Annotated in this window: 109 protein-coding genes, 1 other RNA gene and 2 pseudogenes (2 of these 112 cut by a window edge); 58 read left to right on the top strand and 54 right to left on the bottom strand. The window is 63.2% G+C overall.

Going from position 1 to position 109,782, the window contains the following annotated elements; genetic code table 11:
• From M2395_RS25420 to exbB, 6 genes are all read right to left on the bottom strand, one after another.
• Window positions 1–1,106, bottom strand: partial view of an aminoacyl-tRNA deacylase and HDOD domain-containing protein gene (locus M2395_RS25420; RefSeq protein ID WP_123431111.1) — the 5' portion only. Its footprint begins 295 nt before the window's first position; only the first 1,106 of its 1,401 coding nucleotides appear in the window; it begins with the start codon at window positions 1,104–1,106; its stop codon lies beyond the left edge, outside the window.
• Between the two features lie 79 nt (window positions 1,107–1,185).
• Window positions 1,186–3,261, bottom strand: coding sequence for an ATP-dependent DNA helicase RecG (recG, locus tag M2395_RS25415; protein WP_123431110.1), 2,076 nt, complete (start codon window positions 3,259–3,261; stop codon window positions 1,186–1,188).
• Window positions 3,262–3,270: 9 nt separating this feature from the next.
• On the bottom strand, window positions 3,271–4,191 hold the full coding sequence (locus M2395_RS25410; RefSeq protein ID WP_011064238.1) for a hydrogen peroxide-inducible genes activator: 921 nt from the start codon (window positions 4,189–4,191) through the stop codon (window positions 3,271–3,273).
• 148 nt (window positions 4,192–4,339) lie between these two features.
• The gene (locus tag M2395_RS25405; RefSeq protein ID WP_011064237.1) at window positions 4,340–5,092 is read right to left on the bottom strand and encodes an energy transducer TonB; all 753 of its coding nucleotides are present in this window, start codon (window positions 5,090–5,092) and stop codon (window positions 4,340–4,342) included.
• Window positions 5,089–5,517: a TonB system transport protein ExbD gene (gene exbD / locus M2395_RS25400; protein WP_011064236.1), complete on the bottom strand. Its 429-nt coding sequence runs from the start codon at window positions 5,515–5,517 to the stop codon at window positions 5,089–5,091. Before exbD ends, M2395_RS25405 begins: the two co-directional genes overlap by 4 nt.
• Before the next feature lie 6 nt (window positions 5,518–5,523).
• Window positions 5,524–6,528, bottom strand: coding sequence for a tonB-system energizer ExbB (exbB, locus tag M2395_RS25395; protein ID WP_015637473.1), 1,005 nt, complete (start codon window positions 6,526–6,528; stop codon window positions 5,524–5,526).
• A 190-nt stretch (window positions 6,529–6,718) separates the two neighbouring features.
• Here exbB and M2395_RS25390 point away from each other — a divergent pair, with 190 nt between their 5' ends.
• Entirely contained in the window at window positions 6,719–7,576 is an 858-nt protein-coding gene (locus M2395_RS25390) for an SDR family oxidoreductase (RefSeq protein ID WP_041120390.1), read from the top strand.
• A gap of 121 nt (window positions 7,577–7,697) precedes the next feature.
• Here M2395_RS25390 and M2395_RS25385 read toward each other — a convergent pair whose 3' ends face one another.
• The 6 genes from M2395_RS25385 to M2395_RS25360 form a co-directional block, all read right to left on the bottom strand.
• Window positions 7,698–8,438 carry a hypothetical protein gene (locus tag M2395_RS25385; RefSeq protein WP_041120389.1) on the bottom strand — a complete coding sequence of 247 codons (741 nt, stop codon included), beginning with the start codon at window positions 8,436–8,438 and terminating at the stop codon, window positions 7,698–7,700.
• Window positions 8,439–8,493: 55 nt separating this feature from the next.
• Entirely contained in the window at window positions 8,494–8,874 is a 381-nt protein-coding gene (locus M2395_RS25380) for a RidA family protein (RefSeq protein WP_041120388.1), read from the bottom strand.
• A gap of 24 nt (window positions 8,875–8,898) precedes the next feature.
• Window positions 8,899–11,004 carry a bifunctional GTP diphosphokinase/guanosine-3',5'-bis pyrophosphate 3'-pyrophosphohydrolase gene (gene spoT / locus M2395_RS25375; protein ID WP_011064232.1) on the bottom strand — a complete coding sequence of 702 codons (2,106 nt, stop codon included), beginning with the start codon at window positions 11,002–11,004 and terminating at the stop codon, window positions 8,899–8,901.
• A gap of 57 nt (window positions 11,005–11,061) precedes the next feature.
• Window positions 11,062–11,325: a DNA-directed RNA polymerase subunit omega gene (gene rpoZ, locus M2395_RS25370; protein WP_007921129.1), complete on the bottom strand. Its 264-nt coding sequence runs from the start codon at window positions 11,323–11,325 to the stop codon at window positions 11,062–11,064.
• A gap of 168 nt (window positions 11,326–11,493) precedes the next feature.
• Entirely contained in the window at window positions 11,494–12,114 is a 621-nt protein-coding gene (gene gmk / locus M2395_RS25365) for a guanylate kinase (protein WP_011064231.1), read from the bottom strand.
• Window positions 12,115–12,124: 10 nt separating this feature from the next.
• Window positions 12,125–12,988: a YicC/YloC family endoribonuclease gene (locus M2395_RS25360; protein ID WP_011064230.1), complete on the bottom strand. Its 864-nt coding sequence runs from the start codon at window positions 12,986–12,988 to the stop codon at window positions 12,125–12,127.
• Between the two features lie 272 nt (window positions 12,989–13,260).
• Between M2395_RS25360 and rph the strand changes: the two genes are divergently transcribed.
• Window positions 13,261–13,983 (top strand): ribonuclease PH, encoded by a 723-nt coding sequence (rph, locus tag M2395_RS25355; protein WP_011064229.1) that lies wholly within the window; start codon window positions 13,261–13,263, stop codon window positions 13,981–13,983.
• 30 nt (window positions 13,984–14,013) lie between these two features.
• Window positions 14,014–14,382 (top strand): DUF4870 domain-containing protein, encoded by a 369-nt coding sequence (locus M2395_RS25350; protein WP_011064228.1) that lies wholly within the window; start codon window positions 14,014–14,016, stop codon window positions 14,380–14,382.
• Between the two features lie 61 nt (window positions 14,383–14,443).
• Here the strand turns inward: M2395_RS25350 and M2395_RS25345 are convergent, their stop codons facing one another.
• On the bottom strand, window positions 14,444–15,223 hold the full coding sequence (locus M2395_RS25345; RefSeq protein ID WP_011064227.1) for an exodeoxyribonuclease III: 780 nt from the start codon (window positions 15,221–15,223) through the stop codon (window positions 14,444–14,446).
• A gap of 81 nt (window positions 15,224–15,304) precedes the next feature.
• Between M2395_RS25345 and pyrE the strand changes: the two genes are divergently transcribed.
• A complete protein-coding gene (pyrE, locus tag M2395_RS25340; RefSeq protein ID WP_011064226.1) occupies window positions 15,305–15,949 on the top strand; it encodes an orotate phosphoribosyltransferase in 645 nt (214 codons plus the stop codon).
• A 151-nt stretch (window positions 15,950–16,100) separates the two neighbouring features.
• On the opposite strand, the gene argB is transcribed toward pyrE, so the two are convergent.
• The 4 genes and pseudogenes from argB to coaBC all read right to left on the bottom strand — a co-directional run bounded on the left by argB (window position 16,101) and on the right by coaBC (window position 20,359).
• Complete coding sequence (gene argB / locus M2395_RS25335) at window positions 16,101–17,006, bottom strand: acetylglutamate kinase (protein WP_011064225.1); 906 nt, start codon at window positions 17,004–17,006, stop codon at window positions 16,101–16,103.
• Window positions 17,007–17,030: 24 nt separating this feature from the next.
• A pseudogene (locus tag M2395_RS25330) lies at window positions 17,031–18,431 on the bottom strand (phosphomannomutase/phosphoglucomutase); the annotation flags it as partial.
• A gap of 258 nt (window positions 18,432–18,689) precedes the next feature.
• On the bottom strand, window positions 18,690–19,145 hold the full coding sequence (gene dut, locus M2395_RS25325; RefSeq protein WP_011064223.1) for a dUTP diphosphatase: 456 nt from the start codon (window positions 19,143–19,145) through the stop codon (window positions 18,690–18,692).
• Window positions 19,146–19,150: 5 nt separating this feature from the next.
• The gene (gene coaBC, locus M2395_RS25320; RefSeq protein WP_011064222.1) at window positions 19,151–20,359 is read right to left on the bottom strand and encodes a bifunctional phosphopantothenoylcysteine decarboxylase/phosphopantothenate--cysteine ligase CoaBC; all 1,209 of its coding nucleotides are present in this window, start codon (window positions 20,357–20,359) and stop codon (window positions 19,151–19,153) included.
• A 132-nt stretch (window positions 20,360–20,491) separates the two neighbouring features.
• On the opposite strand from coaBC, the gene radC reads away from it, so the two are divergent.
• Complete coding sequence (gene radC / locus M2395_RS25315) at window positions 20,492–21,166, top strand: DNA repair protein RadC (protein WP_011064221.1); 675 nt, start codon at window positions 20,492–20,494, stop codon at window positions 21,164–21,166.
• Between the two features lie 48 nt (window positions 21,167–21,214).
• Here radC and M2395_RS25310 read toward each other — a convergent pair whose 3' ends face one another.
• Complete coding sequence (locus M2395_RS25310; protein ID WP_015637469.1) at window positions 21,215–22,798, bottom strand: ABC transporter substrate-binding protein; 1,584 nt, start codon at window positions 22,796–22,798, stop codon at window positions 21,215–21,217.
• A 475-nt stretch (window positions 22,799–23,273) separates the two neighbouring features.
• Between M2395_RS25310 and rpmB the strand changes: the two genes are divergently transcribed.
• Both rpmB and rpmG read left to right on the top strand, forming a co-directional pair.
• Entirely contained in the window at window positions 23,274–23,510 is a 237-nt protein-coding gene (gene rpmB, locus M2395_RS25305) for a 50S ribosomal protein L28 (RefSeq protein WP_011064219.1), read from the top strand.
• A gap of 11 nt (window positions 23,511–23,521) precedes the next feature.
• Window positions 23,522–23,677, top strand: a complete 156-nt coding sequence (rpmG, locus tag M2395_RS25300) for a 50S ribosomal protein L33 (protein ID WP_003177274.1) — start codon at window positions 23,522–23,524, stop codon at window positions 23,675–23,677.
• A gap of 58 nt (window positions 23,678–23,735) precedes the next feature.
• Here the strand turns inward: rpmG and M2395_RS25295 are convergent, their stop codons facing one another.
• Entirely contained in the window at window positions 23,736–24,098 is a 363-nt protein-coding gene (locus M2395_RS25295) for a cupin domain-containing protein (protein ID WP_015637468.1), read from the bottom strand.
• 238 nt (window positions 24,099–24,336) lie between these two features.
• Between M2395_RS25295 and M2395_RS25290 the strand changes: the two genes are divergently transcribed.
• Window positions 24,337–25,830, top strand: a complete 1,494-nt coding sequence (locus M2395_RS25290; RefSeq protein ID WP_123431109.1) for an aldehyde dehydrogenase — start codon at window positions 24,337–24,339, stop codon at window positions 25,828–25,830.
• A gap of 127 nt (window positions 25,831–25,957) precedes the next feature.
• Window positions 25,958–27,103: an MFS transporter gene (locus M2395_RS25285; RefSeq protein ID WP_011064216.1), complete on the top strand. Its 1,146-nt coding sequence runs from the start codon at window positions 25,958–25,960 to the stop codon at window positions 27,101–27,103.
• A gap of 4 nt (window positions 27,104–27,107) precedes the next feature.
• On the opposite strand, the gene M2395_RS25280 is transcribed toward M2395_RS25285, so the two are convergent.
• Both M2395_RS25280 and M2395_RS25275 read right to left on the bottom strand, forming a co-directional pair.
• On the bottom strand, window positions 27,108–28,676 hold the full coding sequence (locus tag M2395_RS25280) for a phospholipase D family protein (RefSeq protein ID WP_015637466.1): 1,569 nt from the start codon (window positions 28,674–28,676) through the stop codon (window positions 27,108–27,110).
• Window positions 28,677–28,742: 66 nt separating this feature from the next.
• On the bottom strand, window positions 28,743–30,167 hold the full coding sequence (locus tag M2395_RS25275; RefSeq protein ID WP_011064214.1) for a PLP-dependent aminotransferase family protein: 1,425 nt from the start codon (window positions 30,165–30,167) through the stop codon (window positions 28,743–28,745).
• Between the two features lie 179 nt (window positions 30,168–30,346).
• Here M2395_RS25275 and M2395_RS25270 point away from each other — a divergent pair, with 179 nt between their 5' ends.
• Window positions 30,347–30,592, top strand: a complete 246-nt coding sequence (locus tag M2395_RS25270; protein WP_011064213.1) for a DUF1127 domain-containing protein — start codon at window positions 30,347–30,349, stop codon at window positions 30,590–30,592.
• Between the two features lie 27 nt (window positions 30,593–30,619).
• On the opposite strand, the gene M2395_RS25265 is transcribed toward M2395_RS25270, so the two are convergent.
• On the bottom strand, window positions 30,620–31,912 hold the full coding sequence (locus tag M2395_RS25265) for an FAD-binding oxidoreductase (RefSeq protein WP_011064212.1): 1,293 nt from the start codon (window positions 31,910–31,912) through the stop codon (window positions 30,620–30,622).
• A 148-nt stretch (window positions 31,913–32,060) separates the two neighbouring features.
• On the opposite strand from M2395_RS25265, the gene M2395_RS25260 reads away from it, so the two are divergent.
• Complete coding sequence (locus M2395_RS25260; RefSeq protein WP_011064211.1) at window positions 32,061–32,414, top strand: YkgJ family cysteine cluster protein; 354 nt, start codon at window positions 32,061–32,063, stop codon at window positions 32,412–32,414.
• A gap of 41 nt (window positions 32,415–32,455) precedes the next feature.
• Here M2395_RS25260 and M2395_RS25255 read toward each other — a convergent pair whose 3' ends face one another.
• Window positions 32,456–32,944 (bottom strand): Lrp/AsnC ligand binding domain-containing protein, encoded by a 489-nt coding sequence (locus M2395_RS25255; RefSeq protein WP_011064210.1) that lies wholly within the window; start codon window positions 32,942–32,944, stop codon window positions 32,456–32,458.
• Window positions 32,945–33,100: 156 nt separating this feature from the next.
• On the opposite strand from M2395_RS25255, the gene dadA reads away from it, so the two are divergent.
• The 6 genes from dadA (at window position 33,101) to M2395_RS25225 (ending at window position 39,239) form a co-directional block, all read left to right on the top strand.
• Window positions 33,101–34,402 (top strand): D-amino acid dehydrogenase, encoded by a 1,302-nt coding sequence (gene dadA, locus M2395_RS25250; protein WP_041120381.1) that lies wholly within the window; start codon window positions 33,101–33,103, stop codon window positions 34,400–34,402.
• Entirely contained in the window at window positions 34,374–34,727 is a 354-nt protein-coding gene (locus M2395_RS25245; RefSeq protein ID WP_011064208.1) for a RidA family protein, read from the top strand. Before dadA ends, M2395_RS25245 begins: the two co-directional genes overlap by 29 nt.
• A 91-nt stretch (window positions 34,728–34,818) precedes the next feature.
• A complete protein-coding gene (gene alr / locus M2395_RS25240; protein ID WP_015637463.1) occupies window positions 34,819–35,892 on the top strand; it encodes an alanine racemase in 1,074 nt (357 codons plus the stop codon).
• A gap of 131 nt (window positions 35,893–36,023) precedes the next feature.
• Window positions 36,024–36,572 carry a cupin domain-containing protein gene (locus M2395_RS25235; RefSeq protein WP_015637462.1) on the top strand — a complete coding sequence of 183 codons (549 nt, stop codon included), beginning with the start codon at window positions 36,024–36,026 and terminating at the stop codon, window positions 36,570–36,572.
• Window positions 36,573–36,754: 182 nt separating this feature from the next.
• Window positions 36,755–37,171, top strand: coding sequence for a cytochrome c5 family protein (locus M2395_RS25230; protein WP_011064205.1), 417 nt, complete (start codon window positions 36,755–36,757; stop codon window positions 37,169–37,171).
• 136 nt (window positions 37,172–37,307) lie between these two features.
• A complete protein-coding gene (locus tag M2395_RS25225) occupies window positions 37,308–39,239 on the top strand; it encodes an acetyl-CoA hydrolase/transferase C-terminal domain-containing protein (RefSeq protein WP_123431108.1) in 1,932 nt (643 codons plus the stop codon).
• Between the two features lie 105 nt (window positions 39,240–39,344).
• Here M2395_RS25225 and M2395_RS25220 read toward each other — a convergent pair whose 3' ends face one another.
• Together M2395_RS25220 and rep are read right to left on the bottom strand one after the other, a co-directional pair.
• Window positions 39,345–39,917 (bottom strand): xanthine phosphoribosyltransferase, encoded by a 573-nt coding sequence (locus M2395_RS25220; RefSeq protein ID WP_011064203.1) that lies wholly within the window; start codon window positions 39,915–39,917, stop codon window positions 39,345–39,347.
• 56 nt (window positions 39,918–39,973) lie between these two features.
• Window positions 39,974–41,983, bottom strand: a complete 2,010-nt coding sequence (rep, locus tag M2395_RS25215) for a DNA helicase Rep (protein WP_011064202.1) — start codon at window positions 41,981–41,983, stop codon at window positions 39,974–39,976.
• A 268-nt stretch (window positions 41,984–42,251) separates the two neighbouring features.
• Here rep and M2395_RS25210 point away from each other — a divergent pair, with 268 nt between their 5' ends.
• Complete coding sequence (locus M2395_RS25210; RefSeq protein ID WP_011064201.1) at window positions 42,252–43,925, top strand: bifunctional diguanylate cyclase/phosphodiesterase; 1,674 nt, start codon at window positions 42,252–42,254, stop codon at window positions 43,923–43,925.
• An 18-nt stretch (window positions 43,926–43,943) separates the two neighbouring features.
• On the opposite strand, the gene M2395_RS25205 is transcribed toward M2395_RS25210, so the two are convergent.
• Window positions 43,944–45,350 carry a NorM family multidrug efflux MATE transporter gene (locus tag M2395_RS25205; protein ID WP_011064200.1) on the bottom strand — a complete coding sequence of 469 codons (1,407 nt, stop codon included), beginning with the start codon at window positions 45,348–45,350 and terminating at the stop codon, window positions 43,944–43,946.
• Window positions 45,351–45,500: 150 nt separating this feature from the next.
• On the opposite strand from M2395_RS25205, the gene M2395_RS25200 reads away from it, so the two are divergent.
• The 4 genes and pseudogenes from M2395_RS25200 (at window position 45,501) to M2395_RS25190 (ending at window position 49,678) form a co-directional block, all read left to right on the top strand.
• Entirely contained in the window at window positions 45,501–46,421 is a 921-nt protein-coding gene (locus tag M2395_RS25200) for a LysR substrate-binding domain-containing protein (RefSeq protein ID WP_011064199.1), read from the top strand.
• A gap of 192 nt (window positions 46,422–46,613) precedes the next feature.
• A pseudogene (locus tag M2395_RS31960) lies at window positions 46,614–47,735 on the top strand (Cache 3/Cache 2 fusion domain-containing protein); the annotation flags it as partial.
• On the top strand, window positions 47,730–48,590 hold the full coding sequence (locus tag M2395_RS31955; protein WP_373873525.1) for a methyl-accepting chemotaxis protein: 861 nt from the start codon (window positions 47,730–47,732) through the stop codon (window positions 48,588–48,590). The pseudogene M2395_RS31960 and the gene M2395_RS31955, both read left to right, overlap by 6 nt.
• 119 nt (window positions 48,591–48,709) lie before the next feature.
• Window positions 48,710–49,678, top strand: coding sequence for a Ca2+-dependent phosphoinositide-specific phospholipase C (locus tag M2395_RS25190; RefSeq protein WP_015637460.1), 969 nt, complete (start codon window positions 48,710–48,712; stop codon window positions 49,676–49,678).
• Between the two features lie 3 nt (window positions 49,679–49,681).
• Here the strand turns inward: M2395_RS25190 and M2395_RS25185 are convergent, their stop codons facing one another.
• Complete coding sequence (locus M2395_RS25185; protein ID WP_169892424.1) at window positions 49,682–50,608, bottom strand: ABC transporter six-transmembrane domain-containing protein; 927 nt, start codon at window positions 50,606–50,608, stop codon at window positions 49,682–49,684.
• Between the two features lie 113 nt (window positions 50,609–50,721).
• Between M2395_RS25185 and M2395_RS25180 the strand changes: the two genes are divergently transcribed.
• Complete coding sequence (locus tag M2395_RS25180; protein WP_077934948.1) at window positions 50,722–51,300, top strand: TetR/AcrR family transcriptional regulator; 579 nt, start codon at window positions 50,722–50,724, stop codon at window positions 51,298–51,300.
• A 112-nt stretch (window positions 51,301–51,412) separates the two neighbouring features.
• Window positions 51,413–52,627 (top strand): aldose 1-epimerase family protein, encoded by a 1,215-nt coding sequence (locus tag M2395_RS25175; RefSeq protein WP_123431107.1) that lies wholly within the window; start codon window positions 51,413–51,415, stop codon window positions 52,625–52,627.
• 4 nt (window positions 52,628–52,631) lie between these two features.
• Here M2395_RS25175 and M2395_RS25170 read toward each other — a convergent pair whose 3' ends face one another.
• Together M2395_RS25170 and M2395_RS25165 are read right to left on the bottom strand one after the other, a co-directional pair.
• Window positions 52,632–54,125, bottom strand: a complete 1,494-nt coding sequence (locus tag M2395_RS25170) for a YifB family Mg chelatase-like AAA ATPase (RefSeq protein ID WP_123431106.1) — start codon at window positions 54,123–54,125, stop codon at window positions 52,632–52,634.
• Window positions 54,126–54,311: 186 nt separating this feature from the next.
• Window positions 54,312–54,572 (bottom strand): accessory factor UbiK family protein, encoded by a 261-nt coding sequence (locus M2395_RS25165; protein ID WP_015637456.1) that lies wholly within the window; start codon window positions 54,570–54,572, stop codon window positions 54,312–54,314.
• Window positions 54,573–54,988: 416 nt separating this feature from the next.
• On the opposite strand from M2395_RS25165, the gene glnK reads away from it, so the two are divergent.
• The 4 genes from glnK to sutA all read left to right on the top strand — a co-directional run bounded on the left by glnK (window position 54,989) and on the right by sutA (window position 57,759).
• Entirely contained in the window at window positions 54,989–55,327 is a 339-nt protein-coding gene (glnK, locus tag M2395_RS25160) for a P-II family nitrogen regulator (protein ID WP_002555808.1), read from the top strand.
• A 33-nt stretch (window positions 55,328–55,360) separates the two neighbouring features.
• Complete coding sequence (locus tag M2395_RS25155) at window positions 55,361–56,698, top strand: ammonium transporter (RefSeq protein WP_011064191.1); 1,338 nt, start codon at window positions 55,361–55,363, stop codon at window positions 56,696–56,698.
• Between the two features lie 209 nt (window positions 56,699–56,907).
• Window positions 56,908–57,333: a secondary thiamine-phosphate synthase enzyme YjbQ gene (locus M2395_RS25150; RefSeq protein ID WP_011064190.1), complete on the top strand. Its 426-nt coding sequence runs from the start codon at window positions 56,908–56,910 to the stop codon at window positions 57,331–57,333.
• A gap of 102 nt (window positions 57,334–57,435) precedes the next feature.
• A complete protein-coding gene (gene sutA / locus M2395_RS25145; protein WP_007926654.1) occupies window positions 57,436–57,759 on the top strand; it encodes a transcriptional regulator SutA in 324 nt (107 codons plus the stop codon).
• Between the two features lie 126 nt (window positions 57,760–57,885).
• On the opposite strand, the gene M2395_RS25140 is transcribed toward sutA, so the two are convergent.
• From M2395_RS25140 to M2395_RS25115, 6 genes are read right to left on the bottom strand one after another with little or no spacing between them, the layout of a single operon-like run.
• On the bottom strand, window positions 57,886–58,590 hold the full coding sequence (locus M2395_RS25140; RefSeq protein ID WP_123431105.1) for an HAD family hydrolase: 705 nt from the start codon (window positions 58,588–58,590) through the stop codon (window positions 57,886–57,888).
• On the bottom strand, window positions 58,590–59,486 hold the full coding sequence (gene xerC, locus M2395_RS25135) for a tyrosine recombinase XerC (RefSeq protein WP_011064188.1): 897 nt from the start codon (window positions 59,484–59,486) through the stop codon (window positions 58,590–58,592). The genes M2395_RS25140 and xerC overlap by 1 nt, the downstream gene beginning before the upstream one ends.
• Window positions 59,487–59,488: 2 nt before the next feature.
• Window positions 59,489–60,214 carry a DUF484 family protein gene (locus M2395_RS25130; protein WP_011064187.1) on the bottom strand — a complete coding sequence of 242 codons (726 nt, stop codon included), beginning with the start codon at window positions 60,212–60,214 and terminating at the stop codon, window positions 59,489–59,491.
• A 13-nt stretch (window positions 60,215–60,227) separates the two neighbouring features.
• Window positions 60,228–61,058 carry a diaminopimelate epimerase gene (dapF, locus tag M2395_RS25125; RefSeq protein WP_011064186.1) on the bottom strand — a complete coding sequence of 277 codons (831 nt, stop codon included), beginning with the start codon at window positions 61,056–61,058 and terminating at the stop codon, window positions 60,228–60,230.
• A gap of 4 nt (window positions 61,059–61,062) precedes the next feature.
• On the bottom strand, window positions 61,063–62,310 hold the full coding sequence (gene lysA / locus M2395_RS25120; RefSeq protein ID WP_015637453.1) for a diaminopimelate decarboxylase: 1,248 nt from the start codon (window positions 62,308–62,310) through the stop codon (window positions 61,063–61,065).
• 9 nt (window positions 62,311–62,319) lie between these two features.
• The gene (locus tag M2395_RS25115; protein ID WP_011064184.1) at window positions 62,320–62,478 is read right to left on the bottom strand and encodes an LPS translocon maturation chaperone LptM; all 159 of its coding nucleotides are present in this window, start codon (window positions 62,476–62,478) and stop codon (window positions 62,320–62,322) included.
• Between the two features lie 239 nt (window positions 62,479–62,717).
• Here M2395_RS25115 and cyaY point away from each other — a divergent pair, with 239 nt between their 5' ends.
• The 3 genes from cyaY (at window position 62,718) to rnk (ending at window position 63,844) form a co-directional block, all read left to right on the top strand.
• Window positions 62,718–63,050 (top strand): iron donor protein CyaY, encoded by a 333-nt coding sequence (gene cyaY / locus M2395_RS25110; RefSeq protein WP_011064183.1) that lies wholly within the window; start codon window positions 62,718–62,720, stop codon window positions 63,048–63,050.
• A gap of 4 nt (window positions 63,051–63,054) precedes the next feature.
• On the top strand, window positions 63,055–63,288 hold the full coding sequence (locus M2395_RS25105; RefSeq protein WP_123431104.1) for a DUF1289 domain-containing protein: 234 nt from the start codon (window positions 63,055–63,057) through the stop codon (window positions 63,286–63,288).
• Window positions 63,289–63,430: 142 nt separating this feature from the next.
• Window positions 63,431–63,844: a nucleoside diphosphate kinase regulator gene (gene rnk / locus M2395_RS25100; protein ID WP_011064182.1), complete on the top strand. Its 414-nt coding sequence runs from the start codon at window positions 63,431–63,433 to the stop codon at window positions 63,842–63,844.
• 7 nt (window positions 63,845–63,851) lie between these two features.
• On the opposite strand, the gene M2395_RS25095 is transcribed toward rnk, so the two are convergent.
• From M2395_RS25095 to M2395_RS25085, 3 genes are all read right to left on the bottom strand, one after another.
• Window positions 63,852–66,698, bottom strand: coding sequence for a class I adenylate cyclase (locus tag M2395_RS25095; RefSeq protein WP_123431103.1), 2,847 nt, complete (start codon window positions 66,696–66,698; stop codon window positions 63,852–63,854).
• A gap of 169 nt (window positions 66,699–66,867) precedes the next feature.
• The gene (locus M2395_RS25090; RefSeq protein ID WP_011064180.1) at window positions 66,868–67,113 is read right to left on the bottom strand and encodes a TIGR02647 family protein; all 246 of its coding nucleotides are present in this window, start codon (window positions 67,111–67,113) and stop codon (window positions 66,868–66,870) included.
• A gap of 194 nt (window positions 67,114–67,307) precedes the next feature.
• Window positions 67,308–67,592 carry a hypothetical protein gene (locus tag M2395_RS25085; RefSeq protein ID WP_011064179.1) on the bottom strand — a complete coding sequence of 95 codons (285 nt, stop codon included), beginning with the start codon at window positions 67,590–67,592 and terminating at the stop codon, window positions 67,308–67,310.
• A 125-nt stretch (window positions 67,593–67,717) separates the two neighbouring features.
• On the opposite strand from M2395_RS25085, the gene M2395_RS25080 reads away from it, so the two are divergent.
• Window positions 67,718–68,365, top strand: a complete 648-nt coding sequence (locus M2395_RS25080; protein ID WP_011064178.1) for a glutathione S-transferase — start codon at window positions 67,718–67,720, stop codon at window positions 68,363–68,365.
• A 51-nt stretch (window positions 68,366–68,416) separates the two neighbouring features.
• Here the strand turns inward: M2395_RS25080 and argH are convergent, their stop codons facing one another.
• Window positions 68,417–69,811: an argininosuccinate lyase gene (argH, locus tag M2395_RS25075; RefSeq protein ID WP_041120368.1), complete on the bottom strand. Its 1,395-nt coding sequence runs from the start codon at window positions 69,809–69,811 to the stop codon at window positions 68,417–68,419.
• Between the two features lie 626 nt (window positions 69,812–70,437).
• On the opposite strand from argH, the gene M2395_RS25070 reads away from it, so the two are divergent.
• The 7 genes from M2395_RS25070 to M2395_RS25040 all read left to right on the top strand — a co-directional run bounded on the left by M2395_RS25070 (window position 70,438) and on the right by M2395_RS25040 (window position 76,749).
• Entirely contained in the window at window positions 70,438–71,184 is a 747-nt protein-coding gene (locus tag M2395_RS25070) for a LytTR family DNA-binding domain-containing protein (protein WP_011064176.1), read from the top strand.
• A 126-nt stretch (window positions 71,185–71,310) separates the two neighbouring features.
• Complete coding sequence (hemC, locus tag M2395_RS25065) at window positions 71,311–72,252, top strand: hydroxymethylbilane synthase (protein WP_011064175.1); 942 nt, start codon at window positions 71,311–71,313, stop codon at window positions 72,250–72,252.
• Complete coding sequence (locus M2395_RS25060; RefSeq protein ID WP_011064174.1) at window positions 72,249–73,016, top strand: uroporphyrinogen-III synthase; 768 nt, start codon at window positions 72,249–72,251, stop codon at window positions 73,014–73,016. Before hemC ends, M2395_RS25060 begins: the two co-directional genes overlap by 4 nt.
• A 17-nt stretch (window positions 73,017–73,033) precedes the next feature.
• Complete coding sequence (locus M2395_RS25055; protein ID WP_011064173.1) at window positions 73,034–74,173, top strand: uroporphyrinogen-III C-methyltransferase; 1,140 nt, start codon at window positions 73,034–73,036, stop codon at window positions 74,171–74,173.
• A complete protein-coding gene (locus M2395_RS25050; protein ID WP_011064172.1) occupies window positions 74,170–75,408 on the top strand; it encodes a heme biosynthesis protein HemY in 1,239 nt (412 codons plus the stop codon). Before M2395_RS25055 ends, M2395_RS25050 begins: the two co-directional genes overlap by 4 nt.
• Before the next feature lie 153 nt (window positions 75,409–75,561).
• On the top strand, window positions 75,562–76,083 hold the full coding sequence (locus M2395_RS25045) for a disulfide bond formation protein B (RefSeq protein WP_123431102.1): 522 nt from the start codon (window positions 75,562–75,564) through the stop codon (window positions 76,081–76,083).
• 207 nt (window positions 76,084–76,290) lie between these two features.
• On the top strand, window positions 76,291–76,749 hold the full coding sequence (locus tag M2395_RS25040) for an Rsd/AlgQ family anti-sigma factor (protein WP_011064170.1): 459 nt from the start codon (window positions 76,291–76,293) through the stop codon (window positions 76,747–76,749).
• Window positions 76,750–76,809: 60 nt separating this feature from the next.
• On the opposite strand, the gene M2395_RS25035 is transcribed toward M2395_RS25040, so the two are convergent.
• The gene (locus M2395_RS25035; RefSeq protein WP_015637447.1) at window positions 76,810–77,475 is read right to left on the bottom strand and encodes an FKBP-type peptidyl-prolyl cis-trans isomerase; all 666 of its coding nucleotides are present in this window, start codon (window positions 77,473–77,475) and stop codon (window positions 76,810–76,812) included.
• Window positions 77,476–77,668: 193 nt separating this feature from the next.
• Here M2395_RS25035 and M2395_RS25030 point away from each other — a divergent pair, with 193 nt between their 5' ends.
• On the top strand, window positions 77,669–78,793 hold the full coding sequence (locus tag M2395_RS25030; protein ID WP_081007171.1) for an AlgP family protein: 1,125 nt from the start codon (window positions 77,669–77,671) through the stop codon (window positions 78,791–78,793).
• Here M2395_RS25030 and M2395_RS25025 read toward each other — a convergent pair.
• The gene (locus tag M2395_RS25025; protein ID WP_011064167.1) at window positions 78,790–79,254 is read right to left on the bottom strand and encodes a TIGR02444 family protein; all 465 of its coding nucleotides are present in this window, start codon (window positions 79,252–79,254) and stop codon (window positions 78,790–78,792) included. The genes M2395_RS25030 and M2395_RS25025 overlap by 4 nt on opposite strands.
• 50 nt (window positions 79,255–79,304) lie before the next feature.
• On the opposite strand from M2395_RS25025, the gene M2395_RS25020 reads away from it, so the two are divergent.
• The 3 genes from M2395_RS25020 (at window position 79,305) to M2395_RS25010 (ending at window position 82,537) form a co-directional block, all read left to right on the top strand.
• On the top strand, window positions 79,305–81,215 hold the full coding sequence (locus tag M2395_RS25020; protein WP_011064166.1) for an ATP-binding cassette domain-containing protein: 1,911 nt from the start codon (window positions 79,305–79,307) through the stop codon (window positions 81,213–81,215).
• Window positions 81,215–81,796, top strand: a complete 582-nt coding sequence (locus tag M2395_RS25015; protein ID WP_011064165.1) for a mechanosensitive ion channel family protein — start codon at window positions 81,215–81,217, stop codon at window positions 81,794–81,796. The genes M2395_RS25020 and M2395_RS25015 overlap by 1 nt, the downstream gene beginning before the upstream one ends.
• 108 nt (window positions 81,797–81,904) lie before the next feature.
• Entirely contained in the window at window positions 81,905–82,537 is a 633-nt protein-coding gene (locus tag M2395_RS25010; RefSeq protein ID WP_011064164.1) for a LysE family transporter, read from the top strand.
• Window positions 82,538–82,594: 57 nt separating this feature from the next.
• On the opposite strand, the gene M2395_RS25005 is transcribed toward M2395_RS25010, so the two are convergent.
• Entirely contained in the window at window positions 82,595–82,717 is a 123-nt protein-coding gene (locus M2395_RS25005; RefSeq protein WP_015637444.1) for a hypothetical protein, read from the bottom strand.
• Window positions 82,718–82,864: 147 nt separating this feature from the next.
• Between M2395_RS25005 and M2395_RS25000 the strand changes: the two genes are divergently transcribed.
• Both M2395_RS25000 and M2395_RS24995 read left to right on the top strand, forming a co-directional pair.
• Complete coding sequence (locus M2395_RS25000; RefSeq protein ID WP_011064163.1) at window positions 82,865–84,763, top strand: cytochrome c/FTR1 family iron permease; 1,899 nt, start codon at window positions 82,865–82,867, stop codon at window positions 84,761–84,763.
• A gap of 79 nt (window positions 84,764–84,842) precedes the next feature.
• On the top strand, window positions 84,843–85,298 hold the full coding sequence (locus M2395_RS24995; protein ID WP_015637443.1) for a YaiI/YqxD family protein: 456 nt from the start codon (window positions 84,843–84,845) through the stop codon (window positions 85,296–85,298).
• A gap of 18 nt (window positions 85,299–85,316) precedes the next feature.
• On the opposite strand, the gene elbB is transcribed toward M2395_RS24995, so the two are convergent.
• Complete coding sequence (elbB, locus tag M2395_RS24990) at window positions 85,317–85,985, bottom strand: isoprenoid biosynthesis glyoxalase ElbB (protein ID WP_015637442.1); 669 nt, start codon at window positions 85,983–85,985, stop codon at window positions 85,317–85,319.
• Window positions 85,986–86,098: 113 nt separating this feature from the next.
• On the opposite strand from elbB, the gene M2395_RS24985 reads away from it, so the two are divergent.
• Window positions 86,099–87,334, top strand: a complete 1,236-nt coding sequence (locus M2395_RS24985; RefSeq protein ID WP_123431101.1) for a sterol desaturase family protein — start codon at window positions 86,099–86,101, stop codon at window positions 87,332–87,334.
• Here M2395_RS24985 and M2395_RS24980 read toward each other — a convergent pair.
• Window positions 87,315–87,929, bottom strand: coding sequence for a DedA family protein (locus M2395_RS24980; protein ID WP_011064160.1), 615 nt, complete (start codon window positions 87,927–87,929; stop codon window positions 87,315–87,317). The two genes, M2395_RS24985 and M2395_RS24980, sit on opposite strands and share 20 nt — an antisense overlap.
• A 207-nt stretch (window positions 87,930–88,136) precedes the next feature.
• Here M2395_RS24980 and hemB point away from each other — a divergent pair, with 207 nt between their 5' ends.
• Both hemB and ppk1 read left to right on the top strand, forming a co-directional pair.
• On the top strand, window positions 88,137–89,150 hold the full coding sequence (gene hemB, locus M2395_RS24975; RefSeq protein WP_053154458.1) for a porphobilinogen synthase: 1,014 nt from the start codon (window positions 88,137–88,139) through the stop codon (window positions 89,148–89,150).
• Window positions 89,151–89,168: 18 nt separating this feature from the next.
• On the top strand, window positions 89,169–91,388 hold the full coding sequence (ppk1, locus tag M2395_RS24970) for a polyphosphate kinase 1 (protein ID WP_077934942.1): 2,220 nt from the start codon (window positions 89,169–89,171) through the stop codon (window positions 91,386–91,388).
• A gap of 174 nt (window positions 91,389–91,562) precedes the next feature.
• On the opposite strand, the gene ppx is transcribed toward ppk1, so the two are convergent.
• A complete protein-coding gene (gene ppx / locus M2395_RS24965) occupies window positions 91,563–93,065 on the bottom strand; it encodes an exopolyphosphatase (RefSeq protein WP_011064157.1) in 1,503 nt (500 codons plus the stop codon).
• 374 nt (window positions 93,066–93,439) lie between these two features.
• Between ppx and trxA the strand changes: the two genes are divergently transcribed.
• The 5 genes from trxA (at window position 93,440) to M2395_RS24940 (ending at window position 98,701) form a co-directional block, all read left to right on the top strand.
• The gene (trxA, locus tag M2395_RS24960; RefSeq protein WP_003206727.1) at window positions 93,440–93,769 is read left to right on the top strand and encodes a thioredoxin TrxA; all 330 of its coding nucleotides are present in this window, start codon (window positions 93,440–93,442) and stop codon (window positions 93,767–93,769) included.
• 247 nt (window positions 93,770–94,016) lie between these two features.
• On the top strand, window positions 94,017–95,276 hold the full coding sequence (rho, locus tag M2395_RS24955; protein ID WP_011064156.1) for a transcription termination factor Rho: 1,260 nt from the start codon (window positions 94,017–94,019) through the stop codon (window positions 95,274–95,276).
• A gap of 125 nt (window positions 95,277–95,401) precedes the next feature.
• Window positions 95,402–96,868, top strand: a complete 1,467-nt coding sequence (gene ubiD, locus M2395_RS24950) for a 4-hydroxy-3-polyprenylbenzoate decarboxylase (RefSeq protein WP_011064155.1) — start codon at window positions 95,402–95,404, stop codon at window positions 96,866–96,868.
• Entirely contained in the window at window positions 96,868–97,836 is a 969-nt protein-coding gene (locus M2395_RS24945) for a CDP-6-deoxy-delta-3,4-glucoseen reductase (protein ID WP_011064154.1), read from the top strand. The genes ubiD and M2395_RS24945 overlap by 1 nt, the downstream gene beginning before the upstream one ends.
• Window positions 97,837–98,050: 214 nt before the next feature.
• Window positions 98,051–98,701, top strand: coding sequence for a gamma-glutamylcyclotransferase (locus M2395_RS24940; RefSeq protein ID WP_077934941.1), 651 nt, complete (start codon window positions 98,051–98,053; stop codon window positions 98,699–98,701).
• Window positions 98,702–98,717: 16 nt separating this feature from the next.
• Here the strand turns inward: M2395_RS24940 and M2395_RS24935 are convergent, their stop codons facing one another.
• Complete coding sequence (locus M2395_RS24935; protein WP_015637437.1) at window positions 98,718–99,695, bottom strand: NADPH:quinone oxidoreductase family protein; 978 nt, start codon at window positions 99,693–99,695, stop codon at window positions 98,718–98,720.
• A gap of 158 nt (window positions 99,696–99,853) precedes the next feature.
• On the opposite strand from M2395_RS24935, the gene M2395_RS24930 reads away from it, so the two are divergent.
• Window positions 99,854–100,261, top strand: coding sequence for a flagellar basal body-associated protein FliL (locus M2395_RS24930; protein WP_011064151.1), 408 nt, complete (start codon window positions 99,854–99,856; stop codon window positions 100,259–100,261).
• 91 nt (window positions 100,262–100,352) lie between these two features.
• On the opposite strand, the gene M2395_RS24925 is transcribed toward M2395_RS24930, so the two are convergent.
• The 4 genes from M2395_RS24925 to M2395_RS24910 all read right to left on the bottom strand — a co-directional run bounded on the left by M2395_RS24925 (window position 100,353) and on the right by M2395_RS24910 (window position 105,797).
• Window positions 100,353–101,471, bottom strand: a complete 1,119-nt coding sequence (locus M2395_RS24925) for an ABC transporter permease (protein WP_015637435.1) — start codon at window positions 101,469–101,471, stop codon at window positions 100,353–100,355.
• The gene (gene rbbA, locus M2395_RS24920) at window positions 101,471–104,197 is read right to left on the bottom strand and encodes a ribosome-associated ATPase/putative transporter RbbA (protein ID WP_077934939.1); all 2,727 of its coding nucleotides are present in this window, start codon (window positions 104,195–104,197) and stop codon (window positions 101,471–101,473) included. Before rbbA ends, M2395_RS24925 begins: the two co-directional genes overlap by 1 nt.
• Window positions 104,194–105,159: an HlyD family secretion protein gene (locus M2395_RS24915; RefSeq protein WP_015637433.1), complete on the bottom strand. Its 966-nt coding sequence runs from the start codon at window positions 105,157–105,159 to the stop codon at window positions 104,194–104,196. The genes rbbA and M2395_RS24915 overlap by 4 nt, the downstream gene beginning before the upstream one ends.
• A gap of 188 nt (window positions 105,160–105,347) precedes the next feature.
• Window positions 105,348–105,797 (bottom strand): EVE domain-containing protein, encoded by a 450-nt coding sequence (locus tag M2395_RS24910; protein WP_015637432.1) that lies wholly within the window; start codon window positions 105,795–105,797, stop codon window positions 105,348–105,350.
• Between the two features lie 196 nt (window positions 105,798–105,993).
• Here M2395_RS24910 and M2395_RS24905 point away from each other — a divergent pair, with 196 nt between their 5' ends.
• Window positions 105,994–106,143, top strand: a complete 150-nt coding sequence (locus M2395_RS24905; protein WP_015637431.1) for a hypothetical protein — start codon at window positions 105,994–105,996, stop codon at window positions 106,141–106,143.
• Between the two features lie 33 nt (window positions 106,144–106,176).
• On the opposite strand, the gene M2395_RS24900 is transcribed toward M2395_RS24905, so the two are convergent.
• From M2395_RS24900 to M2395_RS24885, 4 genes are all read right to left on the bottom strand, one after another.
• A complete protein-coding gene (locus M2395_RS24900; protein ID WP_011064146.1) occupies window positions 106,177–106,782 on the bottom strand; it encodes a 5-formyltetrahydrofolate cyclo-ligase in 606 nt (201 codons plus the stop codon).
• A 90-nt stretch (window positions 106,783–106,872) separates the two neighbouring features.
• A non-coding RNA gene (gene ssrS / locus M2395_RS24895) (6S RNA) lies at window positions 106,873–107,051 on the bottom strand.
• Between the two features lie 23 nt (window positions 107,052–107,074).
• Complete coding sequence (locus M2395_RS24890) at window positions 107,075–107,398, bottom strand: cell division protein ZapA (RefSeq protein WP_011064145.1); 324 nt, start codon at window positions 107,396–107,398, stop codon at window positions 107,075–107,077.
• Window positions 107,395–107,604: a TIGR02449 family protein gene (locus tag M2395_RS24885; RefSeq protein ID WP_011064144.1), complete on the bottom strand. Its 210-nt coding sequence runs from the start codon at window positions 107,602–107,604 to the stop codon at window positions 107,395–107,397. The genes M2395_RS24890 and M2395_RS24885 overlap by 4 nt, the downstream gene beginning before the upstream one ends.
• Before the next feature lie 235 nt (window positions 107,605–107,839).
• On the opposite strand from M2395_RS24885, the gene M2395_RS24880 reads away from it, so the two are divergent.
• The 3 genes in view from M2395_RS24880 to ubiH are tightly spaced (at most 23 nt apart) and all read left to right on the top strand, a layout consistent with a single transcriptional unit that may run on beyond the window.
• A complete protein-coding gene (locus tag M2395_RS24880) occupies window positions 107,840–108,397 on the top strand; it encodes a YecA family protein (protein ID WP_011064143.1) in 558 nt (185 codons plus the stop codon).
• A 23-nt stretch (window positions 108,398–108,420) separates the two neighbouring features.
• Window positions 108,421–109,755, top strand: coding sequence for a Xaa-Pro aminopeptidase (gene pepP, locus M2395_RS24875; protein WP_015637430.1), 1,335 nt, complete (start codon window positions 108,421–108,423; stop codon window positions 109,753–109,755).
• A protein-coding gene (ubiH, locus tag M2395_RS24870) for a 2-octaprenyl-6-methoxyphenyl hydroxylase (protein WP_011064141.1) crosses the window boundary here: on the top strand, window positions 109,752–109,782 show its 5' end (the start). Its footprint extends 1,157 nt past the window's final position; 31 of the gene's 1,188 nt are visible here — the first part of the coding sequence; its start codon is at window positions 109,752–109,754; its stop codon lies off the right edge, out of view. The genes pepP and ubiH overlap by 4 nt, the downstream gene beginning before the upstream one ends.

The raw sequence follows: 109,782 nt of genomic DNA, 5'->3' as shown, positions 1-109,782 counted from the left end.
TGTTCGCGGCTGATACCCAGCAGGTGCTGCTCGACATAGCTGTGGCACAGGTGCGGGTTGACCTCCAAATGCCGGCAGATCAGCGAGAAGTGCGGCGGGAACACGTGGGCCAGCAGCAGGTAGCCGAAGTTGTGCAGCAGGCCGGCCAGGTAGGTCAGGCCGGCTTCCGGGCGCTGGGCACGGGGCATGGCGCGGGTCAGGCCCTCGATCACCGCGGCGGTGTAGATCGACTGCTGCCAGTAAGGCGTGGCGTGCTGCGGCTGGTCCTTGGGCAGGCTCAGGGTCTTGCCCAGGGCCAGGCCCAGCGCCAGGTTGATCACCAGGTCGAAGCCCAGCACGCGGACGATGGCGTCTTCCACCGAGCGGATCTTGCCGGGCGAGGCGTAGTAGGGCGAGGCGGCCCAGCTGACCACCTGGGCGGCCAGGGCCGGGTCGGTTTCCACCACACCGGTGATGTCGTCGATGGTGGCGTTGGGGTCGACCCGCAGCTTGATGATCTTCTGTGCGGTTTCCGCCAGGGGCGGGATCTCGATGGTGGCTTCCAGGCGCTGCTGGATGCGCCGCGCGGTGAAGGCCTGCATCGCCTGGGAGATCTCCTCGCGGTCATCGTCCGGGCGGTCGAGGTTGGGGCGAATGCTGCTCAGGGGCTCGCCGAAGTTGCCGGCGCTGGCTTTGCTGAGCATGCTCTTGAAGGCTTCGCTGGTGATCTCCAGCAGTAACCCGGGCTCGCCGGAGTTGATCAGCAGGCAGGGCTCGCGCAGCAGGCTTTCTTCGTACAGGCACGGTGAGCTGGTGAGCGCCGGCAGGCCGGGCAGCAGGCTCAGGCTGTGCTTGCCGAGCATGCGCTCCAGGCGTTCGGTGGAAACGGCGGTCAGGCGGCGGCCGGTGAGTTCGGCCAGGCGGTTGAGGTCCAGTAACTGGCTCTGCGGGAACAGCACCATCAGCGCGCCGACGGCGTCGTCCAGCAGTACCGCCTGGACCTTGCGCGCAGCCGGCAGGCCCGGCTGGTCGATCACTTCGTTGTAGCTGATGGCCAGCTTGCCGAGCAGCAACCGGATAACAGACGGAGCGTGTGGGGTTGCAATGTCGAGGGCAACTTCTGTCATGGTCTGGTATCCGTTTTTCTACAATTTGACGAGTATAACCAGCTTGGTTATGGCGAGGGTTCACTAACTGAGTGTTGGTTCACACTTGGCCGTATTGCTGTCCGTGGCGTAGCCAGCGCTCCAGCAACGGGCTGACATGGTCCGGCCAGCGCTCCAGCAGGGCCTGGGCGGCATCGCGTACCGCCGGCAGGAGGTCGGCGTCGCGCATCAGGTCGGCGACCTTGAATTGCAGGAGGCCGGTCTGCCGGGTGCCGAGCATTTCCCCGGGGCCGCGCAGCTCCAGGTCCTTTTCGGCGATGACGAAACCGTCGTTGGTTTCACGCATGATGCCCAGGCGCTGGCGACCGATCTGTGAAAGCGGTGGGTGGTAGAGCAGCACGCAGTGACTGGCGGCGCTGCCGCGCCCGACCCGGCCGCGCAGCTGGTGCAACTGGGCCAGGCCCAGGCGTTCGGGGTTTTCGATGATCATCAGGCTGGCATTGGGTACGTCGACCCCGACCTCGATCACCGTGGTGGCCACCAGCAGTTGCAGGTTGCCGGCCTTGAACTCGGCCATCACCGCGGCTTTCTCGGGGGCCTTCATGCGGCCGTGGATCAGCCCTACGCGCAATTCGCCGAGGGCGCTGGAAAGGTCTTCGAAGGTGGTTTCCGCGGCCTGGCAGGTCAGTTCCTCGGACTCTTCGATCAGGGTGCAGACCCAGTAGGCCTGGCGCCCTTCCGCGCAGGCGGCGCGTACCCGCTCGATGACTTCGATGCGCCGGCTGTCGGTCACCAGCACGGTGTTCACCGGGGTGCGACCGGGAGGCAGTTCGTCGAGGATCGAGGTGTCCAGGTCGGCGTAGGCGCTCATGGCCAGCGTTCGCGGGATCGGCGTGGCGGTCATGATCAACTGGTGCGGGCACAGGCGGCCGCCCACGCCTTTCTGGCGCAGGGCCAGGCGCTGCTGCACGCCGAAGCGGTGCTGTTCGTCGATGATCACCAGGGCCAGGTTCTTGAACTGCACTTCGTCCTGGAACAGCGCGTGGGTGCCCACCACCATCGGTGTGCCACCGGCAATCTGTTCCAGGGCTGCGCTGCGGGCCTTGCCCTTGAGCTTGCCTGCCAGCCAGGCGACTTCCAGGCCCAGGGGCTCGAGCCAGCGCTTGAAGGTGATGAAGTGCTGCTCGGCGAGGATTTCCGTCGGCGCCATCAGTGCCACCTGGTAGCCGGCTTCCAGTGCCTGCAGGGCGGCCAGGGCGGCGACCACGGTCTTGCCGGCGCCCACGTCGCCCTGGATCAGCCGCAGCATGGGCTCGGGCTGGCTCAGGTCGTAGGCGATCTCGTTGCCCACGCGCTGTTGCGCGCCGGTGGGAGCGAAGCCCAGGTTCTTCAGGTACTTGACCGGCAGTTTCCTGGCCAATGGCAGCACCGGGGCGCGCTGGGAGCGCAGGCTGTCGCGCAGACGCTGCTGGGACAGCTGGTGGGTCAGCAATTCCTCGAACGCCAGGCGGTGCTGGGCCCAGTGGTGCCCCAGGGCCAGTTCGTCGACATCGGCGTCCGCCGGCGGGTGATGCAGGTAGCGGATCGCATCGTCCAGGGGCGCCAGCTGATAGTCCCGGGCCAGCTCTTCCGGCAGCCAGTCGGGCAGGCTGCGCGGGCCCAGCAGGGCCAGGCTCTGTTGGCACAGCAGGCGCAGGCGCTGCTGGGTCAGGCCTTCGGTCAGGGGGTAGATGGGTGTCAGGGTCTGGTCCACCGGCGGCGGCTCGTCGCCACTGATGGCACGGTATTCCGGGTGGTAGATCTCCAGGCCCGAGGCGCCGGGCCGGGCTTCGCCATAGCAGCGCACGCGGGTGCCGCGCTTCAGGCCGTCCTTCTGCGCATTGCTGAAATGGTAGAAGCGCAGGCTCAGGCCGCCGGTACCGTCCTGCAAGCGCACCAGCAGGCTGCGGCGCTTGCCCATGACCACATCGGCGCCACTGACGGTGCCTTCGATCACAGCATCCTGGCCAGGGCGCAGGGCGCCGATCGGCACCACGCGGGTGCGGTCCTGGTAGCGCAGGGGCAGGTGGAACAGCACGTCCTGAAGGTTTTCCAGGCCGACCTTGGCCAGCTTCTCGGCCATGGCTTCGCCGACGCCCTTGAGTGCCGTGACCGGCACTTTCGACAGCTCAGTCATTGCGAGCGCTTAACTCGCGGCGGGCGGCTTGGCCACCGAGCACAGGCGGATCGAGTCGGCGAGGATCTCGATGGCCTTGGGCCGCGGGAAGCTGGCGCGCCAGGCGATGGCCACGGTGCGGAACGGCACGGGCGGGGTCAGGGGGCGGACTTCGATCACCCCGGGGGCGTAGTGATGGCTGTCCACGGCCGACAGCGGCAGGATCGAGATGCCCAGGCCGGAGGCGACCATGTGGCGGATGGTTTCCAGGGAGCTGGATTCCACGGTGGTGTGCTTGGCGCCGTCGTTGCCCTTGGTCAGGGTCGGGCAGGCCTCCAGGACCTGGTCGCGGAAGCAGTGGCCTTCGCCCAGCAGCAACAGGCTCTTGTCGTTGAGCAGGTTGGCGTCGATGGTTTCCTTCTTGGTCCAGGGGTGGCCGCTGGGCATCAGCACATAGAAGGGTTCGTCGTACAGCGGCAGGGTCAGGACATCGGCCTCGTTGAACGGCAGGGCGATGATGATCGCGTCCAGCTCGCCGTTGCGCAGTTTGTCGCGCAGTACGTGGGTGAAGTTCTCTTCTATATACAGCGGCATCTGCGGGGCGACCCGGTGCAGCTGGGGAATCAGGTGCGGGAACAGGTAGGGGCCGACGGTGTAGATCGCCCCGACCTTGAGCGGTGCGGTCAGCTGGTTCTTGCCGGCCTGGGCCAGCTCACGGATGCCCTGGGCCTGCTCCAGGACCTTTTGCGCCTGGGCGACGATGGTCTCGCCCACCGGGGTCAGGCGCACGGCGCTCTTGCTGCGCTCGAAAATCAGCACGCCGAGTTCGTCTTCAAGCTTTTTCACGCCGACCGACAGGGTGGGCTGGCTGACATGGCAGCGCTCGGCGGCATGGCCGAAGTGCTGCTCTTGGGCGAGGGTAACGATGTAGCGCAATTCTGTAAGAGTCATAGCGGGCGTCCGTGAGGTTGCGGCCAAGCATAACGGCTGCAATCGATAGACGCACGTTATCAGACCGAGGGTGGAATGCGACACCCGCCAATGCCTGCTCCAGGCGGCACAAACGCGAAGGGCACCTTGAAGGTGCCCTTGCGGTGGATCAACGGCGGCCGCGGCTGCGGTCGATCTCGTAGTTGTACGAGGCGGTGATTTCCACGCTGCCGTTGTTGAGCATGTCTGCCGGTGGCTTGGGAAGCGGCTGGGCACGACGGATCATGTCCAGGGTGGCCCGGTCCAGATCGGCATTGCCCGACCTGCCCACCAGCTCATAGGACAGCACCTTGCCTTCGGCATCGACGACGAAGCGCAGGGAGTTGGTGCCTTCCTTGCCTCGACGCTGAGCCTCGCTCGGATAGCGCTTGTACTTGGCCAGGTGCGCCTGCAATTCCCCCTGCCAGTTAGCCTTGGCGGCGGCCTGGGCCGGTGACGGGCCAGGGGTCGCAGGAGCGGGCTGCTTGGACGGAGCCGGTGTGACCGGGGCGTCGCTGGGCTTTTCCTCGGAAGGCTTTTCCTTGGGCGGCTCAGGCTTGACCACCGGCTTTGGCGGTTGCGGCTTGGGCTTCTGCTTCACCGGCTTGGGTACCGAGATGGTCGGCTTCGGCGCTTCGGCCAGTTTCGGCAACGGCAGTTCTTCCACGGGGGCCGGCGGTTGTGGTGGGGTCACCACTTTCGGCGGCGCCGGTGGAGGCGGCACAGGGGCAGGTGCCAATTCCACCACCATGGCTTGGGGGGGGATGGGCATGGGCTGTGGCTTGGACCAGTTGAGGGCGAGCAGGATCGCCAACCCATGGACGCCCAACACCACCGCCAGGCTACCGCTGTAACGCGTCAGTCTTTGGCGCGTCGTGATCATTTCTTGGCTGCCGTCTCAAGTCCGACCAGGCCGACTTTCAGGTAGCCGGCCGCCCGCAGGGTGTCCATCACACTCATCAGGTCGCCGTAATCCACACCTTTGTCGGCCTGGAAGAAGATGGTCGTGTCTTTCTTGCCTTGGGTCCGGGCGTCGAGGATGGCGCCAAGGGTTTCAGCCTTGACTTCGTCTTCGCCGAGGAACAGGCGCTTGTCGGCCTTGACGCTGAGGAACACCGGTTTTTCCGGCCGCGGCGCCGGTTTGGCGCTGGAGGCGGGCAGGTCGACCTTGATGTCCACGGTGGCCAGCGGTGCGGCCACCATGAAGATGATCAGCAGCACCAGCATCACGTCGATGAACGGCGTGACGTTGATCTCGTGGTTTTCGGCCAGGTCGTCGCCTGCGCCTTCTTTCAAATGCAAGCCCATGGCTGATTACCCCACTTTCACCATGTGCGGTTGTGCGGAGCGCTCGTTCGGCTGGTGATCCAGGTCGCGGCTGACCAGCAGCAGGACCTCGGCCGAGGCGTCGGTGACCTGGGCCTTGTAGCCGGTGATGGAGCGAGCGAAGACGTTATAGATCACCACCGCGGGAATCGCGGCAACCAGGCCCAGGGCGGTGGCCAGCAGGGCTTCGGCGATACCCGGGGCAACCACGGCAAGGTTGGTGGTCTGGGTTTTGGCGATGCCGATGAAGCTGTTCATGATGCCCCACACGGTGCCGAACAGGCCGACGAACGGCGCGGTGGAACCGATGGTGGCCAGCACGCCGGTGCCGCTGCTCATGTTGCGGCCGCAGGCAGCTACCAGGCGCTCCAGGCGGAAGCTGACGCGCTCCTTGATGCCTTCCTTCTCGCGGCTGTTGGCCGAGAGGCGCATCTCTTCCAGGGCGTCGTGCACCAGCAGGTTGGCCAGGGTGCCCTCCTTGGTGGCGGTGGCGCTGGCTTCCTTGAGGGTGGTGGCCTTTTTCAGTGCGGCGATTTCAGTGCGCAGGCGGCGCTTGGCACCCATCAGCTCGAAGCCTTTGGCGATCCAGATGGTCCAGGTGATGATCGAGGCGATGGCCAGGCCGATCATCACCAGTTTCACGATGATGTCGGCGTTCTGGTACATGCCCCACGGCGACAGGTCATGGGCCATGCCCAGGGTGTTGTCGGCCTCCAGGACTTCAGGAGCGTCTTCGCCGATAGCGGGCTGGCCTTCGGCCTGGACTGGCTCGCCGGCCACTGGGGCTGCGGCTGGAGCGGTCGGGTCGGTGGCCGTATGTTCAGCGGCTGGAGCGGTCGCGGCAGGGGCTGCGGCGGTGGCTGGGGCGTGCTGGTCGGCAAAGGCTGCGGTCGGTGCCAGCAGCAGGCTGCACAACAGCGCTGCAACCGCGCTCATGGCGCGCAGCGGGCTTGGGCGTTTGGTTGGCGAGACGGAGAGTTGGTTGCTTGTCATGCTGGCCGGACCTGAGAGGAGAAAAGGGTGAAATGTCCTTCTAGGCCTCGCAGGGCCGAGAACAAAATGGGCGGTTATTATTGCAAGTAATTCTTGTTAACAGAAGTAATAGAGTATCTTTTTTTCCTTGATTGCTAGCCGTTCGTCCAGTGCGAGGGCTAGTCTTGACCTTTCCCAAAGGAGTTTTCTGATGTCCTCCCCCTCTGTATTGATCGCCGGTTGCGGTGATGTCGGGAGTCGCCTGGCGACTCAACTGCTGGCCGAGCAATGGCAGGTTTACGGCCTGCGTCGCAACGTATCGCGCTTGCCACAGGGGGTGGTGGGCATTGCAGGTGACCTGTTCAGCGAGCAATGCCCCGGGCAATGGCCGCAGAAGTCGCCGGACTATCTGGTGTATTGCGCGGCGGCCACCGAGCATGACGAAGCCGGATATCGCGCAGCTTATGTCGATGGTCTGCAGCATGTACTGGGCTGGCTCAAGCAGCGCGGCCAGGCGCCCAAGCGTTTGCTGTTTGTCTCCAGCAGCAGCGTTTATGAGCAGAAGGACGGTGAGTGGGTCGACGAGACTTCCGTGGCCGAGGCCCAGGCCTACTCCGGACGCATGATGCTGGAAGCCGAGCAGGTGGCTCTAGGCAGCGATATTCCCGCCACTGTGGTGCGCTTGACCGGCATCTATGGCCCGGGTCGCGAGTGGCTGCTGACCCAGGTGCGCCGGGGTTATCGCGTGGCGATCGAGCCGCCGCTGTACGGCAACCGTATTCACGCGGACGATGCCGCGGGCCTGTTGGCGTTCCTGCTCAAGGCGGACCGCAGTGGCACGGCGCTGGATGATTGCTATATCGGCGTGGACGATGCGCCCGCGCCCCTGGCGGAGGTCGTCGACTGGCTGCGCGATTACCTGGGCGTCACCGAATGGGCGGACGATGCCAGCGTGCGTCGTACCGGCAGCAAGCGTTGCAGCAATGCCCGGGCCAGGGCGCTGGGCTGGGTGCCGCGCTATCCGAGTTATCGCGAAGGTTATGCTGCGATTCTGACGACGCAGGGCTAAGTTGCCCGAGCAGCTTGGGGTCGCGGTCGAAGGCTGCGACCGGCTTCCCGAGGGCGTCGCTGCCGACAGGCCGAAGGTCCGGTGGACCTTGTCGCAGCCTGCGGCAGCGGCTACAGGGTAGTTACTGCTTTTCCAGCAACCACTGCTGGCTGCCCGGCGTCAGCGAGGGCACTTCATCCGCCAGGGCGGCATTCACCGCCTGGAAGATCTCCAGCTGTTGATCCTTGCGCACGAAGATCCAGGAGTTGCCCTGACCGTTGAGCTGCAGCCAGATGCTATCGTTGCCGCCGCTCATCGAGGCGCAGTCGCCAGCCAGGCACAAGGCGTAGCGATCGGCGCCCGGCAGGCCCTGGACGGCGCCGTTTGCCTGGAACTGCACTTCGTTGCCCAGGCCCGGTCCGTTGACGATCTTCCACTTGCCACCCAGATACGCCGAGTACAAGGCGCGCTCGAAGTTGGCGCCTAGCGGCGCGCCTTCGGGGGCGGGGTCTTTGGGGCGGTCGAAGACCTGCTCGGGCTCATTGTCGTTGGCCACTTGCAGCAGTTGCTTGCCGTTGCGCTTCAAGTCGGTGGCGGCGCTGCCATAGAACTCGACTTTTGCAGTGCTGGAACCGTCGCCGATGATCTTGCCTTCGACGGTTTCGAAACCGTTGGTGTAGCGGGCCTGGCCAGCCTTGGTATTGAGCTCCCATTCCAGGTTCGGGCCGTAGGCCTGGAGGGCTTCACGCAAAGGGCCGCCCTTGGAGGCTGCGTCGATCGCTACCTGATTGATCCAGATGCCGCCCACATCGTTTTTGGCGGGGTCGCTGGCACAACCGCCGAGCAGTACGGCGAGCAGCGAAACAGCTAGCGCTTGGCGCATGACGAAATCCTTTCAGAACGAAAACGGCGCAGCCTTGAGGGCTGCGCCGCGGGTGTTACTCGATGACCAGAATGGCATCCATTTCAACCTGTGCACCCTTTGGCAGGGCGGCCACGCCAATGGCGGCGCGGGCTGGGTAAGGCTGTTGGAAATACTTGCCCATGATCTCGTTGACCTTGGCGAAGTGGCTCAGGTCGGTGAGGAAGATGTTCAGCTTGACGATGTCCTTGAACGAACCGCCAGCGGCCTCGGCTACCGACTTGAGGTTTTCGAACACCTGGACGGTCTGGGCTTCGAAGCCGTCTACCAGCTCCATGGTCTTGGGGTCCAGAGGGATCTGGCCGGACATGTAGACGGTGTTGCCAGCCTTGATCGCCTGGGAGTAGGTGCCGATGGCAGCAGGTGCCTTGTCGCTGGTGATAACTGTCTTGGTCATGAATGACTCCTTGTAATGGACGGGCTACGCACGCATGCGGGTGATGCGGATGACCCCGGTCAGGGCGCGCAGTTTCTTGATCACGCGGGCCAGGTGTACGCGGTCGTGCACGCTGACCACCAGTTGGACCACGCTGATGCGACCATCGCGTTCGTCCATGCTGATTTTCTCGATATTGCCGTCGGCCGCGTTGACGCTGCTGGCCAGCAGCGCGATCAGGCCGCGTTGGTGTTCCAGTTCTACGCGCAGTTCGACGTTGAATTCGCCGGTGACATCCTTGGCCCAGGAGAGCTGGATGCACTTTTCCGGGTTATGGCGGATTTCGCTGATATTGCGGCAGTTGTCCAGGTGCACCACCATCCCCTTGCCGGCGGACAGGTGGCCGACGATCGGGTCGCCCGGGATCGGCGTGCAGCACTTGGCGTAGCTCAGCACCAGGCCTTCGGTGCCGCGGATTGCCAGCGGGCCTTCCGGGCTTGGCAGCTGTTCGCCTTCGCCCAGCAGGCGGCGCGCCACAACGTAGGCCATGCGGTTGCCCAGGCCGATGTCTTCCAGCAGGTCTTCGATCAGTTCCAGGCGGTATTCCTGGAGAATCGCCTGAATGCGTTCGGCCGGGACCTTTTCCAGGGAGCTGTCGAAGCCGTTGAGCACCTTGTTCAGCAAGCGTTCGCCGAGGCTGATGGACTCGGAGCGGCGCTGCAGCTTGAGAGCATGGCGGATATGGGTGCGGGCCTTGCCGGTGACCACGAAATTCAGCCAGGCCGGGTTCGGGCGCGCGCCCGGGGCGCTGACGATTTCCACTGTGGAACCGCTTTGCAGGGGTTCGGACAGCGGCGCCAGGCGACGATTGATCCGGCAGGCGATGCAGCTGTTGCCGACGTCGGTGTGAACCGCGTAGGCGAAGTCCACCGCGGTGGAGCCTTTGGGCAGCTCCATGATCCGGCCTTTGGGCGTGAACACGTAGACCTCGTCCGGGAACAGGTCGATCTTCACGCTCTCGATGAATTCCAGGGAGTTGCCGGCGCGTTGCTGCATTTCCAGCACGCCCTTGACCCATTGGCGGGCGCGGGCGTGAGTGCCTTTGGGCTGTTCGTCGCCACTGGATTTGTACAGCCAGTGGGCGGCGATGCCGTTATTGGCCATTTCTTCCATTTCCCGGGTACGAATCTGGATCTCGATGGGTACTCCGTGCATGCCGAACAGCGTGGTATGCAGCGACTGATAGCCGTTGGCCTTGGGAATGGCGATGTAGTCCTTGAAGCGTCCCGGCAGCGGCTTGTACAAATTATGTACAGCGCCGAGTACGCGATAGCAGGTGTCTACCTTGTCGACGATGATGCGGAACGCATAGACGTCCATGATCTCGTTGAAGGCCCGACGCTTGCCGCGCATCTTCTTGTAGATGCCGTACAGGTGCTTCTGGCGACCGCTGACCTCGCCCTGGATGCCGTCGATGGCCAGGCAGTGGCTGAGGGATTCCTCGATCTTGTTGACGATTTCCTTGCGGTTGCCCCGGGCGCGCTTGACCGCCTGGTAGATCCGCGCGGAACGCATCGGGTGCATCGCCTTGAAGCCCAGGTCTTCGAATTCGATGCGGATGGCATGCATGCCCAGGCGGTTGGCGATGGGGGCGTAGATCTCCAGGGTTTCCTTGGCGATCCGCCGACGCTTCTCGCCGGAAAGTACTTCCAGGGTGCGCATGTTGTGCAGGCGGTCGGCCAGCTTGACCAGGATCACGCGAATGTCGCGGGCCATGGCCATGGCCATCTTCTGGAAGTTTTCCGCTTGGGCTTCGGCCTTGGTTTCGAAGTTCATCTGGGTCAGTTTGCTGACCCCATCCACCAATTCGGCCACGGTTTCGCCGAACTGCGCGCTGAGCGCTTCCTTGGCGATGCCGGTGTCTTCGATGACGTCATGCAGCATCGCGGCCATCAGGCTCTGATGGTCCATGTGCATGTCGGCAAGAATGTTCGCTACCGCGAGTGGGTGCGTGACGTACGCCTCGCCGCTGCGACGGCGTTGACCGTCATGGGCTTGTTCGGCGTAGAAATACGCTCGGCGGACCAGATTGACCTGGTCCGTGCCGAGATAGGTCGATAAGCGATCGGCGAGGGCGTCTATGCTCGGCATGATGTCTCCTGCCGTAAGCTGTGATCCCGCGCCGTGCTACGTCGACCAGGCATAGGCTCAGACGGCCTCGTTGGACTCGTCCTCGAAAGCAGCGAAAAGCGGCTCATCTTCAACGATTTCGGCTTCGGCGATGGCTGCGTAGTCGATCAGGCCTTCAGCGATTTCGCGCAGGGCGACAACGGTAGGCTTGTCGTTTTCCCATGCTACTTTCGGCTCTTTGCCGCCGGTGGCCAGTTGACGGGCACGCTTGGTAGAGAGCATGACCAGCTCAAAGCGGTTATCCACGTGTTCTAGGCAGTCTTCAACGGTTACGCGGGCCATGGTCTTCCTCGTAGCAAATGCAATATGCGCGCTGCCCGGATGGGCGAGCGGACTCGACAGTTTAAAAAATCACCAGCGTTAAGGGAAGCGCTGATTTTTTAACCAAGCCCTTCAACACGCTGCAAGTGCCAATGTAAAGCGCTTGCAGCGGTTTTGGGAAGTGCTGTTTTAACCCAGGAGTTCAGCCAGCAATTTGCCGAAACGCTGCTGCTGGCGTTTCTGTTGCAACTGATTGGCGCGGAAAATCGCCTTCAGGTCGCCCAGCGCGTGGGCGAAATCGTCGTTGATGATCAGATAGTCGTAGTCGACGTAGTGGCTCATTTCGCTGACGGCTTCGCGCATCCGCCCGTCGATGACCTCGTCACTGTCCTGCCCACGGTTGGTCAGGCGCTGGTGCAGGGCTTGCAAGGACGGTGGCAGGATGAAGATCGAACGGGCCTGGGGCATCAGCTTGCGTACTTGTTCCGCGCCTTGCCAGTCGATTTCCAGAATCAGGTCGTGACCTGCGTCCAGGGTTTGCTGCAGGTGGCTTTGCGAGGTTCCGTAGAGGTTGCCGAACACTTCGGCGCGCTCCAGGAAGTCCCCGTGCTCACCCATCTTCACGAACGTCTCGCGGGAGACGAAGTGATAGTTCACGCCGTCCACCTCACCGGGGCGCATGGCACGGGTGGTGTGGGAGACCGAGACGCGAATCTCCGGTTTGGCGTCGGTCAGGGCCTTGACCAGGCTGCTCTTGCCCGCGCCCGACGGCGCGGAAATGATGTACAGGGTGCCGGTGCTGTGGGTCATGTCAGTTGCCTTACTCAATATTCTGCACTTGTTCGCGCATCTGCTCGATCAACACCTTGAGGTTGACCGCAGCTTGGGTGCTGCGCGGGTCGAAGGCCTTGGAGCCCAGTGTGTTGGCTTCGCGGTTGAGTTCCTGCATCAGGAAGTCCAGGCGCCGCCCGGCCGCGCCGCCGGACTTGAGCACGCGACGTACTTCAATGATGTGGGTGCTCAGGCGGTCCAGTTCTTCGGCGACGTCGCTTTTCTGTGCCAGCAGCACCATCTCCTGTTCGAGACGGGTCGGATCCAGCTCGGCCTGCATGTCGGCGAAGCGGTCGAGGATCTTCTGGCGCTGGGTCGCGAGCATCTGCGGGACCAGTTCACGCAGGGTCGCCACGTCTTCCTCGATGGAGGACAGGCGTTCGTCGATCAGCCTGGCCAGTTCGGCGCCTTCCCGTTCGCGGCCATTCTTCAGTTCCTTCAAGCCCTGGTTGAACAGGGCCAGGGCGTCACTGTTCAAGGCTTGCGGGTCAGTGGCGTCGGCCACCAGTACGCCCGGCCAGGCCAGGACTTCCAGCGGGTTGAGCGCGGCCGGCTGCTTGATCAGGCTGGCGACGGACTCGGCTGCAGCGACCAGTTGCGCGGCGCGCTCGCGATCCACCTGCAGCGGTTTGCCGGCGGTTTCCTCGATGAAGCGCAAGGTGCACTCGACCTTGCCGCGGGACAGGCCCTGGCGCAGGGCTTCGCGGACCGCGCCTTCAAGGTCGCGAAAGGCTTCCGGCAAACGCAGGTGCGGCTCCAGGTAACGGCTGTTGACCGAGCGCAGTTCCCAGCTCAGGGTGCCCTGAGTGCCTGCCCGTTCTGCCCGGGCGAAGGCGGTCATGCTGTGCACCATGGAGGTACCTCCGATTCAGCGCCGGCACCAACCGTGAGGGGGGTGGGCGGGCCTGATAAAGATGAATTGAAGCCGACAGGCTGCGAAGGCGCAGGATTGTAGCGCAGTGCGGTCGGAGCCCCCAAACCCTGGCGCTGCCAATGCATTGCAGCTCGTCGCAACAGGACTCATCCGCGGTGTAAATGCTCCTTTGACCTTTTTAGGCGTGCCCTGGCGCGGTTGCGGGCTTTATAATGCTCGGCAGTTTTCCGTCCCCGTACAGGTGTTCCCCTATGAAACGTCCAAGTGGTCGCGCCGCCGATCAGCTCCGCTCGATCCGCATCACCCGCAACTACACCAAACACGCCGAGGGATCTGTACTGGTCGAGTTCGGTGATACCAAAGTGATCTGCACGGTCAGCGTCGAGAACGGTGTGCCGCGCTTCCTCAAGGGCCAGGGCCAGGGTTGGCTGACTGCCGAGTACGGCATGCTGCCGCGGGCTACCGGCGAGCGTAACCAGCGCGAAGCCAGCCGTGGCAAGCAGGGCGGTCGGACCCTGGAGATCCAGCGCCTGATCGGCCGTTCGCTGCGCGCCGCACTGGACATGTCCAAGCTGGGCGACGTCACCCTGTATGTCGATTGCGACGTGATCCAGGCCGACGGCGGTACTCGTACCGCATCGATCACTGGCGCCATGGTGGCCCTGGTCGACGCCTTGAAAGTGATCAAGAAGCGCGGTGGCCTGAAAGGCGGCGATCCGCTGAAGCAGATGATCGCCGCGGTATCCGTTGGCATGTACCAGGGCGAACCGGTCCTGGACCTGGATTATCTGGAGGACTCGGCTGCCGAAACCGACCTCAACGTTGTGATGACCAGCACCGGTGGTTTCATCGAAGTGCAGGGCACTGCCGAAGGTGCGCCGTTCCAGCCGGCTGAACTGAATGCGATGCTGGCCCTGGCCCAGCAAGGCATGAACGAGATTTTCCAACTGCAGCAAGCCGCGCTCGCCGATTGATGGGCGCAGGTCTTCAGCAAGGAGAGCACCATGAGTGATGAACAACTGCCGCTGCCTACGCCGAGCCACGAAGTCCGGCAATGGGCGATGTTTTGTCACCTGTCCGCCTTACTGGGGATCTGGGTTCCTTTCGGCACACTGATCGGACCGTTGATTCTCTGGCAGATGAAGCGCGAAACCGATCCCTTTATCGATGCCCAGGGCAAGGAAGCACTGAACTTCCAGCTAACCGTCGCCATTGCGTCGGCGGTGTGCTTCCTGTTGATGATCGTGGTGATCGGGTTCTTCATGTTCGGCCTGCTGGCGATCGGAGCCCTGGTGCTGACCATCATCGGCGGAGTCAAGGCTGGCGAAGGGGTGCCTTATCGCTACCCCTTCACCTGGCGCCTGATCAAGTAGCTCGAGCAAGCACAAAAAAGCCGACAGCGATGTCGGCTTTTTTGTGGCGGTGAAAGGACGCTTAGATGGTCAGCGTCCAGTCATAGTCCACGATCAGCGGTGCGTGCTGCGAGAAGCGTGGCTGGCGCGGCAGGCGAGCGCTGCGGACAAAGCGACGCAGGCCGGGAGTCAGCAACTGGTAGTCGAAACGCCAGCCCAGGTTCAGCATCTCGGCCTGTTCGTTGTCCGGCCACCAGCTGTACTGGTCGCCTTCACGGCTGACTTCACGCAATGCGTCGACATAACCCATGTTGCCAATGATCTCGTCCATCCAGGCACGTTCAGGTGCCAGGAAGCCCGGAGATTGCTGGCTGTCGCGCCAGTTCTTGATATCCAGCTTCTGTTGCGCCACGTACAGCGAGCCACAATAAATGTACTCGCGACGTTTGCGCCGCTGTTTATCCAGATAACGGGCGAAATCGTCCATTAGCTTGAACTTCTGGTTCAAGTCTTCATCGCCGTTCTGCCCTGATGGAAGCAGCAAGGTCGCGATGCTGACCTTGTCGAAATCGGCTTGCAGGTAGCGCCCGTAACGATCGGCTGTCTCGAAGCCGAGGCCGCTGATGACCGCCTTCGGCTGCAACCGCGAATACAAAGCCACACCGCCTTGGGCAGGGACTTCGGCATCGCAGGCATAAAGGAAGTAGCCATCCAGTTGGAAGGCTGGGTCGTCCAGTTCAAAGGCAGAGGCGCGGGTGTCCTGCAGGCAGATGACGTCGGCATTCTGTGCCTGCAGCCAACTGAGCAAACCACGCTCCACTGCAGCCTGAATACCATTGACGTTCACACTGATGATCCGCATAAATGGCCCCAAAAATCACGTGCGTGTATGATACCCGAGCTCTACCTAATTAGCTAAATCCGTGGTATCTGGGGTTTTTTCATGCAGGCGTATCAGCGCGATTTCATTCGTTTTGCCATCGATCGCGGGGTTTTGCGCTTCGGTGAGTTCACCCTGAAGTCCGGGCGCACCAGCCCTTACTTCTTCAATGCCGGCCTGTTCAACAGCGGTTCGGCGCTGGCCCAGCTGGGGCGTTTCTACGCCGCGGCAATCGTCGAAAGCGGCATTCCCTTCGATGTGCTGTTTGGCCCGGCCTATAAAGGCATTCCTCTGGCGGCGGCCACTGCGGTGGCGCTTGCCGAGCATCACCAGCGCGATCTGCCCTGGTGCTTCAACCGCAAGGAAGCCAAGGCTCACGGCGAAGGCGGCAGCCTGGTGGGGGCTCCCTTGACCGGCGATGTGCTGATCATCGACGACGTGATCACCGCCGGTACGGCGATCCGCGAAGTGATGCAGATCATCGAGTCCCAGGACGGCGCCAAGGCGGCCGGGGTGCTGATCGCCCTGAACCGTCAGGAACGCGGCAACGGCGAGTTGTCGGCGATCCAGGAGGTCGAGCGTGACTTCGGCATTCCGGTGGTGAGCATTGTCTCCCTGACCCAGGTCCTGCAGTTCCTGGCGGATGATCCGGCGCTCAAGCAGCATCTGCCGGCGGTGGAAGCCTACCGCGCGCAGTACGGAATCTGACCTGTAGGAGCCGGCTTGCCGGCGAAGAGGCCTTTGGGCCTTGAGTTGCCCGCGTGAGTGCCTTCGCCGGCAAGCCGGCTCCCACAAAGATTGCGTCGATAAAAAAGCCCCCGCCCGGGATCCCGGGCGGGGGCTTTTTTGTGCCTGGTGCTTAAGGGCGCTTGCGGTTGCTGATCAGGGTGCCGACACCCGTATCGGTGAAGATCTCCAGCAAAATCGCGTTGGGCACGCGACCGTCGATGATCAGCGAACTGCCGACCCCGCCTTGCACGGCTTCCAGCGCGCAGCGGATTTTCGGCAGCATGCCGCCGTAGATGGTGCCGTCGGCGATCAGTTCGTCGACCTGCTGGGTGCTCAGGCCGGTGAGGACCTTGCCCGACTTGTCCATCAGGCCGGCGATGTTGGTCAGCAGCATCAGCTTTTCGGCTTTCAATGCTTCGGCCACCTTGCCAGCCACCAGATCGGCGTTGATGTTGTAGGACTCGCCGTTGGCGCCGACCCCGATCGGTGCGATCACCGGGATGAAATCACCCTTGACCAGCAGGTTCAGCAGGTCGGTGTTGATCCCGACCACTTCGCCCACATGGCCGATATCGATGATTTCCGGGGTGGTCATTTCCGGCGTCTGGCGGGTCACGGTGAGTTTTTTCGCCCGGATCAGCTCGGCATCCTTGCCGGTCAGGCCGATGGCGCTGCCGCCGTGACGGTTGATCAGGTTGACGATGTCCTTGTTGACCTGGCCACCGAGGACCATCTCCACCACGTCCATGGTTTGCGCATCGGTCACGCGCATGCCATCGACGAAGTGGCTTTCAATGGAAAGGCGCTTGAGCAGGTCACCGATCTGCGGGCCGCCACCGTGCACCACCACCGGGTTGATCCCGACAGCCTTCATCAGCACGATGTCGCGGGCGAAGCCGGTTTTCAGCTCCTCGCTTTCCATAGCGTTGCCGCCGTACTTGATCACCAGGGTCTTGCCGACATAGCGGCGAATATAAGGCAGCGCTTCGGATAGGACCTTGGCGGTATTGGCGGCGGCATCGCGTTCGATGGTCATTCAGGGCTCCGGTGCTTCAAACAATCAAAACGGTAGTTGGAGATCAGGTGCAACACGTTTCAGCTGGGTGTGGAACACATCCTTGATGCGCTGCAGTTCGGCTGCATCATCAGCCTCGAAGCGCAGCACCAGCACAGGGGTGGTGTTGGAGGCGCGAACCAGGCCCCAGCCCTTGGCATAGTCGACCCGCACCCCGTCAATGGTGGTCAGGTCGGCGCCTGCACCCCACTGCGCGTCGTGCAGGGCGTCAATGATGCTGAATTTGCTCTCTTCGGTCACATGGATATTGATTTCCGGCGTAGAAATATCGTTCGGGAAGGTGGCGAACAACTCTTCCGCGGTGGATTTTTCCTTGCTGAGGATCTCCAGCAACCGTGCGGCGCTATAAATGCCGTCGTCGAAGCCGAACCAGCGTTCCTTGAAAAACACATGGCCGCTCATTTCGCCGGCCAGTAGAGCGCCGGTCTGTTTCATTTTCTTTTTGATCAACGAGTGACCGGTCTTCCACATTAGCGGGCGACCGCCATATTCCTTGATCAGCGGAATCAGGCGTCGGGTGCATTTGACGTCGAAGATGATCTCCGCATCCGGGTTGCGCGCCACCACGTCCTTGGCGAACAGCATCAGCAGGCGGTCGGGGAAGACGATGCTGCCGGTGTTGGTCACCACGCCGACACGATCGCCGTCGCCGTCGAAGGCCAGGCCCAGGTCGGCGCCGGTTTCCTTGACCTTGGCAATCAGGTCCTCGAGGTTCTCGGGCTTGCCCGGATCCGGGTGGTGGTTGGGGAAGTTGCCGTCCACTTCGCAGAACAGCGGGATCACTTCGCAGTTCAGGGCTTCGATCAACTGTGGGGCAATCACCCCGGCGGCGCCGTTGCCGCAATCCACCACGACTTTCAGGCGGCGGGCCAGCTTGACGTCACGGATGATCTCCTCGGCGTAGCGCGGCAGGATGTCGACCTGGGTGACGCTGCCCTGGGCGCTGCTCAGGTTGTTGCTCTTGAGGCGCTCGTGCAGGGCCTGGATCTGTTCATTGGCCAGGGTGTCGCCGGCGATGACGATCTTGAAACCGTTGTAGTTCGAGGGGTTGTGGCTGCCGGTGAGCATTACGCCGGACTTGCCGGCCAGTACGTTGGCCGCGTAATACAGGGCCGGGGTCGGCACCAGGCCGACGTCGCTGACGTGGCAGCCGCTGTCGTGCAGGCCCTGGATCAGTTGCGCCACCAGTTCCGGCCCGGACAGGCGGCCATCGCGGCCCACGGAGACGTTCGGTTCACCCTGGGCCAGGCTCTGGGAGCCGATGGCGCGGCCGATCCAGTAGGCGGTTTCAGCAGTCAGGGTTTGCGGTACAACGCCGCGGATGTCGTAGGCGCGGAAGATGCTGTCGGGGAATTTCGGGGCGACTTTAGCTGCGTTGCTCATCACTGAGGGTGCTCCATCTGAAGGGGTGCAGTACGGCCGTGAGAGGACAGGCCGGCAGGCTCAAACTGAAGGGTATGACGGCGTTTTCAGCATAGAGTTCGTACTGCGAAAGTGCCATCTGACGGGCTCCGTCCCCTCCGGAACCGGTCAGCAGCCCGGCCTGGCGGGGGCCAGGCACCCTGCAAAAAAATGCTGGTCCTCGGTCCTTGATTGCTCTCGCAAGGGGGCGGAGCAGGCAGGCTGCCCACTCCTAGAGGCAGATCAGTGGCTGCCGGAGTGGCCGAAGCCACCTGCGCCGCGCTGGCTTTCATCAAAGGCTTCGACCACTTCGAAATGCGCCTGGACCACAGGCACCAGCACCAGTTGGGCGATGCGCTCGCCGACGGCGATGTTGAAGGCGGTCTGGCCACGGTTCCAGCAGGACACCATCAGTTCGCCCTGGTAGTCCGAGTCGATCAGGCCCACCAGGTTGCCCAGCACGATGCCGTGCTTATGGCCCAGGCCGGAGCGCGGCAGGATCAGCGCTGCCAGGCCCGGATCGCCAATGTAGACCGACAGCCCGGTAGGGATCAGCAGCGTCTGGCCTGGCTCCAGAAGGGTGTCTTCCTTGAGCATGGCTCGCAGGTCGAGGCCGGCGGAGCCCGGCGTGGCGTACTGCGGCAGAGGGAATTCGTTGCCGATGCGTGGGTCGAGGATCTTGGCTTGTAAAGCGTGCATGCGAGTTAAACCTGGTTCAGCCGTTCGGCGATAAAAGAGATCAGCTGGCGGGCAATCTTGCCCTTGCTGGTCTGGGCGAAGAGAGTTGCGTGCAACTCCCGGTCAATCACGCTGCAGGCGTTTTCCTCGCTGTTGAAGCCAATGCTCGGGTTGGCAACGTCGTTGGCGACGATCAGGTCGAGGTTCTTGTCCTTCAATTTGCGTGCAGCGTAGTCGAGCAAGTTTTCGGTTTCTGCGGCGAAACCGACACTGAAAGGCCGATCCGGACGGCTGGCAATGGTGGCCAGGATGTCCGGGTTGCGCACCATCTGCAGCAACAGGCCGTCACCTTTCGTAGGGTCTTTCTTTAATTTTTGTGGGGCGACGACTTCCGGTCGGTAGTCCGCGACCGCCGCAGAGGCGATGAAAACGTCGCATGGGATCGCCGACTCACAGGCCGCGAGCATGTCCCGGGCGCTGACAACGTCGATCCGCGTGACTCTATCGGGGGTTGGCAGGTGTACCGGCCCAGTGATCAGGGTCACCCGGGCACCGGCTTCAACCGCGGCCTCGGCCAGGGCGAAGCCCATTTTTCCTGAGCTATGGTTGGTGATGTAGCGCACCGGATCGATGTTTTCCTGGGTCGGCCCGGCGGTAATCAGCAGGTGCTTGCCGGTCAGCGCCAGATGCTGGAAACAATCGGCGGCGCACTGGGCCAGGTCGTTGGCCTCCAGCATGCGGCCCAGGCCGACATCGCCACAGGCCTGGCTGCCGGAAGCCGGGCCGAAGACCTTCAGGCCACGGCTTTGCAGCAGTTGGGTGTTGGCTTGGGTGGCAGGGTCGCGCCACATGGCCTGATTCATCGCCGGGGCGATGGCGACGATGGCATCGGTGGCCAGCACCAGGGTGGTCAGCAGATCGTCGGCAATGCCCTGGGCCAGGCGGGCAATCAGGTCCGCGGTGGCCGGCGCGATCAGCACCAGGTCGGCCCACTTGGCCAGCTCGATATGGCCCATGGCGGCTTCGGCAGCCGGGTCCAGCAGGTCGAGGTGGACCGGGTGCCCGGAGAGCGCTTGCATGGTCAGCGGGGTAATGAATTCACTGCCGCCCCGGGTCATGACCACGCGCACTTCGGCGCCCTGGTCGAGGAGTCGGCGAACCAGCTCCGCGCTCTTGTAGGCGGCAATGCCGCCGCCGACGCCGAGCACGATGCGTTTCCGATACAGCCGCTGCATAGGCCTGTCTTTCCGTTCAGTGATTGCTGCGTGGCATGCCCCCTCCCCAGGTGAAATACCACGCAAAAAAGAGGGGGCTAAGATAGCACAGCGCCCGCTGTCGAACAGCGGCGCCATGCACAGGGAGGTGTGATGAGTATTCGTGACTGGCCCGCGGCGGAGCGTCCGCGGGAACGGCTTCTGGAGCAGGGCGCCATCAGCCTTTCCGACGCCGAGCTACTGGCTATTTTCCTGCGCACCGGGGTGGCCGGTAAAAGCGCGGTGGACCTGGCGCGGCATCTGTTGCGGCGCTTTGGCAGCCTGCGCAGGCTGCTGGAGGCCGATCAACTGACCTTCACCCGCCAACTGGGGCTGGGCCCGGCCAAGTACGCCTTGTTGCAGGCGGTGCTGGAAATGGCCCGACGGCATCTGGCGGAGAAACTGCATCGCCAGTCCGCGTTGGAGAACCCGCTGGTGGTGCGCGATTACCTGAAGTCGATGCTGCGCCACGAGCCCCATGAAGTGTTCGGTTGCCTGTTTCTCGACACGCGGCATCGTGTACTGACCTTCGAAGTGCTGTTTCAGGGCTCCATCGACAGCACCACGGTGTACCCGCGGCAGGTGATCAAGCGCGCCTTGGCGCACAATGCAGCGGCGGTGATCCTCTGCCACAACCATCCGTCAGGCATTTGCGAGCCCAGCCCGGCCGACCGGGTAGTGACCCGACGTTTGCAGGAGGCACTGGAGTTGATCGATGTGCGGGTGCTGGACCACTTCATCGTGGGGGAGGGCGACCCGCTGTCGATGGCCGAGTACGGCTGGATCTGAATGCAGCCGGCTTCAAGGCCTGGGTGGGCCTTGAAGCCGGCCGGCAGTTCACTTGATGCTGACTTTCGAATAGTCCTGGCGCCCGAAGGGGCTCACCTGGTAGCCCTCGACCTGCTTGCGAGTCAGGGCGAATGCGGTCGGGTGTGCCAGGGGCAGCCACAGCGCCTGCTGCTGGATCTGGGTCTGGGCCTGTTGGTACAGCTTGCTGCGCACACCCTGTTCGCTGGTGGTCTTGCCGGCCGTGATCAGCTTGTCCAGGTTCTGGTCGCAGTAGCGGGCGAAGTTGGTGCCGGACTTGACGGCGGCGCAGGTGAACTGTGGCGAGAGGAAGTTATCCGGGTCGCCGTTGTCGCCAGCCCAGCCCATGAACAGCAGGTCGTGCTCGCCGGCCTTGGCGCGGCGGATCAGTTCACCCCATTCGATCACGCGGATTTCCGCCTGGATCCCTACTTGGGCCAGGTCCGATTGCAGCAACTGCGCGCCCAGGCTGGGGTTGGGGTTGAGCAGGCTGCCAGAGGGGCGGGTCCAGAGGGTGGTCTGGAAGCCGTTCTTCAGGCCAGCCTTGGCCAGCAGTTGGCGAGCCTTTTCCGGGTCGTGGGCGTACCCGGGCAGGTCCTTGGCGTAGCTCCAGGTATTGGGCGGGTAAGGGCCGTTGGCGGCTTCGGCGGTGCCTTCAAAGACCGCCTTGAGGTAGCTGCCCTTGTCGAAGGCCAGGTTGATTGCCTGGCGTACCTCGGGTTTGTCCAGGGGTGGGTGCTGGCTGTTGATGGCGACGAAGGCGGTCATGAAGGCTGCGGTGTGCTCGACCTTCAGTGCCGGATCCTCGCTGGCGGCCTGGACATCCAGGGGCTTGGGCGACAGCGCGATCTGGCACTCGTTGCGGCGCAGCTTCTGCAGGCGCACGTTGGCGTCCGGGGTGATGGCAAAGATCAGCGAATCGACCGCAGGCTTGCCGGCAAAGTAGTCGCGGTTGGCCTTGTAGCGGATCGAGGCGTCTTTCTGGAAGCGCCCGAAGATGAACGGGCCGCTGCCGATCGGCTGGCTGTTGAGCTTCTCCGGGGTGCCGGCCTTGAGCAGTTGCTCGGCGTACTCCGCCGAGTAGATCGAGGCGAAGCCCATGCTCAGGGTGGCGAGGAAGGTCGAATCGGCGTGGTCCAGGGTAAAGCGTACGGTCAGCGGGTCCAGGGCATCGATCTTCTTGATCAGGCTGGGCAACTGCAGGGATTGGGCGTGGGGAAAGCCGCTCTGGGCGATCTTGTGCCACGGATGGGCCGGATCGAGCATGCGCTCGAAGCTGAACTTGACGTCTTCGGCGGTCAGCTCGCGGCTGGGGTTGAAATACTCGGTGCGGTGGAACTTGACCTTGGGGTGCAGCTTGAACACGTAGGTCAGGCCGTCGGCAGAGACCTCCCAGCTGTCGGCAAGGCTGGGGACTACCTTGCCGCTATCGGCGTCGAACTCCACCAGGCGGTTCATCAGCACGTCGGCGGATGCGTTGGTGGTGGTCAGTGAGTTGTACTGCACCACGTCGAAGCCCTCCGGGCTGGCTTCGGTGCAGACGCTCAGCGCGGCAGCCTGGGCCAGGGGGCTCAGGAGAGGGGCGAGCAGGAGCGGGAGGGCGGCAAGACGCATGGTCGGGTTCCTTGTGCAGATCGAAAGCCCATCTGCGAGTGCAGTCTGGAAATGCCTTACCCTAGTGGGCTCTTTGTAAAATGACTATCCCTTTTGTATCGAGTGACGAAACCTCGGGCTCGGCCGGGGTTCCAGGCGTGATTTTCCGCAGGCATGACCGCGCCCAATGGCGGTTTTGTGCCTGGGGTTTCGGGAGAAATATATTCTGCGACGAGCGGTAGATTTCTGCGGTAGCCTTTGCCGCAGGCGTCCGGCGCAAGAAAATCAGGACTTTTCGTCATCCTGGGCACAGCGGTTGTTGTTGCTCTGGGGTCTTTCTGGTATAAAGCAGCGCTCTTTTCTAGGGGCCCGGTTCCTTCGCTTGTAGGTGTAGCCGGTAAGACCCTAAAGAAACGCGGCGCCTGGCGCCAAATGACTGAGAGATTAAGCGGCCAACCCATGCCGGGTTGGGCATGTGGTTTTAGAGGGCTGAGGCATGTCTAGAGTCTGTCAAGTTACCGGTAAGGGTCCGGTGACTGGGAATAACATTTCCCACGCAAACAACAAAACCCGTCGTCGTTTCCTGCCGAACCTGCAGCATCACCGCTTCTGGGTTGAGTCCGAGAAACGTTTTGTGCGTCTGCGCGTATCTGCCAAAGGCATGCGTATCATCGACAAGCGCGGCATTGATGTCGTGCTGGCCGAAATCCGTCGCGATGGCGGCAAGGTTTAAGGGAGCTAATCATGCGTGAATTGATTCGTTTGATCTCGAGCGCCGGTACTGGTCACTTCTACACTACCGACAAGAACAAGCGTACTACTCCGGACAAAATCGAGATCAAGAAATATGATCCGGTTGTTCGCAAGCACGTGATCTACAAGGAAGGCAAAATCAAGTAATTGATTTTTCTTCTGACAAAAAAACCCGCCTTCAAGCGGGTTTTTTTGTGCCCGGGATTCAGGCTTTCTGTTCGAAGGCCACATAGACCTTGCGGCAGGGCTCCAGCACTTCCCAGGTGCCCTTGAAGCCGGCCGGGATCACGAAGCGGTCGCCGACTCGCAGAGTCTTGGCATTGCCGTCGTGATCACGCAGTACCGATACGCCCTGGAGGATCTCGCAGTATTCGTGCTCGGTGAAGTTCACCGTCCACTGGCCTACGGCGCCTTCCCAGATCCCGGCATTGAGCTGGCCGCACGGGCTGGCGTAATGGTTGAACACCGCTTGCTCGGGGTCGCCCTTGAGGATTTTTTCCGCAGCGGGGCGGTAGCGTTCGCCCTCGGTGGTGGCCTGGCTGAAGTCGACGACGTTGTGGATGCTCATTGTTGTATTCCCCCGTGATTGCGGCGCGAGTGGCTATGAAGGCCAAAGTCTATGTTTATTAAAATGCACATAGCAATGGCGTTTGCCCGGGCTTTGTCAAATATATTGAAAGTACAGGTGTCGCTGGTTTAGGGTGGCGGGTGCCTTTGGCCGAAAACAGGCTGGCCGGGCAGAATTCTTCAGCAGTGCCGGCGTAGTTCGCATGGCGCTTGTATACAAATAAGAGGAGGACACTCGTATGACCACCCTGACTCGTGCCGACTGGGAACAACGTGCCCGCGACCTGAAAATCGAAGGTCGTGCCTACATCAACGGCGAATACACCGCATCGGCTTCCAGCGACACCTTCGAATGCATCAGCCCGGTAGACGGTCGCGTACTGGCGACCATCGCCAGCTGTGATGCCGCCGATGCCCAGTGCGCCGTGGAAAACGCCCGCGCCACCTTCAACTCCGGCGCCTGGTCGCGCCTGGCGCCGGCCAAGCGCAAGTCGGTGATGATCCGCTTTGCCGGCCTGTTGAAGCAGCACGCTGAAGAACTCGCGCTCCTGGAAACCCTGGACATGGGCAAGCCCATCAGCGACTCCCTGGATATCGACGTTCCCGGCGCCGCCCAGGCCCTGAGCTGGAGCGGCGAGGCCATCGACAAGATCTACGATGAAGTCGCTGCCACCCCTCACGACCAGTTGGGCCTGGTCACCCGTGAGCCGGTAGGCGTGGTCGCGGCCATCGTGCCGTGGAACTTCCCCCTGATGATGGCTTGCTGGAAACTGGGCCCGGCGCTGTCCACCGGTAACTCGGTGATCCTCAAGCCTTCGGAAAAATCCCCGCTGACCGCCATCCGCATCGCTGCCCTGGCAGTGGAAGCCGGGATTCCGGCGGGCGTGTTCAACGTACTGCCAGGCTACGGCCACACCGTCGGCAAGGCCCTGGCCCTGCACATGGACGTGGACACCCTGGTGTTCACCGGCTCCACCAAGATCGCCAAGCAGTTGCTGGTCTACTCCGGCGAATCCAACATGAAGCGCGTGTGGCTGGAAGCCGGCGGCAAGAGCCCGAACATCGTGTTCGCCGATGCTCCGGACCTGCAGGCCGCCGCCGAATCCGCTGCCAGCGCCATTGCCTTCAACCAGGGCGAAGTCTGCACCGCCGGCTCGCGCCTGCTGGTGGAGCGCTCCATCAAGGACAAATTCCTGCCGCTGGTGATCGAGGCCCTCAAGGGCTGGAAGCCGGGCAACCCGCTGGACCCGGCCACCAATGTCGGTGCCCTGGTGGACACCCAGCAGATGAACACCGTGCTGTCCTACATCGAAGCCGGGCATGCCGATGGCGCCAAGCTGGTGGCCGGTGGCAAGCGCACCCTGGAAGAAACCGGTGGCACCTACGTCGAGCCGACCATTTTCGATGGTGTCAGCAACGCGATGAAAATCGCCCAGGAAGAGATCTTCGGCCCTGTACTGTCGGTGATCGCCTTCGACAGCGTGGAAGAGGCGATCCAGATTGCCAACGACACGCCTTACGGCCTGGCAGCTGCGGTGTGGACCGCCAACATCTCCAAGGCCCACCAGACCGCCAAGGCCCTGCGTGCCGGCAGCGTCTGGGTCAACCAATACGACGGCGGCGACATGACCGCGCCGTTCGGCGGCTTCAAGCAGTCGGGCAACGGTCGCGACAAGTCGCTGCATGCGTTCGACAAGTACACCGAGCTGAAAGCCACCTGGATCAAGCTCTGAGTCTTGTCGTTTGAGGCGGGGCAGTGCCCCGCCTGATGTCGATCCATAGCGCAGCCGGACTTTCCGCAAGGGGAGTCCGGCTGTGTTGTCTGTGCCTTGCGAAACAATGATCCACAGGAGCGTGGAAATGCGTTGGGCGACCTATTTCGCCGTTTTGGCCGCAGTCTTGAGTGTCGGCCTGGCCCTGGGCGTGACCATGCCCCTGGTGTCGTTTCGTCTCGAAAGCTGGGGCTACGGGCCTTTTGCAATTGGCGTGGTGGCGGCGATGCCGGCCATTGGCGTGTTGCTCGGGGCGAAGATCTCCAGCCGCCTGGCGGCGCGCTTCGGCACCGCCAGCCTGATGCGCCTGTGCCTGTGGGGTGGGGCGATCTCCATTGCCTTGCTGGCGCTGCTGCCCAGCTATCCGTTGTGGTTGGTACTGCGCCTGATACTGGGAGTGGTCCTGACCATCATCTTCATTCTGGGGGAAAGCTGGATCAATCAGCTGGTGGTGGAGCAGTGGCGTGGCCGGCTGGTGGCGCTGTATGGCGCAAGCTATGCCTTGAGCCAGCTGGCCGGGCCCCTGCTGTTGGGCGTGCTGGGTACTGAGCATGATTACGGCTTCTGGACCGCGGTGGGTTTGCTGGTGGTATCACCGCTCCTGCTGTTGGGGCGCAGCGGGGCGCCGAGCACCGAGTCGTGCAGCGTGACCCTGTTTGACCTGTGGCACTTCTGTCAGAAGTTGCCGGCGATTGCCTGGGCAGTTGCATTGTTCGCTACTTTCGAGGCGCTGATTCTGACCCTGCTGCCGGTATATTGCCTGAGCCAGGGGTTCACCGAAGACATTGCCCTGGCCATGGTCAGCACCGTGGTGGTGGGGGATGCACTTTTGCAACTGCCGATTGGCGCCCTGGCGGATCGGATTTCCCGGCGCGGCCTGTTCACCGGCTGCGCGGTGATCCTGCTGTGTTCCAGCCTGGCCATTCCGCTGTTGCTGGGCACCGTGCTGATCTGGCCACTGTGGGTGTTGTTCGGGGCCAGCGCCGGGGGCTTGTTCACCTTGTCGCTGATCCTGATCGGGGAGCGTTACCGCGATGATGCACTGGTGCGGGCCAATGCCCATGTGGCGCAGCTCTGGGGCATTGGCTGCCTGATCGGGCCGCTGGTGGCAGGGGCCGGCAGCCAGTGGGTGAGCGGCCACGCCATGTTGCTGCTGGTGGCGGCCGGGGCTTTTGGCTTGCTTGTCCTGCTGCTGCGCCAGGGGGCCTTTGGCGAAGCCCAGGCTGCGTTGTAGCCACTCAGAGCATGCGTTCCAGGCCGATGCGGGTGCTCAGCCAGGCATTGAAGCGGCGCCACCAGTTACCGGGTTCATGGCCCAGGCTGTGCAACTGGCCCTGGTCCTCGGTCACCCAGACCAGCTTGCCGTCCAGCAGCTTGACCTGGTAGCTCAGGGCCGGCGCCATCCCCTGCAGGGCCAGGGCGCGGACATGTTCAGCCAGCTCGGGGCTGTCCACCAGCACCCCGACCTCGGTGTTCCACAGCACCGAACGGGGGTCGAAGTTGAACGAGCCGATGAAGCTCTTTCGTCGGTCGAAGATCATCGCCTTGCTGTGCAGGCTGGAGTCGGAGCCCTTGTAGGAGCCGCTGTGGAACAGGTGCGGCCCGCTGCCACCGCGCTCGCCGGGTTGTCGGCGCAGTTCGTAGAGCTTCACTCCATGTTCCAGCAATGCCTTGCGATAGGGCGCATAGCCGCCATGCACCACTGGCACGTCGGTGGCTTCCAGGGAGTTGGTCAACAGGCTCACCGAGACTCCGGCGTCCGCGCGCCCGGTCAGGTACACCAGCCCAGGCTGCCCCGGAACGAAGTAGGCCGAGATCATGATCAGCTCCTTGCCGACCCCGCTCAGTTCCGGTGCCAGCTGGGTGGTGAGCAGCAGGTGCGGGTCGGGGTCACCCTTGGCCAGGACCTTGGCCGGAGCGTCCCACAGGGCCTGGTTCCAGGCCCAGATCAGTTCCTTGCGCCAGATGTCCATGCGCGGCTGGGTCTGGTAGGTCATTAACTGCCGGTACAGCGCCTGGTTCTGCCGGCGGCTGTCCTGCAAGGATTCCTCGAGGCGCAGCCGGGTGTTGTCCAGCGCCTTGGTGGAAGGTGTGCTGGACAGGAACTCGCCGATGGGGCGGCTCAGGGCGCTGTTCCAGTACTGGTCGAAGCTGTGGCCCAGTTGCTCGGCCACCGGACCCACGCTGAACATGTCGATGTCGGTGAAATTCAGGTTGGGCTGGGCGTCGAAGTATTCATCCCCCAGGTTGCGCCCGCCCACGATGGCCACGCTGTTGTCTGCCAGCCAGAGCTTGTTGTGCATCCGCCGATGCTGCTGCGACAGGTTGAACAGGCGGCCCATGGCCCGGGTCAGGCCGGTGCTGCGGCCCAGGTGCAGAGGGTTGAACAGGCGGATCTGGATCTGCGGGTGGGCGGCCAGGGTGGCGATGATCTGGTCCAGGCCGTCGCTGGTGGTGTCGTCCAGCAGGATGCGTACCCGCACGCCACGGTCGGCGGCCTTGAGCAGCTCGTCCACCAGCATGCGGGTGCTGATGCCGTCGTGGACGATGTAGTACTGCAGGTCGAGGCTGCTTTGCGCGTTGCGGATCAGCTCGGCGCGGGCCATGAACGCTTCGGTGCTGTTGGGTAGCAGGCGAAAGCCGGAACGCCCCTGGTAGGGTGCGGCCTGGGCCCGGATCGACTGGGCAAAGCCCGAATCACGGGCGGGCAGGGCCTGGCTGGGTTGGTACGGCACCTCGCGGGTAGCGCAGCCGCCCAGCCCGAGGCTCAGCAGCAGAAGCCAGGTGAAGGCCTGTATAGGGTTCAAGTCAGGTCATCTCGCATCACGGCACGGGTTGGCATGGGACGGCTGGCTTCCTGCTTCGGGTCGGGGTCAGTCCGAGGTTTCACTGAGCAGCTTGATGGCTGCAGCGCCGACCTTGCGTACCGCGTCTTCGATCTGCGCGGTTGGCTTGGCAGCGTAGTTCATCCGCAGGCAATTGCGGTACTTGCCCGAGGCGGAAAAGATGCTGCCCACGGCAATCTGCACCCCTTGCTCGAGCAGCACTCGGTTGAGCTTCAGAGCATCAAAGCCCTCGGGGAGTTCGATCCACAGCATGAAACTGCCCTGTGGCCGGCTGGCGCGAGTGCCGGCGGGGAAGTAGCGGCTGACCCAATCGAGCATCAGGTCACGATTGCGCTGGTATTGGGTGCGCATTTTGCGCAAATGCGGCTCGAAGTGCCCGCTCTTGAGAAACTCGGCGATGGCTACTTGGGGCTGCGGGGCCGTGGAGCCGGTGCTGATGTATTTCATGTGCAGTACACGTTCCAGGTAGCGACCGGGCGCTACCCAGCCGATGCGCAGGCCTGGGGCCAGGGTTTTCGAGAACGAGCTGCACAGCAGCACCCGGCCATCATCGTCGAAGGACTTGATGGTGCGCGGGCGCGGGTAGGTGTAGGCCAGTTCGCCATACACATCGTCCTCGATGATCGCCACGTCGAAGCGCTGGGCCAGGGTCAGCAGTGCCCGCTTGCGCGGCTCCGGCATGATGTAGCCCAGGGGGTTGTTGCAGTTGGGCGTCAACTGTATGGCCTTGATCGGCCACTGTTCCAAAGCCAGTTCCAGAGCTTCCAGGCTGATTCCGGTAATGGGGTCGGTGGGGATCTCCAGGGCCTTCATGCCCAGGCCCTTGAGGGTCTGCATGGCGCCGTGGAAGCTCGGCGAGTCCACGGCGACGATATCCCCCGGCTCGCAGATGGCGCGAATGCTGGTGGACAGCGCCTCGTGGCAGCCGGTGGTGATCACCAGGTCGCCGGCCCCCAGCTGGCAGCCGGAATCCAGCATCAGTCGCGCGACCTGTTCGCGCAGCTCCAGCACGCCGTAAATGTTGTCGTAGTGCAGGCCTGGCATGTCCTGGCGCCGGCTGAGGCGGGCCAGGGCCCGAAGCAGAGGCTTGAGGGTGGGGGTGGTGATGTCCGGCATGCCGCGGCCCAGTTGCACCACGTCCTTGCGCGGCACGGCGCGAATCAGTTCCAGCACCTGGTCCCACTGCGAGATCTCTACCGGTCGCTGGGCCGGGCGGCCAACGGCGGGCAGGGCGGGCAGTTCGCGGCTGGGCGGCACGAAGTAGCCGGACTTGGGCTTGGGCATCGCCAGGCCGTTGTCTTCCAGCAGGCGGTAGGCCTGCTGCACGGTGCTCAGGCTGACCCCGTGCTCGACGCTCAGGGCGCGCACTGAGGGCAGTCGATCGCCGGGGCGGTAGAAGCCCTGCTCAATGCGGGTGCCCAGGAGTTCGGCGAGGTTGACGTAGAGGGTCATGGCATTGGCTCGTAGTGGGGGCGCGAGGACCGGTACAGATGGGGCAAAAATACAGGATTCAGCAGGATTTTTGGCAAAACTGTATGGAGTTAATACCGCTGTATTGAGTCTGTAATGGTTTTTGCGCACCAAGCATCCTATTGGCTCATGGCAACTTTGAGCAAACAGGAGCAATACAGATGAACGGCTTGAGCGATGTGCGTCTGTCGTTACGGAGTCAGGAGCTGCAGGCAGAGCAGGAGCAGGCACTGGCGGCACGCCTGCCACGCTCCGCACCGCCTGGGCTGAGCCCGCTGGGTCTGTACTGGCATCGGCTGCGCACGCGCAAGGCGTTGCTGGAGCTGACTGCCGAGCAGTTGCGCGATGTCGGCCTGAGCCGGGAAGAGGCGCGGGCCGAAGGTCTCAAGCCGTTCTGGCGGCTGTAGGCCGACGCCGCGCAGCCACGGGGAGGGTCAGAGCAGTTCCTTCAAGCGGTGCCAGAGCATGCCCAGGGCCAGCAGCGGCGAGCGCAGATGCTTGCCGCCCGGGAAAGTGATGTGCGGCACCTTGGCGAAGAGGTCGAAACCGCCGCCGTGCTGGCCGCTGATGGCCTCGCCCAGCAGCTTGCCCGCCAGGTGCGTGGCATTCAGGCCGTGGCCCGAATAGGCCTGGGCGTAATACACATTGGGCTGGTCCTTGAGCCGGCCGATCTGCGGCAGGCGGTTGGCGCCGATGCCGATCATGCCGCCCCACTGGTAGTCGATCTTCACTGCGGCCAGTTGCGGGAACACTTCCAGCATCTTCGGCCGCATGTAGGCGGCGATGTCCTTGGGGTCACGGCCCGAATAATGACAGGCACCCCCGAACAGCAGGCGCCGGTCAGCCGAAAGGCGGTAGTAGTCCAGGGCCACGCGTTGGTCGCAGACCGCCATGTTCTGCGGCAGCAGTTCCTGGGCCAGGGCCGGGCTCAAGGGTTCGGTGGCGATGATGTAGCTGCCGGCCGGAAGCACCTTGCCCCCCAACTCCGGATTGAGATCGTTGAGGTAGGCGTTGCAGCCCAGTACCAGGGTCTTGGCCCGGACGGTGCCGCGACTGCTGTGGACCTTGACCTCGGGGCCGTAGTCGATGCGGGTCACCGCAGAGTGCTCGAACAGTTGCACCCCCAGTTGCTGCGCCGCCCGGGCTTCGCCCAGGGCCAGGTTCAGCGGGTGCAGGTGGCCCGAACCCATGTCGATCAAGCCGCCAACATAGCGCTTGGAACCCACCACGCTGTGCATTTCATCGGCCTGCAGCAGCCGGGTCTGGTGGCGATAGCCGAGGCTGCGCAGTTCCTCGGCGTCTTCGGCGAAGCCGGCAAGGTCGGCCGGCTTGTTGGCCAGGTCGCAGTAGCCCCAGGTCAGGTCGCAAGGGATCTGGAAACGCTCGATGCGTTGGCGGACGATCTCCACCGCCTCCAGCCCCATGAGCTTCATCTGCCGCACTCCGTCCTCGCCTATCACCTTGGTGAACTGGTCGAGGCCGTGGCCGACGCCGCGAATCAACTGCCCGCCATTGCGCCCGCTGGCGCCCCAGCCGATCTTGTGCGCCTCCAGCAGGACCACGCTGAGGCCACGCTCGGCCAGTTCCAGCGCGGTGTTGAGCCCGGAAAAACCGCCCCCGACCACGCACACATCGGCTGTCAGATCGCCCGCCAACGCTGGGTAGTCAGGTTGCGGCAGGCTGCTGGCGGCATAGTAGGAAGCGGCGTGCTGAAGGCTGGCGGGCATGGGATGCGTCCTGATGATGGTGTCGGTAAAAATGCGCGGAGCATAAGTCGGGCCTTTGCGCCGGGGCAACCGCAGGACGCCCGGTCCTGTCTGCCGCCAGGCATTTAGGGCAGAATTCACGGCTATTCATGCCCCGGTAGTCTTTTTCATGAGCTGTAACCGTCAAATCGTCCGCAGCCTGCGTCAGCAGATTCCCTCTTTCGAGTGCGTTCCCGGCTGCCACGACTGCTGCGGCCCGGTGACCACCTCGCCGGAGGAAATGTCCCGCCTGCCGCGCAAGACCGCTGCCGAGCAGGAAGCTGCCATGGACGAGCTCAACTGCGTGCACCTGGGGCCCAACGGTTGCACCGTGTATGACGAGCGTCCGCTGATCTGCCGCCTGTTCGGCACCACGCCGAGCCTGCCTTGCCCCAACGGCCGGCGCCCGGTGGAGATGATCCACCCCCGGGTCGAAAAACAGATCCACGACTACATGGCCAGCACTCGCCAGGTCCTGGTCTAGCCCCGCGCCCCCGGCTTGCCGGAAGGCTGCACCCTCTCGCTTCAATCCGGAATCGGCAGGCTCAGGCTCTCCTTCACTTCTTCCATGACGATGTAGCTCTTGGACTCGCGCACGTGGGGCAGCTTGAGCAGGATGTCCCCCAGCAACTTGCGGTAGGACGCCATTTCCGAGATCCGCGCCTTGACCAGATAGTCGAAGTCGCCGGACACCAGGTGGCACTCCAGCACGTGGGGCAGCTTCAGCACCGCCCGGCGAAACTCCTCGAAGGTATCGCCGGACTTGTAGTCCAGGCTGATCTCGACGAACACCAGCAGGCTGCCCTTGAGGTGCTGCGGATTGAGCCGCGCGTTGTAGCCCATGATGATCCCTTCGCGCTCCAGGCGGCGCACGCGCTCGGTGCAGGGGGTGGTGGAGAGGCCCACTCGCTCCCCCAGCTCGGTGAAGGAAATGCGTCCGTCGGCCTGGAGTATCCGCAAGATATTGCGATCGATCTTGTCCAGGGCCCGACGGGTCTGATGGTTGGTGCGCATAGGGGATGCCCCTCCGTGAAAAGCAATATCGCCGAGAATTCTCGCCAAATATAGGCGGTTATATAGTGAAAATCACTGCTCAATGTTTCTTACACTGCGCCCATCTTTGCTCTGAATAACAAACGTCAGCGGTCAAGCCGCGATGAGGATATGAAAATGCGCGTTCTGGTCTTGGGCAGTGGCGTTATCGGAACCACCAGTGCCTATTATCTGGCTCGAGCCGGATTTGAAGTGACCGTAGTGGACCGTCAGCCGGCCGCCGCCATGGAAACCAGCTTCGCCAACGCCGGCCAGGTCTCGCCTGGCTATGCGTCGCCCTGGGCCGCTCCGGGTGTACCGCTCAAAGCCATCAAATGGCTGCTGCAGCGCCACGCGCCACTGGCGATCAAGGCCACGGCCGACATCGACCAGTACCTGTGGATGGCACAGATGCTGCGCAACTGCACCGCCAGCCGCTATGCGGTGAACAAGGAACGCATGGTGCGCCTGTCCGAATACAGCCGTGACTGCCTCGACGAGTTGCGAGCGGAAACCGGCATTGCCTACGAAGGCCGCAGCCTGGGCACTACCCAGCTGTTCCGAACCCAGGCGCAGCTGGACGGTGCGGCGAAAGACATCGCCGTGCTCAAGGAATCCGGCGTGCCGTTCGAACTGCTGGACCGCGAAGGCATCGCCCGGGTCGAGCCGGCCCTGGCCAACGTCACTGACATCCTCGCCGGTGCCCTGCGCCTGCCCAACGACCAGACTGGCGACTGCCAGATCTTCACCACGCGCCTGGCGGAAATGGCCAGCAAGCTGGGTGTGGAATTCCGCTTCGGCCAGGACATCCAGCGCATCGACTTTGCCGGTGACCGGATCAACGGCGTGTGGATCGACGGCAAGCTGGAAACCGCCGACCGCTACGTGCTGGCCCTGGGCAGCTACTCGCCGCAATTGCTCAAGCCGCTGGGCATCAAGGCGCCGGTGTACCCGCTCAAGGGTTACTCCCTGACCGTGCCGATCACCAACCCGGCCATGGCCCCGACTTCCACCATCCTCGACGAAACCTACAAGGTCGCGATCACCCGTTTCGACAACCGGATCCGGGTCGGCGGCATGGCTGAGATAGCCGGTTTTGACCTCTCGCTCAATCCGCGCCGGCGTGAAACGCTGGAGATGATCGTCAACGATCTCTATCCTCAGGGCGGCGACCTGTCCCAGGCCAGTTTCTGGACCGGGCTGCGTCCCACTACCCCGGATGGCACGCCGATTGTGGGCGCCACGCCGTTGCGCAACCTGTTCTTGAACACCGGCCACGGTACGCTCGGCTGGACCATGGCTTGCGGTTCCGGTCGCCTGCTGGCGGACCTGATGGCCAAGAAAAAGCCGCAGATCAGCGCCGAAGGCCTCGATATTTCCCGTTACGGTAACCCTCAGGAGTCAGCTAAACATGTCAATCCAGCGCCAGCTCACCAATGAGCGCATGAGCCAGATTGTTGTCCACGGCGGTACGGTGTATCTGTCCGGGCAAGTCGGTGATGACATGCAGGCCGGGATCGAACAGCAGACCCGCGAGACCCTGGCCAACATCGAACGCCTGCTGGATCTGGCCGGTACCGACAAGAGCAAGCTGCTGTCGGTGACCATCTACCTGAAGGACATCGATGCCCACTTCGCTGGCATGAACAGTGTCTGGGACCAGTGGCTGCCAAAAGGCGTGGCGCCGGCCCGGGCCACGGTCGAAGCCAAGCTGTGCGAACCGGAAATCCTGGTCGAGCTGTCCGTAGTGGCCGCTCTGCCTTAAGCGACAAGATCCCTCTCCCGGTGCCGGTGGCGGCTCGCCGTTATCCAGCACCGGTTTTTTATTCCCCATGACCGCCTAGAAGTCTGCCGCCATGCGCCCTGCCCGTGCCCTGATCGATCTCCAAGCCCTGCGTCACAACTACCAACTGGCCCGTGAAACCTCGGGAGTTCGTGCTCTCGCGGTGATCAAGGCCGATGCCTACGGCCATGGCGCGGTGCGCTGCGCCCAGGCACTGGAAGGCGAGGCCGACGGTTTCGCCGTGGCCTGCATCGAAGAAGCCCTGGAGCTGCGCGCCGCGGGCATTCGTGCGCCGGTGCTGCTGCTGGAAGGTTTTTTCGAAGCATCCGAGCTGGCGCTGATCGTCGAGCATGATTTCTGGTGCGTGGTGCATTCGCTGTGGCAACTCGAAGCCATCGAGCAGGCGGCCGTGGCCAAGCCACTGACGGTCTGGCTCAAGCTGGACTCGGGCATGCACCGGGTCGGCCTGCATCCCAAGGATTACCAGGCGGCGTATCAGCGCCTGCAGGCCAGCGGCAAGGTCGAGAAGATCGTGCTGATGAGCCACTTTGCCCGCGCCGATGAACTGGACTGCCCGCGTAGCAGCGAGCAGGTGGCGGTATTCGAAGCGGCTCGCCAGGGCCTCGGAGCGGAAATCAGCCTGCGCAATTCGCCGGCGGTCATGGGCTGGCCCAGCGTACCTAGCGATTGGGTGCGCCCGGGCATCATGCTCTACGGTTCGACGCCGTTCGAAGAAAACAACTCAGTGGCCGCGCGCTTGCAGCCGGTAATGACCCTGGAGTCCAAGGTGATCTGCGTGCGTGAACTGCCGGCCGGCGAGCCGGTGGGCTACGGCGCCAGGTTCATCACCGACAGGCCAATGCGCATTGGCGTGGTGGCCATGGGGTATGCCGACGGTTATCCGCGCCATGCGCCTACTGGTACGCCGGTACTGGTGGCCGGCCAGCGCAGCCGCCTGCTGGGCCGGGTGTCCATGGACATGCTGTGTGTCGACCTGACGGACGTGCCCCAGGCCGGTCTTGGTTCGACCGTGGAGTTGTGGGGCAAGAACATCCTCGCCAGCGATGTTGCGCAGGCCGCCGATACCATCCCTTATCAGCTGTTCTGCAACCTGCGCCGGGTGCCGTTGGTGTACTGCGAAGGCTGAGATTCCGTGGGCTGTACCGAAAGTCGCCTTCCCGGGGGGAATCGGGAGCAAGTGTTGTAAATACTGAACGCTGTCGCCATGATAACGCTCAATTACAACAACGCCTGATTCCCGCCTAGGAGGCTGCCGCATTGGACGTCGGTGAACGACTGCAATCCATCCGTAAACTGAAAGGTCTTTCCCAGCGTGAACTCGCCAAGCGTGCGGGCGTCACCAATAGCACCATTTCAATGATCGAAAAGAACAGCGTCAGCCCCTCGATCAGCTCGCTGCGCAAGGTGCTGGGCGGCATTCCCATGTCCATGGTGGAGTTCTTTTCCGAGGAAATTCTCCAGGAAACGCCTTCTCAGATCGTCTACAAGGCCCACGAACTGATCGATATCTCCGATGGTGCGGTGACCATGAAGCTGGTGGGCCGGGCTCATCCGAGCCGCGCCATTGCCTTCCTCAACGAGATCTACCCGCCGGGTGCCGATACCGGTGAAGAGATGCTCACCCATGACGGCGAGGAAACCGGGATTCTCCTCGAGGGGCGCCTGGAACTGGTGGTAGGGCTTGAAACATTTGTCCTCGAAGCCGGCGATAGCTACTACTTTGAGAGTACGAAGCCGCACCGTTTCCGTAATCCGTTCGATGTTCCGGCGCGGCTAATCAGCGCAGCCACTCCAGCGAACTTCTAGATCAAGAGGCGTCCTGCAAGGCTTGCAGAGAGGCCCCCAGCGACATTTTGCCGCGAATAAGACCCCTTCGACTTTGGGGTTGTTTCAGTGTGGCGGGCTAACCGTTATACTTTCGCCCGCCTGCGAAACCGTGGCCGCAGGCGTGACTAGCCACCATTGAGGGTGTACGCGTGAACCTAATTATGAAAATGCTGGCCGCACCAGCAACCGTATTGGCCCTTTGGGCAGTCAGCGCTCAAGCTGCGACTAATGATGATATTGCCAAGCGTCTTGAGCCTGTCGGCCAGGTCTGCGTCCAGGGGCAGGAATGCAAGGGTATGGAAGTGGCCGCCTCTGCGGGCGGTGGCGGTGGCGCGAAATCCCCGGATGACGTGATCGCCAAGCACTGCAACGCTTGCCACGGCACCGGCCTGTTGGGCGCACCGAAAATCGGTGACACCGCAGCCTGGAAAGAGCGCGCCGATCACCAGGGCGGCCTCGACGGCATCCTGGCCAAGGCCATCACCGGGATCAACGCAATGCCGCCTAAAGGCACTTGCGCCGATTGCTCCGATGACGAGCTCAAAGGTGCAATCCAGAAGATGTCCGGCCTGAAATAAGCCGCCATCTTCAGCGAAAAAGCCGCTTACGAGCGGCTTTTTTGTGGGCGTAATTTGCCCTGTGTACTGGTCAATGCAGCAAACTCCCGGCAAGCTCGGTCCAACCTCAATTCATGGACGGTCCCCGGAGGGTCAGATGCTGCAATCCTGTTCTATCGAGCATGCGGTGGATGAAGTGCTCGCGCGTTTGCCGCAACACATTCACATGGGCATGCCCCTGGGGCTGGGTAAACCCAATCGTTTCGCCAATGCCCTGTACCGGCGCATCGCCGGGATGCCGGAACGCCAGCTGACCATCTACACCGCTTTGAGCCTGGGCCGGCCGGCCCTGGGCGACGGTTTGCAGAAGCGCTTTCTCGAACCCTTCGTCGAACGGGTATTCGGTGACTACCCGGAGCTGGATTTTCTCGCTGACCTGCATCGCGACAGCCTGCCGGCGAACATTCGCGTCAAGCAGTTCTTCATGCAGCCCGGCAGCCTCCTGCACAGTGCCCCGGCGCAGCAGGACTACGTCAGCAGCAACTACAGCCATGCCGCCCGGGACATCAACGCAGCCGGTCTGAACCTGGTGGCGCAACTGCTGGCCAGGGACCCGCAAGACGCGGGACGCCTGAGCCTGAGCTGCAACCCGGACATCACCCTCGACATGTTGCCGATGATTGCCAAGCGCCGGGCGCAGGGGGAAACCATCCTGATCCTCGGCCAGGTCCACAGCGACCTGCCCTATATGCCGGGGGACTCGGAAATCGATGCCGCGGACCTCGACCTGCTGATCGACGAAGAGGAACGCAGTACGTTGTTCTCCACACCGAACATGCCCGTGGGCATCCAGGATCATTGCATAGGCCTGCACGCCAGCACCTTGGTGCGCGACGGCGGCACCCTGCAGATCGGCATTGGCTCCATGGGCGATGCGCTGACCGCGGCCTTGCTCGCACGGCAGGCGGACAACGAGGGCTACCGCGCACTGCTGGCAGACCTGCAGGTGGATTACTGGCAGCCGCTGATCGATCGCGAAGGGGGTGTCGAGCCCTTTGCCCAGGGGCTCTACGGCTGCAGCGAAATGTTCGTCAACGGCCTGCTGGCCCTGGCCGACGCGGGCATCGTGCGGCGCAAGGTGTACCCGACGGTGGCGCTGCAAGAGCAAGCCAATGCCGGCACCCTGGATCCGGATTCGGCTGTCGGCGGGGTCTCGATCCATGGCGGTTTCTTCCTTGGCCCGCGCAGCTTCTATCAGCGCCTGCGGGAGCTGCCCAAGAGCAGGCTGGCGCAGTTCAACATGACCGCCATCAGCTACATCAACGAGCTGTATGGCCATGAGGAGCTCAAGCGTCTGCAACGCCGGGATGCGCGCTTTATCAACAGCGCCTTCACCATGACCCTGATGGGTGCGGCGGTGTCCGACCAGTTGCAGGGCGGGCGCGTGCTGAGCGGGGTGGGCGGGCAATACAACTTCGTCGCCCAGGGCCATGCCCTGGCGGATGCCCGCTCGGTGCTGATCCTGCGCAGCTGGCGCGAGTCGGCGGGGGAAGTGAGCTCCAACATTGTCTGGGAATACGGCCACTGCACCATCCCCCGTCACCTGCGGGACATCGTGATCACCGAGTACGGCATCGCCGATCTGCGGGGCAAGACGGACGCCAAGGTGATCGAGGCGTTGCTCAATATCAGCGATTCACGCTTCCAGGCCGGATTGATCGAGCAGGCACAGAAAGCCGGCAAGCTGGCGAAGGACTTTCGTCTGGAGCCGCGTTTTGCCGACAACAGCCCACAGCGTTTGCAGAACATTCAGGCGCGTCATCGCCACCTGTTCCCGGAGTATCCGCTGGGCAGTGATTTCAGCGCCCAGGAGCGCGATCTGCTGCGGGCGCTGAACTGGCTCAAGAGCAAGTTCAAGCTCAGCGAGATCCTCGAGCTGGGCAAGGCGGCACTCGACGCACCGGAGCCCGCGGCGTTTGCCGAGCACTTGGAACGCATGGGGCTGGAGAAACCCGAAGGCCTGCGTGAAGACCTGTACCAGCGGTTCCTGCTGGCGGGTCTGCAGGCCACGGCCCCCAACTTGTCGTAGGAGACGGCTTGCCGGCGAATGGGCCTTCAAGTCTTGCGCTGCTCTCAAGGGCGTCTTCGCTGGCAAGCCAGTTCCTACACAAGTCTGTTGCTCTGGCGGGCGGGGTTACTCGATGAAGGTGACCACGCCGCCGGCCAGGGATTTGACCCGGGCCAGGGATTCCACGCGGTAGCCCTGGGAGTCCAGTTCGGCACGGCCGCCCTGGAACGACTTCTCGATGACGATGCCCAGGCCGGCCACGGTGGCGCCGGCCTGCTTGATGATCGAGATCAGTGCCTGGGACGCCTTACCGTTGGCCAGGAAGTCGTCGATGATCAGCACGCGGTCGCTGCTGGTCAGGTGCCGCGGGGAAATGGCGACGGTGCTTTCCACCTGCTTGGTGAAGGAGTACACGGTGGCCGACAGCAGGTTCTCGGTCAGGGTCAGGGACTGGTGCTTGCGGGCGAAGATCACCGGCACGCCCAGGTTCAGACCGGTCATGATCGCCGGGGCTATCCCTGAGGCTTCGATGGTGACGATCTTGGTGATGCCCGAATCCTTGAACAGCGTGGCGAATTCGTCGCCGATCAACTTCATCAACTGCGGGTCGATCTGATGGTTCAGAAAGGCGTCGACCTTCAGTACTTGATCGGAAAGCACGATGCCTTCTTCGCGAATTTTCTTGTGCAGTGCTTCCACGGAGCTTCCTCTACTGGCCACGTCTGGGCCAAAGGTCTGTTAAAAAATAGTCGATTTTAACGCTTTAACATCGCGCGTATATCCGCCAAGGCGCTATTGCCGCGAACGGCCTTCACTTCGGTCGGGGTGTCGTCGTTGCCTTCCCAGGCCAGATCGTCCGGGGGCAGCTCATCGAGGAAACGGCTCGGCGCGCAGTCGATGATTTCACCGTACTGCTTGCGCTTGGCTGCAAAGGTAAAGGCCAGGGTCTGACGCGCGCGGGTAATGCCCACGTAGGCCAGGCGCCGTTCTTCCTCGATGGTATCGGCTTCGATACTGGAGCGGTGCGGGAGGATTTCCTCTTCCATGCCCATGATGAACACGTAGGGAAATTCCAGACCCTTGGAGGCATGCAAGGTCATCATCTGCACGCCCTCGGCGCCGTCTTCCTCTTCCTGCTGACGTTCCAGCATGTCGCGCAGGACCAGCTTGCCGATGGCGTCTTCGACGGTCATCTCGCCGTCTTCGTCTTTTTCCAGGGTGTTCTTCAAGGCCTCGATCAGGAACCAGACGTTGCCCATCCGGTAGTCCGCCGCCTTGTCGCTGGAGCTGTTGGTGCGCAGCCAGTTCTCGTAGTCGATGTCCATGACCATGCTGCGCAGGGCGGAAATCGGGTCTTCGCCGGCGCACTGTTCGCGGACCCGGTCCATGAAGCGCTTGAAGCGCGCCAGGCGGTCGGTGAAACGGCTGTCCAGATGTTCGCCCAGGCCGATTTCGTCGGTGGCGGCGTACATCGAGATCTTGCGTTCGGTGGCGTAGTTGCCGAGTTTTTCCAGGGTCGTGGAGCCGATTTCCCGGCGCGGCACGTTGATCACCCGGAGGAAGGCGTTGTCGTCATCCGGGTTCACGATCAGGCGGAAGTAGGCCATCAGATCCTTTACTTCCTGGCGTCCGAAGAAGCTGTTACCGCCGGACAGGCGATAGGGCACCTGGTGGTGCTGCAGCTTCAGTTCGATCAGCTTGGCCTGGTAGTTGCCCCGGTAAAGAATGGCGAAGTCGCTGTAGGGGCGGTCGGTGCGCAGGTGCAGGCTGAGGATTTCCATGGCCACCCGTTCGGCCTCGGCATCTTCGTTGCGGCAGCGGATCACGCGGATCTCGTCGCCGTGGCCCATCTCGCTCCACAGCTGCTTTTCGAATTCGTGGGGGTTGTTGGAGATCAGCACGTTGGCGCAGCGCAGGATACGGCTGGTGGAGCGGTAGTTCTGCTCCAGCATCACCACTTTCAGGGACGGGTAGTCGTCCTTGAGCAGCATCAGGTTTTCCGGGCGTGCGCCGCGCCAGGCGTAGATCGACTGGTCATCGTCGCCCACCACGGTGAACTGGTTGCGCTTGCCGATCAGCATCTTCACCAGCAGGTACTGGCTGGCGTTGGTGTCCTGGTATTCGTCCACCAGCAGGTAGCGCACCTTGTTCTGCCATTTCTCCAGGATGTCGGCGTGCTCTTCGAACAGCTTCACCGGCAGCAGGATCAGGTCGTCGAAGTCCACTGCGTTGAACGCCTTGAGCGTGCGCTGGTAGTGGGTGTAGACGATGGCGGCGGTCTGTTCCTTGGGGTTGCGGGCGTTTTCCAGGGCCTCGGCGGGCAGGATCAGGTCGTTCTTCCACGAGCCGATCATGTTCTTGATCTCGTCGACGCCGTCGTCCCCGGAATACTCCTTCTGCATGATGTCGGTCATCAGGGCCTTGACGTCGGTCTCGTCAAAGATCGAGAAGCCCGGCTTGTAGCCCAGCCGCACATGTTCCTTGCGGATGATGTTCAGGCCCAGGTTGTGGAAGGTCGAGACCGTCAGGCCACGGCCTTCGCCACTGCGCAGCAGGGTGCCGACCCGCTCCTTCATTTCCCGCGCGGCCTTGTTGGTAAAGGTCATGGCGACAATGTACTGGGCGCGGATGCCGCAATTCTGGATCAGGTGCGCGATCTTGCGGGTGATCACGCTGGTCTTGCCGGAGCCTGCGCCGGCGAGCACCAAAAGAGGGCCGCCGACATAGTTCACGGCTTCTTGCTGCCGGGGATTGAGTCGGGACATGACGGTAAAAAGGGATCGGTTACGAAAAGGGCGGGCATTTTAACAGGCTGGACGGATTCTGCTGCCTCTGTCCGACTTGTGACGCACAACGCGATCTAAATTTGCCGGTTTTGATACTTTCCCTCAGGATGCGCGCTGAATATGCGTCTAATGTTCGAGTTAGAGCGGTACAAGAAATTGCGTATGATAATCAATATCAATTGTTATTGTTTATTTGCGCGCCATAATGCCCGCCGCCAACTTAATTTGCAGAGTCTAGGGAGCTAGCTTGTCTAAGCCTGTCGAACCCTTGCGTTTGCTGCTACTGGCTGAAGAGCCGGTGTGGACAGCGTTGTTGCGCGAGTGTGTCGCTCCGTTGGGAGACTCGGTGGTATTGATCAGTGCTCCCAGCTGGGAGTCTGTCAGCCGTTTGTTTGAAGACGACCGCAACGCGGTCCTGTTGACACTTCCTCATTTGCAGCCCGGCCCCGGGCGTTGCAGCCTGCCCACCGTGTTGCTGCTGGACCAGGAACCGCCCGTAGCCCCTGTAGGCGTCAGCGACTGGCTGGTGAGTTCCTGCCTGAGTACCGATGCCCTGCGCCGTTGCCTGCGCCATGTACGTGAGCGCGGCCTGCTGGAAAACACCCTGCAGCGCCTGGCCGAACAGGACCCCCTGACCGGCATCGCCAACCGCCAGGGGTTCCAGACCTTGCTGGCCGCGCGCCTGGCGGAAAACGAAGGTCGTGGCCTGGCCCTGGGCCATCTCGATCTGGACAATTTCCGCCACGCCAACGATGCCCTGGGCCACCAGGCCGGCGACCGGCTGATCCTGCAGGTGGTCTCGCGCCTGAAAAGCCAGCTTGAGGCCGGCGATCAACTGGCCCGCCTGGGCAGTGATGAGTTTGCCTTGCTCATCGACACCCGCCGCGCCCCACAGCGGGCCGAGTGGATGGCCGAGCGCATCACCGAAGCCATGGCCGAGCCCTATTGGGTCGATGGCGAAAGCTTGCTGATCGGCTGCAGCCTGGGGATTGCCCATGCCCGGGCCAATGCCGGCGCCGACCCGCTGATGTGGCATGCACACATCGCCATGCAACAGGCCAAGAGTACCCAGGGCTGCACCTTTCATATCTTCAACGAGCGGATCAATCGCAACGCTCGCAGCCTGGCCGACCTGGAAAGCGAACTGCGCCGTGCCCTGCGCCGCGACGAACTGGAGTTGCACTACCAGCCCCGGCTGAACCTGCATGACGGCAAGATCGTGGGCCTCGAAGCCCTGGTGCGCTGGCGCCATGGCGAGCGCGGCCTGCTGCCGCCCAGCGAGTTCGTGCCCCTGGCCGAGCAGAGCGGGCTGATCGTGCCCCTGGGCTACTGGGTGATTTCCCGAGCCCTGCGGGACATGCAGGCCCTGCGCGAACGCGGCCTGCCGCCCTTGCACATGGCGGTGAACCTGTCGTTCCGCCAGTTCCAGGACAGCCAACTGCTCTCGACCCTGAGCCGCCTGATTGCCGAGCGCGGAGTCGAGGCCCAGTGGCTGGAATTCGAATTGACCGAGACCGCAGTGATGCGCCGCAGTGACCTGGTGAAGCAGACCATGGATGCCCTGGGTCGCCTGGGAGTGCGTTTCTCCCTGGACGATTTCGGTACCGGCTTCTCTTCCTTCGTCCACCTCAACAGCCTGCCCATTACCCTGCTCAAGGTGGACAAGAGCTTTGTCGGCGGCATGGAGCAGCGCGAAGAGAACCGCAAGCTGGTCCACGCCATGATCAACCTGGCCCATAACCTGAACCTGAATGTGGTGGCCGAAGGCGTGGAGACGGCGGAACAGCTGGCCTTGCTGCGGGGCTTTGGTTGCGACCAGGCCCAGGGCTATCTGATCAGCAAGCCGCTGCCCCTGGCGGAACTGATGGACTATCTGACCTTCGGCAGCAGCCAGCAGGCGCTGCAGGAAGGGACGGTTTAAACCGGCGTCGGTTCGGGCTCAATCCGCCTGGCCGGCCTGGAGAGTCATGGCCGGCACGGGCGGCTCGCGCCGGATCATGCGGCGCATTCGCCACTCGAATGCCAGGGTCAGGCTGATGGCCGCACACGCCAGCCCCAGGGCCAGGCCCCACCAGACACCGGTCGGCCCCCAGCCCAGGGTGAAGGCCATCAGCCAGGCCGAAGGTGCGCCAATCAGCCAGTAGCAGCCCAGGCCCACCAGGAAGGTAGTCTTGGCATCCTTGAGGCCCCGGATCGCGCCCATGGCAATGGTCTGGGTGCCGTCGAACAGCTCGAACCAGGCGGCCACCGCCAGCAGGCTCACGGCCAGCCGGATCACCTCGGCGAAGGCCGGGTCGTTGTGGTCGAGGAACAGCCCGATCAGTTGGTTGGGCAGCAGCCAGAAGATCATGGCGAACCCCAGCATCGCCACCGCGCCAAAGGCGATGCCCACGCGCCCGGCCAATCGTGCATCGAGCAATTGCCCGGCGCCGTAATGCTGGCCGATGCGCATGGTGATGGCGTAGGAAATCCCCGCCGGCACCATGAACGCCACCGAGACGATCTGCAGGGCGATCTGGTGCGCTGCCAGTTGCGTGCTGCCCATGGTGCCCATGCACAGGGCGGCGAAGGCAAACAGCCCGACTTCCACCGCGTAGGTGCCGCCGATGGGCAGGCCCAGGCGCCACAGTTCCCGCAGGTAATGGGTGTTCAGCCGGGACAGGCCCTGGCGCAGAGGGTACGCGGCGTAGGCCGGGTGGCGCTTGATGTGCCAGGCCAGGGCCACGGCCATGCAGTTGGCGACGATGGCGGTCACCAGGCCAATGCCCACCAGGCCGAGCTTCGGCAGGCCGAACATGCCGGTGATCAGCGCGTAGTTGAGGAGGAAGTTGGCCACGGTGCCGCCCAGGCTGATGACCATCACCGGCGTGGCCCGGCCGATGGCGCTGGTGAAGCCGCGCAGGGCCATGAAACTCAGGTAGCCGGGCAGGGCGAACGGCAGGATCAGCAGGAACTGGCCGGCGGCGTGGACGTTGCTTTCGGTCTGGCCGAACAGCAACAGCAGCGGCTTGAGGTTCCACAGCAGCAGGCCGGCCACCAGGGCCATCAGCCAGGCCAGCCAGAGCCCGGCCTGGGTCAGGCGCGCGGCGCCCTCGATGTCGCCAGCGCCCTGGCGGATCGCTACCAGCGTGCCCACCGCGGCAATCACGCCGATGCAGAAGATTGATACGAAGGAGTAGCTGGCCGCACCCAGGCCGCCGCCGGCCAGGGCCTCGGGGCTCAGGCGGGCCATCATCAGGGTGTCGGTGAGGACCATCAGCATGTGCGCCAGCTGCGAGGCGATCAGCGGCCCCGCCAGCCGCAGGATGGCCCAGAGTTCGGTACGTGCTGGATGCTGCATGGTCATCAGGCTCGATCAGGAGAAAGTCCGGGAGAGCGCTGATTCTCGGCGCTCTTGGCCCATAGCACAAAGGGATAAAAACGATTGCTGGCATGATTAAAACTCATGCGAAGCACTTTCTGGTAGCGTGGCCCTGTCCCGTCCTGGAGTGCCTGCATGTCCCGTCGTCTTCCTCCGCTGTATGCCCTGCGCGCCTTCGAGGCAGCGGCCCGGCACAGCTCGTTCACCCGGGCAGCCGAAGAGCTGTCGATCACCCAGAGTGCGGTCAGCCGGCATATCCGGACCCTGGAGGATCACTTCGCTTGCCGGCTGTTCCAGCGCAGCGGGCGCAACTTGCAACTGACCGAGGCGGCGCGCTTGCTGCTGCCGGGGATACGCGAGGGCTTCGGTGCCCTGGAACGGGCCTGCAATACCCTGCGTGCCGAAGATGACATCTTGCGCATGAAGGCGCCCTCGACCCTGACCATGCGCTGGCTGTTGGCGCGACTCAGCCGCTTCCGCCATTTGCAGCCGGGCAATGAGGTGCAGCTCACCAGTGCCTGGATGGATGTGGACTCGGTGGACTTCAACCAGGAGCCCTTCGACTGCGCGGTGCTGCTGAGCAATGGCCACTTCCCCCCGGACTGGGAGGCCAGCTACCTGTTTCCCGAACTGCTGATTCCGGTGGGCGCGCCGAACCTGCTCAATGATCAGCCCTGGGACGTGGCGCGCCTGGCCGCCACCGAGCTGTTGCACCCGACCCCGGACCGCCGCGACTGGCGCAGTTGGCTGGAGCACATGGGCCTGACCGACCAGGTGTCCCTCAAGGGCGGGCAGGTGTTCGACACCCTGGAGCTGGGGATGATTGCCGCCGCGCGGGGTTACGGCGTGTCCATGGGGGACTTGCTGATGGTGGCCGAGGATGTGGCCCAGGGTCGCTTGAGCCTGCCCTGGCCGACAGCGGTGGCCAGTGGCCTGAACTACTATCTGGTGTGGCCCAGGACCCGGCCCGGAGGCGAGCGTTTGCGGCGCCTCAGCGACTTCCTTCAGGGCGAGGTCCAGGCCATGCAACTGCCCGCCGTAGAGCGCCTGGGCTGAAACGTTGCAGTACCCGGCTGGTGGGGCGTGCAAATATCCCTGCAAAGCGCTCAAGTATTGGCTTGTGCCGCCGAATCCATGGGTTATGGAACCAGCGTTCAGGAAGGTCCTAACTGATTAAAAATCTTAGAATTATGACTGCCGAGGGTGCTGACCGATCAGGATGATCCGCCTTCTCGGCAAGGAGCCATCATGTCCCAACCCCGTGCCCGCATAGCCTCTCAGCTAGGGCTCGCCCTTGCCTTGATACTCGCCCTGGTGATCAGCGGCAGCACCCTGTTCGCCTTGCGTTCGCTGGACTCGGCGAACCTCGACACCCGAGAGGAACACCTGGCCAGTGAAGCCCGCCTGCTGGCCGATCAGCTCAACACGTTCCACGGCAGCCTGCGCGAGAGCACCCAGCGCCTCAGCGGCCTGTTCGAAAACCGCTTCAGCAGCGGCCTGAGCCTGCATCCGGAACAACCGGTGAGCGTGGCCGGGGTGCAGACCCCGGGATTGCACCTGGGGGATGTGGTGCTGAACAACAACTTCGCCGAAGTCGACCAGTTCAAGCAGATGACCGCCGGTGTGGCGACCTTGTTCGTGCGCAGTGGCGATGACTTCGTGCGGGTCAGTACCTCCCTGAGCAAGCAGGATGGCAGCCGCGCCATCGGCACCTTGCTCGACCATGCCCACCCGGCCTATCAGAAACTCATGGCGGGCCAGGGTTATGTGGGCCGGGCCTTGCTCTTCGAACGCTTCTACATGACCCAGTACACCCCGGTGCTGGACCGCAGCGGCAAGGTCATCGCGGTGCTGTTTGTCGGCTTCGATTACACCGATGCGCAAAATGCCCAGTTCGCCAACCTCAAGCGCTTCCGCATCGGCCAGAGCGGCTCCCTGGCCCTGCTCGACGAGCAGAACAAGTGGCTGGTGCCACCGGCCGGCGTGCAGGCGCCGGAGCAGGCGGCGCAGGTCATGGCGCAAGCGGCCAAGGAGCCGGGCAAGGGGCGTTTCTGGAGTGATCAGGGCGAAGACTTCTACAGCCTGGCAGTGCCGTTCGAGGGGGGCCCCTGGTCGGTGGTGGCGAGCATGCCCAAGGCAGAGATCCGCGCGGTGACCTGGAGCGTTGGTATTCGGCTGGTGATCGGCAGCCTGCTGGCCATGCTGCTGGCGGTGGGCGCTACGGTCTGGCTGCTGCGCAGCAAGCTGGCACCGCTGAGCGACCTGGTGCGCCAGGCCCAGGCCCTGGGCGGCGGTGACCTGAGCGCACGGCTGAACGTTGCCAGCCATGACGAAATCGGCCAGTTGGCCCGCAGCTTCAACCAGATGGGCGAAGCCCTGTCGACCATGGTCGAGCACATCCGCCGCTCTGCCGCCGAGGTCAACGGCCGGGCCCAGGTGCTGTCCGGCTTGTCCAGCGGTGCATATGAAGGCATGGAGCAGCAGTCCGGCGAGATCACCAGCATGGCCGGGGCGGTGGAGGAGTTCAGCGCCACCTCGCTGAACATCGCCGACAACATGGGCAGTACCCAGCGCCTGGCCCAGGAAAACGCCCAGCAGACCCATATTGGCCGCACCTCCATGCAAGAGGCCTCGTCTTCCCTGGAACAGATCGCCGGAGCCCTCAACAGCACGGCCACGGTGATCAACACCCTGGGCCAGCGCTCCCAGGAGATCGGCGGAATTGTCGGAGTGATCACCGCGATTGCCGACCAGACCAACCTGCTGGCCCTGAATGCCGCTATCGAGGCCGCCCGGGCCGGTGAGCAGGGCCGCGGTTTTGCCGTGGTGGCGGATGAGGTACGCAACCTGGCCTCGCGTACCCGTGAAGCCACGGATGAAATTTCCCAGATGATCAACAGCATCCAGCAGGAAACCGGCCACGCCATCCAGACCATGGAGCAGGGCAACCGCCTGATGCAGGAAGGCCTGTCGCGCAACGCCGACGTGGCCTCGGCCCTGGCCCTGATCGACGAGCAGAGCCGCAGCGCCGGCGAGCAGTTTGCCGCCATCACCACCGCGACCCAGGAGCAGAGCAGCACCGCCACGGTACTCAGCAGCAATCTGCAGAGCATTGCCCAGGCCAACAGCGAGCAGCGTGAAGTGGTGTCCAACCTGGCGGTCACTGCCCGTGAGCTGGAAACCCTGGCCGCGGACCTGCGCCAGGAAGTCGATCGCTTCCGCTGACGGCTGCCGCCTCGCCCCTCAATCCGGGTTGGGGGGCGAAAGTTGCAATGAGGCCTGATTCGACTAAAACAGATGAGCAGTGGTTTGCCCCAAGGACCTCCCTTTCAGCAGGAGCTGGCATGACTCATCTTTCCCGTTTCGTCCCCCGCGCCCTGGCGCTGTCGGCACTCTTGCTCAGCCCGGCGGCGTTCAGCCAGGAAAGCCCGGCGTTCATCGCCCCGGCTACCTGGAATACCCCGTTCAACGGCATCGCCCAGGTGGCCTGTCACAACTGCTACGAGAAGCAATACGCAAGCACCTTCAGCAGCGTGCTCGACAGTGTGCGCACCCTGGAACTGGACTTCTGGGACCAGCGCGATGCGGTGACCGGCGGCTCGCCCCGGCACTGGTTCGTGCGGCACAACCCCGGCACCCTGTTCCAGTCCGGCAACGACAACAATTGCACGGGCGATGGCACCGGCAAGAACGATCTCGAAGCCTGCCTCAACGACGTCAAGAACTGGAGCGACAACCACCCCGGGCACTTTCCCATCACGGTGATCCTCGACAAGAAGCAGGGCTGGTCGAAGGAAAGTTCGGGGCGCACGCCCAAGGATTTCGATGAGCTGGTGACCCGGGTCTTCCAGGGCAAGCTCTATACCCCCCAGGACCTGGCCACGCACATCGGCAGCAGCGCGGGCGCCTTGCAGGGCAACCTCAAGGGCAAGTCCTGGCCCACCGCCAGCCAGCTTCAGGGCAAGGTCCTGCTGGTGCTCAACCACTCGGAAAACCAGAAGCTCTCGCAGTACGCCGAGGCCCGGACTTCCAGCGCCAAGGTGTTCATCTCGCCGGTGACCAATGGCCAGAACGATGTCAGTGGCAAGGTCAGTGGCATGTCCGGCCAGTCGTCCGGCTACGTGGCCATGAACAACATGTCCAAGGGCGACAAGAAGTGGGCGGCCCAGGCCTTTGCCTACAGCCATGTGGGCCGGGTCTGGGGCGATGACGGGGTGTCGTTCGCCCAGCACATCAGCGAGAAGGTCAACCTCTCGGCCTACTACAAGTTCGCCGAGCAGAACGCCGGCGGCTATCGCATCCGGCCGTTCTGAGCTTCACCGGGGTTCGGTCGGTTCACCGAGCCCCGGGTCCACGCGCTTGCCGATGTCCCGCAGGCGCGCCAGCTGATCGACCATGGTCGGTGCTTCATCGACGCTGCTGACAAAGGTCCACAGGTAGGTCATCACCGCATACACATGGCCGGCCTTGATCTCGGGCGACAGCGCCAACTGGCTGATGGCAATGACGAACAGCACTGCTGCCACAGCGCCAAGGAACAGATAGGCCGCGGCTTCCCGATCCGAGAGCCCGATGCGCAGCCGCGACAGCAGGCGATAGTGACGCTGCAGCGAGACCGCGCCGACCCTGGCCACCAGGCCGATTTCCTTTTCCAGCCGGTTATTCAGGCGTTCGTGCAGTTGCTGGTTGCGCCGGGCAAAACGTGGCAGCAGGGTCATGCACAGCAACAGCGCCGTGAGGCAGGCGAGGCCGATCCAGGGTTCGATCACCAGCAGCATCACTGCCGCCCCGACGATCGACACCAGGGCCGTGGCGATGGTCGGCACGTGCTTTTCGAAGAAGTCGACGAACTCCCGGGCCAGCACCACCCGCGCCGCGGCGGTGGAGGTGTCCTGCTGTTGCAGGCGCTGGTTGAGAATCACCGGCACTGCCAGGTCCGCGTAGATGCGGGTGAAGGTACGGGTGTCCACCGCGCGCCGCGCCGCGCCCACTACCCAGAAGCCCAGCACCACCAGGGCATAGATCAGCGCATGGGCAGCGTCGCCCCGCAGGATCGAATCCACGGCGAAGCCGGCGAACAGCGGGTAGGCCAGCAGCAGGGCGTTTTCCAGGGCCACCAGGGACAAGGTGACGAACAGCTTGCCCGGATAGGCCCGGGCAATGGCCTTGAGGGTCTGGCTGGCGGTCTGCTGGCCGATTTTCTGGGTTGGATCCACGGCGATGAGTGGGGTGACGGCGGACATGAGTGCACCACAAGAGTGATAACGGTTAATATTGAGCGACTGCTCAATTATCTTTGAGCGAACGCTCAAAATGCAAGCGCCGTCCATCCTGGCGCCAAGAGGCCTGATTGCACATGTCGCGTAACGACCGTAAAGACCAGATCATCCAGGCGGCCCTGGAATTATTCCGCAGCAAGGGTTTCGCCGAGGTTTCCACCCGTGACCTGGCCGAGCATGCGGGGCTGTCTCGCAGCCACGTCTATCACTACTTCAGTGACTGGAAGGGGCTGCGCCGCGAAGCCTTCGTGCGGTTTGCCGATGACCAGCTGGAGGCGGTGGGCCAGCCCCTGCGCGGTGCCGCGCCCATGGACGCCTTGCTGGGGTTTCTCCGTGACTGCCTGCCCGATTCCGCCGAAGCCGGCTGGGCGCTGTGGCTCGATGCTTGGGACGAAGCCATGCATGACGCCGAGCTGGCGCAGGCCTACCTGAGGATCAACGGCCAGTGGCGGGACATGCTGGCGGCGATCATTGCCGATGGGGTCCGCACGGGGGTGTTCCGCTGCGCCAGCCCCGAGCGCGCGGCAAGGCAACTGTTCGCCCAGACCATGGGTTACGCCGATGACCTGTTGCTACGGGCCTCCCCCGAAGCTGCCCAGGCGGCGTTGCAGGAAGTCATGGAAGTGGCTGGCCTGCTGCTGGGATTCAAGGGCTGACAGGAAACGGCCAGCGGAGTGGAGTTTGTCCGGCTAGTTGGGGTTTTTGGCCTTGCTGAAACGATTCTTCAGGGCTATAAAAACCGCACAACTCCAAAAAAGGCACTCCTGCATGACTCCGCTGAAACTGCTGGTCACCCTTGGCGCGCTGGCCGCCACCTCCCACGCCATGGCCTGGGACTATGTATTGCTCGATACCGACAAGGCTCCCCGCAACCTGCACCTGACCAGTGAACAGTTGGGGGTCAAGACCGAGCGGCCGTTTTCCGTGACCCTGCGCACCCTGCATGGCGGACGCCAGGAGGGGGTGAGCATCGTCGACATCGACAACGGCGTGATGCAGCTCTCGGTGGTGCCGACCCGGGGCATGAACGTGCTGCAGGCTTCGGTGGGCGATGTGCGCCTGGGCTGGGATTCGCCGGTCAAGGAGGTGGTCAACCCGGCCTTCATCGAGCTTAACGGCCGCGGCGGCCTGGGCTGGCTGGAGGGCTTCAACGAACTGGTGGCCCGCTGTGGCTATGAGTGGGTCGGGCACCCGGGCCTGGACAATGGCGAGCTGCTGACCCTGCACGGCCGCGCTGCCAACATCCCGGCGAGCAAGGTCACGCTGCATATCGACGAGCAACCGCCGTATGCCATTCACCTGCGGGGCGAGCTCAAGGAGCAGGCGTTCAAGAAAGTGGATTTCAGCGTCGCCACCGAACTGGTGACCGAACCCGGCAGCACCCGGTTTGCGCTCAACGACACCCTGACCAACAACGGCGACTACCCCAAGGAATACCAGGCGCTCTACCACAGTAACTTCAGTACGCCGTTCCTGGAGCAGGGGGCGAAGTTCGCCGCGCCGGTGAAGCAGGTTTCGCCGTTCAATGACAAGGCCCGGGCCGACCTGGCGGACTGGCAGACCTATCGCGGCCCGACCCGCGACTACGACGAAACCGTGTACAACCTCGTGCCCTACGCCGACGCTCAGGGCGAGACCCTGGCGGTGTTGCATAACAAGGCCGGGAGCCTGGGTGTTTCCCTGGGCTTCAACACTCGACAACTGCCGGTGTTTTCCCTGTGGAAAAACACCGACACCCAGGGCCAGGGTTATGTGACGGGTTTGGAACCGGGCACCAGCTTTTCCTACAACCGCCGTTACCAGCGCCCGTTGCATCTAGTGCCGAGCATTGGCGCCAAGGAGCAGCGGCAATTCCAGATTCGCTACAGCCTGTTGGCCGATAAAGCCGCGGTGGATAAAGCCCTGAGCCGTGTCAGCCAGATCCAGGATGGGCGTCAGACCGAAGTGCGGCCAACACCCTTGGTAGACCTGCCCCGGGAATGAACCTTCAATCGGCGCTGGGCCGGTAATGCAGGGCTTCGGCCAGGTGCTCGCGGCTGATTCGCGCGGCCTGTTCCAGGTCCGCCAGGGTACGCGCCACCTTGAGCAAACGGTGAGCGGCCCGCAACGACAGGCCCAGGCGTTCGCAGGCCGCTTCCAGCCAGCGCTCGTCGGTTGTGGATAATTTGCAGTGGCGACGCAGGCCGGGCAGGTCGAGAAAGGCGTTGGCGCAGCCCTGGCGCTCGCGTTGCAGCTCGCGGGCCCCGGCGACCCTGGTGGCGGCTGCGGCGCTGTCATTGCCCGGTTGCGGCTCGGGGTTGAGGGCGGTGGCTTCGCGGGCCACGGTCAGGTGCAGGTCGATGCGATCCAGCAGCGGCCCGGATAACTTGTTGCGATAGCGCTGGATCTGCTCCGGTGTGCAACGGCAGCGTCCGCTGGGCTCGCCAAGATATCCACAGGGGCAGGGGTTCATCGCTGCCACCAATTGGAAGCGTGCCGGGAACTGCACCCGGTCCCGGGCTCGGGCAATGACGATCTGCCCGGACTCCATGGGCTCGCGCAGCACTTCCAGGACCTTGCGGTCGAACTCCGGCAGTTCATCGAGAAACAGCACGCCGTGATGGGCCAGGGTGATTTCCCCGGGCTGGGGTTTCGAGCCGCCTCCGACCAGTGCCGCACCCGAAGCCGAATGGTGGGGCTGGCGAAACGGCCGCTGTGGCCAGTAGCGCAGGGGCTTGTGGCTGGCCACCGACTGGATCGCCGCGACTTCCAGGGCTTCATCTTCCTGCAGCGGTGGCAGCAGGCCGGGCAAGCGGCTGGCCAACAGGGTCTTGCCGGTGCCTGGCGGGCCGCTGAACAACAGGTTGTGGGCGCCCGCCGCGGCGATCAGCAGGGCGCGCTTGGCGGCGAGCTGGCCTTGCACTTCGCTGAGATCGGGGTAGGGGAAGTGGCTCTGCACCAGGCCGCCGCTGACATAGGGCGCAATCGGCGCGTGGCCGTTGAAATGGGCAACGGCCTCCAGCAGATGATCCACCGCGATCACCTTTAGGCCGCTGGCCAGGCAGGCTTCTTCGGCATTGGCCCGGGGCACCAGCAGGGTATGCCCGGCGTCGCGTGCCGCCAGTGCGGCGGGCAGTACGCCGCGTACCGGGCGCACCGCGCCGGAGAGTGCCAGCTCCCCCAGGCATTCGATGTTGTCCAGGGCCAGGGCCGGCACCTGCACGCTGGCGGCAAGGATGCCCAGGGCGATGGCCAGATCGAAGCGCCCGCCGTCCTTGGGCAGGTCCGCCGGCGCCAGGTTGAGGGTGATGCGCCGGGCCGGAAAGTTGAACCCGGCATTGAGGATTGCACTGCGCACCCGGTCCTTGCTTTCCTTGACCGCGGCTTCCGGCAGGCCCACCAGGGTCAGGCTCGGCAAGCCGTTGGCCAGGTGCACTTCAACACTGACAGCCGGAGCCTGGACGCCGACCTGGGCACGGCTGTGGATGATTGCCAGGGACATGGGGAGAGCTTCCTTGCGACAGCGGGAACCGCGTCCTGCGGTGCTGCAAGGATAGATGAGGGGGCTGGCCAGAGGAGCGCCCGAATGGGCACAGGATATGTCGTCGGTGCACGAGCCTTCGCCGGCAAGCCAGTTCCTACAGGACAGGTCTGTAGGAGCCGGCCTGCCGGCGAACCCGGATTCAGATCACTGCGCTACCGGGTTCAGCCGGGCTTCCAGCTCCGCCACCTTGGCTTCGAGGCTTTCCAGGCGCGCGCGAGTGCGGGCCAGGACCACCATCTGGCTGTCGAATTCTTCCCGGCTGACCAGGTCCAGCTTGCTGAAGCCGCTTTGTAGCAGGGCCTTGAGCTGGCTTTCGATTTCATTGCGGGGCAGGGGTGTTTCACCGCTGAGCAACCGCGAGGCGTGGCCGCTCAGGGCGTCGAGAAGGTCTTTGGGCGCGAGCATGGGAGAGTCCTGAATTGCAGTCGGCCCGCAGTGTATCACGCAGCAACGACGCTCCAGGTGGCCCCGGGTTGCACGTTTTTCGCGCATCTGGCCGGGCGCCAGCGCACCGTTTTTGTGCGTATCCCGGGTGCCGTTTTCCCGCATTCCCTGCCGGCTCGGGGCAAGGGACTGAAATCACTGATTTTTCCCGAGCTGGCAAGCTTTCTGCTTAGACCCTGGTGACCCATGCACTGATGCAGTCGCTGTGACGAATGCAGTGCGGCAGGCGGAGCGGGGAGTGTTTCGTCAGACAGCGGTTAGCTGGCGTCGGTCGGGCTGAGGAAGGCCGACGGTGCGTTACAAAGCCAGGCACTGCGCTTAGACTTGAGTCGGGTTTGTTTTCCTGGGGCAAGTCCACCAATTCGGGAGAGAGTTTCATGAAGCTAGTCACTGCCATCATCAAGCCGTTCAAGTTGGACGACGTGCGCGAGTCGCTGTCCGAGATCGGCGTGCAGGGCATTACCGTCACTGAAGTCAAAGGCTTCGGCCGGCAGAAGGGTCACACCGAGCTGTATCGCGGTGCGGAGTACGTGGTGGATTTCCTGCCCAAGGTGAAGATCGATGTCGCCATTGACGACAAGGATCTTGACCGGGTTATCGAGGCGATAACCAAGGCCGCCAACACCGGCAAGATCGGTGACGGCAAGATCTTCGTGGTCAATCTGGAACAGGCTATTCGCATCCGTACCGGCGAAACCGATACCGACGCAATCTAAGCCGCCAAACCCAACGCCCCAGGAGAAAACAATATGACTCTGCGTAAATTCGCAGGGCTAGGAGCCCTTTTGTCCCTCGTAATGCCAGGCCTGGCCATGGCGGCAGACGAAGCGGCGGCTCCAGTCCTCAACTCCGGCGATACCGCCTGGATGCTGACCTCCACAGCCCTGGTGCTGTTCATGACCATTCCTGGCCTGGCGCTGTTCTACGGCGGCATGGTGCGGTCGAAAAACATTCTTTCGGTAATGATGCAGTGCTTCGCCATTACCGGCCTGATCACTGTCCTGTGGTTCATCTACGGCTACAGCATGGCGTTCGACACCACCGGGATGGAAGCCGGCGTGGTCAACCTCAATTCCTTCGTGGGCGGTTTCTCCAAGGCCTTCCTGGCGGGCATCACCCCGGCCAGCCTGACCGGCCCGGCTGCGCTGTTCCCTGAAGCGGTGTTCGTCACCTTCCAGATGACCTTCGCCATCATCACTCCAGCGCTGATCGTCGGTGCCTTCGCCGAGCGGATGAAATTCTCCGCCATGCTGATCTTCATGGGCGTGTGGTTCACCCTGGTGTATGCGCCGATCGCCCATATGGTCTGGAGCGGTCCGGGCTCGCTGCTGGGCGACTGGGGCGTGCTGGACTTTGCCGGCGGCACCGTAGTGCACATCAACGCCGGTATCGCGGGCCTGGTGGCCTGCCTGGTGCTGGGCAAGCGCAAGGGTTTCCCGACCACGCCGATGGCGCCACACAACCTGGGTTACACCCTGATGGGCGCAGCCATGCTGTGGATCGGCTGGTTCGGCTTCAACGCCGGTTCCGCCGCTGCCGCCAACGGCACCGCCGGCATGGCCATGCTGGTCACGCAGATCGCGACGGCTGCCGCCGCCCTGGGCTGGATGTTTGCCGAGTGGATCACCCACGGCAAGCCTAGCGCGCTGGGCATCGCTTCGGGTGTGGTCGCAGGCCTGGTGGCAATCACTCCGGCTGCCGGTACCGTTGGCCCGATGGGCGCCCTGATCATCGGTCTGGCGGCCGGTGTGGTGTGCTTCTTCTGCGCCACCAGCCTCAAGCGCAAGCTGGGATATGACGATTCCCTGGACGCCTTTGGCGTGCACGGCATCGGCGGTATTCTCGGTGCGATCCTCACCGGTGTGTTCGCTGCTCCGTCCCTGGGTGGCTTCGGCACCGTGACCGATGTTGCCGCTCAGGTCTGGATCCAGGCCAAGGGCGTGGGTTTCACGGTGATTTACACCGCGATCGTCACCTTCATCATCCTCAAGGTTCTGGACGCGGTCATGGGGCTGCGGGTGAGCGAGGAAGAAGAGGCGGTCGGCCTCGATCTGGCACAACACAACGAGCGTGGTTACAACCTGTAATCGCGCAAGAAAAAAAGCCCGGCTCCGGCCGGGCATTTTTTTGCCTGATGTTTGTCATTGAGAAAGGCTGAAAGGATTTTCTGACAAGCATTGGCGTGTTTGCCGTGACGATTTCCGGCAGGGCAAATGCTTACACTAAAGCAGGATTATTCGGCGCTTTGTTTTTTCCCTGAGCGCGCTAGAATGCGCGCCGAAGCGTGGAGATCGGTATGTGGCAACAGACCCTGATTACCCTGCGGGCCAGGCCCCGGGGCTTTCATCTGGTGACGGACGAGTTGCTCGCCGGCCTGCCTGAGTTGAAGGCATGTCGGGTTGGTCTGCTGCATCTGTGGCTGCAACATACCTCGGCCTCGTTGACCATCAACGAGAACGCCGATCCGGCGGTACGGCGTGACTTCGAGCGTTACTTCAACACCCTGGTGCCTCAAGGCATGGCCGGGTACGAACATAACGACGAAGGCGCGGATGACCTGCCGGCGCACTTCAAGGCCAGTTTGCTAGGCTGTCAGCTGACTTTGCCGGTAGCGGCGGGGCGTCTGGCGTTGGGCATCTGGCAAGGCGTTTATCTGGGCGAGCATCGCGATCATGGCGGTGCTCGCAAAGTCCTTGCCACCTTGCACGGTGATAAGGCATAAGCCGCTGAGTATCAGTGGACGTTGATTTTTTTCCAGCGGCCTTCGACAGTCGGCACAGCTGGGCTATAACTAATCTGCTTTTCGCAAGTCATGAGGTAGAACATGAGCGACGATGATCTGGAAAACGACGACCTCGAAGTAGGTGACGAAGACGAAACCGAAGAAGGTCTTGAAGCGGCCGCCGACGATGTGGCGGAAGACGATGGCAGTGATGTTCCTGCTCCAACCGCCAAAGGCAAGGCCAAGGCTGCCGTCTCGGTAGACGAGCTGCCGAGTGTAGAAGCCAAGAACAAGGAGCGTGATGCACTGGCGCGTGCCATGGAAGAGTTCCTGGCCCGTGGCGGCAAAGTGCAGGAAGTCGAGGCCAACGTGGTCGCCGATCCGCCCAAGAAGCCTGATAACAAGTACGGCAGCCGGCCTATCTGAGCCTTGCACCTTGCTTGCTGAAAAAGCCCGCCGTCGCTGCGGGCTTTTTCATGGGCACCCTTCTCGGAAACGGCCCCGAGCGCCGGCGCTTGCTGTAGGAGCGAGCTTGCTCGCGAAAGCGCCGGTTCAGGCGCCGCGATGCCAGCGGGCAAGCAGCCCGGGTAGTTCAATCAGGCTGCGGATCTCGGCGTCTGGCGCGCGTTCGGCTTCCCAGGTCTTGCCGTTGGGATTGAACCAGATCGCACGCAGCCCTGCCTGCTGTGCGCCGGCAATGTCATCCCCCGGGTGGTCGCCGATATGCACGGCGGTGTCGGCAGTCGCTTCGCCACGCTGCAAGGCTTCGTGGAACAGCCGGGCGTCGGGCTTGGCGATGCCGATGTCCTCGGCGCACAGCGCGAACTTGAAATAGTCCGCCAGGCCCAGGCGGCGCACGTCGGCGTTGCCGTTGGTGACCACGCCAAGGGCGAAGTGATTGGCCAGGGCTTCCAGGGTCGGCTGGACTTCTGGAAAGATCTCCAGCTGATGCCGGGCATGCAGGAAAACTTCAAAACTCTGGTCGGCCAACTGGTTGGCCTGGGCATGGTCATACCCGGCTTCTTCCAGGGCATGAAACAGCACCTGGCGGCGCAGGGCGCTGATCCTGTGCTTGAGGTTCGGCTGGGCGAGCAGCACCCGCTCGCGAATGGTCCACAGATGCTCCACCGGCACGCCTCCGAGATTGGGTGCGTGTTCGGTCAGCCACTGGCGCAGGGTGGCTTCGGCACTGACGATGACCGGGGCGGTATCCCACAGGGTGTCGTCGAGGTCGAAGGTGATCAGCTTGATGGTCATTACTCACCGCCTTTGTTGCGTTTGGCCCGTGGGTGGGCGCTGTCGTAGACCGCCGCCAGGTGCTGGAAGTCCAGGTGGGTGTAGATCTGCGTGGTCTTGATGTCCGAATGCCCCAGCAGCTCCTGCACGGCGCGCAGGTCCTGGGAGGATTCCAGCAAATGGCTGGCAAAGGAATGGCGCAGCATGTGCGGGTGCAGGTTCTGCCCCAGTTCGCGCTCGCCGGCGGCCTTGACCCGCAGCTGGATGGCCCGCGGCCCCAGGCGCCGGCCCTTCTGGCTGACGAACAGGGCACCATCAGGCGGGTTGCTCAGGGCGCGCAGGGGGAGCCATTGCTCCAGGGCTGACCGAGCCTTCTTGCCCACCGGCAGGACCCGGGTCTTGCTGCCCTTGCCATGGACCTGCACCAGGCCGTCCGCCAGGTCCAGCTGATCGAGGTTGAGGCTGGTCAGTTCGGAAAGGCGCAGGCCGCAGGAGTAGAAAAGTTCGAGAATCGCCTGGTCGCGGTGGGCCAGGAAGTCGTCTTCCACGGCGCCATCGAGCAACTGCAGGGTGCGGTCGGTGTCCAGGGTCTTGGGCAGGCGTCGTTCGCCCTTGGGCGGCGCCAGGCCGTTGGCCGGGTCGTGAGTGCACAAGCCTTCGCGGTTCAGGTAGTGGTAGAGCCCGCGTACCGCTGACAGCAGGCGCGCCAGGCTGCGGGACGACTGGCCCTGCTGGTGCAGGCGGGCAATCAGGCTGCGCAGGCCTTGGATGTCCAGGTCGGTCCAGCTGCGCACCTGCATTTTCTCGCAGAACCCCAGTACCTTCTCGAGGTCGCGCCGGTAGGCTTGCAGGGTGTGGGGCGACACCTGGCGCTCACTGCGCAGATGCGCGCAGTAGGCGTCCAGCTGTTGTTGCATGGTCAGCGTACCGAGCGCAGCGAGTGGGTGAAGCGCGGCAGAACGCGGCCGGTGACTTCGGCGATGTAGTTGAGGAACAGGGTGCCCACCGAGCTCTTGTAGTGCTGCGGATCACGGCTGGCTATCGCGAGTACGCCATGCATGCCCTGATGTGCCAGGGCCACCACAGCGGTAGAACCGATCTGCTTGCGCTGCTCTTCGCCGAAAAGGAAATCCAGCTCGTGTTCGCGCAGGCTGCCGCTGACGCTCTTGCCTTCGGACAACAGGCCGCCGATGGCGCCCTGGGCTTCGGCGGCGGAGACCCAGCGACCCACCGGCATGGCGCTGTCGCTGAACAGGATCAGGCTGACGAAGGGCACCTGGAAATCCTGGCGCAGGCTGTCTTCGACGCTCATCACCACTTCTTCCAGGCTGGTGGCGTCCATCAGCGCGAGGATCAGGCGGCGGGTCTTGTCGAACAGCCGGTCGTTGTCCCGGGCCACGTCCATCAGCTGCGACAGGCGATGGCGCATCTCGATGTTGCGCTCGCGCAGGATCTTCATCTGCCGCTCCACCAGCGATACGGTGTCGCCGCGCTGATGGGGAATGCGCAAGGCCGGGAGCAGTTCATCGTGGTCGACGAAGAAGTCCGGATGGGCCTCCAGGTAGGCGGCGACGGCTGCCGCCTCCAGGTTTTCGGACGGTGATTGGTCGGGCGTTTCGGCAGGAACCTGCGGCTGATCAGTCATGGATTTCGCTCACTTAAAGACGCACCTGTCCTTCGTATACGCGCACTGCCGGGCCGGTCATCATCACCGGTTGGCCAGGGCCTGCCCATTCAATGGACAGGCGCCCGCCCGGCAGGTCGATCAATAGGGGCGAATCCATCCACCCCTGGCTGATCGCGGCCACAGCAGCAGCGCAGGCACCGGTGCCGCAGGCCTGGGTTTCCCCGGCGCCGCGTTCCCAGACCCGCAGTTGCGCGCGCTGGCGGTCCAGGACCTGGAGAAAACCGACGTTGACCCGCGCCGGGAAGCGCGGGTGGTGTTCGATCTTCGGACCCAGCTCGTGCACCGGCGCGCTGTTGATGTCATCCACCCGCAACACGGCGTGGGGGTTGCCCATGGACACCGCGGCCAACTGCACCTGGCGGCCATCGACGTCCAGGGTGTAGCTGTCGGCCTGGGCCGGCGCCTGGAACGGAATGTCCGCCGGTACCAGGCGCGGCGCGCCCATGTTGACGCTGATCTGGCCGTCGTTGCGGATATCCAGCTCGATCACGCCGCTCTTGGTCTCGACGCGGATCTGGCGCTTGGTGGTCAGGCGCTTGTCCAGCACGAAGCGGGCAAAGCAGCGTGCACCATTGCCGCACTGTTCCACTTCGGAGCCGTCGGAGTTGAAGATCCGGTAGCGGAAATCCACATCCGGGTTGCTCGGGGCCTCGACGATCAGCAACTGATCGAAGCCAATCCCGGTATTGCGATCACCCCATTGTTTGGCGTGCTTGGGCAGAATATGCGCGTGCTGGCTGACCAGGTCGAGAACCATGAAGTCATTGCCCAGGCCGTGCATCTTGGTAAAACGCAGCAGCATGGTCTTACTCCGGCAGCAGGCTTTCGCCAGCGAATAACTCGGCTACCGTCTCGCGGCGACGTACTTCAACAGCCTGGTCACCATCGACCAGTACTTCTGCGGCACGGCCGCGGGTGTTGTAGTTCGAGCTCATGACGAAACCATAGGCACCAGCGGAATGCACCGCCAGCAGGTCACCCTCGGCCAGGGCCAGGGTGCGTTCCTTGGCGAGGAAGTCGCCAGTTTCACAGATCGGGCCGACGATGTCGTAGGTACGGGGTTCGGTATCTCGCGGGCGCACGGCGCTGACATCCATCCAGGCCTGGTACAGCGCCGGGCGGATCAGGTCGTTCATGGCGCCGTCGACGATGGCGAAATCCTTGTGTTCGGTGTGCTTGAGGTATTCGACCCGGGTCAGCAGGACGCCGGCGTTGGCCACGATGAAGCGGCCCGGTTCGAATACCAGGGCCAGGTCGCGACCGTCCAGGCGCTCGCGCACGGCCTTGACGTAGTCGGCGGCCAGCGGTGGCTCTTCGTCGCGATAGCGCACGCCCAGGCCGCCACCCAGATCGATGTGGCGCAGGTAGATGCCGCATTCACCGAGGCGGTCCACCAGGTCCAGCAGGCGGTCGAGGGCGTCGATAAAGGGTTCCAGGGTGGTCAGTTGCGAGCCGATATGGCAGTCGACACCGACGATTTCCAGGTTCGGCAGCTGCGCGGCGCGGATGTACACATCCTCGGCGGTGGCAATGTCGATGCCGAACTTGTTTTCCTTGAGCCCGGTGGAGATATAGGGGTGAGTGCCGGCATCCACGTCCGGATTGACCCGCAGCGAGACCGGTGCACGAACGCCCAGCTCGGCCGCTACCAGCTGCAGGCGCTCCAGCTCCTCGGCGGACTCGACGTTGAAGCAGTGGACGCCGACTTCCAGGGCACGACGCATGTCGTCACGGGTCTTGCCAACACCGGAGAAGACAATCTTGTCGGCTTGCCCGCCCGCAGCCAGGACCCGCTCCAGCTCGCCCCGGGAGACGATGTCGAAACCGGCGCCCAGGCGCGCCAGGACATTCAGTACGCCCAGGTTGGAGTTGGCTTTTACCGCGAAGCAAACCAGGTGCGGCATGCCGGACAGGGCCTGGGCATAGGCCTGGTACTGGGCTTCGATGTGCGCACGGGAATAGACGTAGGTGGGCGTACCGAAACGTTCGGCAATGGCGGACAGGGCTACGCCTTCCGCGAACAGCTCCCCGTCGCGGTAGTTAAAAGCGTCCATGGTTTGCCCTTAGTAGGTGTCGTGCTTGTGCGACTGCGATTGCGACTTCGCCTGCTCTTCAGGGGATTTGCTGTCATCAGGCAGGTACAGCGGGCCTTTCTGGCCGCAGGCGGTAACGAGGCAAGCAACCGCGACGAGCGCAGCAAGGGAAGAGATCAGGCGCTTCATGGCGAAATCCTTGAGAATGCGTAAATTGCGCCCGAGTATACCGGCCACCCGGCAGCTTGCCTATGCAGCGTAACTCCCGTCCAGCGGGCCTTTGCCAAGGCCCGGCCGGTGGCTTTGGTCGGGCGGTCGTGCAATGGGCGTCGCATTTATTTCCTCGTTCGGTATCCTTTGCATTCGCCGGGGAGCGCCCGTATCTTGCGGCGCTTGAGCGTGAGTAGACACTTTTCGAGGTTCCCGCAATGAGTTTGACCGAAGCCCGTTTTCACGACCTGGTGGATGCCACCCAGCAGACGCTGGAGGATATTTTCGATGAGAGCGACCTGGACATCGACCTGGAAAGCTCGGCCGGGGTGCTCACCGTCAAGTTCGACAACGGCAGCCAGGTGATCTTCAGTCGCCAGGAGCCTTTGCGCCAACTCTGGCTGGCCGCGCGTTCGGGTGGTTTCCACTTCGACTACGACGAGGAAAGCGAGCGCTGGATGTGCGACAAGAGCGAAGAGCAGTTGGGGGAAATGCTGGAACGCATTGTCCTGGAGCAGGCCGACATCAAGCTCGAGTTCGAAGGGCTCTGATACCGTGATCCAGCCCGCCCCGGCCCGACCGCCCAAGCCGCTCTACAGCAACGTCAGCCCGGCGGTGAGTTCACCGTGCATCAGCCTTTGTCGCCTCGATGAGGAGAAGGTCTGTCGCGGCTGTTTTCGCCATGTGGAGGACATCCGTGAATGGCGTTCGGCCGATGATCAGCGCCGGCGAGTGATCTGCGCCCAGGCGCTGCAGCGCAAACAGAGTGCGGCGGCAGGCGAGATTTAGCTTCGTACTCGTACGGTTTGTTTATTCAGTGTGCTGTGATAGTGTCCAGCTTCGCCTCGCTACATCGAGGCCGGTGAGAACCCCGTCTTATTTGGCGGGGTTTTGCTTTTTTGTGCAGAAAAAATAGGAGTCAGCCAGGATCATGAGTACTGCACCATCCATCATCCTTACCCGCCTTGACGTGCAACGTCTGGAGCGCCTGATCGACAGTCTGGACGACTCGCTGCCAGGTGTCATTGCACTGCAAACCGAGTTGGATCGTGCCGAAACGCTGGTGGGTCACGATGAAGTACCGGCCGGTGTCGTAACCATGAATTCGCGTGTGCATTGCCGTGAAGAAAGCAGCGGCAAGGACTACCACCTGACCCTGGTGTATCCACAGGACGCCAACGCCGACGAAGGCAAGATTTCCATCCTGGCACCGGTGGGCAGCGCTCTGCTGGGCCTGCAGGTAGGCCAGTACATCGACTGGCCGGCTCCGGGTGGCAAGACCTTGAAGCTGACCCTGCTGGAAGTTGAATACCAGCCGGAAGCCGCAGGCGACTACCACCTCTGATCCTTGGCTAGACCTGCTCGAGCGCGTCGTTCAGTGCGCGCTCCAGGCTGGCCTTGTAGCGCAGATACAGGATGCTCGGGCTTTGCACGTCACCGAGCAGCCCTGAAAGATCCAGGTCAGTGATGTAGCAGCGATAGCGCTCTGTTTCATGGCGCTGCCCGACGATTTCCTGGGCCACCGCGGCGAACAGTTGATCGCCATATTCCAGATCGGAAAACTCCCGTTGATTGCAGTACAGCGAGACCTGCACCTGGCCCGGTGCGGCCTTGCCGATGATCGCCTGTACGTCATAGAAGGCTTTGTCCACCGGCGTCGGTGGGGCTGGCCGCGGCTCTACCCGACGTGCGCGGCCCGTGCCTGAGGGCAGAATCTGCAAGTAGAGTGTGTCCAAAGGTTTCTCGGGCTGGTTGCTGTCCATCGGCAGCAGCGCCTCGCGGCGGTAGAGAATCGACTGCAGGAAGCGCTGCAGGGGCACCAGCAGGCTGTGTTCGTCGTGATAGGGCAGGGTCTGCTGCCACAGCGCGTTGTACTCATCGAGCACGTAAAGCTCCGCGTACTCGTCGATGATCCGATAGAACACCTGGATGCAGTCCGGCTGGCCCATGGGCAGGATCAGCGCCAGGTCGTGGTCTTCCAGGGCCATCGGGTCAAGGTGCAGTGGGCTGTAGCGGCTCTGCTCCTGCCCCAGGTACTCCAGCAATGCGGCAGGGGTTGCCATGGCCCGGTGCCGAACCTGCCCGGGCACCAGTTCAAGCACGTGGTAGTGCTGCTGCACCTGGATCAGGTAGCGGTAGTTGAGCTGGCTGAGCAACAGGTTGTGCGCGGTTTCGAACAGTTCTTCCACCCGGCGGGCAATGAATTGCGCGCGGTTGTGACAGAAGCAGCGTACCCGCAGCCGCGGCTGCGTGCCGCCCGGCAGATTGTTCAGGTAGTCCCGCAGACAGTCGAGCAGCGCATGCTCGGCGTCGTAGCGGCCGACCATTACCTCGTTCCAGCTATTGAGGGTGACCTGATCCAGGGTCAGCACCAGATTCTCGCGTACCCCGGCATAGCTCAGGGAGTCGGTGCGCTCGGTGGTCATCAGAATGTTCAGGTCGCGGTGGTGCTTGAGGGGGTCGACCCCGACGTTCACCAGGATCAGCACTTCGCCGGGCACGGCGAAGTGCAGCAACTGTTCCTCGCTGACCGTCGTCAAAGGCAGTGGCACGGTCTGCTGCAGGCTGCCCAGCAGGTTGAACAGTTCGAATTCGCTCAGGTCGCTGCTGCCCGGGTGCAGGGCCAGGCGGGTACTGCTGTCGATCACGCCGTTGCGATGGCACCAGGTAAGCAGCTCCAGCAGCTCGCGACTGCGCTTGATCGGGGCGAAATGCTCCCACTCCAGGGCGGTCAGGCTGCCGTTGTACAGCCCCCAATGGTTCTGTCCGGGTTCCTTCTTGTTCGGTGACTGCACCAGGGTCAGGGTGTCTTCAGCCAGGTCCGGCGCAATGCCGGGGTTGATGAACTCGATCTTCCCGGCCTTGCGCTCGAAGGCCGCGTACAGGCGCCGGCCCAGGACATTCAGGTCACGCTTGTTGATCAGGCTGGCGGCCTGCTCGGTGCGGGCGAACTGGGTCAGGAAGCGATAGCTGTAGTTGAGCTCGTTGACCAGGGCCCGGCGCTCGCTGCTGACCTGGCGCACCTTCCACTGGCTGCGGCTGTCCAGCAAGGCCAGTTGGCGTTGGTCCCAGCCCCATTCACTGGCCAGGCGCTCCAGTAGAGCGCGCTGCCAGTTCGGGCTGCGGGTGGCGTTGCCGACGGTAAGCTTGCGGTTGACCTTGAGGTACAGGCTGCGCCGTACCAGCTCCAGGCGCTCCGGCTCGCCGCGAGCCTTGAGGTATTCCTCGATGCGCCGGTAGACCACGATGTAGGGGTCCAGCTCATCCAGGTCCAGGCGGTTGGCAAACACCGCCTGCTTGAAGCGCAGGCTCAGGCACTGGACCTTGGGATGCTCGCTGGCATAGACCTCGATCAGCAGCAGCTTGAGTACGGACTTGTAGGGCGACTCGATGCCCTTGAACAGTTGCCACAGCCCGGCGCCGATGAACTCGCCGGGCGGAATGCGTGCCATGTGGCCCAGGTCGAGGTTTTCCTCGGCGGGGACAAAGCGCTTGGACAGCAGGGTGTCGATGTACTGTTCGTAACGGCGTTCTTCGTACACCGGTACCAGCCACCACAACGGCGTGCGCCCGGCCAGCCAGATCGCGGTGCGGTAGAACTCGTCCAGCAGCAGGTAGTGCTGGGTGGTGCCGCAGTCGTCCGAACTCAGCTGAGTGTCCCGCTCCCCGCGGACAAAGCGGTTGGGGTCGATCAGGAAAAAATGAGCTTCAGCGCCCTGGCCGGCCGCCCAGGTCTCCAGCAATTGGCACTTCTTCTGCAACTCGGCCAGCTCGTTTTCGCCCAGATCCGGCGCATGGCACACCCACACGTCCATGTCGCTCTGGTCTGCCTGGGCCAGGGTCCCCAGGCTGCCCATGAGAAACAGGCCATGAATCGGCCGTGGCGGGTTGCCGTGGCGCGGCTTGTAGGAAAACGATCGGGTCAGGCGCTGGGCTTCGGCCAGGGCCTGGGGGGCGGGTTCGTAGCAGGAAAGCCCCGCCGGGGTGGCTCCGGATACATAACCGGGCAACAACGGGTGATTGACGTGAAAGAACAGCGGCAACAGGTTGAGGACCAACTGCTGGCGTGTCGACAGCCCTTCCATTGCCCGGGCCATGCGCCCTTCATTGAGCTTCAGGAAACGCGCACGCAGTTGGCTGAGAATCTTGCGATCGATTCCTTCATCCAGATCGGGACGGATTTCATGGGTATGGGGCATTTCAAGCGGAGCTCGAACGTGGCGGTATTGAAGACGGCGAGCAGTTTACCGTCAGACAGGGCTCAGCCTTAAACTGATTTTATTTTTTGACGCCAGATTTCTAGCGTATTCAGAAGGAGGCGCCTACGGAATCCGACAGACGGGAACCCCGCAGGCCGATGCAGGTTGTTCAGGCGACTTCTTTGACGTTCAGGATGGTTAGCAGGCCCTGGGCATGTTCAGCGGCGTCCCGCCCGAGGCTGGTCAGATAGCCTCCATCGGGTTGGGTGATCAGTTCCTTGTCAAACAGGCGTTGGGCGGCGGCGATGGCAGAAGGGGCGGCGGTCTGATGGATTTTCAGGCCTTCCTGGGAGTTGTCCAGGTTGAAGAGTGCAAGGATTTCCAGTTCGGCAACCAACTCAGGGGTATACGACATAAGGACTCCAGACTTTCTAGGAATTAGAGGTCAGCGTTCTTAAGGTGAACGCAGAAAGGCGGCGTGTCCAGCGTTCGCTGAGGAGTTTTATCCCCGGGTGCAGCGGTATTTGGCCGCAGGGTGGTGGCAGTGTAGTCGGGGCGCGAGGCACGGGCGGGAAAGAGTGCCGGAGCCTGCGCTCCGGCAGCGCGGTGTCACTGCTTTTCGGGAGGCAGTTCCGGCAGGGCGCGAAGGGCGGCTTCGTACCATTGGGTGTCGAAGGCGCGGTCCTGTTCGAGGATGGCGTCGATCTCGATCGCCAGTACATGGGCCATCAGATTGAGGATTTCCTCGCGCTCGTAGCCTACCAGGGTGAGCTTGTTGAACGTGGCCTTGGCCGCTGGTGGGTTGTCGCTTTCGATCTGGTTCTCGATCGCTTCGATCAGGGTATTTTCGGCGAACTCTTCTTCGTCGGTGTCGATATCGGTTGGCTCGCTCATGGCAGGCTCCTCAAGGAAAGGTCGCCAGTTTACTCGTATTCAGCGGCTCGATGCTGCTGGCCAGAGTGGGATTAACCTTCTATAAAAAAACCCTGCCAACCCCTGCACGGCCTGGAGGCTACGGGATGTTCAAGCTCTATGGGTTCGCCATCAGCAACTACTACAACATGGTCAAGCTGGCCTTGCTGGAGAAGGGGCTGCCTTTCGAAGAGGTGCTGTTCTACGCCGGCCAGAGCCCCGAGGCGCTGGCTATCAGCCCACGGGGCAAGGTTCCGGTACTGGAGGTGGAGCAGGGCTTCATCAGCGAAACCAGTGCGATTCTCGATTACCTGGAGCAGGTGCGGCCGGCGCCGGCGCTGCTGCCGAAGGACGCGTTCGAACGTGCCCAGGTGCTGGCACTGGCCAAGGAGATCGAACTGTACATAGAGCTGCCGGCCCGGGCCTGTTTCCCCGAAGCGTTCTTCGGCGCGACCCTGCCCGAGGCGATCAAGGAGAAGGCCGGGATCGAATTGCTACAAGGCTTTGCCGCATTGCGCCGGCATGCCCGGTTCGCCCCTTATGTAGCGGGCGCCAGCCTGAGTGTGGCGGACCTGTATTTTCAGTACAGCGTGAACCTTGCCCTGATAGTCGGGGACAAGTTGTTCGGAATCGATTTTTTGGCCGAGATGCCCGAGGCCCGGGCCTTGCTCGAGCGCCTGGAGCAGACCCCCAACGCTCGGCGCATCGCCGCTGACAAGGCGGCACTGATGGCCGCCAGAAGGTCAGGGCGCTAGGAACCTGCTCGCACCGGCAGAGGATGCCGGCGCGGGCAGGCTCGCAAGGGCTTAGCGGCTGGCCAGCAGGGCCTGGCCGCGGGCCACTGCCGCCCGGACCTGGGCCGGTGCGGTGCCGCCGATGTGGTTACGGGCATTCACCGAGCCTTCCAGGGTCAGCACGGCGAACACGTCCTGTTCTATCTGGTCGCTGAACTTGCGCAGCTCTTCCAGGCTCATTTCCGCCAGGTCCTTGCCGGTTTCCACGCCGTACTTCACAGCATGGCCGACGATTTCGTGACAGTCGCGGAACGGCAGGCCACGGCGTACCAGGTAGTCCGCCAGGTCGGTGGCGGTGGAAAACCCGCGCAGGGCCGCCTCGCGCATGATGGCGTGCTTGGGCTTGATGGCCGGGATCATGTCGGCGAAGGCCCGCAGCGAATCGCGCAGGGTATCGGCGGCGTCGAACAGTGGTTCCTTGTCTTCCTGGTTGTCCTTGTTGTAGGCCAGGGGCTGGCCTTTCATCAGGGTCAATAGGCCCATCAGCGCGCCGAATACCCGGCCGCTCTTGCCCCGTACCAGTTCCGGCACGTCGGGGTTTTTCTTTTGCGGCATGATCGAGCTGCCGGTGCAGAAGCGGTCCGGCAGGTCGATGAACTGGAATTGCGCGCTGGTCCACAGCACCAGCTCTTCGGAAAACCGCGACAGGTGCATCATTGCCACGCTGGCGGCGGCGCAGAATTCAATGGCGAAGTCCCGGTCCGAAACGCTGTCCAGGGAGTTGCCGCCCACGGCTTCGAAGCCCAGCAACTGGCAGGTCAGCTCGCGGTCGATCGGGTAGGTGGTGCCGGCCAGCGCGGCGCTGCCCAGGGGCATTCGGTTGGTGCGCTTGCGGCAGTCCACCAGGCGCTCGTAGTCACGGCTGAGCATCTCGAACCAGGCCAGCATGTGGTGGCCGAAGGTCACCGGCTGGGCAGTCTGCAAGTGGGTGAAGCCCGGCATGATGCTCTCGGCTTCACGCTCGGCCAGCTCCAGCAGGCCTTTTTGCAGGCGGGTGATTTCACCGAGGATCAGGTCGATCTCGTCCCGCAGCCACAGGCGGATGTCGGTGGCCACCTGGTCGTTGCGGCTGCGGCCGGTGTGCAGCTTCTTGCCGGTGATGCCGATGCGGTCGGTCAGGCGTGCTTCGATGTTCATGTGCACGTCTTCGAGGTCCACGCGCCAGTCGAAATGGCCAGCCTCGATCTCGCCCTGGATGGTCTTCAGGCCGTCGATGATGCTGTCGCGCTCGGCATCAGTGAGCACGCCGACCTTGGCCAGCATGGTGGCGTGGGCGATGGAGCCCATGATGTCATGGCGATACAGGCGCTGGTCGAAAGTGACAGAGGCGGTGAAGCGGGCGACGAAGGCGTCGACGGGTTCACTGAAGCGGCCGCCCCAGGACTGATTGGTCTTGTCAGTGCTCATGAATTCGCTCGTGATCTGCTGAAGGAAGATGGCGTGAAAAACAGGCGCCGATAATAACAGGGTTGCCCGGGCTGTCGCTGGCGCTGGTCGGCAGCTTTTTTCTGCGCCGGACACCTGGGCGGCTTGTCGCCGGCCTCGGGGGCGCAGAGACTGAGGTCGGCGCAGTCGAAGGTGCTTCCTGCGAGGTGAGCGCCTTGAGTGCGGAAGGTGATATCGGTCAAACGATATTTATCGATTGAGCAATATCGTCTTGGCAACCGTCTACAGTTGGACAGGAGGACCGGCACAATTGCGTAACACCCCTCGCGTGTTCGCAGTGGCCCCCTCCAGCAAGTTCACACCGCGCAGGGCCAGGCAATCCGTCCACCAAACGAGACGGGTGCGGGCAGGGTGGGCGGCGACCACAATCACGAGGGGGGCTTTGTGTTGAATACCAGCATTCCCTGCGACGTCGTCGCGCATCAGCCGACCTTGAGCGGTATCGGGCAGGCACGGGCAAATATTGGTGCCCGACTTGCGGCACTTTTTGGCCTTCGCACTAGTCTTAGCGTGGATCGCGGTGACGGACGTCACTCCACCTGTCTACGCTATCCTTGTGCGAGACTCACGCAGGAATCCAGCGCAATATGAATGTCCTGATCGTTGATGACGAACCCCTAGCCCGCGAGCGCCTGAGCCGGATGGTCAGTGAGCTCGAGGGATACAGTGTCCTGGAGCCTAGCGCCACCAATGGCGAAGAGGCGTTGAGCCTGATCGACAGCCTGAAGCCGGATATCGTCTTGCTCGACGTCCGCATGCCAGGGCTGGACGGTCTGCAGGTCGCCGGCAAGCTGTGCGAGCGCGAGACGCCTCCGGCGCTGGTGTTCTGCGCTGCGCCGGACGAATTCGCCCTGGAGGCCTTCGATGCCAGCGGCGTCGTCCACCTGGTCAAGCCAGTGCGCTCCGAGCTGTTGCTGGAGGCCTTGAAAAAGGCCGAGAAGCCCAACCGTGTACAACTGGCGGCACTGACCCGGCCCGCGGCCGAAAGCGGTAACGGCCCGCGCAGCCATATCAGCGCCCGTACGCGCAAAGGCATCGAGCTCATCCCCCTAGCCCAGGTGGTGTATTTCATCGCCGACCATAAATACGTGACCCTGCGCCACGAGGGCGGCGAGGTGCTTCTGGATGAGCCCCTGAAGGCTCTGGAAGATGAATTCGGCGACCGCTTTGTGCGTATCCACCGCAATGCGCTGGTGGCCCGCGAGCGTATCGAGCGTCTGCAGCGCACACCGTTGGGGCACTTCCAGTTGTACCTCAAGGGCCTCAATGGCGATGCGCTGATTGTCAGCCGGCGGCATGTGGCGGGCGTGCGCAAGATGATGCAACAGCTCTAGGCCAGGGTTTGACCCCTGCAATGGGTGAAGCCTGGCGTCGGGAGGAGGCTAGGTTTCTGATACAAGTCAAAGCTGATTTGGTTGAGCTGTTATTATCTGCCGTATCTATTCAGTACGGATTGATCCATGTCCTCTCGCGAAATCCGCATCGCTACCCGCAAAAGTGCTCTGGCCTTGTGGCAGGCCGAATACGTCAAAGCCCGTCTGCAAGAGGCCCATCCGGGTCTTGTCGTGACCCTGGTGCCCATGGTCAGCCGCGGCGACAAACTATTGGACTCGCCCTTGTCGAAAATCGGTGGCAAGGGTCTGTTCGTCAAGGAACTGGAAACCGCGCTGCTGGAAAACCAGGCCGATATCGCCGTGCACTCGATGAAAGATGTGCCCATGGACTTCCCCGAAGGCCTGGGTCTGTTCTGCATCTGCGAGCGCGAAGATCCGCGTGATGCCTTTGTTTCCAACACCTACGCCAGCCTCGACGAGTTGCCTGAAGGCAGCGTGGTGGGCACCTCCAGCCTGCGCCGTCAGGCTCAGTTACTGACCCGTCGCCCCGACCTGCAGATCCGTTTTCTGCGGGGCAACGTCAATACCCGTCTGGCCAAGCTGGACGCTGGCGAATACGACGCCATCATCCTCGCGGCCGCTGGCTTGATCCGCCTCGGATTCGAGGATCGCATCAGCTCCTCCATCAGTGTCGACGACAGCCTGCCCGCCGGTGGCCAGGGCGCCGTCGGCATCGAGTGCCGCAGTGCCGACATTGAAATCCACGCCTTGCTGGCCCCCCTGCATCACGCCGACACGGCCAGCCGGGTAACCGCCGAGCGCGCACTGAACAAGCACCTCAACGGTGGTTGCCAGGTGCCAATTGCCTGCTATGCGGTGCTGGAAGGCGAGCAGATCTGGCTGCGCGGCCTGGTGGGCGAGCCTAGCGGCGGCCTGCTGCTCAGCGCCGAAGCTCGTGGCCCTCGCGCATCGGCCGCCGAGCTGGGTGTGCAAGTGGCGGATGCCCTGCTGGCCCAGGGCGCCGATGACATTCTGCGCGCGGTCTACGGCGAGGCGGGCGAGGAGTGACTGGCTGGCGCCTGCTGCTGACCCGGCCGGCCGAGGACTGCGCCGCGCTGGCGGCGATCCTGGCGCAGTCCGAGATCTTGAGCAGCAGCCTGCCATTGCTGGAAATCCAGGCGTTGCCGGTCAGTGACTCGCAGCGGGCTACCCTGCTGGCATTCGACCAGTACTGTGCGGTGATTGTGGTCAGCAAGCCGGCGGCGCATCTTGGCCTGGAGCTGTTGCGCCAGTATTGGCCGCAACCACCAGACCAGGCCTGGTTCACCGTAGGCGCCGCTACCGCGCAGATCCTTGCGGATGCCGGCTTGCCAGTGGCCTATCCCCAGCAGGGCGATGACAGTGAAGCCTTGCTTGAACTTCCCCAATTGCGCGAGGCTATCCGCCGGCCTGATCCACGGGTGTTGATCGTGCGCGGGGAGGGTGGGCGCGAGCTGCTCTCTGAGCGCTTGCGCGCCCTAGGTGCTAGTGTCGATTATCTGGAACTCTACCGCCGCTGCCTGCCGCACTACGCCGAAGGCGCGTTGCTCCAGCGGATTGAAGTGGAACGCTTGAACGGGCTGGTGGTCAGCAGTGGACAAGGTTTCAGCCACTTGCGGCAGCTGGCGGGGCCCGCCTGGCCGCAACTGGCGAAGATGCCGTTGTTTGTTCCAAGCCCCCGGGTCGCCGACATGGCGCACGCCGCAGGGGCGGAAAAAGTTGTGGATTGTCGCGGCGCCAGTGCCGCGGCTTTGCTAACGGCGTTACGGGAGCAACCCGTGCCCGTTCTCTAAACGCAAAGGATGGATACGTGAGCGAAACAGCCTTGCCTAAAGATGAAGCCCAGCCGGTGCCCGAGACACCTGCTGAACCCACGAAACCAACCGTTGAGCGTCGTGGCAACGGGTTGGCAATTCTGGCCCTGCTGCTGGGGGCGGCGGGCGTCGCCGTTGGTGGCTGGGGGATCTGGCAGGTGCGCCACCTGCAAGCCAATAACCAGCAGCAGTTCAGTCAGTTGCAGGCCCTGGGGGATCAGGCCCAGAGTCTCAAGCTCAGCGAACAGCGCTTGAGCGAACGCCTGGAACAACTGCCCGCGGCCGATGAGCTGGAAGACCGGCGGCGTCTGGTGGCCCAGTTGCAGGGTGACCAGCAGCGCCTGAACCAGCGCCTGGAAACCGTACTGGGCGCCAGCCGCAAGGACTGGCGCTTGGCGGAAGCCGAGCACCTGTTGCGCCTGGCCAGCCTGCGTCTTTCGGCGCTGCAGGACATCAGCAGCGCTAGGGCCCTGGTCCAGGGCGCCGACGATATCCTGCGGGAACAAAACGATCCGGGAGCCTTCGCAGCCCGCGAGCAGTTGGCCAAGAGCCTGGCGGCCCTGCGCAGCACCGAGCAGCCGGACCGCACCGGGCTGTTCCTGCAACTGGGGGCCTTGCGTGACCAGGTGCTGGAACTGAGCGCCGTGGCTCCGGAGTACAAGGACCGCGGTGAATCGCTGCTCGGCCTGACAGCCGATGGTGACGGCGCCAGCCGCTGGGCCCAGTGGTGGGATCAGATCTCGCGCTATTTCCGCATTGACTTCAACGCCGACAAGAACATCCGCCCCTTGCTGGCCGGTCAGGGCCTGACCCAAGTGCGCCTGGCCCTGAGCCTGGCGCTGGAGCAGGCGCAGTGGGCTGCCCTGAACGGCCAGGCCGCGGTCTATACCCAGGCGTTGACCGAAGCCCGCGACGTGCTCACCGGCAACTTCAATCAGGACAACCCGCAAAGCAAGATCATGCTCGAGCGCCTGGCCGAGCTGAGCAAGCAGCCGGTGACGGTCGTCACCCCGGACCTGGCCAAGACCCTGAGTACGGTCCAGGCCTACCTGGAGCGGCGTAACCTGAATGTCGAGGAGTCGGTCAAGCCTCTGGCCAAACCTGCGGCGAACAACGCCCAGGAGACGAGCCCATGAAGCGTACCTATGTGATCGTCCTGCTGGTCATTGCGGCCATCGGCCTGCTGGGTCTGGCCATTGCCGAGCATCCCGGGTACGTACTGATCGCCTACAGCAACTTCCGTTACGAATCGAGCCTGTGGGCAACCCTGGCCCTGGTGGCGCTGGTCTGGCTGGTGGTATGGGGCATCAAGCTGCTGATCGAGCTGGTGATGGTGTCCGGTGGTGTGGTCAATCCCTGGTCACGGCGCAATCGCAGCCGCCGGGTGCAGATCGCCATCGAGCAGGGCCAGATGGACCTCGCCGAAGGGCGCTGGGCCAGCGCGCAAAAGCACCTGCAGCGTGCCGCCGAGGCCGAGCGCCAGCCGCTGCTCTACTACCTCGGCGCTGCCCGGGCGGCCAACGAGCAGGGCCACTATGAAGAATGCGACCGGTTGCTGGAGCGGGCGCTGACCCGCCAGCCCCAGGCAGAGCTGGCCGTGGCCCTGAGCCACGCCCAACTGCAGACGGATCGCGGCGATACCGAGGGAGCCCTGAGCACCCTGCAGGCCATGCATGAGCGCCATCCCCATAGTGTCCAGGTGCTGCGCCAGTTGCAGCGCCTGCATCAGCAGCGTGGCGACTGGTCGGCCCTGATCCGTCTGTTGCCCGAGTTGCGCAAGGACAAGGCGCTGCCGGCCAGCGAACTGCAGGAACTGGAACGTCGGGCCTGGGGTGAAAACCTGTCCCTGGCCGCGCGTCGTGAAGAAGATGAGGTTGCCGGCCTGCAATCTCTCAATCGTGCCTGGCAACAGTTGACCTCGGCACAGCGCCAGGAGCCGCAGTTGGTGCTGGCCTATGCCGAACAACTGCGTCAACTGGGCGCGGGGGCCGAGGCGGAAGAGGCCCTGCGCACGGCAATTAAACGCAAGTACGAAAGCCACCTGGCACGGCTCTATGGCCTGGTGCGTGGCAGCGATCCGTCGCGCCAGTTGCAGACTGCCGAGCACTGGCTGAAAGAGCATGCGGACGATCCGAGCCTGCTGCTGACCCTGGGCCGCCTGTGCCTGCAGAACAGCTTGTGGGGCAAGGCCCGGGACTATCTGGAAAGCAGCCTGCGCTTGCAACGCAACCCCGAAGCCTGTGCGGAGCTGGCGCGCCTGTTGGCACAGCTGGGGGATACCGAGCGCAGTAACCAACTGTTCCAGGAAGGTCTGGGCATGCTCGATGAGCGCCTACTGGCCTCACCGCTGCCGGTCCCGGTGCGGGCCTGAGGTGTCCCGGGGCCGGTTGCCTGTTTCAGGCAACCGGTCCTTTTGCTGCTGTACCTGCGGCGCTGTTGTCGATCGGTTGCGACATAGCGCTTCTTGAAAGCAGCGAGCGCTTTCTCTACCGTGGCTGCCTGTTTCTCCCGTTACGGATATCTCATGTCGCTGGCCGGCTCCCGCTTGCTGTTCTCCCTGGTGTTCCTGGTGGGGGCCTTGGCCTCGTGGGCGGCGTTCAACCTGCAAACGGGTGGCGGCCTCGAGTCCTGTTCGCTGTGGGGCGTGCAGCGCCTGCTGTTGCTGGCATTGGGTGGGGGCAATCTGCTGGCCGTGATCCAGGGGCCAGGGCGCGTGGGGCGGGCGGTCTACTGGGGGCTCAACCTGCTGTTGGGCCTGCTGGGGGTGGTCACCGCGGGACGCCATGTGCTGTTGCAGAACATTCCTTCCGAACAGTTGCTGGCCTGCCTGCCGGACATGTCCTTCATGCTCCGCCAGCTGTCCTGGTGGCAGGCGTTGAAGCTGACTTTCATGGGCACCTCCGATTGCGCTGAGGTCACCTGGACCCTGCTGGACATGAGCTTGCCGGAGTGGAGCCTGCTGTTTTTCGTGATCATGCTGATCTTTAGCGGCTACCGCCTGTGGCGTCAGCTACGGGGCGTGCGCAAGGCCGTGGCGTTGCCCTGAGTCAGTGTTTGGCAGGAGGGCGGGGATTAAACGCTTGTATGAACTTTATCTCCTGCGTACCTTGATGCTGTAGTCGAGCGGGCATAATCTGGCCCGCACCTGTCACTGGAATTATGTTGCTCGATGCTGTTGTGCCTGACCGGATCCAGAGTCTCCAGAAAGGAGCGGCGGGCAAGCGGCATGACCCATAAGGGAAGAGAGATCACCATGCTCGAAAGTTGTCAGAATGCTCAGGAACGCTGGGGTGGAGTGCATCTGCTGATCGACCGCTGGTTGCAGGAGCGTCACGAACTGGTTCGAGCCTATGATGCGCTGGGCGCGGAGCCCGAGGCACTGAGTGAGAGCAAGAAGCCGCTGCAGGAATTCTGCGGGATCCTGGTGGACTACGTTTCCGCCGGCCATTTTGAAATCTACGAACAGCTGACCAGCGAAGCCAAGGCGTTTGGCGACAAGCGCGGGCTGGAGTTGGCCGACACCCTCTACCCACGCATCGACGTGATCACCGAAAAGCTCCTGGCGTTCAATGACCTGTGCGACGCCGGCCAGTGCGTGGCGCAGAAGTTCAAGGAACTCGGTGGCCTGCTGCACGAACGCTTCGAGCTGGAAGACTGTCTGATCGAAGTGCTGCACAACGCCCACAAGCAGGAAGCTGTGGCTCAGGCCTGAGAACAGGAACCTACCAGGAAAAACGGCACGCCTCGGCGTGCCGTTTTTCGTTGTGGCGCTTCAGCCAGCGACACCGAGCAATTCGATGTCGAACACCAGTGGGGTGTAGGGCGCGATCAGGTCCCCGGCGCCTTCGGTGCCATAGGCCTGGTTCGACGGGATTACCAGGCGCCACCGGGCTCCGGTGGGCATCTGCGACAGTGCGCTACGCCAGCCGGCGATCACGCTGTCGAGGCGGAACCATTGCGGCTGCTGGGTCTGATCGAACACGGTGCCGTCTGGCAGGCGCCCGGTGTAGCGCACCTGGACCGAGCCGTTGGGGCTGGCCTTGTTGCCGCTGCCAGGGCTCAACTCGGTCAGCAGGATGCCGTCTGCCAGTTGGCGGACCCCGGGCTTGGCCTTTTCTTCATCGAGAAAGCGCTGTTCGTTTTTCAGCGCGATCTCTGTCTGAGACTTGGCCGACTGTTCGCTGATCTGTGCGTCGTGCTCGGCAAGGATCTGTTCGATGCGTTCGCTTTTCAGCGCCAGAGGCTTGCCTTGATAGGCGGCCCTCAAGCCTTCGACCAGGGCCTGGATCTGCAGGTCGGGCACCTCATCGCGCAGGCGCTCACCGAGGCTTGCCCCCAGGCTGTAGGCAAGATCGTGAGCGTTGTTGGATGGTGCTTCGGCAGCCGCCTGAGCCAGTGGCAAGAACAGGCTCAAGGATAAAAACAGGTAACGCGACATGGGCACTCTCCGGCCTGAGTTGCGGTGGATTATGCCAGCGACAAAGCGCTCGTTGGTGAGCAACTTCGATGGGGGCGAAGAACATTTTCGTTCGGCTGCAACGCCAGGCTTTCGATACTGTCAACATGCCCTAGCGGCGGTAGCAGCAGAGGTCTAGTATGAGCCGCAACTCACGTCAGCCAGGAGGTAAACCATGTCGGCCAATAAGAAGCCTGTAAATACTCCGTTGCATTTGCTCCAACAGCTGTCGGGCAGCTTGCTCGAACATTTGGAAAACGCTTGTTCCCAAGCCTTGGCTGATGCTGAAAAACTGCTCGCCAAGCTGGAAAAACAACGGGGCAAGGCGCAGGAAAAACTGCACAAATCGCGCACCAAACTGCAGGACGCTGCGGCGGCCGGCAAGGCCAAGGCACAAGCCAAGGCGAAGACCGCGGTCAAGGAACTCGAAGACTTGCTGGACGCCCTGAAAGAGCGTCAGGCACAAACCCGCAGCTACATTCTGCAACTCAAGCGCGATGCCCAGGAAAGCCTGAAACTGGCTCAAGGCGTGGGTCGTGTGAAGGAAGCGGTAGGCAAGGCATTGAGCTCTCGTGATGCCAAGCCGGCAGCGGTAGCAGCTAAAAAACCAGCGGCCAAGCCTGCTGCCAAGGCACCGGCCAAACCTGTTGCCAAGCCGGCGGCGAAAAAGCCTGTTGCTGCCAGTGCAGCCAAGCCCGCCGCGGCCAAAACCGCAGCCGCCAAGCCTGCTGCCAAACCAGCGGCCAAGCCTGTTGCCGGCAAAGCGGCGGCTGCCAAACCGGTAGCTGCCAAGCCAGCCGCCAAGCCCGCTGCGAAGCCTGCGACCAAAGCCGCTGCGGCCAAGCCAGCTGCTAAACCTGCCGCCAAGCCCGTAGCCGCCAAGCCAGCAGCGAAACCTGCTGCCACCAAGACCGCTGCGGCTAAACCGGCTGCCGCCAAACCGGCCGCTAAACCAGCAGCGAAACCCGCCGCTGCAAAAGCTCCGGCCAAACCCGCGAGCAAACCTGCAGCTGCCAAGCCAGCCGCGGCATCGGCGGCCAAGCCTGCCGCCAAGCCTGCTGCCGCCAAACCCGCAGCAAAACCCGCTGCCAAGCCGGCCGCGAAAAAGCCTGCTGCCAAGCCCGCAGCCGCCAAGCCTGCTGTAGCCAAGCCAACTGCTCCAGTTGCCAAACCTGCAGCTCCCGCGCCCGCAGCGGCCAAGCCTGCAACTCCTGCTCCGGCTGCCTCTCCGGCACCAGCTGCAAGTGCACCTGCTGTTCCTGCGTCGGCTCCAGCCAGCAACCCTTCCAGCGCTTCCTAAGCGCCGGCCACCGCGATGCGCAGTACCTGCAGCGCATTGCGGTTCCGGACGGCGGCTTCGGCCGCCAGTCCTTCCAGCCAGTCATTCAGGCTCCGGGCCTGAGCTTCGGGCCACTTTCGTGCCCCTTCCTGCAGACGCAGCAGCAACTGCCGTTCGGCATCCAGCTCCAGGGCCTTGAGTTGTTCGCGCAAGGTGCTCAGTTGCACGTCGCTGGCCGCGGCGGCTCGCCACTCAATCCGCAGTTTGCGCAGGGGTTCGACCACCTCCTGATACCAGGGCGCAGCCAACTCTTCGAGCGCTTGCAGGCGCTGCTTATCGCAGTCGACCCCCCTTTGGCCAAGCCAGGCGCCACAGAGCAGCAGACAGACATTGGCCCCGCCATCCTGCAGCTGCAGGCAGGCCTCCTGCACACCGGGCAGGGCGTAGGTCTTCAGGGCAAAGCTCCACAGGTCAGGGGACATATTGCTACTCGCGCCAGTTGCTAACGAAGCTGGTAGACTCCGCCGCCATTATGATTCGACTTCAGAACCTGACTTTACAGCGTGGCCCGCAACGTCTGCTAGAAGACGCCGAGCTAACCCTGCACGCCGGCCAGAAAGCCGGCCTGATCGGTGCCAACGGCGCCGGCAAATCCAGCCTCTTTGCCTTGCTGCGCGGTGAGCTGCACCCGGACTCGGGTGACTGCTTCCTGCCGGCCGACTGGCGCATCGCCCACATGCGCCAGGAGGTCGATACCCTCGAGCGCCTGGCGGTGGACTATGTGCTCGACGGCGACTTGCGCCTGCGCCAGGTGCAGCGTGACCTGGCCGCTGCAGAAGCGGCCCAGGACGGCGCCGCGCAAGCGCGCTTGCATGCCGAGCTGGACAGCGCCGACGGTTACACCGCCGACGCGCGGGCGCGCAAGCTGCTGGCTGGCCTGGGTTTCACCAACGAGCAGATGGACCGTCAGGTCGGCGACTTCTCCGGGGGCTGGCGGATGCGCCTGAACCTGGCGCAGGCGCTGATGTGTCCCTCGGACCTGCTGCTGCTCGACGAACCTACCAACCACTTGGATCTCGACGCCATCATCTGGCTCGAAGAGTGGCTCAAGGGTTACCCCGGCACCTTGCTCCTGATCTCTCACGACCGGGACTTCCTTGATGCCGTGGTCGATCACGTGGCCCACGTCGACCAGCGCAAGATCACCCTCTATCGCGGTGGCTACAGCGCCTTCGAACGCGCCCGTGCCGAGCGTCTGGCCCAGCAGCAGCAAGCCTACGAGAAGCAGCAGGCGCAGCGCGCGCACATGGAAAGCTACATCGCCCGCTTCAAGGCCCAGGCCACCAAGGCCCGGCAGGCACAGAGCCGGATCAAGGCCCTGGAGCGCATGGAGGAGCTGTCGGCGGCACACGTCGATTCGCCCTTCGATTTCACCTTCCGTGAGTCGACGAAGATCTCCAGCCCGCTGATCGACCTCTCCGATGCCCGCCTGGGCTATGGCGAGCGTGCGGTCCTGGAGAAGGTCAAGCTGCAGCTGACTCCGGGCGCGCGGATCGGCCTGCTGGGGCCCAACGGCGCCGGCAAGTCGACCCTGATCAAGAACCTCTCCGGCGAACTCCAGCCGCTGTCCGGGCGCCTGACCCGGGGCGAGAACACCGTTGTCGGTTACTTCGCCCAGCATCAGCTCGATTCCCTGGACTCCAAGGCCAGCCCCTTGCTGCATCTGCAGCGCCTGGCGCCCACCGAGCGCGAGCAGACCCTGCGCGACTTCCTCGGCGGTTTCGACTTCCGCGGCGCACGGATCGACGAGCCGGTGCTGAACTTCTCCGGCGGTGAAAAAGCCCGTTTGGCCCTGGCCCTGATCGCCTGGGAGCGGCCCAACCTGTTGCTGCTCGACGAACCCACCAACCACCTGGACCTGGAGATGCGCCTGGCCCTGACCATGGCCCTGCAAGAGTTCAGTGGTGCGGTGCTGGTGGTCTCCCACGATCGCCATCTGCTCAAGAGCACCACCGACAACTTCTTCCTGGTGGCCGACGGCAAGGTCGAAGAGTTCGACGGCGACCTGGACGACTACACCCGTTGGCTGGTGGATTACCGCCAGCGCAATGCCCCGGTCAGCAACACACCGGTGAACCCGGACAAGACCGACAAGAAGGCCCAGCGCCAGGCCGCCGCGGCGTTGCGTCAGCAACTGGCACCGCACAAGCGCGAGGCCGACAAGCTGGAAGCCGAGTTGGGCAAGGTGCATGAGCGCCTGGCCAAGATCGAGGCCAGCCTGGGCGACAGCGGTTTGTACGAGGCTGCGCGCAAGGATGAGTTGCGGGATCTGCTGGCCGAGCAGGCCAAGCTCAAGACCCGTGAGTCCGAGCTGGAAGAAGCCTGGATGGAGGCCCTGGAACTGCTGGAAAGCATGCAGGCCGAGCTGGAGGCGCTGTCCTGATGGAGGCGCTGCAATTACCGTTGCCGGCCCAGTGGATCGGCCCGTTGTGGATTGGCGTGCAGATCCTGCTGATCCTCCTGGCGGGCTACCTGGCCCAGCGCTTCGTGGCCCGTGGCCTGACCCGCCTGGGCGAGCGCTACCCGTTCCCGCCGCAGTTGCTGATGCCCCTGCGGGGCGGCCTGCGCTGGCTGATCATGGGCAGCGCGGTGATCTTCGTGCTGGAGCGGCTGGGGGTTTCCGCCACGGTGCTGTGGACCGCCCTTTCAGGCTTCGTCGCCGTGGCGGCGGTGGCCTTCTTCGCCATGTGGAGCGTGCTCTCCAACCTGCTCTGCGCGATCCTGATCTTCACGGTTGGTCCGTTCCGCCTGGGTGACGTGGTGGAGCTGGTGGACACCGTCGACAAGCCTGGGGTCAAGGGCCGGGTCGTGGCGATCAACCTGCTGTACACCACCCTGATCGAAGCCGAGGAAGCCGGCACCGGCAGCGCCATGGTCCAGGTGCCCAACAGCCTGTTCTTCCAGCGCTCGGTGCGCCGCTGGCGTGGCACTGATGTGCTGCCCGTGGGCAGCGGCGAAAAGTAACCCCTTCCTCTGTAGCCGTTGCATCACCTTTGGGCGAAAAAAATATGGTCAGCCGCCAAGCGGAGGATTAGCTTAGGCAGTCACGACCAATTCGATCCGAGGTGTGCGATGGTGCTTGAGACATGGCTGGCGTTCTTTGCCGCCAGTTGGGTAATCAGTCTTTCTCCGGGCGCCGGCGCCATTGCGTCGATGTCCTGCGGCCTGCAATACGGTTTCTGGCGCGGCTACTGGAACGCCCTGGGGCTGCAACTGGGCCTGGCCATGCAGATTGCCATTGTCGCGGCCGGTGTCGGGGCCATTCTCGCGGCCTCTGCCACTGCCTTCTATGCCATCAAGTGGTTCGGTGTCGCCTACCTGGTGTACCTGGCGGTCAAGCAGTGGCGCGCGCTGCCCAGCGACCTCAGTGATGACGCCGCCATTCGCCCCATCGGCAAACCCCTGGCCCTGGTGTTTCGCGGTTTCCTGGTAAACATCAGCAACCCCAAGGCGCTGGTGTTCATGCTGGCGGTGTTGCCGCAGTTCATCGACCCCCATGCCCCCCTGGTCAAGCAGTACCTGATTCTCGGCGCCACCATGATCGTGGTCGACCTGATCGTCATGGCCGGCTATACGGGGCTGGCGTCCAAGGTCCTGCGCCTGTTGCGCACCCCGGTCCAGCAGCGGCGGATGAACCGCACCTTCGCCGGCCTGTTCCTCGGCGCTGCGGGTTTTCTGGCAACTATCCGCAAAGCGGCGGCCTAGGTTTGCAGGAACAAGAAAAGGCGACCCACCGGGTCGCCTTTTTCGTTTGCGTGCGGTTTAGCGCAGGATCACTGGCGCCGTGTCCGGCGGCTGGTTGTTGTGCATCGGCGCTTGGCGCGGTTGCTCGCAGCTGTCACGACCCAACTGCCGGGTGACGTCTTCGCCCAGGGGCTTGGACACTTTGCACAAGCAAGGAGAGCGGGTGCTAGCTGGGCGTGGGGCTGGTGGCCTGTGAGCGAAGATGTTTCAGCGGGGCTGATAAGCCTTGAGTGAAACTCGTTGGGAGGGAACAATATGTTACTTCTTATTTCCCTTTGAGATTTATTCATGATTGCCCCTTCCCGTTTACTGGCGTTGCTAGTGTTGCCGGTGCTGGCGCTTTTCAGCTTCAACCTGCTGGCCGATACCGTCGACGGCGCGCCCAAGGCCCTGCATTTGCTGGATTACATTGGCGCGGACTATCCCGCCACGGTCGAGGGGGGCAAGGTCATTGACGAGTCCGAGTACCGTGAGCAGGTGGAGTTTCTCGGCGTCCTGCAGGGGTTGATCGCCGATCTGCCGGCCAAACCGGAAAAGGCTGAACTGGAGCAAGGCGTTGTCAGCCTGCGCAAAGCGGTGGATGACCGCGTCGATGGCAATCAGGTAGCTCGCCAGGCGCGGCAGATGGGGGCTCGGCTGGCGGTAGCCTATGAGGTCAGCCAGGCGCCGATCATCACCCCGGATCCGACCCGTGGCGCGCCGTTGTACGCCCAGCACTGCTCGGTATGCCATGGCGAGCAGGGCGCCGGCGATGGTCCGGCGGGCGTGGGCATGACCCCACCACCGGCCAACCTGCGGGATGTCGAACGTCTCGACCGCCTGAGCCTGTATGCCATCTACAACACCCTGGGGTTGGGCGTGGAAGGCACCGACATGCCGTCCTTCGCTGATCAACTGGATGATCGCCAGCGTTGGGACCTGGCCACCTACATCGCCAGTTTCAGCGCCGACCCTGCGGCCGCCAAGGGCGAGCAGAGCTTCAATCTGGCCGACCTGGCCCGGCAGACACCGGGTGAAGTACTGGCCGCCCAGGGCCCTCAGGCAGCCGCGACTTTCCGCGCCCAGCGGGCCCAGCCGCCTCAGGTCAAGCGGGGGCCGGCGCAGTTGCTGGACTACACCGCATCGACCCTGGACAAGAGCCTGGCGGCCTATCGCAGCGGTGATCACGAACAGGCCTACGATCTGTCGGTAGCGGCGTACCTGGAAGGTTTCGAGCTGGTAGAAAGCTCCCTGGACAACGTCGATGCCAACGTCCGCAAAGACACCGAAAAGGCCCTGATGGCCTACCGGCAGTCGTTGCAGGACGGTTTGCCGGTGGCCCAGGCCGAACAGCGTCTGGACGCGGCCAAGGCCAAGCTCAAGGAGTCCGCCGAGCTTCTGGGCGGCGACAGCCTGAGCTGGTCTCTGAGTTTTATTTCCGGCCTGCTGATCCTGCTGCGCGAAGGCCTGGAAGCGATCCTGGTGCTGGCGGCCATCCTCGCCTTCCTGCGTAACACCGGCCAGCAATCGGCGGTGCGCAGTGTCAACGTCGGCTGGGGACTGGCCTTGCTGGCCGGCCTGGGTACCTGGGCCTTGGCGGCCTACGTGATCGATGTCAGCGGTTCCCAGCGTGAACTGCTCGAAGGCGCCACCGCGCTGTTCGCCAGTGTCATGGTGCTGTGGCTCGGGGTGTGGATGCATGACCGCCGGCATGCGGCGGCCTGGCAGGACTACATCAAGAGCAGCCTGGTGGGCGGCGGCGGGCGATTCGGCTTTGCGGTGCTGGCGTTCTTCTCGGTCTATCGCGAGCTGTTCGAAGTGATCCTGTTCTACGAAACCCTGTGGCTGCAGGCCGGCCCTGCCGGGCACAACGCGGTACTGGCCGGTGGCGCCACCGCCCTGGTGCTGCTGGTGGGGCTGGCCTGGGTGATCCTGCGGGGCTCGGCCAAGCTGCCCCTGGCGCTGTTCTTCGGCATCAACGCGGCACTGCTCTGCGCCTTGTCGGTGGTGTTCGCCGGGCACGGCGTCAAGGCGTTGCAGGAAGCGGGTATCTTCGGTACGCGGCCAGTGCCGTTCTTCGACTTCGACTGGCTGGGTATTCATGCCGACGCCTACTCGCTGGGTGCCCAGGCGGTGGCGATCCTGGCGATCGTGGTGCTCTACAGCCGCAGTCGCATGAGTGAGAAGCGCCGCGTGCAGGCTTCCTGAGCCGGCGTAGTTGATTGCGGGCAAGCCCGCTCCTGAAGGGGCGGCTTGCCCGTTCTGCATTCTGGAGGGAGAACATTCAATGCGTGTCTGGATCGATGCCGATGCCTGCCCCAAGGCGGCCAAGGATCAAGTAGTGCGCTTCGCCCTGAAGCGCCAGTTCGAAGTGGTGCTGGTGGCCGGACAGGCGCAGATCAAGCCGGCCTTCGCCTGCGTCAGGCTGATCGTGGTGCCCAGCGGCCCGGATGCCGCCGACGATTACCTGGTGGAGCACGCAGTGCCCGGTGAACTGGTGATCTGCAGTGACGTGCCGCTGGCCGACCGCCTGGTGAAAAAGGGCGTGGCGGCCCTGGACCCGCGGGGCAAGGAGTTCGACGCACAGAACATGGGCGAGCGGCTGGCGGTACGCAACCTGTTTACCGACCTGCGTGAACAGGGGCAGGTCAGTGGTGGGCAAGCGCCCTATGGCGACCGGGAAAAACAGGCCTTCGCCAACGCCCTGGACCGCATCCTGACGCGCTTGGCGCGCCAGGCCTGAGGGGCGCTCGCTAGAGGCTCACTTGTCGCCTTCGTGGGTCAGCTCCAGCACCCGGTCCACCAGTTTGTTGATGCCCGAGGCCGCTTCGCTGATGGATTTCGCCAGCATGTAGGCGGGGGTGCTCACCAGTTTGCGCGCCTTGTCTTCGATGATCTCGCCCACTGCGCATTCGGCGTGGGTGGCGCCCATCTTGCCCAGGGCGGCTGCGGTGTCGGCATCGTTGCCGATGGTGCAGGTCACGCCGGGGCCGTAGATCTTCGCGGCCATGGCCGGGGCGATGCACATCAGGCCCACCGGCTTGCCGGCTTCGGCAAAGGCTTCGGCCAGGGCCAGGACGTCGGCCTGGACTGTGCAGGCAGCGCCTTCGGTGGCGAAGCTGGAGAGGTTCTTGGCTGCCCCGAAGCCACCGGGAATGATCAGCGCATCGAAGTCTTCGACGCGGGCTTCGCGCAGGTCCTTGACCTCACCCCGGGCGATGCGCGCCGATTCCACCAGCACGTTGCGGGTCTCGGCCATGGTTTCGCCGGTCAGGTGGTTGAGCACATGCATCTGGGGGATGTTCGGGGCGAAGCACTGCACCTGGGCGCCGCGTTGGTCGAGGCGCAGCAGGGTGATCACGCTTTCGTGGATTTCGGCGCCGTCGAACACGCCGCAACCGGAAAGGATCACTGCAACTTTTTTGCTCATGGGTTTTTCTCCAGATTCATGGCGCTAAATGTCCGCCTGTTTGTCACACCTGGCCATAGGGGGATGGAGTCGTCGGACCTAATCTTGGTTATCGATTTCGATCGGGTCGCGCCATGAACCTCATCCTCTATGCGGTGCCGTTTTTCTTTGTGTTGATTGTTGCTGAATTGTTGGCCGATCGCTGGCGGGGAGTGAATAACTACCGGGTTGCCGATGCGGTCAATAGCATCAGCACCGGCGTGTTGTCCACCACCACGGGCCTGCTGACCAAGGGGCTGGGCCTGGTCACTTATACCTTCGCCCTCCAGCACTGGGGGCTGTTCGAGCTGCCGGCGCACAGCCTCTGGGTGTGGATCGGGGCCTTTGTCCTGTACGACTTCTGCTACTACTGGCTGCATCGCTGCGGTCATGAACGCAATATCCTCTGGGCCGCTCACTCGGTGCACCACCAGAGCGAGGACTACAACCTCTCCACGGCTCTGCGCCAGACCAGCACCGGCTTCCTGTTGAGCTGGATCTTCTACCTGCCCCTGGCGGTACTCGGGGTGCCGCTGGTGGTGTTCGTCACGGTGGCAGCCCTCAATCTGCTGTATCAGTTCTGGGTGCATACCCGGCACATCGGCAAGCTGGGCTGGTATGAATGGTTCTTCGTGACCCCCTCCAATCACCGGGCCCATCACGCGCAGAACGCTCTTTATATGGATCGCAACTACGGCGGGGTGTTCATTCTCTGGGACCGGCTGTTCGGCACCTACCAGGAAGAGGACGACAACGAGCCCGTGGTGTTCGGCGTGACGACCCCGCCGGCCAGTTGGAACCCGCTGTGGGCCAATCTGCAGTTCTATTCCCAGCTCTGGAATGATGCCCGGCGCACCGAGCATGTGCGGGACAAGCTGCGGATCTGGTTCATGCGCACCGGCTGGCGCCCGGCGGATGTGCAGGCCCGTTATCCCCTGGCCAAGCCGGAGCTGAGCCAGTTTCGCAAATTCGAGGTGGCCCTGGATGTGCGGCGTCAGGTGTACGTGGTGCTGCAGTTCGCGGTGTATGTAGCCCTGGGCAGCTACCTGATGAATGCCCAGAGCAGCCTGTCGGTCCAGGCACTGCTGCTGGGCGGGGGCGCGATGGCCATGGGTCTGTTCGTACTGGGCGCGGCTCTGGAGGATCGGCCCTGGAGCCTGAAACTGGAAGGGGCGCGGCTGCTGCTGAATCTGCCCCTGGTTTGGCTGGCGCCGCTGGTCGGTCTGTGGCCGGCCAGCCCCCTGGCCTGGGTGGCGCTGGGCAGCCACAGCCTGCTGAGTGTCTGCGGGCTTTATGGCTGCGGCTCGCGTGTCACTCGGCTGGCGTCTTAGGTTCCCGGGCGGAGGCCTGTTCGGCTTCGTAGATCTGCTTGGCCAGGCGTGCGTTCTTGAAGCGCCGGCGCAGCCACAGGCCGAAGCCCAGGACCAGCAGGGCGCCCAGCACCCACAGCTCGTACTTCTTGATGCTGCCGAGCATGCCTTCCATGACTGCGCCGAAATGGTAGGCCGCCTGGGCCAGGGCTATGGCCCAGATCGCTGCGCCGATACCGTTGAGCAGCAGGTAGCGGCCCGGCGGATAGCCGGACAGGCCAATGGCCACCGGCATCACGGTGCGCAGCCCGTAGACGAAGCGAAAGCTCAGTACCCAGATATCCGGGTGCTTGCGGATATGCTCCAGCGCCCGGTCACCCATCATTTGCCAGCGCGGTTTGCGCGCCAGCAGCTTGCGGCCATGCTTGCGCCCCAGGAAGTACCACAGCTGGTCACCGGCGTAGCTGCCGAAGAAGGCAACCACCATCACCAGGTTGATATCCATGTATCCGCGGAACGCGAGAAATCCGGCAAGAACCAGAATGGTTTCGCCTTCGAAAAACGTGCCGAGAAAGAGGGCGAAGTAGCCGAAATCCTGAAGAAATTGTTGGAGCATTGTCTGGATGCTGGCGAAATGAACGCGCAGCCTACCCCTTCGACGACGTTCGGGAAAGTATCGAAATGTGTCTCGACGTGAACAATCCGGCCAATGACAATGAGTGTTGCTGCCGGTCAACAGCTTGAGCACAACTGTCATCTGTTCGTCATAATGCCCGCTTATAACTGTCCCGCTCGTCCGCCAGCGCGAGCCCTGGAGTCCGCCGTGAGCTTTACCCCCGCCAACCGTCTGTTTCCAGCCACTCGTCTGCGGCGCAACCGTCGCGATGACTTTTCCCGCCGTCTGGTGCGGGAAAACCGCCTGAGCGTGGATGACCTGATCCTGCCGGTGTTCGTGCTCGAGGGTGAGAATCGCCGCGAGGCGGTGGCTTCGATGCCCGGGGTCGAGCGCCTGACCATCGACCTGCTGCTGGAAGAGGCGGCGAGCTGGGTCGAACTGGGAATTCCGGCACTGGCACTGTTTCCGGTGACGCCCGGGGCGCTCAAGTCCCTGGATGCGGCCGAGGCCTGGAACCCCGACGGCATCGCCCAGCGTGCCACCCGCGCCCTGCGCGAACGCTTTCCGGCCCTGGGGGTGATCACCGACGTTGCCCTTGACCCGTTCACTACCCATGGCCAGGACGGCATCCTCGACGAACAGGGTTATGTGCAGAACGACATCACCGTCGACGCCCTGGTGCGCCAGGCCCTGTCCCATGCCGAGGCCGGCGCCCAGGTGGTGGCACCGTCGGACATGATGGACGGGCGGGTCCAGGCGATCCGCGAGGCCCTGGAACTGGCTGGGCATGCCAACGTGCGCATCATGGCTTACTCGGCCAAGTACGCCAGCGCCTACTACGGCCCCTTCCGCGATGCGGTGGGCTCGGCGTTGAACCTGGGCAAGGCCGACAAGGCCTCGTACCAGATGGACCCGGCCAACGGCCAGGAAGCCCTGCATGAAGTGGCGGCGGATCTCGCCGAAGGCGCGGACATGGTCATGGTCAAGCCGGGCATGCCGTACCTGGACATCCTCTGGCGGGTCAAAGATGAATTCAAGGTGCCGACCTTTGTCTATCAGGTCAGCGGCGAATACGCCATGCACATGGCAGCAATCCAGAATGGTTGGTTGGGTGAGGGGGTTATTCTTGAATCCCTGACCGCTTTTAAACGTGCAGGTGCCGATGGCATCCTGACTTACTTTGCCGTTCGTGCTGCTCAATTGTTACGAGAGCAAAAATAGCCCTCCCAGGAACACGCGATGAATACTGAAGGACTCTCAGAAGTTGCCGTAAAAGAAGCTCAGCCGGTGGTCGAGCAAGTGGTGGAGACCCCGCCGGAACTGGAGCCAGTGGCCCCGGCCGCGGTGGCCGAGACGCAACCGGCACCGGCCATCGTCATTCCCAACCTGGATGACAGCAGCCTGTACATCCACCGCGAGCTGTCGCAGCTGCAATTCAACATCCGCGTGCTGGAGCAGGCACTGGATGAGTCCTATCCGTTGCTGGAGCGCCTGAAGTTCCTGCTGATCTTCTCCAGCAACCTGGACGAGTTCTTCGAGATCCGCGTGGCGGGCCTGAAGAAGCAGATCACCTTCGCTCGCGAACAGGCCGGTGCCGACGGCCTGCAGCCGCACCAGGCGCTGGCGCGCATCAGCGAACTGGTGCACGGGCATGTCGACCGCCAGTACGCGATCCTCAACGACATCCTGTTGCCGGAACTGGAAAAACATCAGATCCGCTTCATCCGTCGCCGCTACTGGACCACCAAGCTCAAGACCTGGGTTCGCCGCTATTTCCGCGACGAGATCGCGCCGATCATCACCCCCATCGGCCTGGACCCGACGCACCCGTTCCCATTGCTGGTGAACAAGAGCCTGAACTTCATCGTCGAGCTGGAAGGCATCGACGCCTTCGGGCGCGATTCGGGCCTGGCGATCATCCCCGCGCCGCGCCTGCTGCCGCGGATCATCAAGGTGCCGGAAGAAGTCGGCGGCCCTGGCGACAACTATGTGTTCCTCTCGTCGATGATCCACGCCCACGCCGATGACCTGTTCCAGGGCATGAAGGTAAAAGGCTGCTATCAGTTCCGCCTGACCCGAAACGCCGACCTGGCAGTGGACACCGAGGACGTCGAAGACCTGGCCCGTGCGCTGCGCGGCGAGCTGTTCTCCCGTCGCTACGGTGACGCGGTGCGCCTGGAAGTGGCCGACACCTGCCCCAAGCACCTGTCGGACTACCTGCTCAAGCAGTTCAACCTGCACGAGACCGAGCTGTACCAGGTCAACGGCCCGGTGAACCTGACGCGGCTGTTCAGCATCACCGGCCTGGACAGCCACCCGGAGCTGCAATACATCCCGTTCACCCCGCAGATCCCCAAGCTGCTGCAGAACAGCGAGAACATCTTCAGCGTCATCAGCAAGCAGGACATCCTGCTGCTGCACCCGTTCGAATCCTTCACCCCGGTGGTCGACCTGCTGCGCCAGGCTGCCAAGGATCCGCATGTGCTGGCAGTGCGCCAGACCCTGTACCGCAGCGGCGCCAACTCTGAGATCGTCGACGCCCTGGTGGACGCGGCGCGCAACGGCAAGGAGGTCACCGCGGTGATCGAATTGCGTGCGCGGTTTGACGAAGAGTCCAACCTGCAGATGGCCAGCCGTCTGCAGGCGGCCGGTGCGGTGGTGATCTACGGCGTGGTGGGGTTCAAGACCCACGCCAAGATGATGCTGATCCTGCGTCGCGAAGCCGGCGAGATCGTGCGTTATGCGCACCTGGGCACCGGCAACTACCACGCGGCCAACGCCCGTCTGTACACCGACTACAGTCTGCTGACCTCCGACGATGCCTTGTGCGAGGACGTGGGCAAGCTGTTCAGCCAACTGATCGGCATGGGCAAGACCCTGCGCATGAAGAAGTTGCTGCATGCGCCGTTCACCCTGAAGAAGGGCATGCTCGACATGATCGCCCGGGAGACTCAGTTCGCCCTGGACGGCAAACCGGCGCACATCATCGCCAAGTTCAACTCATTGACCGATCCGAAGATCATTCGCGCGCTGTACAAGGCCAGCCAGTCGGGCGTGCGCATCGACTTGGTGGTGCGTGGCATGTGCTGCCTGCGTCCGGGCATTGCCGGGGTCTCGCACAACATCCACGTGCGCTCGATCATCGGCCGCTTCCTGGAGCACACCCGGGTCTTCTACTTCCTCAATGGCGGTGAGGAACAGATGTTCCTTTCCAGCGCCGACTGGATGGAGCGCAACCTCGACAAGCGGGTTGAGACCTGCTTCCCGGTGGAGGGCAAGAAGCTGATTCTGCGGGTCAAGAAAGAGTTGGAGAGCTATCTCACCGACAACACCCACAGCTGGAGCCTGCAGTCCGACGGCCGCTATATTCGCAACACGCCGACCGGCAACCAGAACCCGCGCAGTGCCCAGGCAACCCTGCTGGAGCGCCTTGGCAGCCCGGTGCTGCCGGTGCGCTAAGCGCGTCAGGCGTCGCTGATAATAAAAAGGCCAGCCCGATCACCGGGCTGGCCTTTTTTGTGCGGCTTGCAAGAACTGTAGGCGCTGGCTTGCCAGCGAAGGCGCCCCTGAGGGCGATGCAAGGGGTAGCGGCCTTTTCGCCGGCAAGCCGGCTCCTGCAGCTCCGTGGCAAGGTCAGTTGACGTTGAGCACGATGCCCACCCGGGTCAGCCATTCGGCTTCCAGGGCGAAGTCGGCCTGGGTCAGCTGGTTTTCATCCAGCCAGTTTTCCGGGAACTCCACGTCCAGCTGATCGCCCAGGGCGCTGAGGCTCACCTGAGGCATCTGCTGGGTGCCACGGATGTGATGGAAGAGGATGGCGAAACGCAGCAACACGCACAGCCGGATCAGCTTGATGCCGTCGTCGCCGAACTCGGCGAATTTTTCCTTGGGGATGTTGCGGCGGTGGCCGCGCACCAGGAGAGCCAGCATCTGCTGGTCTTCTCGGGAGAAACCCGCCAGGTCCGAGTGCTCGATCAGGTAGGCACCGTGCTTGTGGTAGTGATAGTGGGCGATGTCCAGCCCCACTTCATGGACCTTGGCCGCCCAGCCCAGCAGTTCGCGCCAGATGCCGTCTTCCAGGTCCCAGTCCGCGGCCACCTGGTCGAAGGCGCGCAGGGCCTTGCCTTCAACGCGCGAGGCTTGTTCCAGGTCGACGTGGTAGCGCTCCATCAGCGAGCTGAGGGTGCGTTCGCGGACGTCTTCGTGATGATGGCGGCCCAGCAGATCGTAGAGCACGCCTTCACGCAGGGCGCCTTCGCAGTGATCCATGCGTTGCAGTTCCAGGGCATCGAAGATCGCTTCGAGAATTGCCAGGCCGGCGGGGAAGATCGCCCGGCGGTCGGGCTTGATGCCTTCGAAGTCGATCTTCTCGGCGTCGCCGAGCTTGAACAGCTTGCGCTTGAGCCAGGCCAGCCCTTCGGCGTTGACCTCGCCGCTACCCTGGCCGCCGGCCTTGAGGGCCAGGCCAATGGCACGAATGGTTCCGGACGAGCCGATGGCTTCGTCCCAGGTCAGGCGATGCAGGGCATGTTCGATGCTCATGATCTCCAGGCGTGCGGCGGTGTAGGCCTGGGCATAGCGGGCAGGGGTGATCTTGCCATCGCGGAAATAGCGCTGGGTGAAGCTTACGCAGCCCATCTGCAGGCTTTCGCGCAGCAGGGGTTCGAAGCGCTGGCCGATGATGAATTCGGTACTGCCGCCGCCGATGTCGGCCACCAGGCGCTTGCCCGGGGTGTCGGCGAGGGTGTGGGACACCCCGAGGTAGATCAGGCGGGCTTCTTCACGGCCGGAGATGACTTCCACCGGGTGGCCGAGGATTTCCTCGGCACGGCGAATGAACTCGCCGCGGTTGCGGGCTTCGCGCAGGGCGTTGGTGCCGACGATGCGCACCGTGCCCTGGGGCATGCCGTTGATCAGTTGGGCGAAGCGCTTGAGGCAGTCGAGACCGCGCTGCATGGATTCTTCGTTGAGCTGGCGTTCTTCGTCGATGCCGGCGGCCAGTTGAACCTTTTCTCCGAGCCGCTCGAGAATGCGGATTTCACCGTTCCGGGCCTTGGCCACGACCATGTGAAAGCTGTTGGAGCCCAGATCGATCGCGGCGATCAGGGACAGATTCTTGGCTTGGGATTGGGGCATGGTTGGGGGTCTCGGTCGATAACCTCGCCATCCTGCCACGATCAACGGCTCGCGCCAACGCGCAGTGTCCAATGCGTTGATTCAACGCATAAAAGCCTGCGCCGGGGCGGTGGGCCGGCGGTTCCCTGGCCAGTAAAGATCCCGTTCAATCGGGCGAGCCGCTCCTTGGCAGCCAGGCAAAGACCCAGCTGCAACAGGTGCGTGGTGCCGGCCGGGGTTGCCGAATGGCCTGTGCAACCCGCGTAACGTCCCCAGCTGAGCTATACCCAAACTCGTGGGGCACCATAGTTAGAGTCAATCATCTCCGGCTTCCTGAACGCGGGAAGGGCAGATATGATGGGCCACGTTTTTTTGCTTACAACCTGGAGAATTCCATGAGCAGCGATCTTATCAAACACGTCAGCGACGCCAGCTTCGAGGCCGACGTACTCAAAGCCGAAGGCGCTGTACTGGTCGACTACTGGGCCGAGTGGTGTGGCCCATGCAAAATGATCGCTCCGGTTCTGGACGAAATTGCTGAAACCTACAAGGGCAAGCTGACCGTTGCCAAGCTGAACATCGACGAGAACCAGGAAACCCCGGCCAAGCATGGCGTGCGTGGTATCCCGACCTTGATGCTGTTCAAGAACGGCAACGTCGAAGCTACCAAGGTTGGCGCACTGTCGAAGTCGCAACTGGCTGCCTTCCTCGACGCCAACATCTAAGCGTCGATTTTCAGTGCCCTGGAAAAGCCCCGCAAAATGCGGGGCTTTTTCGTAATTGAGGGCTAGACGCTCCGAAACTCAGGTGTTACATTCGGCCCCGCACTGGTTTCTCCATTGCCCCCTGCAAGCCGTCGCCGACGCTCTCCTTTTCGAATTAGTACGCGATCCTGTCGCCTTCTCTGCGGCGCGGCCTCATTAAGCCAAAAGCTTAATTTCCCCCCTCTATAAATGATTACGTCATTCCTATATGAATCTGACTGAACTCAAGCAAAAGCCGATTACCGAACTGCTCGAATTGGCCGAACAGATGGGCATAGAAAATATGGCCCGTTCGCGCAAGCAGGACGTGATTTTCTCCCTGCTGAAAAAGCACGCGAAAAGCGGTGAGGAAATCTCCGGTGATGGCGTGCTGGAGATCCTCCAGGACGGCTTCGGCTTCCTTCGCTCTGCTGACGCCTCCTATCTCGCTGGCCCGGACGATATCTACGTCTCGCCAAGCCAGATCCGTCGCTTCAACTTGCGCACCGGTGACACCATCGTTGGCAAGATCCGCCCTCCCAAGGAAGGCGAGCGTTACTTCGCGCTGCTCAAGGTCGATACCATCAACTACGACCGCCCAGAGAACGCCAAGAACAAGATTCTGTTCGAAAACCTGACGCCGCTGTTCCCGACCGTGCGCATGAAGATGGAAGCCGGCAACGGTTCCACCGAAGACCTGACCGGTCGTGTGATCGATCTGTGCGCCCCGATCGGTAAAGGCCAGCGTGGTCTGATCGTTGCTCCGCCAAAGGCGGGCAAGACCATCATGCTGCAGAACATCGCGTCGAACATCACGCGCAACAACCCTGAAGTTCATCTGATCGTGCTGCTGATCGACGAGCGTCCGGAAGAAGTGACCGAAATGCAGCGCACTGTGCGCGGCGAAGTGGTCGCCTCCACCTTCGACGAGCCGCCAACCCGCCACGTGCAAGTGGCCGAGATGGTGATCGAGAAGGCCAAGCGCCTGGTCGAACACAAGAAGGACGTGGTGATCCTGCTGGACTCCATCACCCGTCTGGCCCGTGCCTACAACACCGTGATCCCGAGCTCCGGCAAGGTCCTGACCGGTGGTGTCGATGCCCACGCCCTGGAGAAACCGAAGCGTTTCTTCGGCGCCGCGCGGAACATCGAGGAAGGCGGCTCGCTGACCATCATCGCCACCGCGCTGGTTGAAACCGGCTCGAAGATGGATGAAGTGATCTACGAAGAGTTCAAGGGTACCGGCAACATGGAACTGCCCCTGGACCGCAAGATCGCTGAAAAGCGCGTCTTCCCGGCCATCAACATCAACCGTTCCGGCACCCGCCGCGAAGAGTTGCTGACCGCCGACGACGAGCTGCAGCGCATGTGGATCCTGCGCAAGCTGCTGCATCCCATGGATGAAGTCGCTGCCATCGAATTCCTGGTCGACAAGTTGAAACAGACCAAGACCAACGATGAGTTCTTCCTGTCGATGAAACGCAAGTAAATCGATCAGGCCAGCAAGAGCCGGGGAAACCCGGCTTTTTGCTATCTGACATTCTCTATTCTGAACCTGTGGGTTCGGCGCTAAACTGCCTGCCCCGAATGCCACGGCGAAAACGAGGCTCACGCATGCAGTATCGCGACTTGCGCGACTTTATCAGCGGCCTGGAACAGCGCTCGGAACTCAAGCGCATCCAGGTTCCGGTGTCCCCAGTGCTGGAAATGACCGAGGTCTGCGATCGCACCTTGCGTGCCAAAGGCCCGGCCCTGCTGTTTGAAAACCCCACCGGTTATGACATCCCCGTGCTCGGCAACCTGTTCGGCACCCCCGAGCGCGTGGCCCTGGGCATGGGCGCCGAAGCGGTCAGCGAACTGCGCGAGATCGGCAAGCTGCTGGCGTTCCTCAAGGAGCCGGAGCCGCCCAAGGGGCTCAAGGACGCCTGGTCCAAGCTGCCGATCTTCCGCAAGATCATTTCCATGGCGCCCAAGGTGGTCAAGGATGCGGTGTGCCAGGAAGTGGTGATCGAAGGCGACGACGTCGACCTTGGCATGCTGCCGGTGCAGACCTGCTGGCCGGGCGATGTCGGCCCGCTGATCACTTGGGGCCTGACCGTGACCAAGGGCCCGAACAAGGACCGGCAGAACCTGGGTATCTATCGTCAGCAGGTGATCGGCCGCAACAAGGTGATCATGCGCTGGCTGAGCCACCGCGGCGGCGCGCTGGATTACCGCGAGTGGTGCGAGAAGCACCCGGGCCAGCCGTTCCCGGTGTCGGTGGCGCTGGGCGCGGACCCGGCGACCATTCTCGGCGCCGTGACCCCGGTGCCGGACAGCCTTTCCGAATACGCCTTTGCCGGCCTGCTGCGGGGCAACCGCACTGAGCTGGTGAAGTGCCGCGGTAACGACCTGCAGGTTCCGGCCACGGCTGAAATCATCCTTGAAGGGGTGATCCATCCCGGCGAGATGGCCGATGAAGGCCCGTACGGCGACCACACTGGCTACTACAACGAGGTCGACAGCTTTCCGGTGTTCACCGTGGAGCGCATCACCCACCGCATCAAGCCGATCTACCACAGCACCTACACCGGCCGGCCGCCCGATGAGCCGGCGATCCTTGGCGTCGCGCTGAACGAGGTCTTCGTGCCGATCCTGCAGAAGCAGTTTCCGGAAATCACCGACTTCTACCTGCCGCCCGAAGGCTGTTCCTACCGCATGGCGGTGGTGACCATGAAGAAGCAGTACCCGGGCCACGCCAAGCGGGTCATGCTGGGTGTCTGGTCGTTTTTGCGACAGTTCATGTACACCAAGTTCGTTATCGTCACCGACGACGATATCAATGCCCGGGACTGGAACGATGTGATCTGGGCCATCACCACGCGCATGGACCCCAAGCGCGACACGGTGATGATCGACAACACCCCGATCGACTACCTCGACTTCGCCTCGCCGGTGTCTGGCCTGGGTTCGAAGATGGGGCTCGATGCGACTCACAAGTGGCCTGGAGAAACCACCCGAGAGTGGGGCCGGGTCATCGTCAAGGATGAGGCGGTCACCCGCCGGATCGATGCCATCTGGAATCAGTTAGGAATAGATTGATGCGTGTAACCTTGCAGCCCTCCGGAGCCGTGCTTGAGACGCTGCCCGGCGAGCGGATTCTCGATGCGGCGCGGCGCCTGGGCTATGAATGCCCGCAGAGCTGCCGCAATGGCAACTGTCATGTCTGTGCGGCGCTGCTGGTGGAGGGCAGCGTGCAGCAAGCTGGCGACGTGCGTGATCACGGCGAGTTCTACACTTGCATTGCAGAGCCGCTGGAAGACTGCATCGTGCTGTGGGATGGCGTCCTTGCGCTGGGAGAATTGCCGGTGCGCAGCCTGTCGTGTCAGCTTACTGAATGCCTGGAGGTCGGCGGCGATGTCTGGCGGGTCAGGCTGCGGGCACCGGCCGGCAAGCCGCCGCGCTATCACGCCGGGCAGTACCTGATGCTGGAGCGGGACAACGGTGAGAAGTCGGCCTTTTCCCTGGCATCGGCGCCTCACAGCGGGCGAGATCTGGAATTGCATGTGCTGGTGCGCGAGAACAGTGCGCAAAGCCTGATGGAGCAACTGCAGCGCAACCGCATGGCTCGGGTGCAGTTGCCTTTTGGCGACACCCACCTGGCCGAGTTGCCGGATGGGCCGCTGGTGCTGATCGCCGCCGGTACCGGCATGGCGCAGATGCACAGCCTGATCGAGCATTGTCGGGCCGCCGGCTTCAAGCATCCGGTGCACCTGTACTGGGGCGTGCGCCGGCCGGAAGATTTCTACCAGCTGGAACACTGGGACGAGTGGCAGCAACTGCCCAACCTCTACCTGCACAAAGTGGTCAGCGACCTGTGTGGCTGGGAGGGGCGCTGCGGCATGCTGCATGAAGCGGTGTGCGAGGACATTACCGACCTGTCGGCGGTACACGTTTACGCCAGCGGCTCGCCGGCGATGATCTACGCCACCCTGGATGCGCTGGTGAGTGCCGGGATGGATGCCCACCAAATGCGCGCCGACGTGTTTGCCTACGCCCCGCGGCCCTGACTGCATCGGGCCTGCGCGGCGCGTTATAACTCCGTATATAGCCTATCGGTATTTATCTAATTAAATAAATGCCGGTAGGTTATATATAAGCCTCCAACTTAAGTGCCACTGCTTAGTGGCACTTAACTTGCCTTGAAACTCATGTGTCTTGCAGTTACTGCCAAGCGTTCTATTAAGTAACTTCTTTTACGCGGGGAGCCGAACGCTATTCGCCATGACAGCCCTTGAATCCAGTTATCTGAATCTGGCTTACCCTCCACGGCTCGATCTGGGCCCGCAGCTGACGCACGACCAACTTCGCAGTTCCATGCAATCCACCATGGCCCGGCACAAGGGTGGGCCGGTGTGGCTGTTCGCCTACGGTTCACTGATCTGGCGGCCGGAATGCTCGGCGGTCGAACGCAAGCGGGGCAGAGTGCATGGTTATCATCGCGGGCTGTACCTGTGGTCCCACGAGCATCGCGGCACGCCGGAGCTGCCGGGGCTGGTGTTCGGCCTGGATCGTGGCGGCTCCTGCAGCGGCTTCGCCTATCGGCTGCCGGAAGAGCATCTGGACGCCTCGCTGTACGCCCTGTGGCAGCGTGAAATGCCTTATCCCTCCTATCGCCCGCACTGGCTCAACTGCCGCCTTGAGGATGGCAGCCAGGTTCAGGCCCTGGGCTTTGTGCTGGAGCGGCACCTGCCCAGCTATGCCGGCAATCTGCCGGACGATGTGCTGAACCAGGTGTTCGAAAGCGCTTGCGGGCGGTATGGCACCACCCGCGATTATGTCGAACAGACGGTCCAGGCCCTGCGCAGCCACGCCATGCCGGATCGCAACCTGGAGGCGCGGCTCAAGCGCTGCAAGGGGGCGGACGCCCATTGAGGCCCTGTAGCCGGTCTTAGCGCACCTGCACCACGACCTTGCCCACCGCTCTGCGCTGGCCGAGATCATCGATGGCTCGCGCAGCCTCCGTCAGCGGATAGACGTGGGAGACCAGCGGCTTGAGCTTGCCCTCGGCGAACCAGCCGAACAGTTGCTGGAAGTTCGCCGCGTTGTCCTGGGGCTGGCGCTGGGCGAAGGAGCCCCAGAACACACCCACCACCGCTGCACCCTTGAGCAGGGCCAGGTTCACCGGTAGCTCGGGGATGCGCCCGCTGGCGAACCCCACCACCAGCAGCCGGCCGTTCCAGGCGATGGAGCGGATGGCCTGGTCGAACAGGTCGCCGCCCACCGGGTCGTAGATCACGTCCGCGCCATTGCCGCCGGTCAGGCGCTTGATCTCGTCCTTCAGGCTGCTTTCGCTGTAGTTGATCAGCTCGTCGGCACCGGCGGCCTTGGCCACGGCGAGCTTTTCCGCGCTGCTGGCAGCGGCAATCACCCGGGCGCCCATGGCCTTGCCGATTTCCACGGCGGCCAGCCCGACCCCGCCCGAGGCACCAAGCACCAGCAAGGTTTCACCGGGCTGCAGGTTGCCGCGCTGCTTGAGGGCGTGCATCGAGGTGCCGTAGGTCATGCTGAAGGCGGCGGCTGTATTGAAGTCCATGGCGGCGGGAATCGGCAGCACGTTGTAACCGGGGACGGCCACCTGCTCGGCGAAGCTGCCCCAGCCGGTCAGGGCCATGACCCGGTCACCGGCCTTGAGGTGGCCGACCTTCTCACCCACTGCGCTGACTACGCCGGCCGCTTCGCCCCCCGGGGAGAAGGGGAATGGCGGCTTGAACTGGTACTTGCCCTCGATGATCAGGGTGTCCGGGAAGTTGACGCCTGCGGCATGCACTTCCAGCAGGATCTCGTTCTTCTTCGGCACGGGGCTTGCGACCTCTTCCAGCACCAGCGTTTCGGCAGGGCCGAAGGCTTTGCACAGCACGGCTTTCATCAGGGCTATTCCTTTGGGAGTGGTGGCCGATAAGTGTAGGAGTGTGAATCAGGCGGTCAACGAGCATGCCCGGTCCTGATGACCAGCCATAAGCTTGTGCTTGGGCTCAGGCGGGCGGGCCTTTATGCTAGGCCGCAAACCGGATTAAGGAGCGAATTGTGAAAGCGTGGATCATGTTGCTGCTGGCCCTCTCCCTGCCCATGGCAGCGATGGCCGAAGAGGCCAAAGAAGGTGAAGCACCGAAAGTCAGCTACATCAGCCTGAACCCACCCTTCGTGGGCAACTACGGCCTGGACGGCGGCCCTAAACTCAAGGTCTACAAGGCCGACGTGGCCCTGCGAGTAACCGGCGACGCCTCGGCCCAGGCGGTCAAGGCCAACGAGCCGCTGATACGCAACCAGTTGGTGGCGCTGTTCGCCCAGCAGACCAGCGACACCATGAATAACGTCGAAGCCAAGGAAAAGCTGCGCCAGGAAGCCCTCAAGCAGGTGCAGCAAGTCATGAACGACGAAACCGGCAAGCCGGTGGTGGAAGACCTGTTGTTCAACAACCTGATCATTCAGTAAGCCTGCCCCCGCTACAGGCGTAGGAGCTGGCTTGCCAGCGAAGGCGTCCCTGCGGCCCTTCGCCGGCAAACCGGCTCCTACGTGGTGTGGGTCATGAAGCCAGGCTCTTGCGAAAGCGCGCCAGGGCGATGGCGAAGAACACCAGGCCGATGGTCGCCAGGGCCAGCAGGTCGGGCCAGACCACACTGACTCCCGCATCGCGGAACAGGATCGCCGCGCTGAGGCTGACGAAGTGCGTCGACGGCGAACCCTGCATCACCCACTGCAGCCACTGCGGCATGCTGTCCAGCGGCGTACTGCCGCCGGACAGCAGCAGCATCGGGATGATCACCGGAATCGCCAGCAGGCCGAACTGCGGGGTCGAGCGGGCCAGGGTGGCGAGGAAGATCCCCAGGGCGGTACTGGCGAACAGATAGAGCGCAGTAACCATCAGGAACAGCGCCATGGACCCCGCCAGCGGCACCCCCAGCACACCCTTGACTATCACCTCCAGCGATACCCAGGTGCACAGCACCACCACCAGCATGTTGCTCCAGACCTTGGCCAGCATGATCTCCAGCGCTGTCAGCGGCAGCACCAGCAGGTGATCGAGAGTGCCGTGCTCGCGTTCGCGCAGCAGCGCGGTGCCGGTGAGCACGATGGCCAGGATGGTGATGTTGTTGACGATCTGGATCACCGCCAGGAACCAGCCGCCCTCCAGGTTGGTATTGAACAGGGCGCGGGTGGTCAGCAGTGCCGGGGCCTTGCTGGTGGCGTCCGCCTGGTTGGCGTAGGTGAGCAGCTCGCGCTGGAAGATCCGGCCGATGTAGCCGGCGCCCATGAAGGCCTGGCTCATGGCGGTGGCATCGACGTTGACCTGTACCGCAGGCTGGCGCCCGGCCAGCAAGTCGCTCTGGAAGTTGGCCGGGACATTGATCACAAAGGTGTACTGGCCGCTGTCCATCACCGAGTCCAGCTGGTCATAGGGCAGCGGCACCGGAGCCTGGAACTCGGGGGGTTGCAGCGCTTCGGCCAGTTGCCGGGAGAGGGCGCTGTGATCTTCGTCCACCAGGGCCACGCTGGCGTTGTGCACGCCGATCACCGAGCCGGCGGCGGGCAGGTAGATGGCCACGGTGAAGGCATACATCAAGAACAGCAGCAGCACGCTGTCGTGGCGCAGGCTGGTGAGCTCCTTCAAGCCCAGGCGCAGGATATGGGCGAGACGATTCATCAGACCTCCTGCTTTTTCAGCATGACCAGGCTGAGCCCGGTGAAACCAAGGAAAAAGCCCACCAGGGCCAGGCACTGGGGCCAGAGTTCGCGCAGGTCCAGGGCCTTGGTGAAGGTGCCGACGGCGATGTCGAGGAAGTAACCGGCGGGAAACAGCTGGCCCATGACCGCCGCCGAGCCTTCCAGGGACGAGCGCGGCACGATCAGCCCGGAAAACTGGATGGTGGGCAGGCTGGTGATGATCATGGTGCCCAGAATCGCTGCGATCTGAGTGCGGGTGAATGCCGAGATCAGCAGCCCCATGCTGGTGGTGGCCAGCACATAGAGCACGCCGCCCAGGGCGAGGGTCAGGCCGCTGCCCTTGAAGGGCACGCCGAACAGCCAGCGGTTCATGGCCACCAGCAGGGCCAGGTTGATCAGACTGACGGCCAGGTAGGGCGCCTGTTTGCCAAGGAGGAACTCCAGGCGGGTCAGGGGCGTGGCGTAGAAGTTGGTGATCGAGCCCAGCTCCTTTTCGCGGACGATGCCCAGGGCCGTGAGCATCGCCGGAATGAACGCCAGGATCAGCGCCATGACCCCGGGGCCGATGGCATTCACGCTGACCACGTCCTGGTTGTAGCGAAAGCGCGTTTCCAGCTTGGCCGCCGGCCTGGTGCTGAGGGCCGGGCTGCTTTGTTCCGCCAGCAGCTCGAGGTTGGCCTGGTGCACGGCCTCGACATAGTTGCGGCTGGTTTCCGCACGAAACGGCATGCCGCCATCCAGCCAGGCCGCCACCGCGGGCTGGCGTCCGGCATACAGGTCACGGCCAAAGCCGGGAGGAATCTCCAGTGCCAGCTTGATCTCCGAGCGTTGCAGGCGCCGATGCAGTTCGGCGGAGCTGCGGATGGTCGGTTTCTCCTCGAAGTAGCGTGAGCTGCGGAAGGCTTCCAGGTAGGTACGGCTCTGTGGCGTCTGATCCTGGTCGTAGACGGCGAAGGCCAGTTTCTCCACGTCCAGGGAAATGCCATAGCCGAAGATCACCATCATGAAGATCGCCCCCAGCAGGGCGAAGCCCAGGCGCACTTTGTCCCGCAGCAGTTCCTTGCCCTCGCGGCTGGCCACCGCCAGCAGGCGCGCCAGGCTCAGGCCCGAACGCGGGGCTGCTAGGGTGCCGGCAGCGGTGGGGGTAGCCGCCTCCGGTGATGGCGCAGGTGTGTCCGGCGTGCCCTGGGCCTCTTCCAGGCAGCGGACGAAGGCGGCCTCCAGGGTGTCGCCGGCAAACTGTTGCTGCAGCGCCGCCGGGGTGTCGCAGGCCAGTACCTTGCCGGCGTGCATCAGCGAAATGCGGTCGCAGCGCTGGGCCTCGTTCATGAAGTGCGTGGACAGGAAGATGGTCACTCCCTGTTCCCGGGACAGCTCGATCAGCAGGCGCCAGAAGTCGTCTCGGGCCGCCGGGTCGACCCCGGAAGTGGGCTCGTCGAGGATCAGCACTTCCGGGCGGTGCAGCACTGCCACTGCCAGCGACAGGCGCTGGCGCAGGCCCAGAGGCAAGGCGCCGGACTGTTGTTCGGCAATCGCCCCGAGGTCGAAGCGCTGGATCAGTTCCTCGATGCGCGGGCCGCTTTCGGCTTTCGGCAGGTCGAACAGGCGGGCATGCAGTTCCAGGTTCTGGCGCACGCTGAGCTCGCCATACAGGGAAAAGCTCTGGGACATGAAACCGACCCGCTTGCGGGTGGCCAGGTCCTTGGCGTTCACCGGGTTGCCCAACAGCTTGGCGCTGCCCTCGCTGGCGGGCATCAGCCCGGTGAGGACCTTCATGGTGGTGGTCTTGCCGCAGCCGTTGGAACCGAGGAAACCGAAGATCTCCCCGCGGCCGATGGCGAAGCTGACCTTGTTGACCGCGGTGAAGTCGCCGAAGCGCAGGGTCAGCTCATGGGCCTCGATGGCGATGTCCTGGTTGTCGCCGGAACGCGGCGGAATCACCAGGGGCTGGTTGTCATGACTGCTGTCGCCCTGGAAATGGGTGAAGGCGTCGTCCAGCTTGCCGCTGGCGGTGATCTGCGCCAGCTCCTGGCTCAGGCCCTGGGCGATCAACTTGCCCTGGTCGAGCATCAGGCAGTGCTCGAACTGTTCGGCCTCCTCCATGTAGGCGGTTGCCACCAGCAGGGTCAGTTGCGGGCGTTGCCGGCGTACGTCTTCGACCAATTCCCAGAAACGCCGGCGCGACAGGGGGTCGACCCCGGTGGTGGGCTCGTCGAGGATCAGCAGGTCCGGTTCGTGGATCAGCGCACAGCACAGGCCAAGCTTCTGCTTCATCCCGCCGGACAGCTTGCCCGCCGGGCGTTCGGCGAAGCGCAGCAGGTCGGTGGCCAGCAACAGGCTGTGCATGCGCTGTTCGCATTCATCCTTGGGCAGGCCGAACAGGGTGGCGAAGAAGCGGATGTTCTCGCTGATGGACAGCTCGGGATACAGGTTGCCCCCCAGGCCCTGGGGCATGAAGGCGATGCGCGGATAGAGGCTGCTGCGGTGGCGCCGTTGCGAGATCGGTCCGCCGAGCACGTCGAGCTCGCCCTGCTGAAGTTTCTTGACCCCGGCGATCAGCCCCAGAAGGCTCGACTTGCCGGCACCGTCCGGGCCGATCAAGCCGCAGCGGGTGCCCGCTGGCAGGTTGAAGCTGATGTCGCTCAGGGCCTGCTGTGAACCATAGCGATGGCTGATGCCGTTCGCTTGCAGCGCCAGGGCGCTCATTGCAGGTTGGCCGGCCAGTCCACGGGGGCGGTGCGCACATAACCGGCGCCGGGCATGCCCGGTTTGGCCTGGGGCACGGCGGCGGGTTGAGTCAGGCGCACCTTGACCCGGAACACCAGCTTCTGGCGCTCGTCCCGGGTTTCCACCTCTTTGGGGGTGAATTGGGACTTGGCCGCGACGAAGCTGATCTTCGCCGGCAGGGGCTGGTTGGGCAGGGCGTCGAGGAGGATCCGCGACTCGTCGCCAACGGTCAGGCGGCCGGTGACCGAAGCCGGCAGGTAGAGGTTCATGTACTGGTCATTGGGGTCGATCAGCAGCAGCACACGGCCGCCGGCGCCCAGCACTTCGCCGGGTTCGGCCAGGCGCAGCTGGATGATGCCGTCGATGGGCGCCCGCAGGCTGCTGTCGTCGATTTCGCTGGTGAGCTGGGCAACCTGGGCCTGGGCGGCGCCGATGGCGGCCTTCACCGCTGCGACCTGGGCCTGGGCCGCCAGGACTGCTGCGTTGCCGGTGTTCAGGCGGGCCTGCTGCTGGTCGATGATCTGCTGGCTGGCGAAGCCGCGCTTGAACAGCTCCTGAGAGCGCCTGAGTTCCTGATTGGCCAGCAGCAGTTCGCTCTGGCGCAACTGCACATTGGCTTCGGCCGCAGACAGGTTCTCTCGGGCGCGCAGCACTTCGGCCTCGGCCTGATTGCGCTGGGCTTCCAGGGTGCGGGTGTCCATGCGTGCCAGCAACTGGCCTTGAAGCACCTTGTCGCCTTCGTTGACCCGCACTTCCGCCAGGCGCCCGGGAATCTTGCTGGCGATCTGCACTTCGGTGGCTTCGAGCCGGCCGTTGCCCATGCTCAGGCCTTCGGGCAGGCGATCCTGGAGGGATTTCCAGTAGCCGAAAGCACCGGCGGCGAGTAACAGAATCAACAGGGAAACAGCAAAAAGGCGGGAGGAACGGTGGTTCGTCGACATGTGTTCTGCGTCCTGCGGCAATAGCGTCCAAGTCTGACGGCTCAAGGCTTTCTACGGCTTGATGCCCGTCAAATGAAAGGGCCAAGCCTAAACCTATTGTTTGCAGGCTGCATGATGATCGGGGCAAAAAAACGTTCGGGCTGGCGCCGTGGACAGATCCGACTCCCGGCGCCAGGGGGGCGGGGTGGTCAGCGCAGGGCGAGTACGGCAGCCCATTGTTCGGCGGTGACCGGCATGACCGACAGGCGGCTGCCTTTGTGCACCAGAGGCATTTCGGCGAGAGCTGCCTGCTGCTTGAGGTAATCCAGGCGCAGCACCTTGGTGAAGGTTTCCACATGGGCCACGTCGATGGCGCTCCAGGCATTCTTTTCGGCACTGGATTTGGGGTCGAAGTAGACGCTGTCCGGCTCCAGGGCGGTGGGGTCCGGGTAGGCGGCCTTGATGATCCGGCCGATGCCGGCGATACCCGGTTCCGGGCAGCTGGAGTGGTAGAAGAAGAACTCGTCGCCTACCGCCATGGCGCGCAGGAAGTTGCGCGCCTGGTAATTGCGCACCCCGTCCCAACGGGCTTGGCCGAGTTGCTGCAAACCCTGGATCGAGAGTTCGTCGGGCTCGGATTTCATCAGCCAATAGGCCATCTTTCTTACCCTCCAAAGGGTGATTGGGCAGGTTGTCGGGCAATTTTATGACAAACCGACGGTCGGTTGACGTCAGCATTTGCGTGTCGGTTCACGTTATCGCAGAATGCCGGGATTTTAAGCTTGACGCTGCTGCATGGCCTGTTATGGAAACCATGCCTGGAGCGTGTGTGATTTGCCTGAGGGGGGGCAATCGATGAAACGCCAACCGGATTTACTATGGATTTTGGTTATTTTGTTCGGTTTGGGCGTTGTGACCACCGGTTATGCGCAGAGCTTATGGGCCAGCAAGACCGATGCCCCCATCGAAATCGCACAACAGCAGCCGCAGCCTTTCAAGCGCTGAACCAGCTCGGGTGCCGCTGATCGAACGCGGCACCTATCGAGCGAAGTACCACCCCCGGTCCGTCACCGTACCGTGCAAGGGTACATCCCAACTGGCCTGGTCCAGCTTTCCGACTTTCTGACATTCATGGGCCAGCCCCAGCAGCTTCGGCTTGCGCCAGTTCTGGCGCCGCGCAAGGTAGGCCAGGCTGCGGTCATAAAAGCCGCCACCCATCCCCAGGCGTCCACCTTCTTCATCAAAGCCAACCAGGGGCAGCAGCACCAAGTCCAGGGCCCAGACCTTGCGTTGCCGCGCGCAATTGACCCGGGGCTCGAGAATGCGAAAACGATTGGGCCGCAGCGTTTCTCCCGGGAGGACCCGCTGGAAAACCATCTTGGTCCGGGGCCAGGCGCTGAGCACCGGCAGGTAGGTGGCCTTGCCCCGGCGCTGGGCGGCACGCAGCAGCAGGCGCGGGTCGATTTCACCGTCGGTGGGCAGATACAGGGACAGGTGCCGTGCCCGACGAAACACCGGGTCCTGAGCCAGTTGGCGGTACAGGCCAAGGGCTGCCTGGCGTTGCTCGGCAGGGCTCAGGGCGCGACGGGCCTTGCGCAGCATGCGGCGAAGTTGCGGGCGGGAAAGCGGCGCAGGTTCGGTCATGAAAGAGGCTATGAGAAGGTCGGATTTGGCAGAACAGCCTACCCGGAAAAACCAATGCCAGCATGGATAACTGGCATTGGCTGACAATTCAGGCTCCCCAGGCGAACCGCTGTCGACTTAGCCCTTGAACCCGAAAGTTCAAGGCGGAAGATGCAGCAGGCTTTAAGGCTTTCCGTCTAGCGGACATGCACACCAGCCCAACGTGCAACTTCCAGGGTAGTGCGAATCGGCTCAGGGACATCGCCAACTGGCAAGCACCCCAGGGAGTGGCGGGAGTATACCGCAACCGCTGTCAGGAATCAGCTTTGCTTGTGTCCGAATCGGTGGCCAGAACCAGGTCAACACGCTCCAGCAGATCCCTCACCTGTTCCCGGGTGGTGGCGCTGGCCTGCACATCCGGACGCTCCTGACGGTGCAGCAGGTCGTGGGTGATGTTCAGGGCGGCCATGACCGCGATGCGATCGGCGCCGATGACTTTGCCGCTGCTGCGGATCTCGCGCATCTTGCCGTCCAGGTAACGGGCGGCGCTCACCAGATTGCTGCGCTCTTCCTGGGGGCAGATGATCGAATACTCTTTGTCGAGGATCTGCACGGTAACGCTATTGCTTGAACTCATGAGTCTTGCTCCAGGGCCTTGAGGCGCGAAATCATCGATTCGACCTTACGCCGGGCGATTTCGTTTTTTTCAATGAGGTGCGCGCGTTCCTCGCGCCAGGTCTTTTCCTGAGCTAATAAGAGTGCGTTTTGACTCTTTAGTTGCTCGACCCGGGTAATAAGCAGTTCGAGTCTGGCCATCAGTGCGTGCAGGTCGGTGTCTTCCATTGTGTCCCACTGAAGTTGGTCTGATGAGTGGCAACTGGCTGGGCAGCGCCTCAATGGCCTGAGCGGTCGTGGCGCATCTGGCGTTGTCCGGTCGGCAATCTGTCTGTCGCCCGAGGCCCTGCGGGCCACTGTAACGGGGCGCAAAGCACAACGCGGCGCTGGCAATGAATGATGACACGCCCTACGATACAAGGCCTTCATTCTAGACATTGCGCCGCTTGGCGCCTAGCTGCCCATGCCCATTCAGAATTCCCCGTACAACGCCTTCGCCACCCTGCTCAGCAGCAGCGGTCATCCTGTTTCTCCTGCCGAGCTGCACGGCCTGTTGCTGGGTCGCAGCTGCGCCGGCGCCGGCTTCGAAGTCGACGGCTGGCTGGTGGACGCCGCCGAACTGCTCGAAGGCGAGCCGCAAGACAACGTGCGCAGCGCCTTGATCGGCCTGCAGGAGATGGTCAAGGGCGAGCTCACCAGCGATGACATGACCGTGGTCCTGCTGCTGCCCAGCGACGACGCCCCCCTGGCCGAGCGTGCCGCTGCCCTGGGCCAGTGGTGCCAGGGCTTCCTCGCCGGTTTCGGCCTCAACTCCCGCGACAGCAGTGCCCTGAGCGTCGAGGCCACGGAAGTGTTGCAGGACCTTGCAGCCATTGCTCAGGTCCAGGACGCGCTGGAGGAATCCGATGACGGTGAAAGCGACTACATGGAAGTGATGGAGTACCTGCGGGTTGCGCCTCTGCTGCTGTTCACCGAGACCAACAAGACTGTTGCGCCGGCTGCCAAGCCTTCTCTGCACTGACTGACAGGGAACTGCGTCCGCCCATGATTCATATCCCGAAAGCGGAATACAGCCGTCGCCGCAAGGCGCTCATGGCGCAGATGGAGCCCAACAGCATCGCGATCCTGCCGGCGGCGGCCGTGGCCATTCGCAATCGCGATGTGGAGCACGTCTACCGCCAGGACAGCGATTTCCAGTACCTCAGCGGGTTTCCCGAGCCCCAGGCGGTGATCGTGCTGATCCCCGGCCGGGAGCACGGCGAGTACGTGCTGTTCTGTCGCGAGCGCAACCCGGAGCGCGAACTCTGGGACGGTTTGCGGGCCGGCCAGGAGGGCGCGATTCGCGACTACGGTGCCGATGACGCATTTCCCATCACCGATATCGACGACATCCTGCCGGGCTTGATCGAAGGCCGCGACCGGGTTTACTCGGCCATGGGCAGCAACCCCGAATTCGATCGTCACCTGATGGACTGGATCAACGTGATCCGCTCTAAAGCGCACCTCGGCGCCCAGCCGCCGAACGAATTCGTTGCCCTGGATCATCTGCTGCACGACATGCGCCTGTATAAATCGGCGGCAGAAGTGAAGGTGATGCGCGAGGCCGCACGGATCTCCGCCCAGGCCCATATCCGCGCAATGCAGGCCAGCCGTCCCGGGTTGCATGAGTTCAGCCTGGAAGCCGAGCTGGATTACGAATTCCGCAAGGGCGGGGCGAAGATGCCGGCCTATGGCTCGATCGTCGCGGCGGGCCGCAACAGCTGCATCCTGCATTACCAGCAGAATGACGCCGTGCTCAAGGACGGTGACCTGGTGCTGATCGACGCCGGTTGCGAGATCGACTGCTATGCCAGCGATATCACCCGCACCTGGCCGGTCAACGGCAAGTTTTCGCCGGAGCAGAAGGCGATCTACGAACTGGTGCTGGCTTCCCAGGAAGCGGCCTTTGCCCAGATCGCCCCGAACAAGCACTGGAACCAGGCTCATGAGGCGACGGTCCAGGTGATCACCGCCGGCCTGGTGCAACTGGGCCTGCTGGAAGGCGATGTGGACCAGCTGATTGCCAGCGAGGCCTACAAGACGTTCTACATGCACCGTGCCGGACACTGGCTGGGCATGGATGTACACGACGTCGGCGAGTACCGGGTCGGCGGCGAGTGGCGGGTGTTGGAGGTCGGCATGGCGCTGACCGTGGAGCCGGGCATCTACATATCCCCGGACAACCAGCAGGTAGCGAAGAAGTGGCGCGGCATCGGCGTGCGCATCGAGGACGACGTGGTAGTGACCAAGCAGGGCTGTGAAATTCTGACAGGTGGCGTGCCCAAGAGCGTGGCCGAGATCGAGGCCTTGATGGCCGCTGCGCGGACCCAGGCGTCATGAGCCGGGTCAATCTGGCCATCATCGGTG

The sequence above is a fragment of the Pseudomonas sp. BIGb0176 genome, assembly GCF_024810175.1.
Taxonomy (GTDB): Bacteria; Pseudomonadota; Gammaproteobacteria; order Pseudomonadales; family Pseudomonadaceae; genus Aquipseudomonas; species Aquipseudomonas protegens.
The sequence above is the reverse complement of the archived record's forward strand: the minus strand, read 5'-3'. Positions and strand labels throughout refer to the sequence as shown.

Excerpts from the sequence above, each read along its gene's own strand:
- recG (WP_123431110.1), bottom strand. The coding sequence starts at position 3,261 with ATGACTGAGCTGTCGAAAGTGCCGGTCACGGCACTCAAGGGCGTCGGC.
- M2395_RS25410 (WP_011064238.1), bottom strand. The coding sequence starts at position 4,191 with ATGACTCTTACAGAATTGCGCTACATCGTTACCCTCGCCCAAGAGCAG.
- M2395_RS25405 (WP_011064237.1), bottom strand. The coding sequence starts at position 5,092 with ATGATCACGACGCGCCAAAGACTGACGCGTTACAGCGGTAGCCTGGCG.
- exbD (WP_011064236.1), bottom strand. The coding sequence starts at position 5,517 with ATGGGCTTGCATTTGAAAGAAGGCGCAGGCGACGACCTGGCCGAAAAC.
- exbB (WP_015637473.1), bottom strand. The coding sequence starts at position 6,528 with ATGACAAGCAACCAACTCTCCGTCTCGCCAACCAAACGCCCAAGCCCG.
- M2395_RS25390 (WP_041120390.1), top strand. The coding sequence starts at position 6,719 with ATGTCCTCCCCCTCTGTATTGATCGCCGGTTGCGGTGATGTCGGGAGT.
- M2395_RS25385 (WP_041120389.1), bottom strand. The coding sequence starts at position 8,438 with ATGCGCCAAGCGCTAGCTGTTTCGCTGCTCGCCGTACTGCTCGGCGGT.
- M2395_RS25380 (WP_041120388.1), bottom strand. The coding sequence starts at position 8,874 with ATGACCAAGACAGTTATCACCAGCGACAAGGCACCTGCTGCCATCGGC.
- spoT (WP_011064232.1), bottom strand. The coding sequence starts at position 11,004 with ATGCCGAGCATAGACGCCCTCGCCGATCGCTTATCGACCTATCTCGGC.
- rpoZ (WP_007921129.1), bottom strand. The coding sequence starts at position 11,325 with ATGGCCCGCGTAACCGTTGAAGACTGCCTAGAACACGTGGATAACCGC.
- gmk (WP_011064231.1), bottom strand. The coding sequence starts at position 12,114 with ATGACCCACAGCACCGGCACCCTGTACATCATTTCCGCGCCGTCGGGC.
- M2395_RS25360 (WP_011064230.1), bottom strand. The coding sequence starts at position 12,988 with ATGGTGCACAGCATGACCGCCTTCGCCCGGGCAGAACGGGCAGGCACT.
- rph (WP_011064229.1), top strand. The coding sequence starts at position 13,261 with ATGAAACGTCCAAGTGGTCGCGCCGCCGATCAGCTCCGCTCGATCCGC.
- M2395_RS25350 (WP_011064228.1), top strand. The coding sequence starts at position 14,014 with ATGAGTGATGAACAACTGCCGCTGCCTACGCCGAGCCACGAAGTCCGG.
- M2395_RS25345 (WP_011064227.1), bottom strand. The coding sequence starts at position 15,223 with ATGCGGATCATCAGTGTGAACGTCAATGGTATTCAGGCTGCAGTGGAG.
- pyrE (WP_011064226.1), top strand. The coding sequence starts at position 15,305 with ATGCAGGCGTATCAGCGCGATTTCATTCGTTTTGCCATCGATCGCGGG.
- argB (WP_011064225.1), bottom strand. The coding sequence starts at position 17,006 with ATGACCATCGAACGCGATGCCGCCGCCAATACCGCCAAGGTCCTATCC.
- dut (WP_011064223.1), bottom strand. The coding sequence starts at position 19,145 with ATGCACGCTTTACAAGCCAAGATCCTCGACCCACGCATCGGCAACGAA.
- coaBC (WP_011064222.1), bottom strand. The coding sequence starts at position 20,359 with ATGCAGCGGCTGTATCGGAAACGCATCGTGCTCGGCGTCGGCGGCGGC.
- radC (WP_011064221.1), top strand. The coding sequence starts at position 20,492 with ATGAGTATTCGTGACTGGCCCGCGGCGGAGCGTCCGCGGGAACGGCTT.
- M2395_RS25310 (WP_015637469.1), bottom strand. The coding sequence starts at position 22,798 with ATGCGTCTTGCCGCCCTCCCGCTCCTGCTCGCCCCTCTCCTGAGCCCC.
- rpmB (WP_011064219.1), top strand. The coding sequence starts at position 23,274 with ATGTCTAGAGTCTGTCAAGTTACCGGTAAGGGTCCGGTGACTGGGAAT.
- rpmG (WP_003177274.1), top strand. The coding sequence starts at position 23,522 with ATGCGTGAATTGATTCGTTTGATCTCGAGCGCCGGTACTGGTCACTTC.
- M2395_RS25295 (WP_015637468.1), bottom strand. The coding sequence starts at position 24,098 with ATGAGCATCCACAACGTCGTCGACTTCAGCCAGGCCACCACCGAGGGC.
- M2395_RS25290 (WP_123431109.1), top strand. The coding sequence starts at position 24,337 with ATGACCACCCTGACTCGTGCCGACTGGGAACAACGTGCCCGCGACCTG.
- M2395_RS25285 (WP_011064216.1), top strand. The coding sequence starts at position 25,958 with ATGCGTTGGGCGACCTATTTCGCCGTTTTGGCCGCAGTCTTGAGTGTC.
- M2395_RS25275 (WP_011064214.1), bottom strand. The coding sequence starts at position 30,167 with ATGACCCTCTACGTCAACCTCGCCGAACTCCTGGGCACCCGCATTGAG.
- M2395_RS25270 (WP_011064213.1), top strand. The coding sequence starts at position 30,347 with ATGAACGGCTTGAGCGATGTGCGTCTGTCGTTACGGAGTCAGGAGCTG.
- M2395_RS25265 (WP_011064212.1), bottom strand. The coding sequence starts at position 31,912 with ATGCCCGCCAGCCTTCAGCACGCCGCTTCCTACTATGCCGCCAGCAGC.
- M2395_RS25260 (WP_011064211.1), top strand. The coding sequence starts at position 32,061 with ATGAGCTGTAACCGTCAAATCGTCCGCAGCCTGCGTCAGCAGATTCCC.
- M2395_RS25255 (WP_011064210.1), bottom strand. The coding sequence starts at position 32,944 with ATGCGCACCAACCATCAGACCCGTCGGGCCCTGGACAAGATCGATCGC.
- dadA (WP_041120381.1), top strand. The coding sequence starts at position 33,101 with ATGCGCGTTCTGGTCTTGGGCAGTGGCGTTATCGGAACCACCAGTGCC.
- M2395_RS25245 (WP_011064208.1), top strand. The coding sequence starts at position 34,374 with ATGTCAATCCAGCGCCAGCTCACCAATGAGCGCATGAGCCAGATTGTT.
- alr (WP_015637463.1), top strand. The coding sequence starts at position 34,819 with ATGCGCCCTGCCCGTGCCCTGATCGATCTCCAAGCCCTGCGTCACAAC.
- M2395_RS25230 (WP_011064205.1), top strand. The coding sequence starts at position 36,755 with ATGAAAATGCTGGCCGCACCAGCAACCGTATTGGCCCTTTGGGCAGTC.
- M2395_RS25225 (WP_123431108.1), top strand. The coding sequence starts at position 37,308 with ATGCTGCAATCCTGTTCTATCGAGCATGCGGTGGATGAAGTGCTCGCG.
- rep (WP_011064202.1), bottom strand. The coding sequence starts at position 41,983 with ATGTCCCGACTCAATCCCCGGCAGCAAGAAGCCGTGAACTATGTCGGC.
- M2395_RS25205 (WP_011064200.1), bottom strand. The coding sequence starts at position 45,350 with ATGACCATGCAGCATCCAGCACGTACCGAACTCTGGGCCATCCTGCGG.
- M2395_RS25200 (WP_011064199.1), top strand. The coding sequence starts at position 45,501 with ATGTCCCGTCGTCTTCCTCCGCTGTATGCCCTGCGCGCCTTCGAGGCA.
- M2395_RS31955 (WP_373873525.1), top strand. The coding sequence starts at position 47,730 with ATGGGCGAAGCCCTGTCGACCATGGTCGAGCACATCCGCCGCTCTGCC.
- M2395_RS25190 (WP_015637460.1), top strand. The coding sequence starts at position 48,710 with ATGACTCATCTTTCCCGTTTCGTCCCCCGCGCCCTGGCGCTGTCGGCA.
- M2395_RS25185 (WP_169892424.1), bottom strand. The coding sequence starts at position 50,608 with ATGTCCGCCGTCACCCCACTCATCGCCGTGGATCCAACCCAGAAAATC.
- M2395_RS25180 (WP_077934948.1), top strand. The coding sequence starts at position 50,722 with ATGTCGCGTAACGACCGTAAAGACCAGATCATCCAGGCGGCCCTGGAA.
- M2395_RS25175 (WP_123431107.1), top strand. The coding sequence starts at position 51,413 with ATGACTCCGCTGAAACTGCTGGTCACCCTTGGCGCGCTGGCCGCCACC.
- M2395_RS25170 (WP_123431106.1), bottom strand. The coding sequence starts at position 54,125 with ATGTCCCTGGCAATCATCCACAGCCGTGCCCAGGTCGGCGTCCAGGCT.
- M2395_RS25165 (WP_015637456.1), bottom strand. The coding sequence starts at position 54,572 with ATGCTCGCGCCCAAAGACCTTCTCGACGCCCTGAGCGGCCACGCCTCG.
- glnK (WP_002555808.1), top strand. The coding sequence starts at position 54,989 with ATGAAGCTAGTCACTGCCATCATCAAGCCGTTCAAGTTGGACGACGTG.
- M2395_RS25155 (WP_011064191.1), top strand. The coding sequence starts at position 55,361 with ATGACTCTGCGTAAATTCGCAGGGCTAGGAGCCCTTTTGTCCCTCGTA.
- M2395_RS25150 (WP_011064190.1), top strand. The coding sequence starts at position 56,908 with ATGTGGCAACAGACCCTGATTACCCTGCGGGCCAGGCCCCGGGGCTTT.
- sutA (WP_007926654.1), top strand. The coding sequence starts at position 57,436 with ATGAGCGACGATGATCTGGAAAACGACGACCTCGAAGTAGGTGACGAA.
- M2395_RS25140 (WP_123431105.1), bottom strand. The coding sequence starts at position 58,590 with ATGACCATCAAGCTGATCACCTTCGACCTCGACGACACCCTGTGGGAT.
- xerC (WP_011064188.1), bottom strand. The coding sequence starts at position 59,486 with ATGCAACAACAGCTGGACGCCTACTGCGCGCATCTGCGCAGTGAGCGC.
- M2395_RS25130 (WP_011064187.1), bottom strand. The coding sequence starts at position 60,214 with ATGACTGATCAGCCGCAGGTTCCTGCCGAAACGCCCGACCAATCACCG.
- dapF (WP_011064186.1), bottom strand. The coding sequence starts at position 61,058 with ATGCTGCTGCGTTTTACCAAGATGCACGGCCTGGGCAATGACTTCATG.
- lysA (WP_015637453.1), bottom strand. The coding sequence starts at position 62,310 with ATGGACGCTTTTAACTACCGCGACGGGGAGCTGTTCGCGGAAGGCGTA.
- M2395_RS25115 (WP_011064184.1), bottom strand. The coding sequence starts at position 62,478 with ATGAAGCGCCTGATCTCTTCCCTTGCTGCGCTCGTCGCGGTTGCTTGC.
- cyaY (WP_011064183.1), top strand. The coding sequence starts at position 62,718 with ATGAGTTTGACCGAAGCCCGTTTTCACGACCTGGTGGATGCCACCCAG.
- rnk (WP_011064182.1), top strand. The coding sequence starts at position 63,431 with ATGAGTACTGCACCATCCATCATCCTTACCCGCCTTGACGTGCAACGT.
- M2395_RS25095 (WP_123431103.1), bottom strand. The coding sequence starts at position 66,698 with ATGCCCCATACCCATGAAATCCGTCCCGATCTGGATGAAGGAATCGAT.
- M2395_RS25090 (WP_011064180.1), bottom strand. The coding sequence starts at position 67,113 with ATGTCGTATACCCCTGAGTTGGTTGCCGAACTGGAAATCCTTGCACTC.
- M2395_RS25085 (WP_011064179.1), bottom strand. The coding sequence starts at position 67,592 with ATGAGCGAGCCAACCGATATCGACACCGACGAAGAAGAGTTCGCCGAA.
- M2395_RS25080 (WP_011064178.1), top strand. The coding sequence starts at position 67,718 with ATGTTCAAGCTCTATGGGTTCGCCATCAGCAACTACTACAACATGGTC.
- argH (WP_041120368.1), bottom strand. The coding sequence starts at position 69,811 with ATGAGCACTGACAAGACCAATCAGTCCTGGGGCGGCCGCTTCAGTGAA.
- M2395_RS25070 (WP_011064176.1), top strand. The coding sequence starts at position 70,438 with ATGAATGTCCTGATCGTTGATGACGAACCCCTAGCCCGCGAGCGCCTG.
- hemC (WP_011064175.1), top strand. The coding sequence starts at position 71,311 with ATGTCCTCTCGCGAAATCCGCATCGCTACCCGCAAAAGTGCTCTGGCC.
- M2395_RS25050 (WP_011064172.1), top strand. The coding sequence starts at position 74,170 with ATGAAGCGTACCTATGTGATCGTCCTGCTGGTCATTGCGGCCATCGGC.
- M2395_RS25045 (WP_123431102.1), top strand. The coding sequence starts at position 75,562 with ATGTCGCTGGCCGGCTCCCGCTTGCTGTTCTCCCTGGTGTTCCTGGTG.
- M2395_RS25040 (WP_011064170.1), top strand. The coding sequence starts at position 76,291 with ATGCTCGAAAGTTGTCAGAATGCTCAGGAACGCTGGGGTGGAGTGCAT.
- M2395_RS25035 (WP_015637447.1), bottom strand. The coding sequence starts at position 77,475 with ATGTCGCGTTACCTGTTTTTATCCTTGAGCCTGTTCTTGCCACTGGCT.
- M2395_RS25030 (WP_081007171.1), top strand. The coding sequence starts at position 77,669 with ATGTCGGCCAATAAGAAGCCTGTAAATACTCCGTTGCATTTGCTCCAA.
- M2395_RS25025 (WP_011064167.1), bottom strand. The coding sequence starts at position 79,254 with ATGTCCCCTGACCTGTGGAGCTTTGCCCTGAAGACCTACGCCCTGCCC.
- M2395_RS25020 (WP_011064166.1), top strand. The coding sequence starts at position 79,305 with ATGATTCGACTTCAGAACCTGACTTTACAGCGTGGCCCGCAACGTCTG.
- M2395_RS25015 (WP_011064165.1), top strand. The coding sequence starts at position 81,215 with ATGGAGGCGCTGCAATTACCGTTGCCGGCCCAGTGGATCGGCCCGTTG.
- M2395_RS25010 (WP_011064164.1), top strand. The coding sequence starts at position 81,905 with ATGGTGCTTGAGACATGGCTGGCGTTCTTTGCCGCCAGTTGGGTAATC.
- M2395_RS25000 (WP_011064163.1), top strand. The coding sequence starts at position 82,865 with ATGATTGCCCCTTCCCGTTTACTGGCGTTGCTAGTGTTGCCGGTGCTG.
- M2395_RS24995 (WP_015637443.1), top strand. The coding sequence starts at position 84,843 with ATGCGTGTCTGGATCGATGCCGATGCCTGCCCCAAGGCGGCCAAGGAT.
- elbB (WP_015637442.1), bottom strand. The coding sequence starts at position 85,985 with ATGAGCAAAAAAGTTGCAGTGATCCTTTCCGGTTGCGGCGTGTTCGAC.
- M2395_RS24985 (WP_123431101.1), top strand. The coding sequence starts at position 86,099 with ATGAACCTCATCCTCTATGCGGTGCCGTTTTTCTTTGTGTTGATTGTT.
- M2395_RS24980 (WP_011064160.1), bottom strand. The coding sequence starts at position 87,929 with ATGCTCCAACAATTTCTTCAGGATTTCGGCTACTTCGCCCTCTTTCTC.
- ppk1 (WP_077934942.1), top strand. The coding sequence starts at position 89,169 with ATGAATACTGAAGGACTCTCAGAAGTTGCCGTAAAAGAAGCTCAGCCG.
- ppx (WP_011064157.1), bottom strand. The coding sequence starts at position 93,065 with ATGCCCCAATCCCAAGCCAAGAATCTGTCCCTGATCGCCGCGATCGAT.
- trxA (WP_003206727.1), top strand. The coding sequence starts at position 93,440 with ATGAGCAGCGATCTTATCAAACACGTCAGCGACGCCAGCTTCGAGGCC.
- rho (WP_011064156.1), top strand. The coding sequence starts at position 94,017 with ATGAATCTGACTGAACTCAAGCAAAAGCCGATTACCGAACTGCTCGAA.
- ubiD (WP_011064155.1), top strand. The coding sequence starts at position 95,402 with ATGCAGTATCGCGACTTGCGCGACTTTATCAGCGGCCTGGAACAGCGC.
- M2395_RS24945 (WP_011064154.1), top strand. The coding sequence starts at position 96,868 with ATGCGTGTAACCTTGCAGCCCTCCGGAGCCGTGCTTGAGACGCTGCCC.
- M2395_RS24940 (WP_077934941.1), top strand. The coding sequence starts at position 98,051 with ATGACAGCCCTTGAATCCAGTTATCTGAATCTGGCTTACCCTCCACGG.
- M2395_RS24935 (WP_015637437.1), bottom strand. The coding sequence starts at position 99,695 with ATGAAAGCCGTGCTGTGCAAAGCCTTCGGCCCTGCCGAAACGCTGGTG.
- M2395_RS24925 (WP_015637435.1), bottom strand. The coding sequence starts at position 101,471 with ATGAATCGTCTCGCCCATATCCTGCGCCTGGGCTTGAAGGAGCTCACC.
- rbbA (WP_077934939.1), bottom strand. The coding sequence starts at position 104,197 with ATGAGCGCCCTGGCGCTGCAAGCGAACGGCATCAGCCATCGCTATGGT.
- M2395_RS24915 (WP_015637433.1), bottom strand. The coding sequence starts at position 105,159 with ATGTCGACGAACCACCGTTCCTCCCGCCTTTTTGCTGTTTCCCTGTTG.
- M2395_RS24910 (WP_015637432.1), bottom strand. The coding sequence starts at position 105,797 with ATGGCCTATTGGCTGATGAAATCCGAGCCCGACGAACTCTCGATCCAG.
- M2395_RS24905 (WP_015637431.1), top strand. The coding sequence starts at position 105,994 with ATGAAACGCCAACCGGATTTACTATGGATTTTGGTTATTTTGTTCGGT.
- M2395_RS24900 (WP_011064146.1), bottom strand. The coding sequence starts at position 106,782 with ATGACCGAACCTGCGCCGCTTTCCCGCCCGCAACTTCGCCGCATGCTG.
- M2395_RS24890 (WP_011064145.1), bottom strand. The coding sequence starts at position 107,398 with ATGAGTTCAAGCAATAGCGTTACCGTGCAGATCCTCGACAAAGAGTAT.
- M2395_RS24885 (WP_011064144.1), bottom strand. The coding sequence starts at position 107,604 with ATGGAAGACACCGACCTGCACGCACTGATGGCCAGACTCGAACTGCTT.
- M2395_RS24880 (WP_011064143.1), top strand. The coding sequence starts at position 107,840 with ATGCCCATTCAGAATTCCCCGTACAACGCCTTCGCCACCCTGCTCAGC.
- pepP (WP_015637430.1), top strand. The coding sequence starts at position 108,421 with ATGATTCATATCCCGAAAGCGGAATACAGCCGTCGCCGCAAGGCGCTC.